The 82,607-nt window shown below is 64.7% G+C and carries 81 protein-coding genes and 2 tRNA genes (1 of these 83 running past the window's edge); 37 read left to right on the top strand and 46 right to left on the bottom strand.

What is annotated here, in order from left to right:
- Both AWB78_RS18600 and AWB78_RS18595 read left to right on the top strand, forming a co-directional pair.
- Positions 1 to 1,084, top strand: a 1,084-nt coding sequence (locus AWB78_RS18600; protein ID WP_232477741.1) for a pseudouridine synthase, incomplete at its 5' end; no start/stop codon positions are given.
- Positions 1,085 to 1,334: 250 nt separating this feature from the next.
- Positions 1,335 to 1,571 (top strand): hypothetical protein, encoded by a 237-nt coding sequence (locus AWB78_RS18595; RefSeq protein ID WP_062606840.1) that lies wholly within the window; start codon positions 1,335 to 1,337, stop codon positions 1,569 to 1,571.
- 64 nt (positions 1,572 to 1,635) lie between these two features.
- Here AWB78_RS18595 and def read toward each other — a convergent pair whose 3' ends face one another.
- The 5 genes from def to AWB78_RS18570 all read right to left on the bottom strand — a co-directional run bounded on the left by def (position 1,636) and on the right by AWB78_RS18570 (position 10,502).
- Positions 1,636 to 2,169 carry a peptide deformylase gene (def, locus tag AWB78_RS18590; protein WP_062606835.1) on the bottom strand — a complete coding sequence of 178 codons (534 nt, stop codon included), beginning with the start codon at positions 2,167 to 2,169 and terminating at the stop codon, positions 1,636 to 1,638.
- Complete coding sequence (gene ligA / locus AWB78_RS18585) at positions 2,166 to 4,244, bottom strand: NAD-dependent DNA ligase LigA (protein WP_062606832.1); 2,079 nt, start codon at positions 4,242 to 4,244, stop codon at positions 2,166 to 2,168. Before ligA ends, def begins: the two co-directional genes overlap by 4 nt.
- A 212-nt stretch (positions 4,245 to 4,456) precedes the next feature.
- A complete protein-coding gene (locus tag AWB78_RS18580) occupies positions 4,457 to 5,707 on the bottom strand; it encodes a cell division protein ZipA C-terminal FtsZ-binding domain-containing protein (protein WP_062606830.1) in 1,251 nt (416 codons plus the stop codon).
- A 177-nt stretch (positions 5,708 to 5,884) separates the two neighbouring features.
- On the bottom strand, positions 5,885 to 9,400 hold the full coding sequence (gene smc, locus AWB78_RS18575) for a chromosome segregation protein SMC (RefSeq protein ID WP_062606867.1): 3,516 nt from the start codon (positions 9,398 to 9,400) through the stop codon (positions 5,885 to 5,887).
- A gap of 124 nt (positions 9,401 to 9,524) precedes the next feature.
- The gene (locus AWB78_RS18570; protein WP_062606827.1) at positions 9,525 to 10,502 is read right to left on the bottom strand and encodes a DMT family transporter; all 978 of its coding nucleotides are present in this window, start codon (positions 10,500 to 10,502) and stop codon (positions 9,525 to 9,527) included.
- Positions 10,503 to 10,703: 201 nt separating this feature from the next.
- Here AWB78_RS18570 and dapC point away from each other — a divergent pair, with 201 nt between their 5' ends.
- From dapC to cls, 6 genes are all read left to right on the top strand, one after another.
- Positions 10,704 to 11,921 carry a succinyldiaminopimelate transaminase gene (gene dapC / locus AWB78_RS18565; protein ID WP_062606825.1) on the top strand — a complete coding sequence of 406 codons (1,218 nt, stop codon included), beginning with the start codon at positions 10,704 to 10,706 and terminating at the stop codon, positions 11,919 to 11,921.
- Between the two features lie 50 nt (positions 11,922 to 11,971).
- Positions 11,972 to 12,799, top strand: coding sequence for a 2,3,4,5-tetrahydropyridine-2,6-dicarboxylate N-succinyltransferase (gene dapD, locus AWB78_RS18560; protein ID WP_062606823.1), 828 nt, complete (start codon positions 11,972 to 11,974; stop codon positions 12,797 to 12,799).
- Positions 12,800 to 12,801: 2 nt separating this feature from the next.
- A complete protein-coding gene (locus AWB78_RS18555; RefSeq protein ID WP_062606821.1) occupies positions 12,802 to 13,170 on the top strand; it encodes an ArsC family reductase in 369 nt (122 codons plus the stop codon).
- A gap of 89 nt (positions 13,171 to 13,259) precedes the next feature.
- Positions 13,260 to 14,396: a succinyl-diaminopimelate desuccinylase gene (dapE, locus tag AWB78_RS18550; RefSeq protein WP_062606865.1), complete on the top strand. Its 1,137-nt coding sequence runs from the start codon at positions 13,260 to 13,262 to the stop codon at positions 14,394 to 14,396.
- 30 nt (positions 14,397 to 14,426) lie between these two features.
- Entirely contained in the window at positions 14,427 to 15,311 is an 885-nt protein-coding gene (gene prmB, locus AWB78_RS18545) for a 50S ribosomal protein L3 N(5)-glutamine methyltransferase (protein ID WP_062606819.1), read from the top strand.
- Between the two features lie 109 nt (positions 15,312 to 15,420).
- Positions 15,421 to 16,911 (top strand): cardiolipin synthase, encoded by a 1,491-nt coding sequence (cls, locus tag AWB78_RS18540; RefSeq protein WP_062606816.1) that lies wholly within the window; start codon positions 15,421 to 15,423, stop codon positions 16,909 to 16,911.
- A gap of 25 nt (positions 16,912 to 16,936) precedes the next feature.
- Here the strand turns inward: cls and AWB78_RS18535 are convergent, their stop codons facing one another.
- Positions 16,937 to 17,428, bottom strand: a complete 492-nt coding sequence (locus tag AWB78_RS18535) for a glutathione peroxidase (protein WP_062606814.1) — start codon at positions 17,426 to 17,428, stop codon at positions 16,937 to 16,939.
- 156 nt (positions 17,429 to 17,584) lie between these two features.
- On the opposite strand from AWB78_RS18535, the gene AWB78_RS18530 reads away from it, so the two are divergent.
- Complete coding sequence (locus AWB78_RS18530; protein ID WP_062606812.1) at positions 17,585 to 19,525, top strand: ATP-binding cassette domain-containing protein; 1,941 nt, start codon at positions 17,585 to 17,587, stop codon at positions 19,523 to 19,525.
- A 14-nt stretch (positions 19,526 to 19,539) separates the two neighbouring features.
- Positions 19,540 to 20,559 (top strand): CaiB/BaiF CoA transferase family protein, encoded by a 1,020-nt coding sequence (locus AWB78_RS18525; protein ID WP_082883336.1) that lies wholly within the window; start codon positions 19,540 to 19,542, stop codon positions 20,557 to 20,559.
- Here AWB78_RS18525 and AWB78_RS18520 read toward each other — a convergent pair.
- The 3 genes from AWB78_RS18520 to alr all read right to left on the bottom strand — a co-directional run bounded on the left by AWB78_RS18520 (position 20,556) and on the right by alr (position 23,487).
- Complete coding sequence (locus AWB78_RS18520; protein WP_062606807.1) at positions 20,556 to 20,822, bottom strand: DUF2866 domain-containing protein; 267 nt, start codon at positions 20,820 to 20,822, stop codon at positions 20,556 to 20,558. The two genes, AWB78_RS18525 and AWB78_RS18520, sit on opposite strands and share 4 nt — an antisense overlap.
- 162 nt (positions 20,823 to 20,984) lie before the next feature.
- A complete protein-coding gene (gene radA, locus AWB78_RS18515) occupies positions 20,985 to 22,370 on the bottom strand; it encodes a DNA repair protein RadA (RefSeq protein WP_062606804.1) in 1,386 nt (461 codons plus the stop codon).
- A gap of 46 nt (positions 22,371 to 22,416) precedes the next feature.
- On the bottom strand, positions 22,417 to 23,487 hold the full coding sequence (gene alr, locus AWB78_RS18510; RefSeq protein WP_062606863.1) for an alanine racemase: 1,071 nt from the start codon (positions 23,485 to 23,487) through the stop codon (positions 22,417 to 22,419).
- A 281-nt stretch (positions 23,488 to 23,768) separates the two neighbouring features.
- On the opposite strand from alr, the gene lplT reads away from it, so the two are divergent.
- Genes lplT through thiD form a run of 4 tightly spaced genes read left to right on the top strand, consistent with a single transcriptional unit; the run spans position 23,769 to position 27,405 of the window.
- Positions 23,769 to 25,076 (top strand): lysophospholipid transporter LplT, encoded by a 1,308-nt coding sequence (gene lplT / locus AWB78_RS18505; protein WP_062606802.1) that lies wholly within the window; start codon positions 23,769 to 23,771, stop codon positions 25,074 to 25,076.
- Positions 25,077 to 25,119: 43 nt separating this feature from the next.
- Complete coding sequence (thiM, locus tag AWB78_RS18500; RefSeq protein ID WP_062606801.1) at positions 25,120 to 25,935, top strand: hydroxyethylthiazole kinase; 816 nt, start codon at positions 25,120 to 25,122, stop codon at positions 25,933 to 25,935.
- 2 nt (positions 25,936 to 25,937) lie between these two features.
- Positions 25,938 to 26,585 (top strand): thiamine phosphate synthase, encoded by a 648-nt coding sequence (gene thiE / locus AWB78_RS18495; protein ID WP_062606799.1) that lies wholly within the window; start codon positions 25,938 to 25,940, stop codon positions 26,583 to 26,585.
- 7 nt (positions 26,586 to 26,592) lie between these two features.
- Entirely contained in the window at positions 26,593 to 27,405 is an 813-nt protein-coding gene (thiD, locus tag AWB78_RS18490) for a bifunctional hydroxymethylpyrimidine kinase/phosphomethylpyrimidine kinase (protein ID WP_062606797.1), read from the top strand.
- Positions 27,406 to 27,414: 9 nt separating this feature from the next.
- Here thiD and AWB78_RS18485 read toward each other — a convergent pair whose 3' ends face one another.
- Genes AWB78_RS18485 through tsaB form a run of 4 tightly spaced genes read right to left on the bottom strand, consistent with a single transcriptional unit; the run spans position 27,415 to position 30,608 of the window.
- The gene (locus tag AWB78_RS18485) at positions 27,415 to 28,407 is read right to left on the bottom strand and encodes a DUF1853 family protein (protein WP_062606795.1); all 993 of its coding nucleotides are present in this window, start codon (positions 28,405 to 28,407) and stop codon (positions 27,415 to 27,417) included.
- Positions 28,407 to 29,351 carry a uracil-DNA glycosylase gene (locus AWB78_RS18480; RefSeq protein ID WP_062606793.1) on the bottom strand — a complete coding sequence of 315 codons (945 nt, stop codon included), beginning with the start codon at positions 29,349 to 29,351 and terminating at the stop codon, positions 28,407 to 28,409. Before AWB78_RS18480 ends, AWB78_RS18485 begins: the two co-directional genes overlap by 1 nt.
- A complete protein-coding gene (gene rimI / locus AWB78_RS18475) occupies positions 29,338 to 29,832 on the bottom strand; it encodes a ribosomal protein S18-alanine N-acetyltransferase (protein ID WP_062606791.1) in 495 nt (164 codons plus the stop codon). Before rimI ends, AWB78_RS18480 begins: the two co-directional genes overlap by 14 nt.
- Entirely contained in the window at positions 29,829 to 30,608 is a 780-nt protein-coding gene (gene tsaB / locus AWB78_RS18470) for a tRNA (adenosine(37)-N6)-threonylcarbamoyltransferase complex dimerization subunit type 1 TsaB (protein ID WP_062606789.1), read from the bottom strand. Before tsaB ends, rimI begins: the two co-directional genes overlap by 4 nt.
- 168 nt (positions 30,609 to 30,776) lie before the next feature.
- Between tsaB and AWB78_RS18465 the strand changes: the two genes are divergently transcribed.
- From AWB78_RS18465 to aceA, 3 genes are all read left to right on the top strand, one after another.
- Positions 30,777 to 31,046 (top strand): acyl-CoA-binding protein, encoded by a 270-nt coding sequence (locus AWB78_RS18465; protein WP_062606787.1) that lies wholly within the window; start codon positions 30,777 to 30,779, stop codon positions 31,044 to 31,046.
- Positions 31,047 to 31,505: 459 nt separating this feature from the next.
- Positions 31,506 to 33,149 (top strand): DEAD/DEAH box helicase, encoded by a 1,644-nt coding sequence (locus AWB78_RS18460; RefSeq protein ID WP_062606785.1) that lies wholly within the window; start codon positions 31,506 to 31,508, stop codon positions 33,147 to 33,149.
- A 397-nt stretch (positions 33,150 to 33,546) separates the two neighbouring features.
- Positions 33,547 to 34,854 (top strand): isocitrate lyase, encoded by a 1,308-nt coding sequence (aceA, locus tag AWB78_RS18455; RefSeq protein ID WP_062606783.1) that lies wholly within the window; start codon positions 33,547 to 33,549, stop codon positions 34,852 to 34,854.
- A 114-nt stretch (positions 34,855 to 34,968) separates the two neighbouring features.
- On the opposite strand, the gene AWB78_RS18450 is transcribed toward aceA, so the two are convergent.
- Positions 34,969 to 35,403, bottom strand: coding sequence for a universal stress protein (locus tag AWB78_RS18450; protein WP_062606781.1), 435 nt, complete (start codon positions 35,401 to 35,403; stop codon positions 34,969 to 34,971).
- Positions 35,404 to 35,572: 169 nt separating this feature from the next.
- Positions 35,573 to 36,475 (bottom strand): LysR family transcriptional regulator, encoded by a 903-nt coding sequence (locus AWB78_RS18445; RefSeq protein WP_062606779.1) that lies wholly within the window; start codon positions 36,473 to 36,475, stop codon positions 35,573 to 35,575.
- 138 nt (positions 36,476 to 36,613) lie between these two features.
- Here AWB78_RS18445 and AWB78_RS18440 point away from each other — a divergent pair, with 138 nt between their 5' ends.
- The 3 genes from AWB78_RS18440 (at position 36,614) to AWB78_RS18430 (ending at position 39,512) form a co-directional block, all read left to right on the top strand.
- Entirely contained in the window at positions 36,614 to 37,417 is an 804-nt protein-coding gene (locus AWB78_RS18440) for a haloacid dehalogenase type II (protein WP_062606777.1), read from the top strand.
- Positions 37,418 to 37,488: 71 nt separating this feature from the next.
- Complete coding sequence (gene aceB / locus AWB78_RS18435) at positions 37,489 to 39,099, top strand: malate synthase A (RefSeq protein ID WP_062606775.1); 1,611 nt, start codon at positions 37,489 to 37,491, stop codon at positions 39,097 to 39,099.
- Positions 39,100 to 39,251: 152 nt separating this feature from the next.
- Positions 39,252 to 39,512 carry a hypothetical protein gene (locus tag AWB78_RS18430; protein ID WP_062606861.1) on the top strand — a complete coding sequence of 87 codons (261 nt, stop codon included), beginning with the start codon at positions 39,252 to 39,254 and terminating at the stop codon, positions 39,510 to 39,512.
- Positions 39,513 to 39,531: 19 nt separating this feature from the next.
- Here the strand turns inward: AWB78_RS18430 and AWB78_RS18425 are convergent, their stop codons facing one another.
- Positions 39,532 to 39,822 carry a putative quinol monooxygenase gene (locus AWB78_RS18425; RefSeq protein ID WP_062606773.1) on the bottom strand — a complete coding sequence of 97 codons (291 nt, stop codon included), beginning with the start codon at positions 39,820 to 39,822 and terminating at the stop codon, positions 39,532 to 39,534.
- A gap of 466 nt (positions 39,823 to 40,288) precedes the next feature.
- Complete coding sequence (gene bamC, locus AWB78_RS18420; RefSeq protein WP_062606771.1) at positions 40,289 to 41,509, bottom strand: NlpB/DapX family lipoprotein; 1,221 nt, start codon at positions 41,507 to 41,509, stop codon at positions 40,289 to 40,291.
- 417 nt (positions 41,510 to 41,926) lie between these two features.
- Here bamC and AWB78_RS18415 point away from each other — a divergent pair, with 417 nt between their 5' ends.
- Positions 41,927 to 42,397 (top strand): DUF2844 domain-containing protein, encoded by a 471-nt coding sequence (locus tag AWB78_RS18415; protein WP_232477740.1) that lies wholly within the window; start codon positions 41,927 to 41,929, stop codon positions 42,395 to 42,397.
- 10 nt (positions 42,398 to 42,407) lie between these two features.
- Complete coding sequence (locus AWB78_RS18410) at positions 42,408 to 43,700, top strand: DUF3443 domain-containing protein (protein ID WP_062606768.1); 1,293 nt, start codon at positions 42,408 to 42,410, stop codon at positions 43,698 to 43,700.
- Positions 43,701 to 43,775: 75 nt separating this feature from the next.
- Here the strand turns inward: AWB78_RS18410 and pcaC are convergent, their stop codons facing one another.
- From pcaC to AWB78_RS18380, 6 genes are read right to left on the bottom strand one after another with little or no spacing between them, the layout of a single operon-like run.
- Positions 43,776 to 44,159, bottom strand: coding sequence for a 4-carboxymuconolactone decarboxylase (gene pcaC / locus AWB78_RS18405; RefSeq protein ID WP_062606766.1), 384 nt, complete (start codon positions 44,157 to 44,159; stop codon positions 43,776 to 43,778).
- Entirely contained in the window at positions 44,156 to 44,950 is a 795-nt protein-coding gene (gene pcaD, locus AWB78_RS18400; RefSeq protein ID WP_062606764.1) for a 3-oxoadipate enol-lactonase, read from the bottom strand. The genes pcaC and pcaD overlap by 4 nt, the downstream gene beginning before the upstream one ends.
- Positions 44,951 to 44,954: 4 nt before the next feature.
- Positions 44,955 to 46,322 carry a 3-carboxy-cis,cis-muconate cycloisomerase gene (locus tag AWB78_RS18395; RefSeq protein ID WP_062606762.1) on the bottom strand — a complete coding sequence of 456 codons (1,368 nt, stop codon included), beginning with the start codon at positions 46,320 to 46,322 and terminating at the stop codon, positions 44,955 to 44,957.
- 4 nt (positions 46,323 to 46,326) lie between these two features.
- A complete protein-coding gene (pcaF, locus tag AWB78_RS18390; RefSeq protein WP_062606760.1) occupies positions 46,327 to 47,529 on the bottom strand; it encodes a 3-oxoadipyl-CoA thiolase in 1,203 nt (400 codons plus the stop codon).
- A 42-nt stretch (positions 47,530 to 47,571) separates the two neighbouring features.
- Positions 47,572 to 48,228 carry a 3-oxoacid CoA-transferase subunit B gene (locus tag AWB78_RS18385; RefSeq protein WP_062606758.1) on the bottom strand — a complete coding sequence of 219 codons (657 nt, stop codon included), beginning with the start codon at positions 48,226 to 48,228 and terminating at the stop codon, positions 47,572 to 47,574.
- Between the two features lie 12 nt (positions 48,229 to 48,240).
- On the bottom strand, positions 48,241 to 48,933 hold the full coding sequence (locus AWB78_RS18380) for a 3-oxoacid CoA-transferase subunit A (protein ID WP_062606756.1): 693 nt from the start codon (positions 48,931 to 48,933) through the stop codon (positions 48,241 to 48,243).
- A 231-nt stretch (positions 48,934 to 49,164) separates the two neighbouring features.
- On the opposite strand from AWB78_RS18380, the gene AWB78_RS18375 reads away from it, so the two are divergent.
- Both AWB78_RS18375 and AWB78_RS18370 read left to right on the top strand, forming a co-directional pair.
- Complete coding sequence (locus AWB78_RS18375) at positions 49,165 to 49,983, top strand: IclR family transcriptional regulator (RefSeq protein WP_062606754.1); 819 nt, start codon at positions 49,165 to 49,167, stop codon at positions 49,981 to 49,983.
- A 33-nt stretch (positions 49,984 to 50,016) separates the two neighbouring features.
- A complete protein-coding gene (locus AWB78_RS18370) occupies positions 50,017 to 50,940 on the top strand; it encodes a LysR family transcriptional regulator (protein ID WP_062606752.1) in 924 nt (307 codons plus the stop codon).
- Between the two features lie 3 nt (positions 50,941 to 50,943).
- On the opposite strand, the gene AWB78_RS18365 is transcribed toward AWB78_RS18370, so the two are convergent.
- Complete coding sequence (locus AWB78_RS18365) at positions 50,944 to 51,357, bottom strand: DoxX family protein (RefSeq protein ID WP_062606750.1); 414 nt, start codon at positions 51,355 to 51,357, stop codon at positions 50,944 to 50,946.
- Between the two features lie 102 nt (positions 51,358 to 51,459).
- Here AWB78_RS18365 and AWB78_RS18360 point away from each other — a divergent pair, with 102 nt between their 5' ends.
- The 5 genes from AWB78_RS18360 to AWB78_RS18340 all read left to right on the top strand — a co-directional run bounded on the left by AWB78_RS18360 (position 51,460) and on the right by AWB78_RS18340 (position 53,890).
- On the top strand, positions 51,460 to 52,350 hold the full coding sequence (locus tag AWB78_RS18360; RefSeq protein ID WP_062606748.1) for a LysR family transcriptional regulator: 891 nt from the start codon (positions 51,460 to 51,462) through the stop codon (positions 52,348 to 52,350).
- Between the two features lie 143 nt (positions 52,351 to 52,493).
- Positions 52,494 to 52,904 carry a hypothetical protein gene (locus tag AWB78_RS18355; RefSeq protein WP_062606746.1) on the top strand — a complete coding sequence of 137 codons (411 nt, stop codon included), beginning with the start codon at positions 52,494 to 52,496 and terminating at the stop codon, positions 52,902 to 52,904.
- Between the two features lie 89 nt (positions 52,905 to 52,993).
- A tRNA-Pro gene (locus tag AWB78_RS18350) sits at positions 52,994 to 53,070 on the top strand.
- A gap of 106 nt (positions 53,071 to 53,176) precedes the next feature.
- Positions 53,177 to 53,431 carry a hypothetical protein gene (locus AWB78_RS18345; protein WP_062606744.1) on the top strand — a complete coding sequence of 85 codons (255 nt, stop codon included), beginning with the start codon at positions 53,177 to 53,179 and terminating at the stop codon, positions 53,429 to 53,431.
- Between the two features lie 177 nt (positions 53,432 to 53,608).
- Complete coding sequence (locus tag AWB78_RS18340; RefSeq protein WP_062606742.1) at positions 53,609 to 53,890, top strand: hypothetical protein; 282 nt, start codon at positions 53,609 to 53,611, stop codon at positions 53,888 to 53,890.
- Here AWB78_RS18340 and AWB78_RS18335 read toward each other — a convergent pair.
- The 15 genes from AWB78_RS18335 to AWB78_RS18265 all read right to left on the bottom strand — a co-directional run bounded on the left by AWB78_RS18335 (position 53,880) and on the right by AWB78_RS18265 (position 68,283).
- A complete protein-coding gene (locus AWB78_RS18335; RefSeq protein ID WP_062606739.1) occupies positions 53,880 to 54,479 on the bottom strand; it encodes a short chain dehydrogenase in 600 nt (199 codons plus the stop codon). The genes AWB78_RS18340 and AWB78_RS18335 overlap by 11 nt on opposite strands.
- Before the next feature lie 168 nt (positions 54,480 to 54,647).
- On the bottom strand, positions 54,648 to 55,028 hold the full coding sequence (locus AWB78_RS18330; RefSeq protein WP_062606737.1) for a MerR family transcriptional regulator: 381 nt from the start codon (positions 55,026 to 55,028) through the stop codon (positions 54,648 to 54,650).
- Between the two features lie 88 nt (positions 55,029 to 55,116).
- Positions 55,117 to 55,521 carry an integration host factor subunit alpha gene (locus AWB78_RS18325; protein ID WP_062606735.1) on the bottom strand — a complete coding sequence of 135 codons (405 nt, stop codon included), beginning with the start codon at positions 55,519 to 55,521 and terminating at the stop codon, positions 55,117 to 55,119.
- Between the two features lie 62 nt (positions 55,522 to 55,583).
- Positions 55,584 to 58,016 (bottom strand): phenylalanine--tRNA ligase subunit beta, encoded by a 2,433-nt coding sequence (gene pheT / locus AWB78_RS18320; RefSeq protein WP_062606734.1) that lies wholly within the window; start codon positions 58,014 to 58,016, stop codon positions 55,584 to 55,586.
- Positions 58,017 to 58,105: 89 nt separating this feature from the next.
- A complete protein-coding gene (gene pheS, locus AWB78_RS18315) occupies positions 58,106 to 59,119 on the bottom strand; it encodes a phenylalanine--tRNA ligase subunit alpha (RefSeq protein WP_062606732.1) in 1,014 nt (337 codons plus the stop codon).
- A 202-nt stretch (positions 59,120 to 59,321) separates the two neighbouring features.
- Complete coding sequence (gene rplT / locus AWB78_RS18310; RefSeq protein WP_008350196.1) at positions 59,322 to 59,681, bottom strand: 50S ribosomal protein L20; 360 nt, start codon at positions 59,679 to 59,681, stop codon at positions 59,322 to 59,324.
- Between the two features lie 28 nt (positions 59,682 to 59,709).
- Positions 59,710 to 59,907 carry a 50S ribosomal protein L35 gene (rpmI, locus tag AWB78_RS18305; protein ID WP_004191477.1) on the bottom strand — a complete coding sequence of 66 codons (198 nt, stop codon included), beginning with the start codon at positions 59,905 to 59,907 and terminating at the stop codon, positions 59,710 to 59,712.
- A 232-nt stretch (positions 59,908 to 60,139) separates the two neighbouring features.
- Positions 60,140 to 60,667 (bottom strand): translation initiation factor IF-3, encoded by a 528-nt coding sequence (infC, locus tag AWB78_RS18300; protein ID WP_074168877.1) that lies wholly within the window; start codon positions 60,665 to 60,667, stop codon positions 60,140 to 60,142.
- 47 nt (positions 60,668 to 60,714) lie between these two features.
- Positions 60,715 to 62,622: a threonine--tRNA ligase gene (thrS, locus tag AWB78_RS18295; RefSeq protein ID WP_062606730.1), complete on the bottom strand. Its 1,908-nt coding sequence runs from the start codon at positions 62,620 to 62,622 to the stop codon at positions 60,715 to 60,717.
- 296 nt (positions 62,623 to 62,918) lie between these two features.
- Positions 62,919 to 62,995: transfer RNA gene (locus AWB78_RS18290), tRNA-Val, on the bottom strand.
- 97 nt (positions 62,996 to 63,092) lie between these two features.
- Complete coding sequence (locus tag AWB78_RS18285; protein WP_062606728.1) at positions 63,093 to 65,327, bottom strand: RelA/SpoT family protein; 2,235 nt, start codon at positions 65,325 to 65,327, stop codon at positions 63,093 to 63,095.
- Between the two features lie 44 nt (positions 65,328 to 65,371).
- Positions 65,372 to 65,725 (bottom strand): RidA family protein, encoded by a 354-nt coding sequence (locus tag AWB78_RS18280; protein WP_062606726.1) that lies wholly within the window; start codon positions 65,723 to 65,725, stop codon positions 65,372 to 65,374.
- 63 nt (positions 65,726 to 65,788) lie between these two features.
- The gene (locus AWB78_RS18275; RefSeq protein WP_062606724.1) at positions 65,789 to 66,709 is read right to left on the bottom strand and encodes an alpha/beta fold hydrolase; all 921 of its coding nucleotides are present in this window, start codon (positions 66,707 to 66,709) and stop codon (positions 65,789 to 65,791) included.
- 225 nt (positions 66,710 to 66,934) lie between these two features.
- A complete protein-coding gene (locus AWB78_RS18270; protein WP_062606722.1) occupies positions 66,935 to 67,576 on the bottom strand; it encodes a CoA transferase subunit B in 642 nt (213 codons plus the stop codon).
- A gap of 2 nt (positions 67,577 to 67,578) precedes the next feature.
- Positions 67,579 to 68,283, bottom strand: coding sequence for a CoA transferase subunit A (locus AWB78_RS18265; RefSeq protein WP_062606720.1), 705 nt, complete (start codon positions 68,281 to 68,283; stop codon positions 67,579 to 67,581).
- Positions 68,284 to 68,503: 220 nt separating this feature from the next.
- Here AWB78_RS18265 and AWB78_RS18260 point away from each other — a divergent pair, with 220 nt between their 5' ends.
- Entirely contained in the window at positions 68,504 to 69,049 is a 546-nt protein-coding gene (locus tag AWB78_RS18260) for a LuxR C-terminal-related transcriptional regulator (RefSeq protein WP_062606718.1), read from the top strand.
- 9 nt (positions 69,050 to 69,058) lie between these two features.
- Here AWB78_RS18260 and AWB78_RS18255 read toward each other — a convergent pair whose 3' ends face one another.
- Both AWB78_RS18255 and AWB78_RS18250 read right to left on the bottom strand, forming a co-directional pair.
- Entirely contained in the window at positions 69,059 to 69,496 is a 438-nt protein-coding gene (locus AWB78_RS18255; RefSeq protein ID WP_062606715.1) for an acyl-CoA thioesterase, read from the bottom strand.
- Between the two features lie 47 nt (positions 69,497 to 69,543).
- A complete protein-coding gene (locus AWB78_RS18250) occupies positions 69,544 to 70,317 on the bottom strand; it encodes an SDR family oxidoreductase (protein WP_062606713.1) in 774 nt (257 codons plus the stop codon).
- A gap of 204 nt (positions 70,318 to 70,521) precedes the next feature.
- Here AWB78_RS18250 and AWB78_RS18245 point away from each other — a divergent pair, with 204 nt between their 5' ends.
- Complete coding sequence (locus AWB78_RS18245; RefSeq protein WP_062606711.1) at positions 70,522 to 72,195, top strand: electron transfer flavoprotein-ubiquinone oxidoreductase; 1,674 nt, start codon at positions 70,522 to 70,524, stop codon at positions 72,193 to 72,195.
- A 68-nt stretch (positions 72,196 to 72,263) separates the two neighbouring features.
- Here AWB78_RS18245 and aroC read toward each other — a convergent pair whose 3' ends face one another.
- From aroC to AWB78_RS18225, 4 genes are read right to left on the bottom strand one after another with little or no spacing between them, the layout of a single operon-like run.
- Entirely contained in the window at positions 72,264 to 73,370 is a 1,107-nt protein-coding gene (aroC, locus tag AWB78_RS18240) for a chorismate synthase (RefSeq protein ID WP_062606708.1), read from the bottom strand.
- Positions 73,371 to 73,425: 55 nt separating this feature from the next.
- Complete coding sequence (locus tag AWB78_RS18235) at positions 73,426 to 75,366, bottom strand: MFS transporter (RefSeq protein ID WP_062606706.1); 1,941 nt, start codon at positions 75,364 to 75,366, stop codon at positions 73,426 to 73,428.
- Positions 75,359 to 75,571 (bottom strand): hypothetical protein, encoded by a 213-nt coding sequence (locus AWB78_RS18230; RefSeq protein WP_062606704.1) that lies wholly within the window; start codon positions 75,569 to 75,571, stop codon positions 75,359 to 75,361. Before AWB78_RS18230 ends, AWB78_RS18235 begins: the two co-directional genes overlap by 8 nt.
- An 11-nt stretch (positions 75,572 to 75,582) precedes the next feature.
- Positions 75,583 to 76,035: a CBS domain-containing protein gene (locus AWB78_RS18225; RefSeq protein WP_062606703.1), complete on the bottom strand. Its 453-nt coding sequence runs from the start codon at positions 76,033 to 76,035 to the stop codon at positions 75,583 to 75,585.
- 250 nt (positions 76,036 to 76,285) lie between these two features.
- Between AWB78_RS18225 and AWB78_RS18220 the strand changes: the two genes are divergently transcribed.
- The 3 genes from AWB78_RS18220 to AWB78_RS18210 all read left to right on the top strand — a co-directional run bounded on the left by AWB78_RS18220 (position 76,286) and on the right by AWB78_RS18210 (position 78,942).
- Positions 76,286 to 77,623 carry an O-acetylhomoserine aminocarboxypropyltransferase gene (locus AWB78_RS18220; protein WP_062606857.1) on the top strand — a complete coding sequence of 446 codons (1,338 nt, stop codon included), beginning with the start codon at positions 76,286 to 76,288 and terminating at the stop codon, positions 77,621 to 77,623.
- Positions 77,620 to 78,459: an alpha/beta fold hydrolase gene (locus AWB78_RS18215; protein ID WP_062606701.1), complete on the top strand. Its 840-nt coding sequence runs from the start codon at positions 77,620 to 77,622 to the stop codon at positions 78,457 to 78,459. The genes AWB78_RS18220 and AWB78_RS18215 overlap by 4 nt, the downstream gene beginning before the upstream one ends.
- A 162-nt stretch (positions 78,460 to 78,621) precedes the next feature.
- Positions 78,622 to 78,942, top strand: coding sequence for an Mpo1-like protein (locus AWB78_RS18210; RefSeq protein ID WP_062606699.1), 321 nt, complete (start codon positions 78,622 to 78,624; stop codon positions 78,940 to 78,942).
- An 18-nt stretch (positions 78,943 to 78,960) separates the two neighbouring features.
- On the opposite strand, the gene AWB78_RS18205 is transcribed toward AWB78_RS18210, so the two are convergent.
- Positions 78,961 to 80,274, bottom strand: a complete 1,314-nt coding sequence (locus tag AWB78_RS18205) for a YihY family inner membrane protein (protein WP_198399295.1) — start codon at positions 80,272 to 80,274, stop codon at positions 78,961 to 78,963.
- Positions 80,275 to 80,365: 91 nt separating this feature from the next.
- Here AWB78_RS18205 and wrbA point away from each other — a divergent pair, with 91 nt between their 5' ends.
- From wrbA to AWB78_RS18190, 3 genes are all read left to right on the top strand, one after another.
- Positions 80,366 to 80,986, top strand: coding sequence for an NAD(P)H:quinone oxidoreductase (wrbA, locus tag AWB78_RS18200; protein WP_062606697.1), 621 nt, complete (start codon positions 80,366 to 80,368; stop codon positions 80,984 to 80,986).
- Positions 80,987 to 80,994: 8 nt separating this feature from the next.
- Positions 80,995 to 81,402, top strand: a complete 408-nt coding sequence (locus AWB78_RS18195; protein ID WP_062606694.1) for a DUF2069 domain-containing protein — start codon at positions 80,995 to 80,997, stop codon at positions 81,400 to 81,402.
- A gap of 170 nt (positions 81,403 to 81,572) precedes the next feature.
- Positions 81,573 to 82,607: the 5' portion of an FAD-binding oxidoreductase gene (locus AWB78_RS18190; protein WP_062606692.1), read on the top strand. The gene runs 420 nt beyond the window's last position; 1,035 of the gene's 1,455 nt are visible here — the first part of the coding sequence; the start codon lies at positions 81,573 to 81,575; the stop codon falls past the right edge of the window.

Raw genomic sequence — 82,607 nt, 5'->3', positions numbered from 1 at the left:
GCGTCGCTCGTTCAAACCGCGTGGCGATGATTCGCGTCCCGCGTTCGGCGAGCGCGGTCCGCGCAAGTCGTTCGAAGACCGTCCGTCTCCGCGCGGTGAACGCGCATCGGGTGGCGATGACCGTCGTTCGTTCAAACCGCGTGGAGACGATTCACGCGAAGATCGCGGATTCCGTCAGGATCGCGCCTCTGCAACGCGCCCCCCGCGCCGTGACGAGAGCGATCGGCCGTTCGCGAAGCGCGACGAACGTACCGAAGCACGCAAACCTGCGGCCAAACCGTCAGCGCCCGCCGCCGAATCGGCGCCGAAGCATCGCGATCACCACGACGGCCTCGTGCGTCTGTCGAAGGTCATGTCCGAACTCGGCCTGTGCTCGCGCCGCGAAGCCGACGAATGGATCGAAAAAGGCTGGGTGCTCGTCGACGGTGAGGTGATCGACACGCTCGGCACGCGCATCCGTCCGACGCAGAACATCGAGATCCTGCCCGTGGCGCGCTCCGCGCAATCGCAACTCGTCACGATTCTTCTGCACAAGCCGGTCGGCTATGTGTCGGGGCAGGCGGAAGACGGCTACGAGCCCGCGGTCACGCTGATCAACCCGGCCAATCACTGGGACGAAGACCACTCCGGCATCCGCTTCACGCCGGGGCACTTGCGCACGCTCGCGCCGGCTGGCCGTCTCGATATCGATTCGACCGGCCTTCTCGTGCTCACGCAGGACGGCCGCATCGCGAAGCAACTGATCGGCGGCCACTCGGAAGTCGACAAGGAATATCTCGTGCGCGTGCGCTTCGGCGAGCACGCCGTCGACGTCGATCGACACCTGCCGGCCGAAAAGCTCGCGCTGCTGCGCCACGGCCTCGAACTCGACGGCGTGCCGCTCAAGACCGCGCAAGTGAGCTGGCAAAACGGCGAGCAGCTTCGCTTCGTGCTGCGCGAAGGCAAGAAGCGGCAGATTCGCCGCATGTGCGAACTGGTCGGACTGGAAGTCGTCGGTCTGAAGCGCATCCGCATGGGCCACGTCACGCTCGGCGCGTTGCCGCCGGGCCAATGGCGCTATCTCGGCCCGAACGAGACGTTCTGAGCACGCCTCGAAGGCCCGCACGTACGTCCGTGCGGGCCTCTGTTGCGTCGCAAAAAAACGACGTTTCAGCCAGCAAATGGGCACGATGCAGTCCCGATCGTGCCTTTTCCTTTTTGGCCGCTTTTTGGCTAAAGAAAATCAATCATCGATCCGTTACACCCGTCAGGCGGATGCGCGCCGCGCGCGGCCTCGCACACGGGGTGGACGGCAGCAGGATACGCAGCATTAACGGCATCGAGGGAGAATCGCCATGTCAGTTGAGATCATCGTTCGTGAGACGGGAACCGGTCTGGAGATCGTGAGCGGCCGACGACGGCTCGAAGCCCTGCTCGCCCTGCGCGACGAAGTCGTCGTGATGAGTCCCGGCGTCGGTGAGATGGTGATCGCCCGCCTGCCCGACGGACGCCTGCAGGCGTCCGCGAATCCGGAGCATGTCGCCCTGTTCCGTCAGCCCGATATCAGCGGCAATCCGAAAACGTTGGCGTAACAAAAAGGCCGCTCCTCGCGAAGCGGCCTGCTACGTCATTCCGATGGTTCGAAACGCGCGGCGCTTACTCGTCGCGCACGGGATCGAGCCCCGGGAAAAGCACTTCCGTGAAGCCGAACTTCGAGAAGTCGGTGATGCGCATCGGATAGAGCTTGCCGATCAGATGATCGCATTCGTGCTGCACGACGCGCGCGTGAAAGCCCTCGGCGAGCCGCTCGATCGCGTTGCCGTACTGGTCGAAGCCCTGGTAGCGGATCATCGAGAAGCGCTGCACCGCGCCGCGCAAGCCCGGCACCGAGAGACAGCCTTCCCAGCCCTCCTCCATGTCGTGCCCGTTCGGCGTGATGATCGGGTTGATGAGCACCGTCTCCGGCACCGACGGCGCGTCGGGATAACGCTCGTTGTGCCCGAAGCCGAAGATCACCACCTGCAGATCGACGCCGATCTGCGGCGCGGCCAGTCCGGCGCCGTTGGCGTCGCGCATCGTGTCGAACATGTCCTGCACGAGCGTGTGCAGTTCCGGCGTGTCGAAATGCTCGACCGGCTGCGCGATCCGCAAAAGCCGCGGATCGCCCATCTTCAGGATTTCTCGGATCATGGCGTGACTCCTTCCAAAAGCTTGCGCATGCCGTCTTCGTCTAGAACGGGAACCCCGAGTTCCTCCGCTTTGGCGAGCTTGCTGCCCGCTTCCGCGCCCGCCACGACGTAGTCGGTCTTCTTCGATACGGAGCCGGCCACCTTCGCCCCGGCCGCCTCCAGCATCTCCTTCGCTTCCTCGCGCGCGAGCGTGGGCAGCGTGCCCGTCAGCACGACCGTCTTGCCGGCGAGGACGCCTTGCGGCGCCTTGGGCGCGGGCGGACCTTCCGGCCACGACACCTTCGCGCGCAACTGCTCGATCACGTGCTGGTTGTGCTCTTCGCTGAAAAAATTGTGAATGGCCTCGGCCACGATCGGGCCGACATCATTGACTTCAAGCAGCTCTTCGACGGACGCCGCCATGATCGGGTCGAGCGAGCCGAAGTGCTTGGCCAGATCTTTCGCCGTCGATTCGCCGACGTGCCGGATGCCGAGCGCATAGATGAAGCGCGCGAGCGTCGTCTTGCTCGCCTTCTCCAGCGAATCGATGAGATTCTGCGCGGATTTGTCCGCGAAGCGGTCGAGCGCGGCGAGCGTCGAGAAGCCGAGATGGAAGAGATCGGCCGGCGTGCGCACGAGATTCTGCTCGACGAGCTGGTCGATGATCTTCTCACCGAGCCCGTCGATATCGAGCGCGCGGCGTTGCGCGAAGTGCCACAGCGCCTGCTTGCGCTGTGCCGGGCAGAAAAGCCCGCCCGTGCAACGCGCGATGGCTTCGTCCGGCAGGCGCTCGATCTTCGAGCCGCAGACCGGACATTCCGTCGGCATCACGAACTCACGCGCGTCGGCGGGACGGCGCTCCAGAATCGCGCCGACGACTTCGGGAATCACGTCGCCCGCGCGGCGCACGGTGACCGTATCGCCGATGCGGATGTCCTTGCGGCGCACCTCGTCCTCGTTGTGCAGCGTCGCGTTCGTGACCGTCGCACCGCCGACGAACACCGGCGCGAGCCGCGCGACCGGCGTGATCGCACCGGTGCGACCGACCTGCACGTCGATGGCGAGCAGTTGCGTCAGCGCTTCCTGCGCCGGAAACTTGTGCGCGAGCGCGAAGCGCGGCGCGCGCGACACGAAGCCGAGCTTGTCCTGCTCGTCGCGGCGATCGACCTTGTAGACGACGCCGTCGATGTCGTACGGCAGCTTGTCGCGCTTCTCGCCGATCTTGCGGAAGAAACCAAGCAGGCCCTCCGCGCCTTCGACGACCGCGCGCTCCGCGTTCACCGGCAGCCCCATTTCCTTGTACCAGTCGAGGAGCGCGGCGTGCGTGGCGGGCATCTCCGCGCCTTCCAGCACGCCGATGCCATACGCAAAGAACGACAGCGAGCGTTGCGCGGTCATCTTCGGATCGAGCTGGCGCAAGCCACCCGCCGCCGCGTTGCGCGGATTCGCGAATTCGCGCTGCCCCGCGTCGCGCTGACGCGCATTCAGGCGCTCGAAATCGCGCTTGAACATCAGCACTTCGCCGCGCACGTCCAGCCGTTTCGGCACGTTCTTGCCCTTCAGGGTCAGCGGAATCGAGCGGATGGTGCGCACGTTCGCGGTGACGTCCTCGCCCGTCGCGCCGTCCCCGCGCGTCGCGGCCTGCACGAAATGGCCGTCGTCGTAACGCAGGGAAATCGCGAGGCCGTCGAACTTGAGTTCGCACGCGTAATCGACGCTCGCGTGACCCAGCGCATCGGACACGCGCTTGTCGAACGCGGCGATGTCTTCGTCGGCGAAACCGTTGTTGAGCGAAAGCATCGGCACGTCGTGGACGACCGGCGTGAAGCCCTCGGCCACTTCGCCGCCCACGCGCTGCGTCGGCGAATCCGGCGTGATCAGATCGGGATGCTCGGCCTCGATGCCCTGAAGCTCCTTGAAAAGCGTGTCGTATTCGGCGTCGGGCAGATCCGGCTGATCCAGCACGTAGTAAGCGTAGTTCGCGCGCTCCAGTTCCGAGCGCAGCCACGCCGCGCGCTCGGCCGGACGATCGGCGCTGGGCACGGCGGCTTCCGACCTGGCGGTAGCGGCGGATTCGGCTTTCGTATTTGCGGACATGCGGCTTCGAATGAATGAATAAGGTAGACCGATAGCGGGTAAATCCGATAACCGGCCGTCCGATTGTCTCAGAAGATCGGTAAATCGTGGCATCGGCCGAATGGCCTAAGTGCGGGCGTCGGTGCGGCGGCGCGCATGCAACGAAAAGCGCCCCGGATGGGGCGCGATTCCGTGTTGGCGAGCGCGCGTGGCAAACCGCGCGCGCCGGAGCATCACTGGCTGAAAAGCCGCCGCGTCGCGGGCGAGCCGGCCGGAATGCCCGCCTGCTCGAGCTTCGCATACAGCGTCATCAACTGCTTTTCGATGGCGAGCAGCGCGGACTCGGGCAGCGGCCGGCGCTGATCGTCGACGACGCGCGCGCCGATGCGCTCCGACAGCGACTTCGCGTAATCGCTCATCAGCCGGAACGGGAGGATGTCCTCGTCGGCGACGGGCACGTCGAGCACCAGCGTGATCATCTGGCCGCCCTTGTAGGTGAGGTCGTCGCGCAGGAAGTTGGTGTCGCCGAACTGGAGCATGAAGACGGGATTCTGCTTCGCATCGAGCTTCACGAAGCGGGTGCCGTCGCGCGACAGCAGCAACCCGTCTTGCGACGCCACCGCCTGCACATAGTTGGCGGACCACGGCGCGCCGTCGGAGAGAATGTTGATCGAGAGTTGCGCGTCGCATTGCGCGGCGAAGGCGTCGAGCTCGCGCGCCATGCCGACGGTCTCCATCATGTCGGGAAACTCGGGCGCGCCGTCGATGGCATCGGCGAGCCGCTGTACGCCGGTCACGAACTCCGAGAACTCGAGCTCGTTCAGCGGCCCGCTGCGGTTCGCCAGTTGCGCGGCGGCACGCAGTTCCTCGTAACGCGCGCCGTTGCGCAGCAATTCCCACGTGGTCTCGCCTTCGGCCTTGCCTTCGATCGTCACCGGCTTCGTGCCCGCGCGGCGCAGACGCTGCGCGAGCGGAACCACGCGATCGCCTGCGACGGGCGCGGCGAGGCGGATCGGCACGACGCAATCGATGCGGCGATCGACCGCCGCCGGCGGCGCCGACGAAATCGTCGTCGCGGCGGGCATCACCGGTTCGGCGCGCTCTTCCTCATCCGCGGTTTCGGCTTCCTCGGCAGCGCCGTTGGCGGACGTCGCTTCCGCCTGGAGATCGACGGCGGTATCGGCCGGCGCGACCGCCGGCGGCGCCGTCGACGCACTCGCAGCGCCGAAGCTCGGCTCGACGCGCGTCTCGCGCGGCTCGGCATCACCCTCGCCCGCGACCGGCTCGCGGCGCGGCTGGCGCACGGGTTCGATGAACGGCTGTTCGTCGTCGGCGTCCTGGCGCGCGAGCGCATCGGCCGCTTCGTCGGGCATCGGGCGCGGCATCTTGCGCCGCACCTTCGCGCTCTGCCACGCGTTGTACACCACCACGCCGCCCACCACCACGGCTCCGGCTCCAATCAAACCGAGTGTCAACTCGTCCATGCAGGCTCCATCATTCTTTTAACTTACGAAGCGCCGCGCGATCTGTCGCACGCACCGCGCCGCGTTCCGGCTTCTCGCCGCCGCCTGGCCGATGCGCGCCACTCCGCGCCTTGACGCACGCCGCCGGATCGTCGTCCGGCCCCACACTCAATCCAAACTTTTGCGAACCGCGACGCTTCAGCCGTTCTGCGCGAAGCCCGCCGCGGCTTCCATATCCACCGCGACGATGCGCGACACGCCCTGCTCCTGCATCGTCACGCCGATCAGCTGCTGCGCCATTTCCATCGCGATCTTGTTGTGCGAGATGAACAGGAACTGCGTCTTGGCCGACATCGCGCGCACGAGATTCGCGAAGCGCTCCGTGTTGGCGTCGTCGAGCGGCGCGTCCACTTCGTCGAGCAGGCAGAACGGCGCGGGGTTCAGCTGGAACATCGCGAACACGAGCGCCGTGGCCGTCAACGCCTTCTCCCCGCCCGAGAGCAGGTGAATCGTCGAATTCTTCTTGCCGGGCGGCTGCGCCATCACCTGCACGCCGGCGTCGAGGATTTCGTCGCCGGTCATGATGAGCTTTGCCTGGCCGCCGCCGAACAGACGCGGGAACAGTTCGCCGAAGTGACGGTTCACCTCGTCGAACGTGCCTTGCAGCAGCGCGCGCGTTTCCTGGTCGATCTTCTGGATCGCGTCTTCCAGCGTGCCGATGGCGTCGTTCAAATCCGCCGACTGCGCGTCGAGGAAGTGCTTGCGTTCGGTCGCCGCAGCCAGTTCTTCGAGCGCGGCCATGTTGACGGGACCGAGCGCGCTGATCGCATTGTTCAGGCGCGTGACTTCGCCCTGCAGATACGACGGCTTCATGTCCGGCGTGAGCTTTTCGGCGAGCTCGGCTTCGTCGACGCCCGCCGCCTGCAACTGCTCGACGAACTGCTCGCCGCTGATGCGCGCCGCCTGCTCCTTCAACTGCAACTCGTTGATCTTGTCGCGCAGCGGCTGCAGCGAGCGTTCGGCCATCAAACGCTGCTCGTCCGCCTGACGCATACGCGCGGTGAGATCGTCCAGTTCGACGCGCGCAGCATGCAAAGATTCCTCGCGCGCCGCGCGCACTTCGAGCGCGTCGTGCAGACCGGTTTGCGCGGTCTGCTCGTTGATGGTTTCGAGTTCGGCGCGCGCGTCTTCCAGCGTGCCCGCGATGCGCTCGCTCTGATCGTGCGCTGTCTCGATGTTGCGCTTGTATTCGTCGATCTTCGCGGCGAGCCCGCGCACGGCGAAGCTCGCGTCGCTGGCCGCGCGCTCCAGTTCGCGCAGTTCGTGACGCGCGTTCGTGAGCGCTTCGTCGAGCGATTCGAACGCGAGCTGGTTGTCTTCGAAACGCGCCTGCAATTGCGCGATCTCGCCGTCGTGACGCTCGAACGCCGCTTCCGATTCGGCACGCAGCGCGCGCTGCTCGTCGACCTGCGCGGCGATCTCTTCGAGTTCCTCGCCGATCTGCGTGTTGCGCTGCGTGTAGCGCTCGTGCGCCTGCGCGAGCTTGAGCACGTCCATTTGCAAGGCGTGAACGCGCTGGGTCGCGCGCTCGGCGGCGGCGCGCGCTTCCGCGAGCGTCTGCGACGCCTGCGTATGCGCGGCATCGGCGCGCACGGCGTTGGCCTTCGCTTCGTCGGACAGCAAGGCCTGAGCGCGCACCTGCTTCGTCAGATTTTCGATTTCCTGCGCACGCGCGAGCATGCCCGACTGCTCGGAATCCGACGCATACAGCTGCACGCCCACGCGCGTCACGATATGCCCCGCCTTCACGACGAACGCGGCGCCATCCGGCAACTGATTGCGCGATGCCAGCGCCTGCGCGATGTCATCGGCGACGAAGGTCGTGGCGAGCCATTCGTTCAGCACGGCGCGCAGGCCCGGATCGTCGATGCGCACGAGCGACAGCAACGAGCGCAGTCCTTGCGGCGTCTCGACCGGCTTGCCCGCCGCCGGCGGCGAATAGAACGCGAGCTTGGCGGGCGGCGCATCGGTGGCGAAGGCCTTGACCCAATCCAGATTCGATACTTCGAGCGCGGCGAGCCGCTCGCGCAGCACGGACTCCAGCGCCGCTTCCCAGCCCGTCTCGACGTGCAGCTTCTTCCACAGACGCGGCAGCGCGCCGAGCTCGTGCTTGTCGAGCCACGGCTGGATCTTGCCTTCGGTCTGCACGCTTTCCTGCAGTGCTTTCAGTGCAGCGAGACGCGCTTCGAGCTGATGGATGTGCGCGCTTTCCTTCTGCACGCGCTCCTGCGCGGCGCGTCGTTCGGCGTCGAGACGCGGCACGGTTTCCTGCGCATCGGCGAGGCGCGCTTGCGCTTCGGCGAGAATTTCCTCGTTCTCCGCGAGCTGCATGCGCAACTCTTCGAGATGGGCTTCATCGGGTGCATCGAGCCCGCTCGCTTCGTTCTTGAGACGCTCCCGGCGCTGCTGCAACTGCTGAAGCTGCTGATCCGCGTTGCGCTGATGTGCCGCCTCGAGCTTCAGCGCCTGTTCCGCGCGCGCGATGCCCGCACGTTCTTCGTTCAGCTGTGCCTGCGCGTCGCGCCAGCGGGCTTCGAGCGCGGGCAGCGCATCGTGCTTCGCGGCGGCATTCTCCTGCGCGATCGCGGCCTTCTCTTCGCCCTCGGCGAGCGCCTCGGTCGCGGTGTCGATCTCGTCGCGCGCCTTTTGCGCCTGCACCTGCCATTGCTCGCGCTGCGCGGTGAGCGCGGCGATCTGCGCCTGCACGCGATTGCGCGACTCCACGATGAAGCGGATCTCCGCTTCCAGACGGCTCACTTCGGCATTGGCTTCGTAGAGCGCGCCTTGCGCGCCCTGCATCGCATCGCTCGCGCTGTAGTGCGCGACGCGCAGCGTTTCCAGTTGCGCTTCGACTTCGCGCAGACGCGCCGTCTGCGCTTCGAGCTCGACCTGCGCCTCGCGGATCGCGCGCTGCTGGCGCTCGGCTTCGTTGCCCGCTTCCTTCTTGCGCAGCAGCCACAGCAGGCGCTGCTTCTCTTCGCCTTCGGCCTGCAGTTCCTTGTACTTCGTCGCGACGACCGCCTGCCCTTCGAGCTTCTCGAGATTGGTCGAAAGCTCGCGGATGATGTCTTCGACGCGCGTCAGGTTCTCGCGCGTATCGTGCAGACGATTCTCCGTCTCGCGGCGACGCTCCTTGTACTTCGACACACCCGCCGCTTCTTCGAGAAACACGCGCAGCTCTTCCGGCTTCGCCTCGATGATGCGCGCGATCATGCCCTGCCCGATGATCGCGTACGCGCGCGGGCCGAGACCCGTGCCGAGGAAGATGTCCTGGATGTCGCGGCGGCGCGCGGGCAGATTGTTGATGTAGTAGCTGGAGGTGCCGTCGCGCGTCAGCACGCGCTTCACGGCGATCTCGCCGTACGCGCTCCATTGCCCGGCGGCGCGGCCATCGCCGTTATCGAAGATCAGTTCGACGCTTGCCCGGCTGCCGGGCTTGCGCGCCGTCGATCCGTTGAAAATCACGTCCTGCATCGATTCGCCGCGCAATTCGGAAGCGCGCGATTCGCCGAGCACCCAGCGCACGGCATCGATGATGTTTGATTTGCCACAGCCATTCGGCCCGACGACGCCGACCAGCTGGCCGGGGACCTGGAAATGCGTGGGATCGACGAAAGACTTGAAGCCAGCGAGTTTTATCGAGGTCAGACGCACGGCGATATCGCTGTTTTGAATGAGTGACGGAGGATATATGGCAGACAGGCCGCAGCGCGGCCCGTCGATCGCCATCGGCCACGCGCTGCATCACTGCGCGACGGGCCCGGCGAAGTGGGCACCATCATACCATCGCGCGAGTCGATTTCTTTTCGCTTTCGGGCGCATTGCAGGCGACATCGAGTGCTTCGGGCGCGGGAGGCGAGCGCGACGCGCCCTGCCGATGCACCCACGCCGACAGCACGCACGCCGCGACGATGCACGCGCCGCCCGCCCATTCGCGCGGGCCGGGCACTTCGCCCGCGAAGAGCCACGACGACAGCGCGGTGACGACGAGCTCGAACAGCATGATGATCGATGCGCGGTTGGCCGGCACGCGCGCGAGTCCCACCTGCACGATCATGTTGTTCACCGCGAGCACGATGCCCAGCCCGATCACGATGAACGTCGCCATGGGCAGTTGCGAGGCGGCGGGCGGCGCGGGCATCGGCTCGAACAGCGTGACGACGGAAGCGACGAGCGCCGCGCCGCCGAAGATCACCGCGGTGCGCATCTCGGGTTTCATCGCGGGCAAGGTGCGCGTGACCTTGACGACGAGCACGTTGCTCATCGCGAAGCCCATGCCGCCCATGAGGCCCGCCCATTCGGCCAGGTCGGCGGGCAGCGGCATGCCGAGCTCGGGCGACCAGAGCATCGTCACGGCGCCCATCAGCGAGAGCAGCGACAGCGCGGCGTCGGCGCGTGTGAGACGTTCCTTCAGAATGAAGTGCGCGAAGATCGCGGTCCACGCGGGCGTCAGATAGAAGAGCAGCAGCACGCGCATCACCTGCCCGTGGATCGCGCCCCACACGAAGCCGATGTTCGTGACGCCCGCCGCCACGCCGAGCGCGACGAGCAGCCAGTGCCAGGACAGCGTGCTGATGGAGCGGCGCTTCAGGAGCAGCACGAAGAGGCACGCGGCGCCGCTCGTCGTCGCGCTCGCCGCGGTGCCGGTCAGCCCGATGGCGGCCAGCATGCGCATGGGATACCAGACGAGGCCCCACACCGACGCGCCGATCATGATCGCGAGCGTCGGCCAGGCATTGCGGAGGCCGCGGGTCATGCCGGCGCTCCGACCATCGCGCCCTTTTCGAGCTTGTTCATTCGTACCTTGTCCTTCGTGCCGCGCACCGCTGCCCGCTTGCGAGCCGGGGCCGCGCGCTATAATCGTCAGCTTGCTTCACGTCCGTTCGATGTCTTCCGATGCCGCGCTCGCAGGCACCTTCTGCCTCGCGCGCATCGCTCACTGCTTACCGGTCACGCCGTGAATCCACTTCTCAAGAAACTTCAGCCTTATCCGTTCGAAAAGCTGCGCGCGCTCTTCAAGGGCATCGAGCCGCGTGCCGGATTCACGCCGATCAGCTTCGGCATCGGCGAGCCGAAGCATCCGACGCCCGCGCTGATCCGCGATGCGGTGATCGCGTCGCTCGACGGCCTCGCCTCTTATCCGGCCACGCTGGGCAGCGAGCCGCTGCGCACGGCGATCGCGGCGTGGGTGAAGGCGCGCTACGGCCTCGAAGCGGTCGATGCCGCGACCGAAGTGCTGCCCGTTTCCGGCTCGCGCGAAGCGCTGTTCGCGCTCGCTCAGACCGTGATCGACAGCCGGAGCACGGACGCCGCCGAACCGCCCATCGTACTCTGTCCGAACCCGTTCTATCAAATCTACGAAGGCGCGGCTCTCCTCGCGGGCGCCGAGCCGTACTTCGTCAATAGCGACCCGGCGCGCAACTTCGCGTGCGATTACTCGACGGTGCCGGATCACATCTGGGCGCGCACGCAACTGCTCTACGTATGCTCGCCGGGCAACCCGACCGGCGCGGTGCTCACGCTCGAAAACTGGCGCGAGCTCTTCGCGCTGTCGGACCGGCACGGCTTCGTGATCGCGTCGGACGAATGCTATTCGGAGATCTATTTCGACGAAACGAATCCGCCGCTCGGCGGGCTGGAAGCGGCGCGGCTGCTCAATCGCGGCTTCGAGCGCCTCGTGATGCTGTCGAGCCTGTCGAAGCGCTCGAACGTGCCGGGCATGCGCTCGGGGTTCGTCGCGGGCGACGCGTCGATCCTGAGGGACTTCCTGCTGTATCGGACGTATCACGGCGCGGCGCTCTCGACAGTGTTCCAGCGCGCCAGCGTCGTCGCTTGGCAGGATGAAACGCACGTGCGCGACAACCGCGCGAAGTATCTGAAAAAATTCCAGACGGTCACGCCGATGCTCGCCGACGTGCTCGATGTGCGCCTTCCGGACGCCGCGTTCTACCTCTGGGCGAACGTCTCAGGCACCGGACTCACGGATACCGAGTTCGCGGCGCGCCTGTACGCCGACTATAATGTGACGGTTCTGCCGGGCTCTTTTCTCGCTCGCGCGGCGCACGGCACGAATCCCGGCGAGGGCTTCGTGCGCATCGCGCTCGTGGCCGAGACCGAGGAATGTGTCGAAGGAGCCCGCCGCATCGTCGAATTCTGCCGCACGCTCAGGTCCTGACATCGGTCCTGAAACGTAGCCGGCCCAACTACCCATCCTTGATACCAACTATGTCGCAACAACTTCAGAGCATCATCGATACCGCCTGGGACAACCGCACCGAGCTTTCGCCCAAGGCCGCGCCCGCCGAAGTCCGCGAAGCCGTCGCGCACGCGATCGAGCAGCTCGATAAAGGTCAGATGCGCGTCGCCGAGAAGCGCGACGGCGAGTGGGTCGTGAACCAGTGGCTCAAGAAGGCCGTGCTGCTGTCGTTCCGCCTGGAAGACAACGCGCCGATGCCCGCGGGCGGCTACTCGCAGTTTTACGACAAGGTGCCCTCGAAGTTCGCGAACTACACCGCCGAAGACTTCGCGGCGGGCGGCTTCCGCGTCGTGCCGCCGGCCATCGCGCGCCGCGGCTCGTTCATCGCGAAGAACGTCGTGCTGATGCCGTCGTACACCAACATCGGCGCGTATGTCGATGAAGGCACGATGGTCGACACGTGGGCCACCGTCGGCTCGTGCGCGCAGATTGGCAAGAACGTGCACCTGTCGGGCGGCGTGGGTATCGGCGGCGTGCTCGAGCCGCTGCAGGCGAACCCGGTCATCATCGAAGACAACTGCTTCATCGGTGCGCGCTCGGAAGTGGTGGAAGGCGTGATCGTCGAAGAAAACTCCGTCATTTCGATGGGCGTGTATCTCGGCCAGTCGACCAAGATCTATGACCGCGAAACCGGCGAAGTGAGCTACGGCCGCATTCCGGCGGGCTCGGTCGTGGTGGCGGGCAATCTGCCGTCGAAGGACGGTTCGCACAGCCTGTACTGCGCGGTCATCGTCAAGAAGGTCGATGCCAAGACGCGCGCCAAGGTCGGCCTGAACGAACTGCTGCGAGGCGACTGATCGTGGCGCGCAGTTCCGCTACGACCGTCGTCTACGGCATTCCGAATTGCGACACCGTGAAGAAGGCGCGCGTGTGGCTGGAAGAGCACGGCGTGCCCTTCGAGTTTCACGACTTCAAGAAGGCCGGCGTGAATGACAAGCTGATCCAGGACTGGCTCAAGGATGTGCCGCTCGATCAGCTCATCAACAAGCGCGGCACGACGTGGCGCGGCCTGTCCGACGTGCACAAGGCCGAAGCCGACACGACCTCCGGCGCGATCGCGCTGATGATCCACAAGCCGTCGATCATCAAGCGGCCGGTCGTCGTCGTGAACGGGCGTGTGAAAACGCTCGGGTTTTCCGCCGAGCAGTACGAAACGCTTTTTGCGTGATACAGGGCGATGGCTGCGAACTCGACGGCCATCGCACGAATGCCACGAGTGCCGGCCGCAGCGCCGGCATTTTTTATCTCGAATCGACCATGTCCGGCACTCTCTCCCTTACCGAAGCGCTGATCGAACGCGCATCCGTCACGCCCGACGATCAGGCTTGTCAGGCGCTCATGATCGAGCGCCTCGCCGCGATCGGCTTCGAATGCGAAACGATCGAATCGGGCGGCGTCACGAACCTGTGGGCCGTGAAGCGCGGCACGGACGCGAATGGCAAGCTGCTCGCGTTCGCCGGCCACACCGATGTCGTGCCCACCGGCCCGCTCGAACAGTGGAGCTCGCCGCCTTTCACGCCGACGCATCGCGACGGCAAGCTCTACGGGCGCGGCGCGGCGGACATGAAGGCGTCGCTCGCGGCGTTCGTCGTGTCGAGCGAGGAGTTCGTGGCGCAGCATCCGGCGCATCGCGGCACGCTCGCGTTTCTCATCACGAGCGACGAGGAAGGCCCCGCCACCGACGGCACGATCAAGGTCGTCGAGGCGCTGAAGGCGCGCGGCACGCGGCTCGACTACTGCATCGTCGGCGAGCCGACTTCGAACGCGACGCTCGGCGACATGGTCAAGAATGGCCGGCGCGGCTCGATGACGGGCAAGCTCGTCGTCAAGGGCGTGCAGGGGCATATCGCGTATCCGCATCTCGCGAAGAATCCGGTGCATCTGCTCGCGCCGGCGCTGGCCGATCTCGTCGCCGAAAAATGGGACGACGGCAACGAATATTTCCCGCCGACGACCTGGCAAGTGTCGAACCTGCATTCGGGGACCGGCGCGACCAACATCATTCCCGGCCACGCCGACCTGATGTTCAACTTCCGCTTCTCGACGGCGAGCACGGTCGAAAGCCTGCAAAGCCGCGTGCACGCCATTCTCGACCGCCACGGCCTCGACTACGACTTGAAGTGGATCGTGAGCGGCCTGCCGTTTCTCACGCCGCGCGGCGCGCTCTCGGACGCGCTCGAAAAGGCCATTCTCGATGAAACCGGCGTGCGCACCGAGCTGTCTACCACGGGCGGCACGTCCGACGGGCGCTTCATCGCGCGAATCTGCGATCAGGTGGTGGAGTTCGGCCCGCCCAACGGCACGATCCACAAGATCGACGAGCATGTCGAAGTGAAGTTCATCGAGCCGTTGAAGAACGTGTACCGCCGCGTGCTCGAAGCACTGATCGCCTGAACTCAATCTCACAATAACAAGGAGCCTTCGATGGCGCTGCCCTTCACCACCGTGCGCGACCTGCTGCGCTTCGGCGTCTCGCGCTTCACCGAAGCGGGCCTGTCGTTCGGCCACGGCTCGACCAATGCCTACGACGAAGCCGCGTATCTGATCCTGCATACGCTGCATCTTCCGCTCGACACGCTCGATCCGTTCCTCGACGCGCGCCTGCTCGACACCGAGATCGACGCCGTGATGAAAGTGATCGAGCGCCGCGCGAAGGAGCGCGTTCCCGCCGCGTACATCACGCAGGAAGCGTGGATGCATGGCCGCCGCTTTTATGTCGACGAGCGCGTGATCGTGCCGCGCTCGTTCATCGGCGAATTGCTTCAGGACGGTTTGCAACCGTATGTGGCGGATCCGGACCAGGTCTCGCGCGTGCTCGAACTGTGCACCGGCTCGGGCTGTCTGGCGATTCTCGCGGCGCAGGCCTTCGAGAACGCCGATGTCGATGCCGTCGATATTTCGCCGGACGCGCTGGCGGTCGCGCGCCGCAATGTCGACGATTACCGGCTCGACGAGCGCGTGAGCCTCTACGAAGGCGACCTGTACGCCCCGCTGCCGCAGGCGCGCTATGAGGTCATCATCACGAATCCGCCGTACGTCAACGCGCAGGCGATGCAGGCGCTGCCCGAAGAGTACCGGCACGAGCCCGAGCTCGCGCTCGCGGGCGGCGCGGACGGCATGGACGTCGTGCGGCGCATCGTGCGCGACGCGGGCAAGTGGCTGACGGAAGATGGCGTGCTCGTCGTCGAGATCGGCAACGAGCGGCACAATGTCGAGGCCGCGCTGGGCGGACTCGATCTCGTGTGGCTTTCGACGAGCGCCGGCGACGACAACGTGTTCCTGATCCAGGCCGCCGATCTGCCGGCCTGACCGGCTGTCCCGGGCGAACGTTGCTGTGACGTTCGCCAACACTTCGCGCGGAAGGCTTGGGTAATATGGCGAATCGCCATTAGCGCACGGCTTCCCATCTTCCGCGTCTATGCAAGCATCGGACTGGCTACATCTCGGCACGCTCGTGATGGCCGCGCATGTGCTCGGCGTGATCGCCGCGATCCATGCCGTCATCAACACCCGCACGTCGCAGGGCGCGGTGGCGTGGGCCGTGTCGCTCGTCGCGATGCCTTACTTCACGCTGATCCCCTATCTGTTTCTCGGCCGCAGCAAGTTCGCGGGCTATATCGACGAGCGGCGGCTCGAGGTCGAGATCCTGCGCAGCCGCTCCAAGCCCGCCGAATGGGATTCGGGCGATCGCAGCGATGCCCCCGAAGCCGCTCCGCTCATCGATTCCTCCGGCGCGCGCGGCGAACTCGCGCCGGGACCGGCCACCTATCTCGGCAATCCGACGATCCGCACGCTGCAGCGCCTGTCCGGCATGCCGTTCCTGCGCGGCAACTCGGTGCGCGTCCTCATCAACGGCGACGCCACGTTCGCCGCGATCCTCGAAGCCATCGCGACGGCCGAACACTATATCGTGGTGCAGTTCTTCATCGTGCGCGCCGACGCCCTCGGCGAAACGCTCAAGGACGCGCTCATCAAGAAGGCTCAGGCCGGCGTGCGCGTGTACTTCCTGTACGACAGCATCGGCAGCTTCGATCTGCCGCACCGCTACGTGTACGCACTGCGCGCGGGCGGCGTGGAGGCGCATCCGTTCGCGGCGCAGCGCAAGTTCGTGCATCGCTTCCAGATCAACTTCCGCAATCATCGGAAGATCGTGGTCGTCGACGGCAAGCGCGCGTTCATCGGCGGGCATAACGTGGGCGTCGAATATCTCGGCGGCAACCCGCGGCTCTCGCCGTGGCGCGATACGCATGTGGAAGTGCGCGGCCCCGCGGTGGCGAGCATCCAGTTCGTCTTTACCGAAGACTGGTACTGGGCGACGCAGCGGCTACCAGAGCTCGGTCCCGCGCCGCATTCCGACGAAAACATGCACTGCATGGTGCTGTCGAGCGGCCCCGCCGACAAGCAGGAGACCTGCTCGCTCTTTTTCGTCGAGGCGATCAACGCGGCGCGCGAACGCATCTGGATCACGTCGCCCTACCTGATTCCCGACGAAGCCGTGTTCTCGGCGTTGCGGCTCGCGGTGATGCGCGGCGTGGACGTGCGCATCCTGATTCCGAGCCGGCGCGATCATCGCGTGGTGTTCGCTGCGTCGCGGCTCTATGCATACGATCTGGTGCAGGCGGGCGTGCACATCTTCCGCTACAAGCCGGGCTTTCTGCATCAGAAGGTCGTGCTCGTCGACGATATCGCCGCAGCAGTGGGCAGCGCGAATCTCGACAACCGCTCGTTCCGGCTGAACTTCGAGATCACGGTGCTGACGGTCGATCGCGCGTTTGCGAGCCAGGTGGAAGCGATGCTGCTCGCGGACTTCGCGCAGTCATTCGAGATCGACGGCAACGACTATCGCGGCAAGGCGTTCTGGCTGCGCATGGCGATGCACGTCGCGCGGCTCTTCTCGCCGATTCTCTGAGCGCGCGCAGGCCGGTTCAGCACGTTCAGAGCAGCTTTTGGATGTCCTCCACGATCGACTCGGGCTTCGTCTGCGGCGCGTAACGCTTCACCACGCGGCCATTGCGGTCGACGAGAAACTTCGTGAAGTTCCACTTGATGGCCTCGATGCCGAGCAGGCCCGGCTCCTTGTCCTTCAGATACTTGTAGAGCGGATGCGCGTTCGAGCCGTTGACCTCGATCTTCGCGAACATCGGGAACGTGACGCCGTAGTTCTTTTCGCAGAAGCTGCCGATTTGCTCCGCATCGCCCGGTTCCTGCTTGCCGAACTGATTGCACGGAAAGCCGAGCACCTCGAAGCCGCGCGCCGCGAGCTGCTGATAGATCTCCTGCAAACCCTTGTATTGCGGTGTGAACCCGCATTCGCTCGCCGTGTTGACGATGAGCAGCACCTTGTCGCGGTACTTGTCGAGGCTGACGGCCGCGCCGTCGAGTGTTTCGGCCGAAAAGCCGTAGATGCCTTCGTTGGCTGCGCTCATCGCACGCTCCGCGAAATGAAGTCTGAAATATAGGCGATGCTACCGCGACACGCGTTCGTCTGCCATTGGCCGAACGGCCGATCCTCGGCCGACGGTGCGTCCGGTCTAAAATAGCGCTTTCCTTCAAAGCCGCGCCCTTTTCGCCGCCATTCCGACGTGATCCGCTTCAATCAGTTCAGCCTGTCCCGCGGCACCAAGCCGCTTTTCGAAGAGACGAGCTTCACGCTCAATCCGGGCGAGAAAGCCGGTCTCATCGGCGCGAACGGCGCGGGCAAGTCCACGCTCTTTTCCGTGCTGCGCGGCGAGTTGCACGCGGACGGCGGCGATTTCTCGATGCCGCCGTCGTGGCGCATCGCGCACGTCGCGCAGGAGACGCCCGCGGTGGACCGCAGTGCGCTCGACTACACGCTCGACGGCGACGCGCACCTGCGCGCGATCGAGGCGCGCATCGCGTCGGCCTCCGCCGCCCACGACGGCGCCGCCGAAGCCGAAGCCCACGCCGCCTTCGCGGACGCCGACGGCTACACCGCGCCCGCGCGCGCCGAAACGCTGCTGCTCGGCCTCGGCTTCACGCTGGAGCAGACGCGCGAGCCGGTGTCGAGCTTTTCGGGCGGCTGGCGTATGCGCCTGAATCTCGCGCAGGCGCTGATGTGCCCGTCCGACCTGCTGCTCCTCGACGAACCGACCAACCACCTGGATCTGGACGCCATCGTCTGGCTGGAAGACTGGCTCGGGCGTTATCCGGGCACGCTCGTCGTCATTTCGCACGACCGGGAGTTTCTCGATTCGGTCTGCAACGTCACGCTGCATCTGGAGAATCGTCAGGTGAAGCGCTATGGCGGCAACTACAGCCAGTTCGAAGTGCTGCGCGCGCAGCAAATCGCGCTGCAGCAGAGCGCGTATGAGAAGCAGCAGAAGACCGTCGCGCATCTGCAGAGCTTCATCAACCGCTTCAAGGCCAAGGCGACCAAGGCGAAGCAGGCGCAAAGCCGCGTCAAGGCGCTGGAGAAGATGGAGCTGATCGCGCCCGCGCATGCGAGCTCGCCCTTCACGTTCGAATTCCGCGAGCCGGATGCCGCGCCCAATCCGATGATGGTCATGGAAGGCGTGCGCTGCGGCTATCACAACGACGAAGGCGGCGAGATCCCGATCGTCGAGGGCGTGACGCTGTCGATTCAGAACGGTCAGCGCATCGGTTTGCTGGGCGCGAATGGCCAGGGCAAATCGACGCTCATCAAGACGCTCGCGCAGACGCTCGAGCCGTTGTCGGGCAGCGTGCGTCAGGGCAAAGGCTTGCAGATCGGCTATTTCGCGCAACATCAGCTCGAAACGCTGCGTCCCGACGATTCCGCGCTTCGGCATCTCGCGCGCCTCGCGCCCGACACGCGCGAGCAGGAATTGCGCGATTTTCTCGGCAGCTTCAACTTTTCCGGAGAAATGGCCACCGCGAAGATCGCGCCCTTCTCCGGCGGCGAGAAGGCGCGGCTCGCGCTTGCGCTCATCATCTGGCAGAAGCCGAATCTGCTGCTGCTCGACGAGCCGACCAACCACCTCGATCTCGAAACGCGCCACGCGCTGACGATGGCGCTCGCGCAGTTCGAAGGCACGCTGATTCTGGTGTCGCACGACCGGCATCTGCTGCGCGCGACGACGGATACCTTCATGCTCGTCGCGAAGCATCGCCTGAGCCCGTTCGACGGCGATCTCGACGATTACCGCGACTGGCTGCTGCAGCACGCCGCCGAAACGCGCGCGGCGGCGAAGGAAGCGAATTCGGCTTCGTCCGGCGACGCGCAGGACAACGGGCTCAATCGCAAGGAGCAACGTCGGCAGGAAGCGCAGGAGCGGCAGAAGCTCGCGCATCTGAAGAAGCCGCTGCAGTCGCGCATCGCGAAGATCGAGAAGGAGATGGACAAGCTCAACGCCGAGAAAGCAGAACTCGACGCATTCGTCGCCGATCCGGCGAGCTACGAGGCCGCGGTCAAGACGAAGCTGACCGAGACGATCCGCCGCCAGGGCGAAGTCAATGCGCGCCTCGAAACGCTCGAAATGGAATGGCTCGAAGCGCACGAGGAACTCGAACAGATCGGTTCATAACGGAGACTATCGATTTGACACCTTCCCTCACCGGCCTGCGCGTGCTCGACCTGTCGCGGCTCCTGCCCGGCCCCGTCGCAACACTGAGACTCGCCGAGCTCGGCGCCGATGTGCTCAAGATCGAGCCGCCAGGCGAAGGCGACTACACGCGCACGATGCTGCAAAGCGAAGCCGACCGGCAAAGCGGCACACCGAGCGCGTTCTATCGCATCGTCAATCGCGGCAAGCGGCAGCTCACACTGGATCTCAAGACGGCGGAAGGCCGCGCGAAGCTGATCGAACTCGCGCGCGGCGCGGACGTTCTGGTCGAGAGTTTTCGTCCTTCGGTGATGGCGCGGCTGGGCGTCGGCTACGACGTGTTGCGCGAGGCGAATCCGAAGCTGGTCTATTGCGCGATCACGGGCTACGGCAACGACGGTCCGTTCGCGAACAAGGCCGGTCACGATCTGAACTACATCGCTTACGCCGGCGTGCTCGACCAGCTCGCGGCGCGCGACGGCAGGCCGATCGCGCCGAACTTCCAGCTTGCGGATCTGCTCGGCGGCGCGCTGTCGGCCGTGATGGAAATACTCGCGGCGGCCTGGCACGTCGCGCGCGGTGGCGAAGGCCGCTGTGTAAACGTGTCGATGGCGCACGCGGCGCACACACACAATGTCATGGCGCATATCGCGCTCGCCAACGCCGACGAAGCGAGCACGCGCGCCGGCGCGGGTCTGCTGAACGGCGGCGCGCCGTGCTACGACGTCTATCGCACGCGCGATGACCGCTTCGTCGCGGTGGGCGCGCTCGAATTGAAGTTCTGGCAGAGCTTGTGCGAAGCGCTCGGCCGTCCCGATTGGGCGACGCGGCACTGGAGCCTCGGACAGGCGATCGGTGGCGCGGATGCCGCGCAACTATCGGCGGAACTGGCCGCGACGTTTCGCGAGCGCACGCGCGATGAATGGATAGCGCTGCTGGAGCCGCTCGATTGCTGCTTCGCGCCCGTGCTCACGCCCGCCGAAGCGGCGGCGCATCCGCTGTTCAGGAGCGTCTAGCGTCGCGGCAAGACCTGGCGCGGCTGGCGCTCGTCATCGACGAGCACGTGCTTGCGGCCCGTCACGTGCTGACGAATGGTCGCGACGACTTCATCTTCCGTCACATCCGCCGCGACGACGCGGCGCGAGATCTGGCCTTGGTCGTCGATCCATTCGACGATCCGGCAACCGCTGCCCCATGGCTGCTGCAGCGGCGCGGAGACGCGGCATCCGCGCAGGTGGAACGCGGCGGGGTTCGGCCGGGTTGATTTTGCGTGTTTCAAGGCGTGGTCCTCTCGATCCTTCCGGTCACCTCGCTTCTTGACATGCCTTTAGCGAGGTTGGCCGGGTCCGTAGCCTTCTAAGGATAGAAAAACCGCGCGTCGCTTGGGTTACATTGCGCAACGAGATTTTTACGACGCGTTACGAGGGGTCCGATCACCGGCTCATTCGAGATCGCGCACGCGGTCGATCGCTTCCTCGATGCGGTCCACGGCAATCACCTTGAGCCCTTCGATTGCCTGTTTCGGCGCGTTCGCCTTCGGAATCAGCGCCATCGAGAAGCCGAGCTTCGCCGCTTCCTTCAGACGATCCTGTCCGCGCGGCGACGGGCGGATCTCGCCCGCCAGTCCCACTTCGCCAAACGTGATGAGGCCCTTCGGCAGCGGCTTGTTGCGCATCGACGAGTGGATGGCGAGCAGCACGGCGAGGTCGGCCGCGGGCTCGGTGATCTTCACGCCGCCGACCGCGTTCAGAAACACGTCCTGATCGAAGCACGCGATGCCCGCATGCCGATGCAGCACGGCGAGCAGCAGCGCAAGCCGGTTCTGCTCCAGACCGACCGCGAGCCGTCGCGGATTCGGCACATGCGCGGTGTCGACCAGCGCCTGCACTTCCACGAGCAGCGGCCGCGAGCCTTCCTGCGTGACGAGCACGCACGATCCCGCGACGCTCTGTTCATGCTGAGACAAAAAGAGCGCCGACGGATTGGCGACGCCGCGCAAGCCCTTTTCCGTCATCGCGAAGACGCCGAGCTCGTTGACCGCGCCGAAGCGGTTCTTGAACGCGCGCACGAGCCTGAACGACGAATGCGTGTCGCCCTCGAAATAAAGCACCGTATCGACGATGTGCTCCAGCACGCGCGGCCCCGCGAGGCTGCCCTCTTTGGTCACGTGGCCGACCATGATGATCGACGTGCCCGTCTGCTTCGCGATGCGCGTCAGTTGCGCCGCGCACTCGCGCACCTGCGCGACCGAGCCGGGCGCGGAGGTCAGCGCTTCGGAATAGATCGTCTGGATGGAGTCGATGACGGCGACTTCGGGCCGTTGCTCGTCGATGGTCGCCTGAATCTTTTCGAGCTGGATTTCCGCGAGCAACGCGAGATCGCCGGCCGCGCTCGCGCCGCCGATCAGGCCGAGCCGCTGTGCCCGCAGCGCGATCTGCGCGCCGGATTCCTCGCCGCTCACATAGAGTGCGGGCCGGTCGCGCGCGATTTCGGCGAGCGATTGCAGCAGCAGCGTGGATTTGCCGATGCCCGGATCGCCGCCGATCAGCACGACGCCGCCCGGCACGAGCCCGCCGCCCAGCACGCGGTCGAATTCGCCGACGCCGGTCGTGAAGCGCGGCACGTCCGACGCCTCGATTTCCGCGAGCTTGCGCACCGGCGAACTCTTCGCGAGCGCCTGGAATCGATGTGCCGATGCCGCCTGCTCCACCGTTTCCAGCAATGTGTTCCACGCCCCGCACGCGGCGCACTGGCCGGTCCATTTCGGCGCCTGTCCGCCGCATTCGCTACAGGTATAGAGGGTCTTCGCCTTCGCTGCTTTTGCCACTTAATGCCTTGATTTAATGTCGTTCTTGTCGCGTGGAAAGTACGCGTTATTCCGCGCGCACCGGCACGCGCTGCGCGATCGCGCACATGAGCTCGTAGCCGATGGTGCCGGCCGCGCTCGCCACATCGTCGATGGGCAGGTTCGTGCCCCACAGCTCGACCCGCGAGCCGATGCCGGCATTCGGGCACGGCGTCAGGTCGACGGTGAGCATGTCCATCGACACGCGGCCGACGAGCTTCGTCCTCACGCCATCGACGATGACCGGCGTGCCTTCCGGCGCCACGCGCGGATAGCCGTCCGCGTAGCCGCACGCGACCACGCCGATGCGCATCGGCTGGCCCGCCGTGAAGGCCGAACCATAGCCGACGCTGCCGCCCGCGTCGACCGTCTGCACGGCGATCAGCTCGGACTGGAGCGTCATCGCGGGTTTCAGACCGGTATCGGCGATATCGGCGGTCACGCCCGACGGCGATGCGCCGTACAGCATGATGCCGGGCCGCACCCAGTCGAAATGCGCGTCCGGATGCCACAGCACCGCCGCCGAGTTCGCGAGGCTGCGCGCGCCCGCGATGCCCTCCGCGCTCCGCTCGAACGCCTCGAGCTGATGCGCGATGCCGCGCGGAGCGTCGGCATCGGAGAAATGCGTCATCAGCGTGATCTGGCCGACGCCCTGCACGGCGCGCGCGCGCTCCCACGCCGCGCGGAACTTCTCGGGCGTGTAGCCGAGGCGGTTCATGCCGCTGTTCATCTTCAACTGGATGTTGACCGGCTTCGACAGGCGCGCCATTTCGAGCATGCGCAACTGCTCGTCGCAATGGACCGCGGTGGTCAGGCTGTAGCGGTCGATCACGTCGATGTCGGTGGGCCGGAAAAAGCCTTCGAGCAAAAGAATCGGCCCCGCCCAGCCCAATTCACGCAACTTCGCGGCTTCTTCGAGGTCGAGAAGGCCAAAGCCGTCCGTCGCGCGCAGTCCCGGGAACGCCCGGGCGAGTCCGTGGCCATACGCATTGGCCTTGACGACGGCCCAGATTCTGGATTTCGGCGCGTACTTGCGTGCGACGCCGAGGTTGTTGGCGAGCGCGGCGGTGTGGATCGTTGCGGAAAGGGGGCGCGGCATGAGCGTGTGTGGGATTGCAGTGAATGCGGTCGAAAAGGTGAGCATACGACAGCGGGACGCGTCCTGCTGCGCTCGCCGAGACCGCCTTGCGAATCAGTATCTTATGAGGAAAATCGCGCACGAGCGTGTGATTTCTCGCGCGATCGAGATTACTGCTAGTCAGAATGCGCCTATTTTCGTGTTATAAAGCCGTGCGCACAACCCATTTCGAAAGGCATAAGCCCGCGCGCTCAACCGGCGCCCGGGGCGGATCACCCGCAGTGAGGAAAGCTTCGGATCAGATGAAAAAAGGTTTTTACACCATCATGGCCGCGCAGTTTTTCTCATCGTTGGCCGATAACGCTCTACTGATCGCTGCCATCGCACTGCTGAAAGACCTTCACGCCCCGAACTGGATGACGCCGCTGCTCAAGCTGTTCTTCGTCCTGTCCTACGTGATTCTCGCGGCGTTCGTCGGTGCCTTCGCGGACTCCCGGCCCAAGGGTCACGTGATGTTCGTCACCAACTCGATCAAGGTCGTCGGCTGCGTGACCATGCTCTTCGGCGCGCATCCGCTGCTCGCGTACGGCATCGTCGGTTTCGGCGCCGCCGCTTACTCGCCGGCAAAATACGGCATTCTCACCGAACTCCTGCCAGCCGACCGGCTCGTCGCCGCGAACGGCTGGATCGAAGGAACGACGGTCGGCTCGATCATTCTCGGCACCGTGATGGGCGGCGCGCTCATCAGCCCGCACATCGCGAGTCATCTGCTGTCGCTGCATATTCCGCGCATCAGCACGCCGGCCGAAGCCGCGATGCTCGTCATCATGCTCATGTACGTGATCGCCGCGATCTTCAACCTGCGCATTCCCGACACCGGCGCGCGCTATCCGAAGCAGGAAACGCGGCCGCTCAAGCTCATCACCGATTTCGCCGACTGCTTTCTCGTCCTGTGGCGCGACAAGCTCGGCCAGATCTCGCTCGCCGTCACGACGCTCTTCTGGGGCGCCGGCGCGACCCTGCAGTTCATCGTGCTGAAGTGGGCCGAAGTCTCGCTCGGCATGACGCTCTCGCAGGCCGCCATCCTGCAGGCCGTGATCGCGGTCGGCGTCGCGGCGGGCGCGGTGCTCGCGGCCGCGCGCGTGCCGCTCAAGCGCTCGCTCACCGTGCTGCCGGTCGGCATCATCATGGGCCTCGCCGTCATGCTGATGGCCTTCTACACGCGCCATCTCTTTCCCGCGCACTGGGGCATCTACTTCGGCAAGATGCACTTCCCCGGCTATCTGCTGATCGCGTACGTGTTCCTGATGGTCGTCGGCGGTCTGTCGGGCTTCTTCGTCGTGCCGATGAACGCGCTGCTCCAGCATCGCGGCCACGTGCTGCTGTCGGCCGGGCACTCCATCGCCGTGCAGAACTTCAACGAGAACCTCTCGGTGCTCGTGATGCTCTGTCTCTACGCGGTGCTCGTGTGGCTGGACGTCCCGATCCAGTTCGTCATCGTGCTGTTCGGCTCGTTCGTGTGCCTCATGATGTACTTCGTGATGCGCCGGCATCAGGCCAATCAGCGCGCGTTCGATTCCGTCGCGCTGATCGGCGAAGCGCGTCACTGACGCCGCGCGCTGTCCGCGCTTTCGTTTTCTTTCGACCGACATCATGCTCGCCGCCGACCTCTTCTCGTTCGTCACCCGCGTGCGCGAACGCGCGCCGCTCGTGCATTGCCTGACGAACCTCGTCGTCACCAACTTCACCGCCAACGTGCTGCTCGCGATCGGCGCCGCGCCGGCGATGGTCGTCGCGCGCGAGGAAGTCGGCGAGTTCGCGCCGGTCGCGAACGCGCTGTCGGTCAATCTCGGCACGCTCGACGTGCCGCAGAGCCGCGCGATCCGCGCCGCCGTCGATGCCGCCTGCGGCGCGGGCAAGCCCTGGGTGCTCGACCCGGTCGCGGTCGGGCCGCTCGCGTTTCGCACCGAGTTCGCGCTCGATCTGCTCGATTCGAAGCCCGCGGTGATTCGCGGCAACGCGTCGGAGATCATCAGCCTGTCGGGCGGCGCGGCGAGCGCACGCGGCGTCGACAGCACCGCCGCCACCGACGCCGCGCTCGATGCCGCGCAGGTTCTCGCGCTGGAAACGCAGGCCGTCGTCGCGGTGACGGGCGAGACCGACTACGTGACCGATGGCCGCCGCGTGATCGCGCTGTCCAACGGCTCGCCCCTGATGACGCGCGTGACGGGCGTCGGCTGCGCGCTGTCGGCGACCGTTGCGGCGTTCGTCGGCGTGGCGTCGGATCGCGACGAGTTCTGGGCCGCGACGGTTGCGGGAATCGCGTATTCGACCATCGCGGGCGAACTCGCCGCGCGCGAAGCCGCCCTGCCCGGCAGCTTCGCCGTCGCGTATCTGGACCGGCTCGCCTCCGTCGATGCCGAAGCGTTCGAAAAGACGCTCGTGCAGCGCGATATCGTCTCGGGCTGACCATGCGCGCTTCGTTCGATCTCTCGCTCTATCTCGTGCTCGATCCCGTGCAGTGCGGCGGACATGACGCCGCGCTCGCGGTCGCGCGCGCGGCGCTCGACGGCGGCGCGACGCTCGTGCAGTTGCGCGCGCCGGAGTGGCACAAGCGCGCGTGGTTCGATCTCGCGCGCGAGCTTCTGCCGATCACGCGGGCGCGCGGCGTGCCGTTCGTCATCAACGATCATGTCGATGTCGCGCTCGCTGTCGGCGCCGATGGCGTGCATATCGGCCAGCGCGATCTCCCCGCCGATGTCGCGCGGCGGCTGCTCGGGCCGGATGCGCTGATCGGGCTGTCGGTATCGAATCTCGATGAAACCGCCGACGCGGAAACGCTCGCGGGCGTGATCGACTATCTCGGCGCCGGACCGGTGTACGCGACGCCGACCAAGACCGACGCCTCCACGCCGTGCGGCATCGACGGCCTCGCTGAAATCCGCGCCGCCACGCGCTTTCCGACCGTCGCGATCGGCGGCATCCAGGCGCACAACGCCGCCGAAGTGATGCGCGCGAAACCCGCCGGTCTCGCCGTCGTGTCGGCGATCTGCAAGGCGGCCGATCCGCGCGAAGCGGCCGCGGCATTGCGCGCTTCCATCGCGCGCGCACGAACCTGAACCCGATATGGCCGCAACGAAAACCATCCCCAACGTGCTCACGATCGCCGGCTCCGACTCGGGCGGCGGCGCGGGCATTCAGGCCGATCTGAAGGCCTTCTCCGCGCTCGGCGCGTACGGCGCGAGCGTCATCACCGCGCTCACTGCGCAGAACACGCGCGGCGTGACCGCGGTTCATGCGCCGGAGCCCGCATTCATCACCGCGCAGCTCGACGCCGTGTTCGACGACATCCGCATCGATGCCGTGAAGATCGGCATGCTGGCCAACGCGGGCATCGTGCGCGCGGTCGCGGATGCGATCGGGCGTCATCGGCCGAAGCATGTCGTGCTCGACACCGTGATGATCTCGAAGAGCCATCACGCGCTGCTCGCGCCGGAGGCGGTGGCCGCGCTGCGCGACGAACTGCTGCCGCTCGCGACGCTCGTCACGCCGAATCTGCCCGAAGCGGCGGCGCTGCTGGGCACCGAAAGCGCCGTCGATGAAGACGCGATGGTCCGTCAGGGCGAAGCGCTGCGGGCCCTCGGCGCGCGGGCCGTGCTGATGAAAGGCGGCCATCTCGCATCGAACGACAGTCCCGACTGGCTCATCGAGGCAAGCGGGTCGCTCAGGCTCGGCGGCGCGCGCGTGCCGCTCAAGAATACGCATGGGACGGGCTGCACGTTGTCGTCGGCGATCGCGGCGCTGATTCCGCAAACCGATGATCTGGCGAGCGCCACCGCCGAAGCGAAGCGGTACCTCACCGGCGCGATCGAGGCGAGCGTGCGGCTCGACGTCGGTCACGGCGTCGGGCCGGTGCATCACTTCTTCCGCTGGTGGTGAGCAGCGCGGTTATTGAACCGATGCAGCGAACGCGCGCGCTTTCTCCGGCCAGTCGTCCGGAACGATGAAACCGCGCGATTCCTCGATCCAGCCGCCCGCTTCATCGCGTAGGTAAGCGGCGATCATCGTCGGCGCGACCGTGCCTTCGAGACGCGTGTGAATCGCAGCCGATTCGGCCACGAGCGTTTCCGCAGCCGCCGCATCGAGCTTGCGCGACGCGAGCCAGGCCATGCGCGGCTGTACGACCCACGCGCGCTCATCGTTCGAAGCGTCCGAAGCCTCCGAGCGCGCCGCGCGCCACTCCGACGCCGTCAGCCACCATCCGCGCAAATGGCTTTCGCCGATCTCGGGCGCGGGCTCGATGCGCTCGTCCTCGAGCCCGTGATAGAAGAGCCGCCCCTTGATGAACAACTGCGCGCGCCACGGCCCTTCGAAGCCGAGCGCGGCGAACTCCGCGCGCGAAGTCAGCCCGAGCTGATGCGTGACGAGCCGCGCGTGCTTCAGATCGAAGCGATCCTGGAGATTCGGCCCGACATAGTCCGACAGGCGCGCCGCGCGCGACGCATGGCCGTCGATGTCGCCGATATGCAGGTAGAACTTGACCGCGAGCTCCCAATGCAGCCGGGCGCCATCGGCCGACTCCAGCAGGAAGTCGCATTCGCCGATCGTGCGCCGCTGCCGCCGCAACGGCACGTTCGCCGCGATGAGGCGCGCCGCCGGTCCGTGCGAGAGGAAATACCGGATGAGGCTCTCGGCATAGATGCCGAGCCGCGTGAACTTCGGATTGCGCGCGTGATCGTGCAGCGCGTGCGGCGCGGCGTCGAGCGCTTTCAGCCACGCGAGCGTCGCGTCGCGCTCGGCGGATGTCGCGAAGGGGCGCGCCAGCGTGGCGTCGCCCTCGCGGAGCAAGTCGGGCGCGAAGAGCAGCCAGGCGAGATCGCGAACCGTGACGTCGTCGAAGCGGTCGACGAGACGCGACAGGTCGGTCGCCGAGACGGTCATCAGTGGCCGCCCTGCTCCGCTCCCTGCTCGACGCCGAGCGCGGCGAGCGCCTCGCGATACGTGTTGCGCGCGAGGCAAAGATCGGCCCACGCCTTCGACTTGTCCTGCAGGCTGCGCAACAGATAGGCCGGGTGATACGTGACGATGACCGGCACGCCGCGATATTCGTGCACGCGCCCGCGCATCGATGCGATGCTGGCTTCGTTCTTCAAAAGACTCTGCGCGGCGAAGCGCCCCATCGCGACGATCACTTTCGGCTTCACGAGCTCGACCTGGCGCTGCAGATACGGCTCGCAGCGCGCGACTTCATCGAGTTCGGGATTGCGGTTGCCGGGCGGGCGGCACTTGATGACGTTCGCGATATAGACGTTCGATTGCCGCGACAGCGTGAGCGAGCGCAGCATGTTGTCGAGCAGCTTGCCCGCCTGACCGACGAACGGCTCGCCCTGCTTGTCCTCGTTCTCGCCCGGCGCCTCGCCGATCAGCATCCAGTCGGCTTCGCGGTCACCGACGCCGAAGACCGTGTTCGTGCGGCGTTCGCACAGCCGGCAGCGCTCGCAGTTCGCGACGCGCTCGGCGAGCGCGTCCCAGTCGAGCGTGTGGATATCGCTCGGCGCTTCGGCGGCGACGGGTTCCACGTGCACGATTGCGTCGTCGGTCCACGGGAGATCGTCGTAGGCGTCGAGCGGCGGTGCGTCGAAATCGGGCGAGGCGTCTTGCCGCGGCTCGCTGCGTGCGGTGATGGGAGGCGTCGGCTCTTGCAGGCTTTCCACTGGCGTCGGCGCTTCGGGCGCAGGCGCTTCAGGCGCTCGTGCTTCCGTTTGCCCGACCGGTTCGACAGGCGCGCTCGCCGCAACTTCCGATTCAGGCGTCGCCGCCACCCCACGCCGGACCCAGACCGGCCCGATACCCAACTCCTCAACCAGCGATTCATCGAGCGCCATGCGCACTCTCCTTCGGAAACGACAGACGCATGACGATTGCGTCCTCACGCGAGCGATGCCGCGCGGGGTAATAGTTCTTGCGGCGTCCGATGGCCGCGAAGCCAAAGCGCTCGTAAAGCTGGATCGCGCGCGGATTGGACGGCCGCACTTCGAGCAGCACGCCTTCGAGCTTTTCGGCGCGCGTGATGCGCACCGCTTCGCGCAACAGCGCGAGGCCCGCGCCCGCGCGCTGCGCCGACGGCGCGACGCACAGATTGAGCAGATGCATCTCGTCGACGACGGGCATCAGCACGCAATAGCCGATCAGCGTGCCGGTCACATGCCGCAGGCAGACGCCGTAGTAGCCGTTGCGCAGCGAATCCTGAAAATTGCCACGGCTCCAGGGAAATTCGTAGGCGAGCTTTTCGACCGCGGCGACTTCGTCGAGGTCGGCTTCGGTCATCGGCGTGAGATACCGATCCGCGAGCAGCACGCCGCTCACCGAAGCGCCTCCTCGCGAGCCTGCATACGCTCCGCCGTGGTTTGGGCGACCTTGTCGCGGACATACTCCGGCGCGGCGAGCTCGGGCGCGACCGCTTTCCCCGCCTGGAAAGCGCGCAAGCCGATGAGCGCAACCGGCAGCGCATGCGGCAGCGCTTCGCGATCGACCTGTGCCGCGGCGGCCACCGCCGGCAGGCGATCGCCGAACGCGGCGGCGGCGTTGCCCGCGAGCGCGAAAGGCACGTCCGGCAGGGGCAGCGCGCCGGGCGCATCGAGCGCAGCCGAATGCAGCGTGCGCCAGTCGCCCGAGGCGGCATCGAATTCGAAGTCGGCCCAATACACTTCGTCCATGCGCGCATCGAGTGCCGCGAGCACGCGCGGCGCGATCGCCGCATCGCGGAGCCGCGCCGCTTCCGCGCACGCGAGCAGCGTGCTCACCGGCACGACCGGCACGCTCAGGCCGAACGCCAGCCCTTGCGCGACACCCGTTGCGGTGCGCAGACCGGTGAACGAGCCCGGGCCCGCGCCGAATGCGATCGCGGCGCAATCGGCGAGCGCGAGACCGGCGTCGTCGAAGAGTTCGCGCACGGCGGGCAGAAGGCGCGTGCTCGACACCGCGCCGGTCGCCTCGTGGCGAAACCAGACGCGCGTATCGCCGTTCACATAGTGAGGCGCGACGGCGGACTGAGCGGGAGCGGAGGCGGAGTCGGCGAGCAGGAGCGCGACAGAGCAGAACTCCGTCGAAGTGTCGAGGGCGAGCAGAACGGTGCGTGTCATAGGCGGTATTGTAATGCGGGAGATGCGCCGCTTTCGCACGATCCGCGCGCGCGGACCGATCCCGATCGCGTCTGGAAGGCACGCCCGGTTCGAGGAAAGCCTCGACAGGTCGCGCGCGTGCCGCTTGCTAAGATCGTTCGGTCCCTTATCGACAAGAACGGAGAAGACATGACCGATATCGACCAGCAATTCGCTCAGGCCCAAACCGATGTGACCCAGCTGCCCGAGCGTCCCGGCAATCTCACGCTGTTGCGCCTCTATGCGCTGTTCAAGCAGGCAAGCATCGGCGACGTGCAGGGCGACAAGCCCGGCTTCACCGACATCGCCGCAAAGTACAAATACGAAGCGTGGGCCGCGCTGCAAGGCACGCCCGCCGATGAAGCGAAGACGCGCTACGTCGAGCTCGTCGAATCGCTCAAGCGCGGCGAAGCGGCCTGATCATCCGATCGGGCACGGTGCGAAACCGCGCCGCGCCATCCGATGCCCGACGATGGCGCGGTTTCGCGTCAAAATGTGGCGCAGTGCAGCAAATTCGGCTATACTAGCGGCCAGCGCTCAACTGTGAGTTGCCTGCTTTTCAGCAGAGGCTCACGCAGCAAGGCGCTCCGTAGCGTTTCGCCCCAATCCAGTTTAGAAACTGTCCCCTCCCTGCCAGGCCTTTGCGTTGCATTTGCACGCAGTTTGTTCCACGGCCCGTCATGCATCAGGCTGACGTCAGCACCCGCCGATTCATCGGGTCTGCCGTATCCGATACAGCTTCTAACAAAGATACTCGCCGCACGTTCGCGCGAGTGGCCCCCGTTTTTCGATTTGCCCGCTGTTTCTTCGCTCGCTGAATCCAACGACTTGGGTATGCCGATTGGCGCCGACGCCTTATTCCCCGTTTCAAGGATCGACATGACTTCGAGCTTCACCGCTAGCCCGTTGGACAACCTCGCAGCAAACATTGGCATCACCCCCACGACCGACGCCCCGGCCGCTCCCGCAGTCGAAAAGCCCGCCGGCCCCACTTTCGAATCGCTCGGCCTTTCCGCCGAGATCGTGTCCGCGCTGACCGCAGCGGGCTACGAATCCCCGACGCCCGTGCAGCAGCGCGCGATTCCCGCCGCGCTCGCCGGCCGCGACCTGCTCGTCTCCAGCCCGACCGGTTCGGGCAAGACCGCGGCGTTCATGCTGCCCGCCATCGAAAAATTCGCGCAACTGCAGAAGCAGGAAGCGCAGCAGCCGCGTGCGCCGCGTGACCCGAACGCAGCGCGCGGCCGCCGTCCGCAACCGGTCGCGCGCCCGCGCCTGCTCGTGCTCACGCCGACGCGCGAACTCGCGATGCAGGTTTCCACCGCCGCGACCACGTACGGCAAGCACCTGCGCCGCCTGCGCACCGTCAGCATTCTCGGCGGCGTGGCGTACGGCCAGCAGTTGATGCTGCTCGCGAAGAACCCCGAGATTCTCGTCGCGACGCCGGGTCGCCTGATCGACCATCTGGAGCGCGGCCGCATCGACCTGTCGGAGCTGAACATGCTCGTGCTCGACGAAGCCGATCGCATGCTCGACATGGGCTTCATCGAAGACATCGAGAAGATCGTCGACGCCACGCCCGAATCGCGCCAGACGCTGCTGTTCTCGGCGACCATCGACAGCAAGATCACGTCGCTGACGGGTCGTCTGCTGAAGGATCCCGAGCGCATCGAGATCGTGCAGAGGCTCGAAGCGAAGAGCAACATCGCGCAGACCGTGCATTACGTCGACGACCGCGATCACAAGGATCGTCTGCTCGATCATCTGCTGCGCGACGACGGCCTCGATCAGGCGATCGTCTTCACCGCGACGAAGAGCGATGCCGATCTGATCGCCAATCGTCTCGCCGACGCGGGTTTCGAATCCGCCGCGCTGCACGGCGATCTGCCGCAAGGCGCACGCAACCGCACGATCCGCGCGCTGCGCGAGCGCCGCGTGCGCGTGCTGGTCGCGACCGACGTCGCCGCGCGCGGCATCGACATTCCGGGCATCACGCACGTCTTCAACTACGACCTGCCGAAGTTCGCTGAAGACTACGTGCACCGTATCGGCCGTACCGGTCGTGCGGGCCGCAGCGGCACCGCGGTCAGCCTCGTGCATTACGCCGAAATGGGCGCGTTGAAGCGCATCGAACGCTTCGTGCGCAATCCGCTGCCGGTGAACGTCGTCGCGGGCTTCGAGCCGCGCAAGGCGCCGCCCAAGGGCGGTTTCGGCGGCGGACGCGGCCGTCCGGGCGGCAATGGCGGCGGCCGTCGCTTCGGCGGTAACGGCGGTGGCAACGGCAGCGGTCGTGGCTACGGTCCGGGCAACGCCGGTGGCTACGGCAACAAGTCGAACGCCGGTTCGCGCGAAGGCGGTTATCGTGACGGCGGCTATCGCGGCGGCAACAGCGATGGCGGCTATCGCGGCGGCAACAGCGACGGCGGCTATCGCGGCGGCAACCGTGGCGAAGGCGGCTTCGGCCAACGCGACGGCTACAGCGCGCGCCGCAACGACGGCCCGCGCGCCCCGCGCCGCGGCAGCTGAGCAGCACTTCAGGAAGCGGCTTCAGCGCCGCTTCTCGCGCCTCAAAACAAAACCGACGCCTCGCGCGTCGGTTTTTTTTCGTCCCGTCGCCATATTTCACGATGCGCAATGGCCTTTTGCGTCGCAAAAGATGTGCTGCGCGGCACCATACCATCCGTTGCAAGATAGGAAAAGACATTCCGCCATGCGGTATGTCGCATCTATATCATTGAATTTCAATAATAAAAATTATCTGCAAATCTGCTTTCAAGGGGTGTTTCGCGAGTCCGCATTTGCCTAGACTCTTATATAAGAGTTGAGCAAACGCAGACTGCCGAACCCGGCGCACCGGAGCTCAAGTCGTCAAGGAACATCGATTCACCATTCGTCGTTCAGTCCGATCTCAAGGAGAAACGCCATGACCTCACGTCAACAACAAGCTCAGCAACTCCAACAGCAATGGGAAAGCGATCCGCGCTGGAAAGGCATCAAGCGCAGCTACTCGGCGGAAGACGTCGTGCGTCTGCGCGGCTCGGTGCAGCCGGAGCACACGCTTGCGAAGCGCGGCGCCGAAAGACTGTGGGCGTCGATCCACGAGGAGCCGTTCGTCAACGCGCTCGGCGCGCTGACCGGCAATCAGGCGATGCAGCAGGTCAAGGCCGGCCTCAAGGCGATCTATCTCTCGGGCTGGCAGGTGGCCGGCGACGCGAACGTCGCGGGCGAAATGTATCCGGACCAGTCGCTGTATCCGGCGAACTCGGTGCCGCTCGTCGTGAAGCGCATCAACAACACGCTCACGCGCGCCGATCAGATTCAATGGTCCGAAGGCAAGAATCCGGGCGATGAAGGCTATATCGACTACTTCGCGCCGATCGTGGCCGATGCCGAAGCGGGCTTCGGCGGCGTGCTCAACGCGTTCGAGCTGATGAAGGCGATGATCGAGGCCGGCGCCGCGGGCGTGCACTTCGAGGATCAGCTGGCATCGGTCAAGAAGTGCGGCCACATGGGCGGCAAGGTGCTCGTGCCGACGCGCGAGAACGTCGCGAAGCTGTCGGCCGCGCGTCTCGCGGCGGACGTGTGCGGCACGCCGACGCTGCTGATCGCCCGTACGGATGCCGAAGCCGCCGACCTCGTGACGTCCGACATCGACGACAACGACAAGCCGTTCCTGACCGGCGAGCGCACCGTGGAAGGCTTCTTCCGCACGAAGCCGGGTCTGGAGCAGGCGGTGTCGCGCGGCCTCGCCTACGCGCCCTATGCGGATCTCGTGTGGTGTGAAACCGGCAAGCCGGATCTGGAATACGCGAAGAAGTTCGCCGAGGCGATCCACAAGCAGTTCCCGGACAAGATGCTCTCGTACAACTGCTCGCCGTCGTTCAACTGGAAGAAGAATCTGGACGACGCGACCATCGCCAAGTTCCAGCGCGAGCTGGGCGCGATGGGCTACAAGTTCCAGTTCATCACGCTGGCCGGCTTCCACGCGCTGAACTACTCGATGTTCAACCTCGCGCACGGTTACGCCCGTTCGCAGATGAGCGCGTTCGTCGAGTTGCAGCAGGCCGAGTTCGCCGCCGCCGACAGGGGCTTCACGGCGGTCAAGCATCAGCGCGAAGTGGGCACGGGTTATTTCGACGCGGTCACGCAGACGGTCGAGCGCGAAGCATCGACGACCGCACTGCACGGCTCGACGGAAGACGAGCAGTTCTTCGACAAGAAGGTCGCTTGATAGCAGGCTGAATCAGGGAGAGCGGTAAATAAGGCGGCGGCCGTGGCGCATGCAGTAGCGCGCCACGGCCGCCGCTCAAACGAAAGCGCATCGTGGTGCGCTTCCGTTTGGGTGTCACCGATACACGATGACGGGAATCTTGGTGTGCGTGAGCACGCGCTGCGTCTCGCTGCCGATGAGCAGGCTGCCGAGACCGCGCCGTCCGTGCGAGGCCATCAGGATCACGTCGCAGCCGTTCTGCTCCGCCGCTTCGATGATGCCGATATACGGCGCGGCTTCGATGCTCGTCACGCTCGTGCACGGGACGCCGGCGCTTTCGGCGGCGCGCTCGACCTCGCGCAGGTGCTCGCGCGCTTCGTTCTCGGCGCGCGCGTGGAAGTCGTCGGGCGGCTCGACGGCGACATCGGCGAAGGGCGAGTACGGGTATTGAGGCAGGCACGCGTAAGCCGTGATGCGCGCGCCGACGGATTGCGCGAGATCGATCGCGCCGTCGATGGCCTTTTGCGATAGCTCGGAGCCGTCGGTCGGCACGAGGATGTGTTTGAACATGGCGTTCTCCCCGATACGTGTGAGTGCGTGGTTCTATTGTAGTAAGGGCGACGGAGGCGGAGAAGTGTCGATGCCGTTTGCGCGTCGATGTGTCGCCTCGCCACATCGGCACGGAATGCCGGTCCATGACGCCCGCATAGGAATCCGAAACTTCGCCCGACCTGAAGTGTTACCCCCAATACCCCGTCGCGTTATACGTATGCTTGAGCAGATCGAGAAACAATCGCACCCGCAACGGCAAGTGCCTTCTCTGCGGAAACACCGCGTGAATGCCTATCGGCGGCGCGGCGAACGCATCGAGCACGCTCACGAGCCGCCCCGCGCCGATATCCTCGCCCACCTCCCACCACGAGCGCCATGCGAGGCCGCGGCCTTCGAGACACCACTCGTGCAGCACCGCGCCGTCCGAACACTCCATCGTGCCGGAGACCTTGATCGTCACGACCTTGCCGTCCTGCTGGAAGACCCATCCGCGCTGCTGATTGGCCGATGCTCCGAGCGCGAGGCAATTGTGATGCCCGAGCGCGGTGAGATCCGGGGGCTCGCCGCGCTTCTTCAGATAGTCCGGCGACGCAACGCACACGCGCCGGTTCTCCCCGAGCCTGAGCGACACGAGCGACGAATCCGGCAGTTCGCCCAGGCGCACCGCGCAGTCGAAGCCTTCATTGACGAGGTCGACCATGCGGTCGGTCAGATCGAGGCTCACCGACACATCCGGATGCAGCGTCGTGAACTTCGGCACGAGCGGCGCCACGTGACGCCGCCCGAAACCCGCCGGCGCCGATACGCGCAGATGCCCGCTCGCCTTTACGCCGCCCGCCGACACGCTCGCCTCCGCGTTCTGCATGTCGTTGAGGATGCGCTGGCAATCTTCGAGAAACGCCGAGCCTTCGAACGTGAGCGTGATCTTGCGCGTCGTGCGCACGAGCAGCTTCACGCCGAGCCGTTCCTCGAGCGCATCCAGCCTGCGTCCGATGACCGCCGGCGCGATGCCCTCCGCCTGCGCCGCCGCGGACAGGCTGCCTTTCGCCGCCACCGCCGCAAAAGTCTCAATTTGCTTGAATCGATCCATGCGTGTTCGTCGTGAATACGGGTACTGGCGCACAGATTAGGTAAGTAAAAGTAAAAGATCAAGTGATCCGGCGGCACTTTTTCCATCACTTCGATCACGAATACAATCGATCCCGACCTCTACATGGAGCGCACGGCTATGTCGGCCATAACGACACACGCATCGTCCCCCGGAATTTCCAACCCTCCCCGCGCAGTCATCTTCGACGCATACGGCACGCTGTTCGACGTCCATTCGGTCGTCGCGGCCGCCGAGCAGCTTTTTCCCGGCCACGGCAACGCGCTCTCGCAGCTCTGGCGTCAGAAGCAGATCGAATACACGCAACTGCGCACGCTCGCCGATCCGGCGGGCGCGCATTACGAGCCGTTCTGGAACATCACGATCGATGCGCTGCGCCATGCGGCAGCCAGGCTGAATCTCGCCGACGCGCTGACCCGCGCCGCCGAAAAGCGTCTGATGGACGAATATGCATGCCTGTCCGCGTTCCCCGACACCGTGCCCGCGCTGCGGCAACTGCGCGAGCGCTTCGACATCCCGCTCGCGATCCTGTCGAACGGCAATCCGCCGATGCTCGACATCGCCGTGAAGAGCGCCGGCATGACCGGGCTTTTCGATCACGTGCTGTCCGTCGATGCCGTGCGCGCCTACAAACCCGCCGCCGCCACGTATGCGCTCGGCACGCAGGCGTTCGGCGCGGCCGCGCGGGATATCGTGTTCGTGTCGTCAAACGGTTGGGACGTCGCCGGCGCGACGTGGTTCGGCTACACGACCTTCTGGATCAATCGCGCGGCGCTGCCCGTCGAGGAACTCGGCGTCGCGCCGATCGGCAGCGGGCGCGGCATGGATGAACTCATCGCATTCATCGAAGGCGGATGCGCGCAGCAGGTCATCCCGCTCGCGAGCCGTCGCGCGGGCAGCGCGCGCCGTCCGCACGGCGCCTGATGCCTTCAACTTTCTTAATCGCTTGCAAGCGAACCACCAGCAAAACCGTCTGACCGACCAAGGAGAAAACCATGACGCATCCATCGAATCCGCTTTCGCTTCCGAAAGGCATGGCAATCTCGGCCGATATCAAGCCCGGCTACGAGACCATCCTGACGCCCGAGGCGCTGGAATTCGTCGCGAAGCTGCATCGCCAGTTCGAGCCGCGCCGCCAGCAGTTGCTCGCCGCGCGCACCGAGCGCACGAAGCGTCTCGATGCGGGCGAGCGCCCCGGCTTTCTCGATGAAACGAAATCGATCCGCGAAGGCGACTGGAAGGTCGCGCCGCTGCCGAAGGATCTGCAGTGCCGCCGCGTCGAGATCACCGGTCCGGTCGAGCGCAAGATGATCATCAACGCGCTCAACTCCGGCGCGGACTCGTACATGACCGACTTCGAGGATTCGAACGCGCCGAACTGGGACAACCAGATCGTCGGCCAGATCAACCTGAAGGAAGCGGTGCGCCGCACGATTTCGCTCGAACAGAACGGCAAGTCGTACAAGCTCAACGAGAAGATCGCGACCTTGATCGTGCGTCCGCGCGGCTGGCATCTGGATGAAAAGCACGTGACCATCGACGGTCAGCGCGTGTCCGGCGGCGTCTTCGATTTCGCGCTTTTCCTGTTCCACAACGCGAAGGAAATGATCGCGCGCGGCAGCGGACCCTACTTCTATCTGCCGAAGATGGAAAGCCATCTGGAAGCGCGCCTGTGGAACGATATCTTCATCGCGGCGCAGGAAGGCGTCGGCATTCCGCGCGGCACGATTCGCGCGACGGTGCTCGTCGAGACGATTCTCGCCGCATTCGAAATGGACGAGATTCTTTACGAGCTGCGCGAGCACAGTTCGGGGCTGAACGCGGGCCGCTGGGACTACATCTTCTCCGCGATCAAGAAGTTCAAGAACGACACGAATTTCTGCCTCGCCGACCGCGCGAAGATCACGATGACTGCGCCCTTCATGCGCGCCTACGCGCTGGAACTGCTGAAGACGTGCCACAGGCGCAACGCGCCCGCGATCGGCGGCATGTCGGCGCTGATTCCGATCAAGAACGATCCCGCCGCGAACGACAAGGCGATGAGCGGCGTGCGCTCCGACAAGGCGCGCGATGCGACCGACGGCTACGACGGCGGCTGGGTCGCGCATCCGGGCCTCGTGCCGGTCGCGATGGAAGAGTTCGTGAAGGTGCTCGGCGACAAGCCGAACCAGATCGAAAAGCAGCGCACCGATGTGCAGGTCACCGCGCACGATCTGCTCGATTTCCGCCCGGAAGAGCCGATCACCGAAGCGGGTCTGCGCAACAACGTGAACGTCGGGATCCACTATCTCGGCTCGTGGCTCGCGGGCAATGGCTGCGTGCCGATCCACAATCTGATGGAAGACGCCGCGACCGCGGAGATATCGCGCTCGCAGGTGTGGCAATGGATCCGCTCGCCGAAGGGCAAGCTCGACGACGGCCGCAAGGTCACGGCGGCGATGGTGCGCGACATCACCATCGACGAACTCGAAAAGGTGAAGCAGTCCGTGAGCGCGTCGGGCGCGGACACGAAGCCGTATGAGCGCGCGGCGAAGATCTTCGAAGAGATGTCGACATCGCCGCAGTTCACCGAGTTTCTGACGCTGCCGCTGTACGAGGAAATCTGAGCGTTACGCGCGCTTCGACTCGTGACGAAAAACGGCCTTCGGGCCGTTTTTTCGTGGGCGACGCCTCATGAAGGGTGCATGGCGTGTGCTACATTGCGCATCGTCTTTTCAACGATTCAACCGTGGAGCGCACGAAACGTGCGAACGACAGCATGAGCAATATCCAGCTCGATATCGAATGGACCGAAGCGGCATCGCGCAAGATCGAAAAGCTGATGCCGCGCAACGTGAACAAGGAAGCGTATCTGGCGCTGCCGCCCGTCGAATGCCTGCCGATGGAAGGCGACGTGCTCTTTCTCGGGCCGGCGGGCAAGCAGCAGCCGTTTATCGTCGCGGAGCGTCAGTATCATCACGACGGCGAAGCCGACTGGACCATCATCCTGATCCTCGACGTGCCGCAAGAAACGCACTGAAGACGGTCCACGGTCCCCGTCAGAGAATCTTGCTCGCGACGCGGACCTCGCCGTGCTCGCACAAATCGGGCGATTTCGCCCGAAACGCCTGTATATGCGCGGATTCGCCGTGCTTCGCGAGCGCGGCCTCGCTCTCCCAGCGCTCGACGAAGATGAAGCGCCGCGGCTCCTTGATGTCGCGGTGCAAGTCGTACTGCAGCGCGCCCGGCTCCTTTCGCGTCGGCTCGACGTTGGCTTCCAGCACTTGCCTGAGTTCCTCTTCCTTGCCCGGCTTGGCGACGAATAGCGCGACGACGGCAACTTCCGACATAAGGTTTCTCCTGTTTTCCATGAAACGATGAAAGCACGAGCATAACCGCGCGCGGGGCATGCCGCCGAAACCGCCCGATGGCGACGCCAAAGAAAAAACCCGCGTTCCAAGAGAAACGCGGGTAAAAACCGTCGCCCTACGAGGATAGGCGACGGGGCCATCGGGGTTCGCGCGCGGCGAACCAATCATTCTGTTTATGTCGGATGAGACACGTGGGGAACCGCGTCGTAAGGTCGCGGAAGCTGCGTTTTGCGCCATTGATGCAATGTACTGTCCCCAGGCCCATTTTTATAAGCTTTTGCGCACATTTCCGGATAGAAAGAATTGTCTGCGCAAATTCGCGGGTGAGCCTCGCATTTCCGTGCATGCTGAAAAAATCGTTTGCGCGAACAGCGCGACGAAGAAGGCACAAAAAAACCGCCTCGCGATGGAGGCGGTTTTCACACGGTTCGACTGCGACGAACGATCAGCCGATCTGGTCCGCGAGCAAGGCCATGATCTGGCGCGCTTGCGGCGACGAATCCACTTCGCCCTTGTCGTCGACGATCGCGACGCGCGTCTGCTGCTCGGTGACCGCGCGCACGTTGACTTGGTACTGCTTCGCCTTCATTTCCTTGCGGCCGTGGAACACCTGGCTCCAGAAGCCCTGCTCGGCCGACGACTTGTCCGTCGGATCGACGTAGCGCACGTAGTAGACGCCCTTGTTGCGGTCACGGTCGTCAACCGTGAAGTTGGCGCGATCGAGCGCGATGCCCACGTGCAGCCACGCGCGGTCATACGCTTCCGGCAAGGTCAGCTGCGAGGACGTGGCCTCAGGAACGACCTCGTTCCGAATCGGCGTGTTGCCCGTGTTCGCGACGTTCTGCGCCGCCACCGATGCGGCCTTCGAATCGCCGCCCTTCGCGGCTTGCGTACTCGCAGCAGCAGCGCCCGCGCCGGCCGCCGGCGCGTCGAGCGACGTGGCACCAGCCGAAGCCGTCCGCTGATCGGCCATCGCGAGCGAGGACATCAGGCGCTTCAGGTATTCGTTTTCGAGCGCCGGGTCGTTCGGGCGCGCCTGCCATTGGCTCGAATCGTTGTTCACGCCGGTGAGCGCCTCGCGCATGCCCTTCTGGCTGATGAACACATACGTGCCGCCGCTGGGCGCCGCCTCGAGCCGCGTGCGGTACTTGTTGCGCTCGGCGGTGACATACGAGTTGCCGGTTGCCTTGGCGAGCGTGTCGCGGATCAGGCCATCGGAAATCTGCGGATGGGTTTCGTTCCAGTCCGTCTCCATCACGCCCTTGTCGCGCTGATCGACGACGAGCAGAAAGCCCTGCTCCTGCCAGAATCGGCGGATCTGCGGCCATACCTGATCGGGCGTTTTGCCGTCGACGACCAGCCAGCGCTCGGTGCCCTCGCGCTGGATGTGCATGCCCGACACCGGCGGGACCACCGTGGGCGTGTTCGGTGCGACCTTTTGAATCTGCTGCAGATCGGACAGCGTGGCCTGGCCGCCCTGCGGCGGAAGCGAACGCTGATCGGCCGCCTCGTCGAGCAGATTCGGCGGAACGGCGAGAGACACCTGTTTCGAACGCTGATCGCTCTTGTAGTTGAACGCATTGGGATTGGTCGAGCCGCATCCCGCCACGATTCCGGCCACCGCGAAGAGCCCGGCCATGCGCTTCGTTACACGAAAATCTGTCATTTGGAGAAGTCCTTCCGCTACGCCACGGGCGTTCTTCCGTGGATCAACCCGTTATTTTACCGGTCCGGGGCCGCGCCGTGCAAAAAGACAGGATGAACGGGTTCCATCGGGGGGGGCGCTGCGCGCACATTTGGGAAGCTGCATTCGACTCGCGCAAGCGGACCGCATGCAGCAATTGACGCGTTCGCATCTCGTATTTAAGTCCGCGCACGTCAATTTGACAATTTATGACAGTCTCAAAAAACCGCAATTTTTGCTCTCGTCTATTGCAACATTCTGATTGGTAAGGGAATTGTCGGTTTTGGCCGCGTCTCTGACCGCGTGTCGGATCCGCACGGCCAGGTATTGCTCTGCCCTGCCTTTATCCTAGAATTGCATCTCGAAAAATAAGAAGAGTCCTAATTAAACGAGAACGCAATGGTAAAGATAAAGATCAGAATTCCTCACTACGTGATCGCGACGCATCTGGCGATGCTCGCGCTTGCCGCGGCGACATCCGTCCACGCTCAACTGGGCGCGGCCGGGCGCGCCGGGAGCGCGTCGCAGGACGATATCATGCATCAGGCACAGGGCGGGCTCGTGCGATATCACGAAACCACCGATGCGCACGGCATCGTCGTGCGCCAGTACGTCGATTCGGACGGCGGCGTCTACGCGGTCTCCTGGCGCGGGCCTGCGATGCCCGATGTGCAATCGCTGCTCGGCGAGTATTTCGACACGTTCAGGCAAGGCGCGAGCGCGTCGATTGCCGACGCGGGTCTGCACACGGCGCGCGTCGCGCAAGGCGACCTCGTCGTCGAGAATCGGGTGCGGCTGCGCGAGTTCAGCGGCCGCGCATGGCTCGCGAGCGAGTTGCCGCCGGGCGTCAGCGCAACGGACATCCAGTAGGGGCAAGACGATGACGATACGCGCCCTTCTCCGGATACCCGCGCTCGCCTTCTGCGCGCTGCTTCACGCGTGCGGCGGAGGCGGCGGCTCGAACGATGGAGCCGCCGCGCCGTCGCAAGCCAGCACGCCAGTGGTGGCCAGCACGCCAGCGGCGGCCAGCGCGCCAGCCGCCCCCGCGAGCGCGGCCTCCGCGCCGCTCGCCGATACCATCGTGCCGCAATCGACGACGCCCAACGTCCAGATCATCCACGTCGCCCGCACGCCCACCAACACGCGCAACATGCTGCAAACCAGCGTGACGGTCTGCGTGCCAGGCACGAACACGTGTCAGACCATCGACGATGTTCAGGTGGATACCGGCTCGCACGGTCTGAGGATTCTGGCGTCCGCGCTCGATCCTGCGATCGCGCTGCCGCTCGTCGCGGGCGGCAATCCGAACGCGACCGTCGCGGAGTGCGCGGTGTTCGGCTCGGGCTATACCTGGGGCGCCGTGCGCCAGGCCGATGTGCGGCTCGCAGGCCAGGTCGCGCGCTCGACCTCCGTGCAACTGATCGCCGATGTCGTCGCCGGAAACGCCGCGCAGGACTGCAGCCAGTCGGGCCTGCCGATGCTGACCGCGTCGAGTCTGCGCGGCAACGGCATCCTCGGCGTCGGGCCGTTCAGCGCCGACTGCGGCGCGGGCTGCGCGGTGTCCGCCATGCCGCGCTGGTACTACGACTGCATCTCGGGGAATTGCAGCGCGCGCGCACTGGCGGTTGCGCTTCAGGTGACGAACCCGGTCGCGAACTTCGCCACCGACAACAACGGCGTGCTGATCGAGCTGCCGGACGTGCCGGATGGCGGCGCATCGGCGGTGAACGGGACGATGACCTTCGGCATCGGCTCGCAGTCGAACAATCTGCTCGGTTCGGCGACCGTGCTCAAGTCGAATTCTGTGTCGGGCTATGTGATGACGGACTTCGGCGGCAACCAGTACGGCACGAGCTTCATCGACAGCGGCTCGAACGGCGTCTTTTTCCCGTCGACGACACTCGCCCGATGCGGCGTCTGGTACTGCCCGACGACACCGCAAACCTTCGCCGCGACGATCCGCTCGCAAAGCGGCGCGCAAAGCGCGGTCAGCTTCACGGTCGCCACGTCGACGGCGCTGTTCGGCACCGGCAACTTCGCGTTCGACAATCTCGCGGGCACGGCCAGCGCCTACTTCGACTGGGGCCTGCCGTTTTTCTACGGGCGCCGCATCTTCACCGCGCTCGCCGGGCGCCCGACGCCGGCAGGCCCGGGACCGTACTACGCGTTCTGAGGCGCACACGCAAAAAAGCCGTCTCCGGTTTCCCGAGAGACGGCTTCTGTTCTTACCTGCTGCACGACAATGCGATTACGCCTTGGCTTCCTCGTCGAAGATCTTCTGCGCGAGGTGAAACGCAGAGTTCGCCGCGGGCACGCCGCAGTAGACCGCCGTCTGCAACAGCACTTCCTTGATCTCGTCCTGCGTCACGCCGTTGTTCTTTGCGGCGCGCAGGTGCAGCGCGAGCTCCTCGCTGCGATTCAACGCGACCATCATCGCAATCGTGAGAAGGCTGCGCGTGTGACGCGGCAAGCCGTCGCGCGTCCAGATCTCGCCCCACGCATAACGCGTGATGAAGTTCTGAAACTCGGTCGTCAGTTCCGTGCGATTGGCGAGCGACCGGTCGACGTGCGCGTCGGACAGCACCGCGCGGCGCACCTTCATCCCGGCTTCGTAGCGTTCGTCGTCGGTCATTGTTGTTCTCCGAGGAAGTCGAGGACGGCGCGCGTGTAGTCATCGCGCTTCTCGATGTTCGACAGATGCGCCGCATCCAGTTCGACATAGCGCGAGCCTTCGATGTAGCCCGCGAGCTCGCGGCCCTGCTCCGCCGTCGTCGACAGATCGTGCGTGCCCGCGATCACGAGCACCGGCAGCCTGATGGTCTTCGCTTCGTCGCGCAGATCGGCATCGCGGATGGCTTCGCAGTTCGACGCGTAGCCGTCGCCCGAGGTGTGGCGGAACACATCGCGGATATTCGACAGCGCGAGCTGCTCGCGCTCCATGAACGGCGCGGTGAACCAGCGCGCGATCACGGCGTCGGTCAGTGCGGGCATGCCGCCCGGCTCGCGCGCCTTCGCGGCGCGCGGCGTCCACACGGCATCCGAGCCGATCAGCGCGGCGGTGTTCGACAGCACGACGCGCGAGAAGCGCTCCGGATGGCGCGCCGCGAGACCGATGCCGGTCAGGCCGCCCATCGACAGGCCGCAATAGTTCGCGCGCTCGATTTTCAGATGATCCATCAGGCCGATCACGTCGCCGATCAGCTGATCGATCGTGTACGGCCCCGGCGGCACGTCGGAGTGGCCGTGGCCGCGCGTGTCGTAGCGCACGACGCGATAGTGCTGCGCGAACGCCTCGATGTTCGGCGTCCACATCGAGACATCGGCGCCGAGCGAATTCGACAGCACGAGCCACGGCGCGTTGTCGCCCGCCGTGGCATCGATGCGATAGTGAATCCGCGTTCCGTTCACTTCGGCAAGAGGCATGTTTTTACCGCTCCTGTTGTTTCGGGTCAGCGCTTGCGATGGCGGCGGCGACGAACGCCTGCGCCTGACCGACGTAGTTCGCCGGATCGAGCAATTGCTTCAGTTGATCTTGCGACAGATGGCGCGTGACGGTTTCGTTGGCGGCAAGCGCGTCGAAGAGCGACGTGCCGTTCGCGACCGACGCCTTCGATGCGCCTTCGACGAGCTTGTGCGCATCGAGCCGGCCGATCGCATCGCCGAGCGCGAGCATCACCGCTTCGCCGAGCACGAGGCCGTTGGTCGCGCCGAGGTTGTGCGCGAGGCGCGCGACGTTGACTTCCATCGCCGGGACGATGCCGAGCATGCTCGACAATGCGCCCGCCGTCAGGCGCGCGAGATCGGGCAGCGCTTCCCATTCGGCCTGCCAGCCGCCCAACGCGCGTTCGTGCTCCTGAACCATGCCCGCGAAGATCGTCGCGACGAGGTTCGGCGCGCGGGTCGCCGCGGTGAGCACCGCCGCGCAGCCCACCGGATTGCGCTTGTGCGGCATCGTCGATGAACCGCCCTTGCCCGCCGCCGCCGGTTCGGCGACTTCGCCGAGCTCGGTCTGCATCATCAGCGAGATGTCGCGTGCGATCTTGCCGAGCGTGCCCGCCAGCATGCCGAGGAACGACGCCGCTTCCGCGATGCGATCGCGCTGCGTGTGCCACGGCAGCGCGGGCAGGTTCAGCTTCAGGTCTTCCGCGAGCGACGCGGCAACCGGCAACGCCTTGTCGCGCAAGCTTGCGAGCGTGCCCGCCGCGCCGCCGAACTGCAGCACCAGCGCGCGCGCCTTCAACTCGCCGAGGCGTTGACGATGACGTGTCACCGCATCGAGCCATTGCGCGAACTTGAGACCGAGCGTGATCGGCAGCGCCTGCTGCAGCCATGTGCGGCCGATCATCGGCGTTGCGCGATGCGCTTGCGCCTGTGTGACGAGCGCAGCGGAAAGCGCGAGCAAATCGGCATCGATCAGATCGAGCGCCGCGCGCAACTGCAGCACGACGCCCGTATCGATGATGTCCTGACTCGTCGCGCCCCAATGCACGTACTTCGCGGCTTCGGCATCGTTCGCCTTGACGACGGCCGTGAGCTGCTTGACGAGCGGAATCGCGAGATTGCCGCCCGCCGCGGCGCCGGTCATCAACGCGCCGGCGTCGATATTGTCCGCGTTGCACGCCGCGACGATCGCCTCGACCGCGCTCGACGGAATCACGCCATGCAGCGCCGAAGCGCGCGCGAGCGCGGCTTCGACGTCGAGCATCGCCTGCACCGTCGCGCGGGGCGACCAGACGGCGTTGGCCGCTTCGTTGCCGCAGATCAGATCGGTCAGACGTCCGGTCGCTTCGAACATGTGATCAGACTCGCTCGATGATCATCGCAATGCCCTGGCCCACGCCGATGCACATCGTGCACAGCGCGAAGCGGCCGCCGGTGCGCTGCAGCTGATAGCTCGCGGTCGTAACGAGACGCGCGCCCGATGCGCCGAGCGGATGGCCGAGCGCGATCGCGCCGCCGTTCGGATTCACGCGGGGATCGTCGTCGGCGACGCCGAGCATGCGCAGCGTCGCGAGACCTTGCGACGCGAACGCTTCGTTCAGCTCGATCACATCCATCTGGTCGATGGTCATGCCGAGACGCTTCAAGAGCTTCTGCGATGCCGGACCCGGACCGATGCCCATCACGCGCGGCGGCACGCCCGCCGTGGCGAGACCGAGGATGCGCGCGCGCGGCGTGAGGCCGTGACGCTTGGCGCTCTCTTCGTCGGCGATCAGCATGGCGACCGCGCCGTCGTTCACGCCCGACGCGTTGCCCGCCGTCACCGATCCGTCCGGACGCACGACGCCCTTCAGCTTCGCGAGCGCCTCGAGACTCGTTTCGCGCGGGTGTTCATCCTTGTCGATGACGAGCGCATCGCCCTTCTTCTGCGGAATCGTCACCGCGACGATTTCCTGCGCCAGCGTGCCGTCCTTCTGCGCGCGTGCCGCTTTCTGCTGCGAGCGCAACGCGAACGCGTCCTGATCGGCGCGGCTGATCTTGTAATCGTCCGCGACGTTTTCGGCGGTCTCGGGCATCGAATCGACGCCGTATTGCTTCTTCATCAGCGGATTGATGAAGCGCCAGCCGATGGTCGTATCGTGGATCTCGGCGGAACGCGAGAACGCGCTCGTCGCCTTGCCCATCACGAAGGGCGCGCGGCTCATGCTCTCGACGCCGCCCGCGATCATCAGACTCGTCTCGCCCGACTTGATCGCGCGGGCCGCGACGCCGATCGCGTCCATGCCCGAGCCGCACAAGCGGTTGATCGTCGAGCCCGGCGTGCCGACCGGCAGGCCCGCCAGCAACGCCGACATGCGCGCGACGTTGCGGTTGTCTTCGCCCGCCTGATTCGCGCAGCCGTAGATCACTTCGTCGACGGCATCCCAGTCCACTTCCTTGTTGCGCTCGACCAAGGCGGCGAGCGGCACCGCGCCCAGATCGTCGGCGCGCACGGACGCGAGCGATCCGCCGTATCGGCCGATCGGCGTGCGGATGGCATCACATACGAAAGCTTCTTTCATCGATCAACTCCAGTTCTGTTCTGTATGTTCCGGTCTCGTATGTCAGGCGGCTTCGGACAGCGGCGCGTATTGCAGCGGCACCTGAGCCAGCTTCTGTAATTCGTCGAACGACAGGCCTTCCACGATCTCGCGCACGACGAGGCCTTCCGGCGTCACGTCGAACACGGCGAGATCGGTGTACACGCGGTTGACGCACTCCACGCCCGTAACCGGATACGTGCAGACATCGACCAGCTTGCTTTCGCCCTGCTTCGTGAGCAGTTCCATCATCACGTAAACCTGCTTCGCGCCGATCGCGAGATCCATCGCGCCGCCGACTGCCGGAATCGCGTCGGGCGCGCCGGTGTGCCAGTTCGCGAGATCGCCCTTCGCCGACACCTGGAACGCACCGAGCACGCAGAAGTCGAGATGGCCGCCGCGCATCATCGCGAACGAATCCGCGTGATGGAAATACGCGCCGCCCGTGAGCAGCGTCACGTGCTGCTTGCCCGCGTTGATGAGCTCGTCGTCTTCGGAGCCTTTAGCGGGCGCCGGGCCCATGCCGAGCAGGCCGTTTTCGCTGTGCAGGAAGATTTCGCGGTCCGCCGCGAGATGATTGGCGACGAGCGTCGGCACGCCGATGCCGAGGTTCACATACGCGCCTTCGGGAATGTCCGCGGCCACGCGCTTGGCCATTTCGTCACGAGTGAGTTTCTTCATGGCTTCGAATCCTTAAGCTGCGAGTTCGGCTTGATGCACCGCTTGCGGCACTTCCACGACGCGCTGCACGAAAATGCCCGGCGTCACGATGTTTTCGGGGTCCAGCTCGCCGAGCGGCACGACTTTCGAAACCTGCACGATCGCGGTCTTCGCCGCGCTCGCCATGATCGGGCCGAAGTTGCGCGCAGTCTTACGATAGACCAGATTGCCCCAGCGGTCGCCCTTGTATGCCTTCACGAGCGCGAAGTCCGCGTGCAGCGGCGCTTCGAGCACGTAATGCTTGCCGTCGATCACGCGCGTTTCCTTGCCTTCGGCCAGCTTGGTGCCGTAGCCCGTCGGCGTGAAAAACCCGCCGATGCCCGCGCCCGCCGCGCGGATGCGCTCCGCGAGATTGCCCTGCGGCACGAGTTCCAGTTCGATTTCGCCCGCGCGATAGAGCGCGTCGAACACATACGAATCCGTCTGACGCGGAAACGAGCAGATGATCTTGCGCACGCGCTTGGCCTTCAGCAACGCGGCGAGGCCCGTGTCGCCGTTGCCGGCGTTGTTGTTGACGATCGTGAGCTCGCGCGCGCCCTGCTCGATGAGTGCGTCGATCAGCTCGGACGGCATACCCGCCGTACCGAATCCGCCGATCATGATGGTCGCTCCGTCGTGGACGTCGGCGACGGCCGAGGCGAGCGAATCGAAAATCTTGTTGATCATTGCCGTTCTTCTCCAGTCTGGGCGCCGATTTGCCTTCGTGCGCCCGTCCCGAACTCGGGGTTTACCTGCTCGAAATCAGACTTGCGTCAAAATGTTCGTCATGCGAACATGGATTCGTTTAGCGAACATCGGCATGGTAGTCCCGCATTCGTTGTCGTGTCAACGAAGCATGCGCGAACTGCGGGTTTTCACGGAGTCGCCGGCCGTTCGCGCTCTTTCATGATCTGCCCTATGAAGAATCCAGACACGCTCAATCCGGATGCCGAACCGCAAGACGCGCAGGCGCGTCCCGGCGATGCCTACGTGCAGTCGTTCGCGCGCGGGCTCGCGGTGATCCGCTCGTTCGACGCGACCCGTCCCGCGCAGACGCTCACCGATGTCGCCGCCGCGACCGGCCTCACGCGCGCCGGCGCGCGCCGCATCCTGCTGACGCTGCAGTCGCTCGGCTATGTCGAAGCGGACGGGCGTCTCTTTCAGCTCACGCCGAAGATCCTCGACCTGGGTTTCGCCTATCTGACCTCGATGCCCTTCTGGAACCTCGCCGAGCCGGTGATGGAAGACCTCGTCGAGCAGGTGCACGAAAGCTGTTCGGCGGCCGTGCTGAACGGCGCGGAAATCGTCTACGTGCTGCGCGTGCCGACGCACAAGATCATCACGCAGAATCTGTCGATCGGCAGCCGTCTGCCCGCGTTCTGCACGTCGATGGGACGCGTGCTGCTCGCCGCGCTCGACGAATCGCGCCTCGACGAAGTGCTCGATTCCAGCGCGCTCGTTGCGCGCACGCCGCGCACGATCGTCGACAAGCGCGCGCTCAAGGAAGCGATCGCCCTCGTGCGCCGCCAGGGATGGGCGATCGTCGATCAGGAGCTGGAGGAAGGACTGATTTCGATGTCCGCGCCGATCCGCGACCGGCAGGGACGCGTGATCGCGGCGCTGAACATCAGCGGCAATGCGCAGCGCAAGAACGCGAAGCAGATGGTGAAGGCGTTTCTGGAGCCGCTGCAGGAAGCGGCGCAGCGCGTGTCCGACATGGTCGCGCGGCGCGGGTGATGGCCTGCGTTGACGTGGAAGGAGCATGACGCCATGACCGACCTCGATCTGAATCTGATCCCCTACCTCGTCGCCATCGAGGAGACGCGCAACGTGAGCCGCGCCGCGGAAAGGCTCGGCGTCTCCCAGCCGCGCGTATCGACGGCGCTCGCGCGGCTGCGCGAATACTTCAACGATCCGCTGTTCGTGCGCACCTCGCGCGGCATGGAGCCGACGCCGCGCACGATCGCGCTCGTGCCCGCCGCGCGTGAGGCGCTGGCGCGCATCGAGCGCGGCCTGCTCGACCGGCAGCACTTCGATCCGTCGGCGAGCGCGGACACCTTTTCGATCGCGTTATCGGATGTCGGCGAGATCGTGTTCCTGCCGCGGCTCTTGCAGGCGTTCGCGAAAGAAGCGCCGAATGCGAATCTGCGCTCGGTGTCGGCATCGCACGGGGAGGTCGAGCGCGGGCTCGAGACAGGCGATATCGACCTCGCCGTCGGCTATTTTCCCGACCTGCGCGGCAACAATTTTTTTCAGCAGCGGCTTTTCTCGCACCGCTTCATCTGCCTGATGCGGCGCGATCACCCATTCGCGAACGCGCCGCTGACGCTCGAGCGCTTCATGGAATGCGGCCATGCCGTCGTGCGCGCCGAGGGTCGCAGTCAGGAGATTCTCGAGAACTATCTCGACAAGGAGCGCGTGCGGCGCCGCGCGGTGCTCGAAACGCCGCACTTCATGAGCTTGCCGTTCATTCTGTCGCGCACCGATCTGATCGCGACGGTGCCGCATGCGATCGGTTTCGCGTATGTCGCCGAACATGCGTCGATCACCCTCGCCGAGCCGCCGCTCCCGCTGCCGCGCTTCGATCTCAAGCAGCACTGGCATCGCAAGTTCCACAACGACGCGCGCACGATGTGGCTGCGCGGCGTCGTCGCTTCGCTGTTCAACGACGAACTCGACGAGTGGCCGAAATAGGCTTCAACGCCGGTTGTCGATGCTCCACGCGCCCGGCCCCGCCGCTGCGATGAACAGAAAGATGAACGAGAGCAGCACGGCCGGCTCGCCCTGATTCAGGAGCGGCAGGAAGAAATTCCCCTGCGGCGCGTGGCCGATGAAATACGCGAACGCCAGTTCGCCCGACAACACGAACGCCGCCGCGCGCGTCAGGAAGCCGAAGAGCACGAGCACGCCGCCCACCAGCTCGATGATTCCCGCTACGCCGAGCAGCGAAAAGAGCGGCAGGCCGTCGAACATGGCGATGTGCGGAACGTGGAAGAGCTTCGCGCTCGCATGCGTGAGCAGCAGATACGACGCGACGATGCGCAAGAGCGCGTGCGCGTGGCTCGCCAGCGCGGGCACGTCGGACGAAACGGAGCGGACTTGAGTGGACATGGCAAAACTCTGTGAAAAAGGATTGCAGGCAGTCTAGGCAGACATCGTCCGTCGATAAATCCGGCTAACATTAGCGTTTTGTTTCCCGACAGGAAATGATCGATGGATGCTCTGACCAGCCTGCGCGTATTCCGCGAAGTCGTGGACGCAGGCAGCTTCGTGAAGGCCGCGGAGCGGCTGGACATTTCGACCGCGATGACGAGCAAGCACGTCGCCAATCTGGAACGCCAGTTGGGCGTGCGGCTTTTGAACCGGACGACGCGGCATCTGAGCCTCACGGAGGCCGGCAACGTCTATTACGAACAGTGCAGCGAGGCGCTCGACATCCTGCAGGCCGCCGAAGCCGCCGTCGGGGTGCAGACGGCGCAACCGCAGGGCGTGCTCAAGGTCACGGCGCCGGGCTGGTTCGCCAATCGCAAGTTCGCGGATCTGCTGGTCGCGTATCAGGCGCGCTATCCGGGCGTGCTCGTCGATCTGCGCCTCGAGAACCGCTTCGTCGATCTGGTCGAGGAAGGCTACGACATGGCGATACGCGCGACCTCCGAGCCTTCGCCTTCGCTGATCGTGCGGCCGCTGTGCAAGATGCCCTTCGTGCTCGCGGGCTCGCGCGCGTATCTCGAACAGCATGGGAAGCTGCGTCATCCGGACGATGTCGCGCGGCATCGCTTCATCTTGCCGACCTACACGAACATCGATTCCGTGACGCTGACGGGTCCGGACGGTACGTTTACCGTGAAGAACCAGGCCGTGCTGAAGACCAACGATACGTCGATGGCGCTGCAGCTCGTACGGGCCGGCCTCGGGCTCGCGTACTTTCCGGTGTGGATCGTCGAGCCCGAACTGGCGTCGGGCGCGCTCGTGCGTGTGCTGCCGAGCTACACCGCGTTCGCGCCGTCCGTGTACGCGGTCTACACCAGCCGCAAATACATGACGACGAAGGTGCGGACCTTCATCGACTTCCTGTCGGAATCGCTGGCTGATCGGCCGATGTGATTAGGATAACTCTTATTCTTTCGTCTTCGTCTGCGTGTAATTATCGCGCCCGCTTCCGGACCGGGCGATCGAGATCGCGACAGATTTTTGCTCTTGCGTGCCGCCGGGAACATTTCTATTACCTGCACGCGAGGCATATGCGTATGGATTTTCCCTGGCTTCCGCTGGCATTCAGCTTGACCTTGCTCGGCCTGACGCTCTTCATCAGCCGTGCGTTGAATGCGAGTCTAGGCACGTTGAAGTGGAACGGCGCGCTGATTTTCCTGGCACTGTGCTTCACGGCGATGCTGCTGGATTTCGTCCTGACGATGGTCTTCGCATCCGCGTCCTTCCACGATCGGACCGAATACGAAAGCCTCGCATCGAAGACGGCATGGGCCGACCGGGTCTTAACGTATCTGGTTCCCTGCGTAGTCTCGTTGCTGCTGGCATTGCGGTTTCGCAAGAGGCAACGCTTCGCGCACGAGGCGACTCGTGGGCGGATTTCGACGGATCGCGAGACGACGGTGCAGATTCAAACGTCGCCCTATACGCAGTCGGAGTTGACGCTCTGACGCATCGCGAGTGAATTTGGTAAGTGCATCACCGAAATTCGTTGAAGCAGTTCTATTATTCGTTTCGGTCTGATATACTTTTGCTCTTTCGGGGCGTAGCGCAGCCTGGTAGCGTACCTGCATGGGGTGCAGGTGGTCGGAGGTTCAAATCCTCTCGCCCCGACCAGATATAAAAGGCTCTCCGGCTTCTGGCCGGAGAGCCTTTTTTCTTTTGCCCTTCTCTTTTCTCTTGCCCATCCGGGTCGCCGTACAGAACATGGCGAGCAATAACAATGGCCTATAACAAGCTCAACAACCCGCGCGCGTTTCCCGGCAACAGCAGCTACGGCATGTCGCTACGCGATTATTTCGCGGGTCAGGCGCTGGCGGGCGACATGGTCGACGAAGCGCTTCCGCTCGACGCGTCGCCCGCATTGCTCGAAGAACGCGCCCAGTTCTACTACCGCCTCGCCGACGCCATGCTCAAGGTCCGCGCCCAGGATGAAGCGCTGACCAACACCACCGCGATGATGGGCCTGAGCATTTGACGCTTTCGCTCGCGTCCGGCGTCATATATTCAGACGTAAAACGCGAAAAAACACTTGTGTGTCAGTAGTTTAAGGCCTAATCTTAAGGTGACACCTAAGGAACGGCGCCCCATGCCTTTGTCTGTCCCAGCGCCCGCGCAGTCGCGGCGCACCCGATCCGATCGAACCGGCTCCCCCTTGCGTGCCGAAGTCTCAAGATGGTTCGATTCGGGCAGCCGCGCGCGTGTCACCCGCTTCGGCCGCATCTATCCGGGCGGCAGTCGCTATGTGTGCGTGAGTGCGCCCAAGCGCGGCGGCTTCTTCGCGCTCTACTTCTTTCACCATGGGGTCGGCGACTGGCGCATCTATCCGCCTTGGGGCGTCGGCCCAAGCATCGTGTACTGGTCGGTGAAGATGGCCCTGCCCGCCTCACAAGCGGCCGGACCTAAGAAGTGCTTCCGCGCCGGGATCAAGACTTAGCGGCAAGCAGCGTCTGCCCGGTCATCGTTTCTTCGACGGCACGCTTGTACACCTTCGCCACGTCCGCAGCCGGGATGCCTTCCGATGCATCCTTGCCCATCGACGCCAGCGTTTCCGCGACCCATCCCGGACTCACGACGTTCACGCGCATCTTCGCTTGCAGCTCGAGCGCGGCCGCCCGCACGAAGCCTTCGACGCCCGCATTGACGATACTCACCGCCGCGCTGCCCACCATCGGCTGGTGAGCCAGCGTGCCGCTCGTCAACGTGATGGACCCGCCTTCGTCGACATGACCGATCGCGCAGCGCACGAGATTGACCTGTCCCATCAGCTTGTTGGCGAGGCTGAATGCGTAGTCGTCGTCACCGAGTGAGTCGAGCGGCGCAAATTTCGCGGCGCCGCCGACGCACACGACAGCGCCGACCTTCCCCACCGTGCCGTACATCGCGACGATGCTCGCCTTGTCCGACAAATCGACCGATACCTCCGAGCCCTTGCGACTCGCGGTGATCACTTCGTGCGAGGGTTCGAGAATCCGTTTGATCTCCGTGCCCAACATGCCGGTTGCGCCAACGAGCAGCACTCGCATAAGCCCTCCTGAATCAACGTGACAAGGCCACGGCGGGCACACCCGTCGCGGCAACGAGGAAAGAGCAAGCGACTATGCTACTGCTGCCATCGAACGCATGCAGAACGAGGTCAGGACGAAAAAATGCCGCGACGAATCGCGGCATCGTGGAGTGGATCGCGGCGGCACTCATCCGCCCAAGAGGTCGATCACCTGAAGAATGTCTTTGCGCAGCTGATCGACATCGACGGCCGGCTGCGCTTGCGCCGCGGCCTCCGTCTCGCTCATCTCGGCTTCGTCGCCGCTTGCGCGCCCTTGCGAATCGAGCCGGTTGCGCGCGCCGTTGATCGTGAAGCCTTGTTCATACAACAACTCGCGGATGCGCCGGATCAGCAGGACTTCGTGATGCTGATAGTAGCGGCGGTTGCCGCGCCGCTTGACCGGCCTCAGTTGCGTGAACTCCTGCTCCCAATAGCGCAGCACGTGAGGCTTGACGCCGCACAACTCGCTGACTTCGCCAATCGTGAAGTAACGCTTGGCGGGGATCGGAGGCAAGACGACTTTTTCCATCGTCGATCAACCATCGTTATAAGTGATGTCGATTGAAGCGCGGTGGGCAAGCAACGCGGCGCGCGGATGTCCGCGCACCGAGTGGAGATCAGCGAGTGAGATCCGTCTCCGCTCCCGTTTCGACCAGCGCCTTCAGCTTCTGACTTGCGTGAAACGTGACGACCCGCCGCGCGGCGATAGGAATGGCCTCGCCCGTCTTCGGATTGCGGCCCGGACGTTGAGGCTTGTCGCGCAGTTGGAAGTTGCCGAACCCGGAGAGCTTGACGCTTTCGCCGCTCTCCAATGCATCGCGAATGACTTCGAAGAAGGCTTCGACCATGTCCTTGGCTTCGCGCTTGTTCAGACCGACGTGATCGAACAGCATCTCGGCCAGTTCGGCTTTGGTGAGCGTCGGCGTGTCGCTGGACGCGCTCGAGGTCAGGGTATCTCGGGTCATGGCGCTACGCTGCGCCGAAAGAAGGGCTTCGAAATCACTCGAGTTCATTTGGTTCATATCGGTAAAACGGCGCTGACGCATTAAGACTTGGCGATTGAGACGGACGGGCCAACTGCAGGCTATCCGCGCAACCGCGCGCCGTGTACTCGAGCCAGGCGATCCACCAGCGTTTTGATAGCCGTATCGACCGTTTCGTCCTGAAGCGTGCCGCCAGTATCTTGCAACGTTACACGGAAGGCAAGACTTTTCTCATGCGCTCCCAAGCCGCCGGAAGTACTTGATTTTGGACGGAATTCATCGAAAAGCGCAACCCTCGTGACGTGCCTGCAAGCGGGCTCCGAGCGCGCGTTTTCGAGCTCGTCGAGAAGCGCCTGAACCGCGACGTGTTGATCTACGACAATCGCGATATCACGCCGCACGGGCGGGAATTTCGACACTTCCGACGGCGCCGGCAACGCGCGATCCATCAGCGCGTCGGCATCGATTTCGAACAGCATCGGCGCGTTGGGCAGGTCGTACTTTTGCAGCCAGCGCGGATGCAGCTCGCCGATCCAGCCGACCGCGCGCCCCGCCACTTCGATGCGCGCGGAACGTCCCGGATGCAGCGCCGGATGCTCGGCCTTCACGAAGCGCGGCACGACCGGTGCGAAGAGCGCTTCGACATCGCCCTTCACGTCGAAGAAATCGACGTTGCGCGACGCCGCGCCCCATTGCTCTTCGATCACCGGACCATAGGCGAGACCGCCGATCATCTTCGGCTGGGCGAAGCCTTCGACCGCCAGCTCGCCCGCCTTCACCGATGTATCGCGATGGAACACGCGGCCGGCTTCGAACACGCGAATGCGTTCGGCGCGGCGGTTCAGGTTGTGGCGCAGCACTTCGATCAGGCTGCCGAACGTGGTCGTGCGCATGACCGAGAGCTGGCTCGCGATCGGGTTCAGCAGCTTGATGGGATTGTCGTTGCCCGCGAAATCCTTCTCCCACTCGGCATCGACGAAGCTGAAGTTCACCGTCTCCGAATAATCGCGCGCGGCCACTTCATGACGCAGCGTGTGGATCGAACGCTTCGTTTCGTTCGTTATGCGCATTTCGCTGCGCGCGACCGGCGGACGCGCCGGGATCTTCTCGAAGCCGTAGATGCGCGCGACTTCCTCGATCAGGTCTTCCTCGATCTCGATGTCGAAGCGATACGGCGGCGGCGTGACCTTGAAAATGTCGCCGTCGCGTTCGAACGCGAGGTTCAGGCGCTCGAAGATCAGCGCGATCTCTTCCGCGCCGATCTCCACGCCGATGATCCGATGCGCACGCGACACGCGCATCGACACCGGATTGCGATCGGGCACATTGACGATCTGATCGTCGACCGGGCCCGCTTCGCCGCCGCAGATATCGAGAATCAGGCGCGAGATGCGTTCGATGTGCTCGACCGTCGTCGAGTAGTCGACGCCCCGCTCGAAGCGATGCGCCGCATCGGTCGAGAAGTTGTACTTGCGCGCGCGGCCACGGATCGCGTCCGGCCACCAGAACGCGGCTTCGAGATAAATGTTGGTCGTGTCGAGCGAGACGGCCGTGCTGTCGCCGCCCATGATGCCCGCGAGGCTTTCGACGTGACGGTCATCGGCGATCACGCCGACGGTTTCATCGAGCTCGACGGTGTTGCCGTTCAGCAGCTTGAGCGACTCGCCCTTCTTGCCCCAGCGCACTTCGATCGCGCCGTGGATTTTGTCGAGGTCGAACACGTGCGTCGGACGGCCGAGTTCGAGCATCACGTAGTTGGAGATGTCGACGAGCGCCGAGATGCTGCGCTGGCCCGCGCGCTCGAGACGCTCGACCATCCACTGCGGCGTCTTGGCGTGCGCGTTCACGCCGCGGATCACGCGGCCCGAGAAGCGGCCGCACAGGTCGGGCGCGAGCACCTTCACGGGCAGCTTTTCGTCGAGCTTCGTCTCGACGGCGGGCATCTCCGGTTGCTTCAGCGGCGCGCCGGTGATCGCCGCGGTTTCGCGCGCGACGCCGAACACCGACAGGCAGTCCGCCTTGTTCGGCGTGAGCTTGATCTCGAACACGGTGTCATCGAGATTGAGCGCCTCGCGGATGTCCTGGCCGACCTTCGCATCGGCGGACAGGATCAACAAACCGCTGTGGTCTTCCGACAGCTTGAGTTCGCGCGCGGAGCACAGCATGCCTTGACTGTCGACGCCGCGCAGCTTCGTCGGCTTGATCGCGAACGGCTCGCCGCCCGCTTCGACCGGCGGCAGCACCGCGCCGATGAGCGCAACGGGCACCTTGATGCCCGGCGACACGTTCGGCGCACCGCACACGATGTTCAGTTGCTCGCCCGTGCCGGCATCGACCTGACAGACGTTGAGCTTGTCGGCGTTCGGATGCTTGGCGACTTCGAGCACCTGCCCGACGACGATCTTCGTGGTCGGCGGCGCGACCGGGCGCAGGTCTTCGACTTCGAGGCCGGCCATCGTCAGCGCGTGCGCGAGTTCGTCGGTGGAGAGCTTGGGATCGACGAAACTGCGGAGCCAGGATTCTGGGAATTGCATGTGTGTCTACGTTCGAAATGTTTGGAGTCTCTCGTCCGGCATCTCATCTGAGCGCCGAACGTCGCAGGCAAGGCAGTCGCGTTGTCGCGTTACGCGAACTGGCGCAGGAAACGCAGATCGTTCTCGAAGAACAGACGCAAATCCTGCACGCCGTAGCGCAGCATCGTCAGACGCTCGAGGCCGCTGCCGAACGCGAAGCCGATATAGCGCTCCGGGTCGAGGCCCATGTTGCGGATGACGGTCGGATGCACCTGACCCGAGCCGGAGATTTCCAGCCATTTGCCCGCGTTCTTGCCGTGCTCGAACATCATGTCGATCTCGGCGGACGGCTCCGTGAACGGAAAGTACGACGGACGGAAGCGCACGAGAATGTCGTCGCGCTCGAAAAACTTCTTCAGAAAATCGGTGTAGACGCCCTTCAGATCGGCAAAGCTGATGTTCTCTTCGATCCACAGGCCTTCGACCTGGTTGAACATCGGCGAGTGCGTGGCGTCGCTGTCGACGCGATACGTGCGGCCCGGCACGATCACCTTGATCGGCGGCTTGTTCATGCGCGCGTAGCGCACCTGCATCGGGCTCGTGTGCGTGCGAAGCAGGAGCGGCCGGCCGTCGGCGTCCTTGCCGTCGACGTAGAAGGTATCCTGCATCGAGCGCGCCGGATGGTTCTCCGGGCTGTTCAACGCGGTGAAGTTGTACCAGTCGGTTTCGATCTCGGGACCATCGGCGACGTCGAAGCCGATCGTGCGGAACACCTGCTCGACGCGCTCCCACGTGCGCATCACGGGATGCAGCGTGCCCGCGCCCGCGCCGCGTCCGGGCAGCGTGACATCGATGGCTTCCGCCGCGAGGCGCTGGTTGAGCAGCGCATCCGCGAGCGCCTGGCGGCGCGCGTTCAGCGCGGCCTCGACCTGCTGCTTCGCCTGATTGATGCGCGCGCCTTCGGTCTTCTTCGCTTCCGGGTCGAGCTTGCCCAGGCCCTTCAGCAAATCGGTCAGCGCGCCGGACTTGCCGAGAAACCGCGCCTTCTCGTTTTCGAGCGTGGTGGTATCGGCGGCGTGTTCAAAGGCGCTTTTCGCGTCGGCGACAATCTGGTCCAGATCCATTGATCCCATCTTTTAACGTCGAATTCAAACTGAGGTTCGGTTTTGCTCATCCACGCAGTGCTTGGCACATGCGGACCGCGAGAATAAGCAAAACCGTCCGACCAACAAAAACGGGGCTCGGTGAGAGCCCCGTTTTCTGCCTTCGCGCCACCGTCTACCACTCGATGACGCTCAGGCGAACCACGCAGTACTAATTTCGCAATTAGGCTGCAACGGCGGCTTTCACCTGCTTCACGATCGCAGCAAAAGCAGCCTTGTCGAACACAGCCATGTCAGCCAGCACCTTGCGGTCGAGTTCGATCGAAGCCTTCTTCAGGCCATTGATGAACACGCTGTAGGTCATGTCGTGCTGACGCACCGCCGCGTTGATACGCGTGATCCACAGAGCGCGGAACACACGCTTCTTGTTGCGGCGATCGCGGTAGGCGTACTGGCCTGCGCGCATGACCGCCTGCTTGGCGATGCGATAGACGTTATTGCGACGGCCGCGGTAACCCTTGGCCAGACGGATGATCTTCTTGTGACGGGCCCGTGCGGTAACCCCACGTTTTACTCGAGGCATGTTGCTCTCCTTGGAGTGTCAGTTGAGGTTAGGCGAACGGCAGCATTGCGCGGACGGAGTTCAGATCGGAATCATGAACGGCCGTGGCGCCACGCAGATGGCGTTTGTTCTTGGTGGTTTTCTTGGTAAGAATGTGGCGCTTGAACGCTTGACCGCGCTTGACGGTACCGCCCGGACGCACCACGAAGCGCTTTGCAGCACTCTTCTTGGTCTTCATCTTCGGCATGAAACAACTCCAGTTTATTAGATGGTCATGGGTGTGCGGCTGATCCGTCCATACTGGCCAGGACCGCTCCCCGCCCTTCGAAACCCACGCTCCACTTGTGTGCGAACGGCTCAGTGAAGAACCGCCGCTTTTCATGACCGACGCCACCGGGGTGACGCCGATCTGAAACTGCCGGCAATGCCGCGCCGACCGCCTTTCGACGGCGCGCGATCCATCACCTTACTGCCTGCGGTTACTTACCCTTCTTTTTCGGGGCAAGCACCATGATCATCTGGCGCCCTTCCATCTTCGGCATCTGCTCGACCTGGCCGTATTCATCCAGATCCGTCTTCAGACGTTCGAGCATGCGCATGCCGATTTCCTGGTGCGCCATTTCGCGACCGCGGAAACGCAACGTGATTTTCGTCTTGTCGCCGTCTTCGAGGAAGCGCGTGAGGTTGCGCAGCTTGACGTTATAGTCACCGTCATCCGTGCCGGGGCGGAATTTGACTTCCTTCACCTGCACGATCTTCTGCTTCAACTTCGCCTCGTGCTGCTTCTTCGCTTCCGAATACTTGAACTTGCCGTAGTCCATCAAACGGCAGACAGGCGGTGAAGCCTGCGGCGCGATTTCGACGAGATCCACATCGAGCTGTTCCGACTGACGGAAAGCCTCGGCCAGTTTCACGATACCGAGCGGCTCGTTGTCCACTCCGACCAAGCGCACTTCCGGTGCGGTGATTTCACCGTTGATGCGATGTGACGACTTATCAGTAGCGATGTTACGTTTCCTCTAAAAATGAAAAAACAAGCCGCGCTGCGAGTGACTTACTTGAACGCCCGCACTTCCTGCTGCAGACGTTCGAGGAATGCGTCGACCGGCATCACGCCGAGGTCGACACCGCCACGAGCACGCACGGCTACGGATTGCGCATCACGCTCCTTGTCCCCGACGACCAGCAAATACGGAACCTTTTGCAGCGTGTGCTCGCGTATTTTATAGCTAATCTTCTCATTGCGCAAATCGGACTCCACTCTAAGCCCTTGTTTTTGCAACGATTGGGCCAGATTACCGGCATATTCGGCCTGACTTTCGGCAATATTCAATACAACGGCCTGGATCGGCGCGAGCCACGGCGGCATTGCACCAGCATGGTGCTCGATCAGAATGCCGAGGAAACGCTCCATGGAACCGACGATCGCGCGGTGCAGCATCACCGGACGGCGACGGCTGTTGTCCTCCGCCACGTATTCCGCGCCGAGGCGCTCCGGCAGCACCATGTCGAGTTGCAGCGTGCCGCACTGCCACGAACGGCCGAGCGCGTCCTTGATGTGGTACTCGATCTTCGGACCGTAGAACGCGCCTTCGCCGGCGAGCTCCTCCCACTGCAGACCGCACGCGGTCAGCGCCTCGCGCAAGCCCTGCTCCGCGCGATCCCAGGTTTCGTCGGTGCCCGCGCGCTGCTCGGGACGCAGCGACAACTTGATGTCGATGTGATCGAAGCCGAAATCCTTGTACACGCTCATCGCCAGCGTATTGAACGCGATCGATTCCGCGATGAACTGGTCTTCGGTGCAGAAAATGTGCGCATCGTCCTGAACGAAGCCGCGCACGCGCATCAGGCCGTGCAGCGCGCCCGACGGCTCGTTGCGATGGCACGAGCCGAACTCCGCGTAACGCAGCGGCAGGTCGCGGTACGAACGCAGACCGTGGTTGAACACCTGAACGTGGCCCGGGCAGTTCATCGGCTTGATCGCGTAGTCGCGCTTTTCCGATTCGGTCGTGAACATGTTTTCACGATAGTTCTGCCAGTGGCCCGACGCCTCCCACAGCGAGCGGTCCATCACCATCGGGGTCTTGATCTCGAGGTAACCGGCCTCGTTCACGCGACGGCGCATGTACTGCTCGACCTGCTGCCACAGCGACCAACCCTTCGGATGCCAGAACACCATGCCCGGCGCTTCATCCTGCAGATGGAACAGGTCGAGCTGCTTGCCGAGCTTGCGGTGATCGCGCTTCTCGGCTTCTTCGAGCATGTGCAGGTACTGTTCCTGATCTTCCTTCTTCGTCCACGCAGTGCCGTAAATGCGCTGAAGCTGCTCGTTCTTCGAGTCGCCGCGCCAGTATGCGCCCGCGACCTTCATCAGCTTGAAGACCTTCAGCTTGCCGGTGGACGGCACGTGCGGGCCGCGGCACAGGTCGATGAAGTTGCCGTGCCCATAGAGCCTGATTTCATCGCTATCCGGAATCGACTGGATGATCTCCGCCTTGTACTTCTCGCCGATGCTCTTGAAGTATTCCACCGCCTCGTCGCGCGACACCACGCGGCGCGACACCGGCTCGTCCTTCTTCGCGAGCTCCTGCATGCGCTTTTCGATCTTCTCGAGATCTTCGGGCGTGAAGGGACGGCTGTACGAGAAGTCGTAGTAGAAGCCGTTGTCGATGACCGGCCCGATGGTCACCTGCGCTTCGGGAAACAGGTCCTTCACCGCGTACGCGAGCAGGTGCGCGGTCGAGTGACGTACGACATCGACGCCTTCCGGGTCTTTGTCAGTGACGATGGCGAGCGAAGAATCCTTGTCGATCAGAAACGAGGTATCGACGAGCTCGCCGTTGAGCTTGCCGGCGAGCGCCGCCTTGGCAAGGCCCGTGCCGATCGAAGCCGCGACTTCCGCGACGGTCACCGGGTGGTCGTATTGTCGGACCGACCCATCAGGCAAACGTACCGATACCATATCGTTCTCCAAGACGCCGGCGCACGCCGGGCGATTTCGATTAAGCATTGCCGCCCGATTTCGTATCGAAAATCGAAAGGCAAAAAAAATGCGGCCCCGCTATCGAGGGGCCGCATTCACTTTTCACACATACCGCGAAACAATTTGGCAGAAGGCGAATTAGGTCCTCGACTAGCGTCGCTCCGAAGTTGTTTCGGTCAACGTTCGACGTGCCATTATTTTTCGCCTTTTGCGCCAAGCGCTTCTTGCGGGTTGAAACTCTGACGAACCTGCACTCGCCGAAGCCTCGATTTCGTTGGTAGGCTCGATTGGACTCGAACCAACGACCCCCACCATGTCAAGGTGGTGCTCTAACCAGCTGAGCTACGAGCCTGAAAGAAGTGAGATTATATGGAGCGTTTCTAAACTTGGCAAGTGCTTATCTTCAGAAAAAAGAAAATATTCGCCGATCCGTTCAATACTCCGGTTGACTACGCCCGCCGCGACGCGCGAATCACGCCCTGCACTTCGCCGAGCAGCGTGCACGCGCGCTGAATCTGCGCCGCATTCGACACTTCGACAGTGAACTGCATATATGCGATGTTTCTGCGGCTCTGACTCTTCACGCCGATCACATTGATCTTCTCGCGCGCGAAGACTTCGGAGATATCACGCAGCAAGCCTTGCCGGTCCGCCGATTCCACCGCCAGATCCACCGGATACACCGACGAACCGCGACCGTCCATCACGTCGGCGGACCATGTCGTGTGCAGCACGCGCTCGGGCGAGCGCTGCGCCATGCGCTTGAAGGTCGCGCAATCGGTGCGATGCACCGACATGCCCTTGCCGCGCGTGACGAAGCCGGCGATCGGATCGGGCGGCGCCGGACGGCAGCAGCGCGCGAGCTGCGTGAGCAGCGCATCGACGCCGACGACGAGCACGCCCGTCGACGCCCCATGCGCGACGCTCTGCCCGCTGCTGCGCTTCTCGAACTGCTCGGGCGCCTCCGGCTCGGGCTCGGGCGGCGGTGTGTCTGAGAGCGCGTGCTCGATGTTGCGCAGGCTGAACTCTTCCTTCGCGACCACCGAGTAAAGGTCTTCCGGCGTCTTGAAGCCGAGTTTCGTCGCGAGTTGATCCAGGCTGACCGATGTCTTTCCTTCGCGCTGCAAGGTCTTTTCGACGATCGTCCGTCCGGCGGCGATGTTCTCCGCCGCGTCCGCCGAGAGGAACCAGGACCGCACTTTCTGCCGCGCCCGCGGGCTGTGCAGATAGCCGAGCTGCGGATTGAGCCAGTCGCGCGACGGCCCGCCCTCCTTCACCGCGACGATCTCGACCGTCTGCCCGTTCTGCAAAGGCGTGTTGAGCGGCACCATCGCGCCGTCGACGCGTGCGCCGCGGCAGCGATGCCCGAGCTCGCTATGCAGGTGATACGCGAAATCGACGGCGGTCGCGCCCTGAGGCAACGCGATCACGCGCGCCTGCGGCGTGAGCACGTAGATGTGGTCGTCGTCGAGCGTGGCGTCGCGCAGATGCTGCCAGCTCCGCTGTTCGCCTTCCCCCTCGCCCTCGACGTCATCCTTCCACGCGAGAAGCTGGCGCAGCCACGCGATCTTCTCGTCGTATTTCTCGCTCGCCGTCACCTGCCCGGCATAGCCGCGCGCGCCCGCTTCCTTGTAGCGCCAGTGCGCGGCCACGCCATACTCGGCGAACTGATGCATCTCGTAGGTACGGATCTGCACTTCGAACGCGCGGCCATCGTCGCCGATCACGACCGTATGGAGCGACTTGTAGCCGTTGGGCTTGGGACGCGAGATGTAATCGTCGAACTCGCGCGGCACCGGCTGCCACAGGTTGTGCACGATGCCGAGCACCGTGTAGCAATCCTTGATGTCGCCGACGATCACGCGAAACGCGCGCACGTCGTTCAGCTCGGTGAAGTCGAGATGCTTGCCGCGCATCTTCTTCCAGATGCTGTAGATGTGCTTCGGCCGCCCGCTCACGTCGGCCTTGATGTGCGCGGTGTCGAGCTCCTTCTGCAGCCGCGCGATCGCCTCGGTCACATAGGTTTCGCGCTCGACGCGCTTTTCATCCAGAAGCTTCGCGATGCGCTTGTAGGTGACCGGATCCTCGAAGCGGAACGACAGATCCTCCAGTTCCCACTTCAACTGCCAGATGCCGAGCCGATTGGCGAGCGGCGCATAGATCTCGAGCGTTTCGCGCGGCACGTCCGGCGACGGATCGATTTTATGCGCGGCGTGATAGCGCAGCGTCTGCACGCGCGACGCGAGCCTGATGAGCACGACGCGGATGTCCTGTGCGAACGCCAGCAGCATCTTGCGCAGCGCCTCGACCTGCGCGCGGCGCGCGGCCTGCGCATCGCGCGTGTTCTCGGGCAGTTCCGCGAGCGTCGCGCGGGAGCTGACCGAGCCCAGCCGCAACAGCTTTCTCACATCGCCGACGAGCCGCTGCACTTCCGGACCGAAGCGCTCGCCGATGATCTTCTCGGGATCGTCGAGATGCGGCGCCAGTACGAAGAGCGCCGCCGCCGCCACCGCGTGCGCATCGACGTTGAGCGTCTGCATGATGCGCGCGGTGCCCGCCGCGTGATCGGCGAGCAGTTCGCCCGTCGAGACACGCGCGTCCTTCGCGTGCTCGCGCACGAACGCGAGCGCGTCGTCGATGGACGGCTCGGGCAGGGTTTCGGCGGGAACGGCGGTCTCGGTCATACGGGCGATGCCACTACTTCGATCACTTCATGCGAGGCAACGCATCAGCTGCGCTGCGCGGCCACCACGACGATTTCGACGAGGCACGCCGGATTGGCCAGCTTCGCCTCGACCGTGGCGCGCGGCGGCGTGCTGCCCTGAGCGACCCACGAGTCCCACACGGCGTTCATGCCGTCGAAATGCACGAGGTCGGAGATATAGATCTGCACCGACAACAGGTGCGACTTGTCGCTGTTCGCTTCCTCGAGCAAGCGATCGACATGACCGAGCACTTCGCGCGTCTGGCCGGTGATGTCCTGGTCGGTGTCCTCGGCGATCTGGCCGGCCAGATACACCGTGCCGTTGTGGATCGCGATCTCGGACAAGCGCGGGCCGACGTGATGACGAATGACTGCCATTGTGTGTTCCTGATCGATGAATGGTGAAAAAACAGGCATGAACGACGTATGCTCAGCCCAATATTATGCCCCGCTGCCGCCATTTTCGAGAAAGAACCCCCTGGCGATAGCGATTTGATCTTCAGCAAGAAAGGCTGGCGCATGCCCCGCGCCGGCAGCCTCGGCGCTCGTCACGGCCTGGCCTTTCTCGACCATCTGCGCGACCGTCTCGCGCGACAGCAGATCCGATGTCTCACCGCGCACGACGAGCACCGGCGTCCTGATCGACGTGAGCGAATGCCACAGGAAAGCCTCGCCCGCCGCGTTCTGCTCGTCGGTGGCCGACGTGAAAGGCTGCGCGATGCGCGGGTCGTAGCGGAATTCCCATGCGCCGTCGCGTTCGTGCAGAAGCGGCGTGTTGATGCCGCGCCACTCTTCGTCGGTCAACGGTCCGAACGACGCCGCGAGCGCCGCCGCATGCCGCACGCCTTCGTCGAGCGACGCGAAGCGCGGCGCCTTGCCGAGATATTCGCCGATGCGCTGCAGCGCGATCGGCTCGATATGCGGCCCGACGTCGTTGAGCAGCATCCTCCTGATCGGCGTGTTCGGCAGCCCGCCGAGCGCCATGCCGATGAGCCCGCCCATCGACGTGCCGAACCAGTCCACCGTTTCCACATTCAGCCGCGCGATCAGCGTGACCATATCGGCGACATATTGCGCCACGCCGTAGAAGCGCGGATCGGCGAGCCACTCCGAGAGGCCGCGCCCGACCACATCCGGGCACACGACGCGATAGTCGTGCGAGAAGGCCTGCGCGAGCTTGTCGAAGTCGCGGCCCGAGCGCGTCAGGCCGTGCACGCAGAGGAGCACGCGCGGATTCGCCGGATCGCCCCACTCGGTGTAGGCGATGCGATGCAGACCCGCCGGGCTCGCGCATTGCACGAAGCGCTGGCGCGGCTCGCTCAGATCGGAATGAACTGCTTCGACGACGATGGATGCGGTCATGGAGAGTCCCTGTTGGCAAGTGTCGAAACGATTGTAAAGCCCCTCGGGTCCGTTCGAGCGCCGCTGGCCGAATGGACGATCCCGGGACGACCCCGTCGGCACGCAAGGCGGATGCAGCCGAGCCCGCAAAAGACAAAGCGGGCGAAGCTTCGAAAGCTTCGCCCGCCCTGATTCGCGCTCACGCCGTGCGAGCGGCGCGCATATTACTTCGACGTCACTTCGACGTCACTTCACGCTCGTGACATCGAGCGCAGCACCCGTCTTCTTCTGAATTTCCTCGACCGTCACGCCGTCCGCCAGTTCGACGAGCTTGAGCCCGCCGTCGACGACATCGATCACACCGAGATCCGTGATGATGCGATTCACGACGCCCACGCCCGTCAGCGGCAGCGTGCACTCTTCGAGAATCTTGTGCTGGTCGCCCTTCGCGACGTGCTCCATCAGCACGACGACCTTCTTCACGCCGGCGACGAGATCCATCGCGCCGCCCATGCCCTTGATCATCTTGCCGGGGATCATCCAGTTCGCGAGATCGCCCTTCTTGCTGATCTGCATCGCGCCGAGGATCGCCAGGTTGATGTGGCCGCCGCGGATCATCGCGAACGAATCCGCCGACGAAAAGATCGACGAGCCCGGCAGCGTCGTCACCGTCTGCTTGCCGGCGTTGATGAGATCGGCGTCGACTTCGTCCTCATACGGCGACGGCCCGATGCCGAGCAAGCCGTTTTCCGATTGCAGCCACACTTCCATGCCTTCCGGCACGTGGTTGGCGACGAGCGTCGGCAAACCGATGCCGAGGTTCACGTAGAAGCCGTCCTGCAGTTCCTGCGCCGCGCGCGCGGCCATCTGGTCACGAGTCCAAGCCATGATTACTCTCCTTTCGCGCGGACGATACGTTGTTCGATGCGCTTTTCCGGATGCGCATTCAGGACGAGGCGCTGCACGAAGATGCCGGGCGTATGAATCGCGTCCGGATCGAGCTCGCCGACCTCGACGATCTCTTCCACTTCGGCGACGGTGATCTTGCCGGCCATCGCGCACATCGGGTTGAAGTTGCGCGCCGTGCGGCGATAGATCAGATTGCCGGATTTGTCGGCCTTCCACGCCTTCACGAGACCGACATCCGCCGTCAGCGAATGCTCGAGCACGTAGTGGTTCTCGCCGAACTGGCGCGTTTCCTTGCCTTCGGCGATCACAGTGCCGAAGCCGGTGTTCGTGAAGAACGCCGGAATGCCCGCGCCGCCCGCGCGCAGCTTCTCGGCGAGCGTGCCCTGCGGCGTGAATTCGAGCTCCAGTTCGCCGGCGAGATATTGCCGCTCGAACTCCTTGTTCTCGCCGACGTACGACGAAATCATCTTCTTGATCTGGCGCGTCTCGAGCAGCAGACCGAGGCCGAAGCCATCGACGCCCGCGTTGTTGCTGATGCAGGTGATGTCTTTGACGCCCGAGTCGCGCAGCGAGGCGATGAGCGCCTCGGGAATGCCGCACAGCCCGAAACCGCCGACGGCGAATGTCTGCCCGTCCTTGACGATGCCCTCGAGCGCCGCCTTCGCGCTGGGATAGACCTTGTTCATCTGAGTGTCCCTTCCATGTTTGAAACCAACTGAAAATCGGCTTTTTGGTGCCGCCGCGGTGCGCGCATGAGCGCGTCGGGCGGCCTTTTGGCGTGGCACAAGAGTACGCTGGCCGGTCGATCCGGCACAATACGCAAAAATACATAAGTCATTGCCCGCGCGCGTTTGGTTCCCGGCGGCATTTCGCCGGGAAACTCAGGCGCCGCGCGCCCGATATCACATGCGTGCACTGGACTATCAAACCGCGTTTCATCTCGCGCCCGTCGGGCTCGTGCTTTCGCGCGACCGGACCATCGAGGACTGCAACGAGCAGGTCTGCGCGATCTTCGGCTTCGCGCGCGAAGCGCTCATCGGCAAGTCGTTCGAGGTGCTGTATCCATCGCCGGACGAGTTCGCGCGCATCGGGGAGCGCATCGCCGCGCATATCAGCAAAGGAGGCACGTACAGCGACGACCGGATCATGAAGCGCAAGAACGGCGAGCTGTTCTGGTGTCACGTGAACGGGCGCGCGCTCGATCAGGGCGCGCCGCACGCGGCGGGCGTCTGGACCTTCGAGGACCTGAGCGCGACACGGCGCGTCGCGATCGAACTGACGCCGCGCGAGCGGGAGATCGCCGCGCAGCTGGTGACGGGAAAGACGAGCAAGCAGATCGGACGCGTGCTCGATATCAGCCCGCGCACGGTCGATATCTACCGCGCGCGGCTCATGAGGAAATACGACACGGGCAATGCCACCGAGCTGCTGCAGCGGCTGCTCGGCACCTGAGAAGCGCGATTACAGCGCGACGGGCGCACCGGTTTCGATGGTCTGGCGCAACAGATCGGGAATCGGCACGGACTTGCCCGCCGCATAATCGATCCACACGATCTTCGCCGCGCCGCGCGCGTACAGCACGCCGGGCGCGTCGGCGCGATAGAGCTCGAAGCGCGTATCGAAGCTGCTGCGCCCCGGCTTGCCGACGGACATCCGGCCGATCACGTCGCCGGGATAATGAAGCTGCCTCAGGAACTCCATCGACGCGTTCACGATCACCGGCCCCTGCCCCTCGCCGTTGCCGCCCGCAATGCCGACCTGTTCGAACCACGAGATCCGCACCTGCTCCATGTAACGGAAATAGACGGTGTTGTTGACGTGACCGAAGGCGTCCATGTCGCCCCAGCGGATCGGCATGGACAAGTCGATGACGGTGTGAAAGTCGTGGTCGGTGCTCATTGACTGCTTTACCTGTGTTCAGTGTTCAGTGTGAAGAAATCGGCCCCTCAGAGCGCGAAGCCGTCGTCCGCGGAGATCACCGAGCCGTTCATGAACTGCGATTCGTCGGCGGCGAGCAGCAGGAGCAGGCCGTCGAGATCGCCGGGCGAGCCCACGCGGCGGCGCGGCAGCATCGCTATGAGCTTTTGCCCCTGCTCGGTCTTCCAGTGATGGTGATTGATCTCGGTGTCGATATAACCCGGGCAGATCGCGTTCACGTTGATGCCGTGGCGGCCCCATTCGAGCGCCATCGCCTTGGTCATCTGAACGACGGCGGCCTTGCTCATCGCATAGAGGCCGATCTGCGGAAACACGCGCAAGCCGGCCACCGACGCCACGTTGATGATGCGGTAAGCGGGCTTCGCCGCCGCGTTGCCGCGCATGATCATGCGCTTGGCCACTTCCTGCGCGACGAAAAACGAACCGCGCACGTTCGTGCCGAAGACGAATTCGAAGTCGGCGGGCGTCACGTCCGTCAGCTTCTGCGTGGTCGACACGCCCGAGTTATTCACGAGGATGTCGATGGTACCCGCTTCCGTCTCCGCGTGCGCGATCGCGGCTTTCACGCTCTGATAATCGGTCACGTCGAGCGACACCACGTGCGCCGCGCCACCCGATGACTCGATCTCCGCGCGCAGCTCCTTCAGACGCTCCGTGCGGCGGCTCGCGAGCACCACCTTGGCGCCCGCCTGCGACAGCACCTGCGCGAAACGCTTGCCCAAACCACTGGACGCGCCGGTGATCAGCGCGACCTTGCCTTCCAGGTTGATCGAACGGCCCATTGTGCTTCCTTGTTCTATGGTTGGATAAGCCCTGGCTGGCGCGCGCGTGCGCCGATGCGGGCTGTCAGCGTTGACACCGATAGCACGGGTGTCGTGATAATAGTACGATCGTGCTAAATTGGCGAGCTTCGGTTGCAGCGCGCCTGACCTTCCCTGACAATACGCGATCCCGAAAGGGCATTCTAACGGCACATAGGAGCATTGATGACCCCGGCGAGCCTCATCGAGCAATACGGTCCCCGCGAATCGATGGAATACGACGTCGTCATCGTCGGCGGCGGACCAGCCGGTTTGTCGGCGGCCATCCGTTTGAAGCAACTGGCGGAGGAAAAAGGCGTCGAGATCGGCGTGTGCGTCCTGGAGAAAGGCTCCGAGATCGGCGCGCACATTCTCTCCGGCGCGGTAATGGACCCGCGCGGTCTGTCCGAACTCATTCCCGACTGGAGGGAAAAAGGCGCGCCGCTCGACGTCGAAGTAACCGAAGACCGCTTCCTGTTCCTGTCGCAGAACGACGCGAAGCAGGTGCCGAACTGGCTGCTTCCCGATAACTTCAAGAATCACGGCAACTATGTGATCAGCCTCGCGAACGTCACGCGCTGGCTCGGTCAACAGGCCGAGGCGCTCGGCGTCGAGATATTCCCGGGCTTTCCGGCGGCCGAAGTGCTCTATACCGATGACGGCGCGGTGCGCGGCGTCGTGACGGGCAACATGGGCGTCGGCAAGGATGGCGAGCCGACCGAGAACTTCCAGCTCGGCATGGAACTGCACGCGAAGTACACGCTCTTCTGCGAAGGCGCGCGCGGGCATCTCGGCCGTCAGTTGATGGAGAAGTTCAAGCTCAACCAGAATTCCGATCCGCAGGTGTACGGCATCGGCATCAAGGAGCTGTGGGAGATCGATCCGGTCAAGCACAAGCCCGGCCTCGTGATCCACACCGCCGGCTGGCCGCTCGAACCCGACACCTACGGCGGCTCATTCCTCTACCACATGGACAACAACCAGGTGGTCGTGGGCTTCGTCGTCGGGCTCGGGTATTCGAATCCGTATCTCTCGCCGTTCGAAGAGTTCCAGCGCTACAAGACGCATCCGTCGATTCGTGCGTTCCTCGAAGGCGGCAAGCGCATCTCCTACGGCGCGCGTGCGATCACGGCCGGCGGTCTCATGTCGCTGCCGAAGCTCGCATTTCCCGGCGGCGCGCTCGCGGGCGATGACGCGGGTTTCCTGAACGCGTCGCGCATCAAGGGCAGCCACGCGGCGATCAAGTCTGGCAAGATGGCCGCCGAAGCCGCGTTCGAAGCCGTGCAGGCGGGCCGTCAGAACGACGAGCTGACCGCCTACCCCGAACTGTTCGATACGTCGTGGCTCAAGACCGAACTGCATCGCGCGCGCAACTTCAAGCAGTGGATGAGCAAGGGCCTCTACCTCGGCACCTTCATGGTCGGCCTCGAGCAAAAGGTGATGGGCGGCAACGTGCCGTGGACGCTGCATCATCAGCATTGGGATCACGAGATGCTGAAGCCGGCGTCGCAGTGCAAGCCCATCGTCTATCCGAAGCCGGACGGCAAGCTCACGTTCGATCGTCTCTCGTCGGTGTTCATCTCGAACACGAACCACGAGGAGAACCAGCCCGCGCATCTGACGCTGAAGGACGCGAGCGTGCCGGTGAACGTGAACCTGCGCACCTATGCGGGACCGGAAGGCCGCTACTGCCCGGCGGGCGTGTACGAGTTCGTCAAGTCCGACGAAGGCAGCGAGCGCCTGCAGATCAACGCGCAGAACTGCGTGCACTGCAAGACCTGCGACATCAAGGACCCGACGCAGAACATCGTGTGGGTCACACCGGAAGGCGGCGGCGGGCCGAATTATCCGAACATGTAATTTCCGCGCCGCCAAATGAAAACGGGCGCCGGTCGTTCAGACCGGCGCCCGTTTTTTTATGCTGAGATTTATTTGGCGGGCGCTTGCGCCGCGATCTTCGGCGTGCCGACGACCACATCGCCGCATTGCGCGCGATGACGCAGCGCGTGATCCATCAGCACCAGCGCGAGCAGCGCCTCGGCGATCGGCGTTGCGCGGATGCCCACGCACGGATCGTGACGGCCGAAGGTTTCGACGGTCGCGCTCGCACCTTCCTTGTCGATCGACTGACGCGGCGTGCGGATGCTCGACGTCGGCTTGATCGCGATCGTCACCGTGATGTCCTGCCCGCTCGAAATGCCGCCGAGAATGCCGCCCGCGTTGTTCGTCGCGAAGCCTTCGGGCGTCATCTCGTCGCCGTGCTGCGAGCCGCGTTGGGCAACGCTCGCGAAACCCGCGCCGATCTCGACGGCCTTCACCGCGTTCAGGCCCATCATCGCGTGGGCGATGTCGGCGTCGAGCCGGTCGTAAAGCGGCTCGCCGAGACCGACCGGCACGCCCGTCGCGGTCACCTGGATGCGCGCGCCGACCGAATCGCCGTCGCGGCGCAGGTTGTCCATGTATTCCTCGAGCTGCGGCACGATCTCCGCGTTCGGCGAGAAGAACGGGTTTTCGCGCACGTGCTGCCAGTCGGCGAACGGAATCTCGATCTCGCCCAGCGCGCTCATGCAGCCGCGCGTCTCGAGGCCGAACTTCTCGCGCAGCCACTTCTTCGCGACCGCGCCGGCGGCGACCGTCGGCGCGGTCAGACGCGCCGATGAACGCCCGCCGCCGCGATAATCCCGCACGCCGTACTTCTGCCAGTACGTGTAATCCGCATGACCCGGCCGGAACGTCTGCGCGATGTTGCCGTAGTCCTTGCTGCGCTGATCGGTATTGCGGATCAATAGCGCGATGGGCGTGCCGGTCGTCACGCCTTCGAATACGCCGGAGAGAATCTCGACCTGATCGGCTTCCTGCCGCTGCGTGACGTGACGCGACGTGCCGGGACGGCGGCGATCGAGTTCGATCTGGATATCGGCTTCCGTGAGCGCCATGCCCGGCGGGCAGCCGTCGATCACGCAGCCGATCGCCGGACCATGCGACTCGCCGAAATTCGTGACGGTGAAAAGCGTGCCAAGGGTATTGCCGGACATGAGCGTCGACCTGAAAAAAAGTGTCGGGGGAAACCGCTATTATGCCAGCGCCGCTTCAACGTCTCGCACCGCGCAACGCGGTCACGACTTCCTGAAGATGCTGCGGCGTCGCGTCTTCCGGCGCGATCGGCTCGCCGACCGCGAGCGTCAGACGCGTCATCGCACCTTTATGGATCGGACGCGGCCACTGCGCATCTTCGTGACGCGAGAACACGCTGCCCCATAGACCGCGCAGCGCCATCGGCACGACGGGCGCCGGATGGCGTCGCAGGATCTCGGAGATGCCGTGCCGGAACGGATTGATGTCGCCCGTGCGCGTGAGCTTGCCCTCCGGAAAGATGCAGACGAGATCGCCCTCGTCCAGCGCGCGCCCCGCCGCCGCATACGCCCGTTCGAGCATGTCGGCGTCTTCGTGCGCGGGCGCGATCGGAATCGCCTTCACGTGTTTGAACAGCCAGCCGACGAACGGCGTGCGAAAGATGCGGTGATCCATCACGAAACGGATCGGCCGCGGACTCTCGGCCATGATGACGACCGCATCGACGAAACTCACGTGATTGCACACGAGCACGGCCGCGCCCTGCGGCGGAATGCGCCCGGCATCGACGAGACGAATGCGATAGAACGTGTGCACCAGAATCCACGCGATGAAGCGCAGCAGGAACTCCGGCACGAGCGAATAGATATACACGGCGACCACGACGTTGAGCAGCGCGGTCGCGAGAAACAGCCCCGGAATGCCGACGCCGAACGATGTGAGCGCGAGCGCCATCAGCGCCGAAACGATCATGAAGAACGCGTTGAGGATATTGTTCGCCGCGATGATGCGCGCGCGATGCGTCGGCTGACTGCGCGCCTGGATCAGCGCATAGAGCGGCACGCTGTAGAAGCCGCCGAACATCGCGAGCAGGAACAGGTCCGCGAGAATGCGCCAGTGCGGCAGCGCGAGCAGAAATTCGCCGACGTTCAGCAGATGTCCGGCGGGCGCGATACGGTGGCTCGCGAGGAACAGATCGATCGCGAACACGCTGATGCCGATCGAACCCAGCGGCACGAGCCCGATCTCGACGCGTCGCTTCGAAAGCCGCTCGCAGAGTAACGATCCCGTGCCGATGCCGATGGAAAAGGTCGCGAGGAGAATGGTCACGACGTCGGGATCGGCGGACAGCACGTCCTTCGCGAAATTGAAGAACGACGTGAGGAAGGTCGCGCCGACGAACCACAGCCACGAAATGCCGAGCAGGCTCAGAAATACGGTGCGGTCGGCCTTCGCGAGCTTCAGATTGCGCCACGTCTCCGAGAACGGATTCCAGTTGATGCGCAGATCCGGCTGCGATGCCTCCGACTTCGGCACGAACGCCGACGCGACACGCCCGATGATCGCAAAGGCGATGCACGCCACCGCGAGCAGCATCGCGCCATGCTCCGACGCCCCCGCCGCGGCCCCGCCGATGATCGTGCCGATCAGGATCGCGACGAAGGTGCCCATCTCGACGAGCCCGTTGCCCCCGACGAGTTCATGCGAGTCGAGGTGCTGCGGCAGATAGGCGTATTTCACCGGCCCGAAGACGGTCGAATGCACACCCATCAGGAACGTGCAGGCATAGAGCAAAGGCGCGCTGTGCAGCAGAAAACCCGCTGCGCCGATCAGCATCACGACGATCTCGAAGCTCTTCACGAGGCGCGCGAGCACGGCCTTGTCGTATTTGTCGGCGATCTGTCCGGACGTCGCCGAGAAGAGCACGAACGGCACGATGAAAATCGCGGAAATGAGAAACGCGGCGGTCTTCGGATCGACGCCGGAAAAGCGCGCGGCCTGAAAGGTCACGAGCGACGTGAAGCCGACCTTGAAGACGTTGTCGTTCATCGCGCCGAGAAACTGCGTCCAGAAGAACGGCGCGAAGCGGCGCTCGCGCAACAGGCGAAACTGGCTTTCGCCCTCGGCATGCGAACGTCGGGAAGTGCGCGACCCGGCGCGCAACGGTTTGTCACTCATGGCTTGCGCAATAGTGGAGTTCGGCGTTGATCGCGCGTGTACCGTGATCGAATCCGAATGGAACGGAAACCGGGCCGGAGCTCGGCATCGAGCCTTTTTGGGCCAGACGAAAAAAAGCGCGCCATCGGGGCGCGCTGCGGATGATGAGTTCTGCGCGAGGCATTGGCTCGACCGTCTTGCCGCGAAGCGCGAAGCCGCGCGGCATGATAGCGAATCTCAGCGTGCCTCTTCCTGCTGCTCCGGCCAGTCGCGGATATACGCCTTCAGCATGCGGTTCTCGAAGCCTTGCTCTTCCACGACGGCCTTCGCCACGTCATAGAAAGAGATGACGCCCATCAACTGACGCTTGTCCATGACCGGCAGATAGCGCACGTGATGCTCGAGCATCATGCGGCGCACTTCGTTGACGTCCGTTTCCGGCGTGCAGGTGAGCGGATGGTCGTCCATGATCTTGCGGATCGTCGTGGTGCCGACCGAGCCGCTGTTGTTGTGCAAGGTCAGGATGATCTCGCGGAAGGTCAGCATGCCGACGAGATCGCCGTACTCCATCACGACGAGCGAGCCGATGTCGTGCGCCGCCATCGTGTCGATCGCGTCGGAGAGCGGCGTATCGGGTGTCACGGTGAACAGCGTATTGCCCTTCACCTTCAGAATGTCGCTGACTCGCATGACTGTCTCCTCGCGAAATGCCTGTTCAGATGCTCAAACGATGATGAAACCATGGTTCGATGCTATCGGAAAGGCCTGCAAAAGGAAAGCCAGCCAGGGGGCGAACGGGCCGCATCGGCCGAACGGACAAGGCTTTGCGCGATCGGCGGCCGCGCGTTCGCCCTAGGTTTTGCGGCGCGCCTCCGATGTTACGATGATTGACCCTCATTTCCGCCGCATGCCGGCGCCTCATGCGCGCCGGCCGCCTATGATGCCAGCCAACCGTTTCGACACGCTCGCGCTGCACGCGGGCGCCGCGCCCGATCCCGCCACCGGCGCCCGCGCGACGCCGATTTATCAGACCACCTCGTTCACCTTCCGCGACTCCGATCACGCCGCCGCGCTCTTCAATATGGAGCGCTCGGGACACGTGTATTCGCGCATCTCGAACCCGACCGTCGCGGTGTTCGAAGAGCGCGTGGCCGCGCTCGAAGGCGGCGTCGGTGCGATCGGCACGGCGAGCGGCCAGGCGGCGCTGCATCTCGCCATCGCCACGCTGATGGGCGCGGGCTCGCATATCGTCGCATCGAGCGCGCTCTACGGCGGCTCGCACAACCTGCTGCATTACACGCTGCGGCGCTTCGGCATCGAGACGACCTTCGTCCCGCCGCACGATCTCGACGCCTGGCGCGCGGCGGCGCGGCCGAACACGCGGCTTTTCTTCGGCGAGACGCTCGGCAATCCGGGCCTCGACGTGCTCGATATCGCGGGCGTCGCGGAGATCGCGCATGAGCACGCCGTGCCCTTGCTCGTCGATTCCACCTTCACGACGCCTTATCTGCTGCGTCCTTTCGAGCACGGCGCGGACCTCGTCTATCACTCCGCGACCAAGTTTCTCGGCGGGCATGGCACGACCATCGGCGGCGTGCTCGTCGACGGCGGCATGTTCGACTTCGCCGCGAGCGGACGCTTCCCGGAGTTCACCGAGCCCTACGACGGCTTTCACGGCATGGTCTTCGCCGAAGAGAGCACCGTGGCGCCGTTCCTGTTGCGCGCCCGGCGCGAAGGCTTGCGCGATTTCGGCGCGTGCCTGCATCCGCAAGCCGCGTGGCAATTGCTTCAGGGCATCGAGACCTTGCCGCTGCGCATGGACCGGCACGTCGCCAACACGCGCAAGGTGATCGACTTCCTGCTGAGTTCGCCCGCCGTCGATGGCGTGGCCTATCCCGAACTGCCGACGCATCGCGATCACGCACTCGCCGAACGTCTGCTGCCGCGCGGTGCGGGCGCGGTGTTCAGCTTCGATCTCAAGGGCGGCGTGCCGGCGGCGCGCAAGTTCATCGAAACGCTCACGCTGTTCTCGCATCTCGCGAATGTCGGCGATGCGCGCTCGCTCGTGATCCATCCCGCCTCGACGACGCACTTCCGCATGGATGCCGCCGCGCTCGAAGCCGCGGGCATCGGGCCGGGGCGCATCCGGCTGTCGATCGGACTGGAAGACCCGGACGATCTCATCGACGATCTCAAGCGCGGGCTGAAGGCCGCGCAGAAAGCCGCCGAAAGCGGTCCGGACGCGGGCGCGGCCATGCCGCTCGGGAGCCGCGCATGATGCTCGACCTGAACGGCCGCGGCGCCTACGCCTACACCGGCGGCAAGTCTTTCGACGCCGCGCGGCCCGCCATCGTGTTCATTCACGGCGCGGAGCACGATCACAGCGTGTGGGCCTTGCAGACGCGCTATTTCGCGCATCACGGCTTCGGCGTGCTGGCGCTTGACCTGCCGGGCCACGGACGCAGCGACGGCCCCGCGCTCTCCACCATCGGCGCGCTCGCCGACTGGGTGATCGCCGTGCTGGATGCGGCGAACGTGCAGCAGGCGATTGTCGTCGGCCACAGCATGGGCTCGCTGATCGCGCTCGATGCCGCCGGCCGCTATCCAGATCGCATCGCGGGTCTCGCGCTCCTCGCGACCGCCGCGCCGATGACCGTCTCCGACACGCTGCTCGATGCCGCCCGCGAGCATGAGCCCGAGGCGATCGCAATGGTGAATCAGTGGTCGCATTCGACGATCGCCGCGAAGCCGTCGAGCCCCGCGCCGGGCTTCTGGCTGCAGGGCGTGAATCAGCGCCTCATGGAGCGCGTGAGCCTGCGCGGCGAGGCGCAGCTCTTCCATACCGATTTCAGCGCCTGCAACACCTACGCCGATGCGCTCGAACGCGCGGCCGCCGTGCGCTGCCCGGTCTGCATCGTGAGCGGCAAGCGCGACGTGATGACGCCGCCGCGCGCCGCCCGCCCGCTCATCGACGCATTGAGGACAGCGGGAACGCCGGTCCACACGGTCGAACTCGATGCCGGCCACGCGCTCATGTCCGAGCAGCCCGACGCGACGCTGGACGCGCTTTTCGCCTTCGCGCTCGGCTGCGCCAAAGCGCAGGCGAAAAAATAAGGCCCAAGGCGGGCTGAACCGCCTGTGCGGCGGGCCGCGAAACCCCGCCGCACCCGCTTGCACGGCGCGCATGGCAGTCGCAGAATGAATCTTGCTGGCCTGAATGTCAGACGGGCGCGCACCGCCCGCCCGAGACCAGCAGGTATCGTCACGGAGGCCGTCATGGCGCACACCGCACACGGAGAGCATTTCGCGAACTTCGCCGAGTTCTATCCTTATTACCTCGACGAGCATCGCAATCCGGTCTCGCGCAGACTGCATTTCATCGGCTCGCTCGGCGTGATCGGCTGCCTCGCGATGGCGATCGCCACCGGCGACTGGCTCTGGCTGCCGGCGGCCGTGGTCTGCGGCTACGGCTTCGCGTGGATCGGCCATTTCTTCTTCGAGAAAAACCGCCCCGCGACGTTTCGCCATCCGGTCTACAGCCTGATGGGCGACTGGGTGATGTTCAAGGACATCTGCGTCGGCAAGATTTCGCTTTGATTCACGCGCGCCGGACGCTCACGCGGGCTGCTGCGGCATCGACGAGCGCGGATGCTCGCGCAGGCGCGCGTTCGTCAGCGCCGATGCCCGCGCCGCGATCAGCGAGCCGAGCGTGATCTCCAGCTTCTCGTTCTCCAGCGCATTCATGAGCGCGGCGCAATCTACCTGCGCGGCGTCCAGTTTCAGCTGATACTCCAGCTCGGCGCGATCGATGACGAACTGCTCGAAGAGCATCGTCACCGTGATCTGATTCGGATTGGCGATCAGCACATAGCGCGGCATGCGCGAATCCTCCAGCCGTCCGATCCAGCCGAGCGCATCGAGCCGCGCGATCAGGCGCGTGGAAGTATCCAGATCGCAGCGCGCCATGCTCGAAAGCTGCAGCGCCGTGTAGCCGGGCTTGCCCTCGTCGCGCGCCTCGACGAGCCGCGCGAGAATTTCGAGCGCATCGAGCAGATCGCTGCCCGGAAAATCGCGCCGATGATACTGTCCCGTGCGGATCGCGGGCAGCGCGGACGTGACCATCGCGCCGACGAGCGCGATCATCCAGCACAGATAGACCCACAGCAGGAACACCGGCAGCGCGGCGAACGCGCCGTACACGGCGGTGTAGGTCGGAATGCTGCGCACGTACGCGCCGAAGCCGCGCTTGCCGAGCTCGAACGCGATCGCAGCGATCAGCCCGCCGACGATCGCATCGCGCCACTCGACCTTGCAGTTCGGCATGTAGACGTAAATCATCGTGAAGGCGAGCCCCGTGAGCGGCAGCGACACGCCCGTCAGCGCCCATTCGACGATCGGCGGCATGAGATTGTGCGAGCCCGCGTACGCGACCGAATGCGCGAACACATAGGAAGAGATGGACAGGCTGCAGCCGATGAGAATCGGCCCGAGCGTGATGAGCGACCAGTAGACGAGCACGCGCTGCGCGATCGGGCGCGCCTTCTTCACGCGCCAGATCACGTTGAACGCGGACTCGACCGTCATCATCGTCATGACCGAGGTCACGAAGAGGATGATCATGCCGACCGTGGTGAGCCCCTTCGCCTTCGACGCGAACTGGTTCAGATACTTGAAGATCTGGTCGTTGATCTGCGGCGGCATCAGATGCACCGCGAGGAAATCCTGCAGCGACGCCTGGAACGAGGCGAAGATCGGGAACGCGGTGAAGAGCGCGAACGCGACCGTGGCGAGCGGCACGAGCGACAGCACGCTCGTGAACGTGAGGCTGCCCGCCACTTGCGCGACGCGGTCTTCGCCGATACGCCGCGCGACGAAGCTGGCGAGCCGCTTGACCGCCGCGAAATCGATGGAAAGGTGCTGCAAACGCATTCTCCCGTCGTGGCGACCTTCGGCACGCGAAGCCGTGCTTCGCCACGAAAATCACCCAATACCTATAATAGCCGTTCACTAAAAAAGCCTTATGAACGACATCCTCGTGCTCTATTACAGCCGCCATGGCGCAACCCGCGAGCTTGCGCTCGCGATCGCCCAGGGCGTCGACAGCGTGCCCGGCATGCAGGCGCGCGTGCGCACCGTGCCGCCCGTCTCGACCGTCTGCGAAGCGTCCCAGCCCGACATTCCCGCCGACGGACCGCCCTACGCCGAGCTGCGCGATCTCGAAGAATGCGCCGGTCTCGCGCTCGGCTCGCCCACGCGCTTCGGCAACATGGCCGCGCCGCTCAAATACTTCCTCGACGGCACCACGCCGCAATGGCTTTCCGGCGCGCTCGCGGGCAAGCCCGCAAGCGTCTTCACGTCGACCGGCAGCCTGCACGGCGGCCAGGAAAGCACCCTGCTCTCGATGATGCTGCCGCTCCTGCATCACGGCATGATGATCGTCGGCATCCCGTACACCGAGTCGCGGCTCACCACGACGCAAAGCGGCGGCACGCCCTACGGCGCGTCGCATCATGCACGCGCGGGCGGCGACGACAACCAGCGCCACGGCATTTCCGCCGACGAGAAAGCGCTCGCCATCGCGCTCGGCGCACGGCTCGCGCGCACCGCGCTCAATCTCGTGCGCGGCGCGCACGCCGCATGACCCGGCCGATGGACGCGCCCGCCGCTTCCACCCCTTCCGGCGCACGGCCGAACGCCGTATTCGCGCCGGGCGCGCTCGCGAGTCTCGTCGCGCTGATCGTGCTCGCGCTCCTGTGGGAACTCTGGCTCGCGCCGCTGCGCCCGGGCGCATGGGCGCTCGCATTGAAGGCGCTGCCGCTCGCGTGCGCGCTGCCCGGCGTCGCGCGCAGGAATCTCTACACGCTGCAATGGGCCTCGATGCTCGTGCTGCTGTACCTCGCCGAAGGCGTCGTGCGCGGCATGACGGATGCGGGCCTTTCCGCATCGCTCGCCTGGCTCGAAGCGCTGCTCGCGCTCGCCTTCTTCGTCTGCGCGCTGGGTTACGTCGCGCCGTTCAAGCGGACGGCCCGCATGAACGCACGTGCGAAAAAAAGCTAGTTCGTTCGCTTTTTCGACGTCCGCAGCGCCGGGACGTGATGCTTTGTAGCACGGAATGACGCGATGCGGCGCATGTCGCACGTGCCTATGCCATTCGGACGAGGCTCGCGCGCGGCGACCCTGCGCGATACTGTGGACTACGCTCTACCGGAATCCCTGCTTTTCTGCCCATGACCGCATCTCAAGCCTTCATCGTCGCCTGCACCGAACTGCTCGGCGCGGCCTATGTCCTGACCGACGCCCACGATACCGAGCCCTATCTCGTCGACTGGCGCAAGCGCTATCGCGGCAAGGCGTGCGCCGTGCTCCTGCCCGCCGATGCCGCGCAGGTCGCCGGCGTCGTGCGGCTCGCGCGCGAACATCGCATCGCGATCGTGCCGCAGGGCGGCAACACCGGTCTCGCGGGCGGCGCGACCCCCGACGCGAGCGGCGCGCAGGCCGTCATCAGCCTGAAGCGGCTCAATCGCATTCGCGGCATCGACCCGCACAACAACACGATCACCGTCGAAGCGGGCGTCGTGCTCGCCGAAATCCAGGCGCACGCCGAAAGCGAACAGCGCCTCTTTCCGCTGAGTCTCGCGGCGGAAGGCAGTTGCACGATCGGCGGCAATCTGTCGACGAACGCGGGCGGAACCGGCGTGCTGCGCTACGGCAACACGCGCGAACTGTGTCTCGGCCTCGAAGTGGTGACGCCGCAAGGCGAAATCTGGGACGGCCTGCGCGGCTTGCGCAAGGACAACACCGGCTACGATCTGCGCGATCTCTTCATCGGCGCGGAAGGCACGCTCGGCATCATCACGGCGGCCGTCATGAAGCTGCATCCCGCGCCCGTCGCGAAAGTCACGGCACTCGCCGGCCTCGCATCGCCGCACGCCGCGCTCGATTTCCTTTCGATGACGCAGCATCACGCGGGCGCGCTCCTGACCGGCTTCGAACTGATGTCGGATTTCTCGATGCGCCTCGTCGGACGGCACTTCCCGCAACTGCGCTATCCGTTCGGCGAGCCGCACGCGCAGACCGTGCTGCTCGAACTCTCCGACAGCGAAAGCGACGAGCACGCGCGCGCCCTCTTCGAACGACTCATGGAAGACGCGCTGGAAAAGGGCATCGTCGAAGATGCGGTCGTCGCGGAGAATCTCGCGCAGTCGCAGGCGTTCTGGGATTTGCGCGAGCATATTCCACTCGCTCAGGCGGAGGAAGGCCTG

Origin of the sequence: Caballeronia calidae, assembly GCF_900044055.2 — a bacterium.
Lineage (GTDB): Bacteria > Pseudomonadota > Gammaproteobacteria > Burkholderiales > Burkholderiaceae > Caballeronia > Caballeronia calidae.
The sequence above is the reverse complement of the archived record's forward strand: the minus strand, read 5'-3'. Positions and strand labels throughout refer to the sequence as shown.

Bases quoted from the DNA above. Each gene is read 5' to 3' on its own strand.
- AWB78_RS18595 (WP_062606840.1), top strand. From the start codon at position 1,335: ATGTCAGTTGAGATCATCGTTCGTGAGACGGGAACCGGTCTGGAGATC.
- def (WP_062606835.1), bottom strand. From the start codon at position 2,169: ATGATCCGAGAAATCCTGAAGATGGGCGATCCGCGGCTTTTGCGGATC.
- ligA (WP_062606832.1), bottom strand. From the start codon at position 4,244: ATGTCCGCAAATACGAAAGCCGAATCCGCCGCTACCGCCAGGTCGGAA.
- AWB78_RS18580 (WP_062606830.1), bottom strand. From the start codon at position 5,707: ATGGACGAGTTGACACTCGGTTTGATTGGAGCCGGAGCCGTGGTGGTG.
- AWB78_RS18570 (WP_062606827.1), bottom strand. From the start codon at position 10,502: ATGACCCGCGGCCTCCGCAATGCCTGGCCGACGCTCGCGATCATGATC.
- dapD (WP_062606823.1), top strand. From the start codon at position 11,972: ATGTCGCAACAACTTCAGAGCATCATCGATACCGCCTGGGACAACCGC.
- dapE (WP_062606865.1), top strand. From the start codon at position 13,260: ATGTCCGGCACTCTCTCCCTTACCGAAGCGCTGATCGAACGCGCATCC.
- prmB (WP_062606819.1), top strand. From the start codon at position 14,427: ATGGCGCTGCCCTTCACCACCGTGCGCGACCTGCTGCGCTTCGGCGTC.
- cls (WP_062606816.1), top strand. From the start codon at position 15,421: ATGCAAGCATCGGACTGGCTACATCTCGGCACGCTCGTGATGGCCGCG.
- AWB78_RS18535 (WP_062606814.1), bottom strand. From the start codon at position 17,428: ATGAGCGCAGCCAACGAAGGCATCTACGGCTTTTCGGCCGAAACACTC.
- alr (WP_062606863.1), bottom strand. From the start codon at position 23,487: ATGCCGCGCCCCCTTTCCGCAACGATCCACACCGCCGCGCTCGCCAAC.
- lplT (WP_062606802.1), top strand. From the start codon at position 23,769: ATGAAAAAAGGTTTTTACACCATCATGGCCGCGCAGTTTTTCTCATCG.
- thiM (WP_062606801.1), top strand. From the start codon at position 25,120: ATGCTCGCCGCCGACCTCTTCTCGTTCGTCACCCGCGTGCGCGAACGC.
- thiE (WP_062606799.1), top strand. From the start codon at position 25,938: ATGCGCGCTTCGTTCGATCTCTCGCTCTATCTCGTGCTCGATCCCGTG.
- thiD (WP_062606797.1), top strand. From the start codon at position 26,593: ATGGCCGCAACGAAAACCATCCCCAACGTGCTCACGATCGCCGGCTCC.
- AWB78_RS18485 (WP_062606795.1), bottom strand. From the start codon at position 28,407: ATGACCGTCTCGGCGACCGACCTGTCGCGTCTCGTCGACCGCTTCGAC.
- AWB78_RS18480 (WP_062606793.1), bottom strand. From the start codon at position 29,351: ATGGCGCTCGATGAATCGCTGGTTGAGGAGTTGGGTATCGGGCCGGTC.
- tsaB (WP_062606789.1), bottom strand. From the start codon at position 30,608: ATGACACGCACCGTTCTGCTCGCCCTCGACACTTCGACGGAGTTCTGC.
- AWB78_RS18465 (WP_062606787.1), top strand. From the start codon at position 30,777: ATGACCGATATCGACCAGCAATTCGCTCAGGCCCAAACCGATGTGACC.
- AWB78_RS18460 (WP_062606785.1), top strand. From the start codon at position 31,506: ATGACTTCGAGCTTCACCGCTAGCCCGTTGGACAACCTCGCAGCAAAC.
- aceA (WP_062606783.1), top strand. From the start codon at position 33,547: ATGACCTCACGTCAACAACAAGCTCAGCAACTCCAACAGCAATGGGAA.
- AWB78_RS18450 (WP_062606781.1), bottom strand. From the start codon at position 35,403: ATGTTCAAACACATCCTCGTGCCGACCGACGGCTCCGAGCTATCGCAA.
- AWB78_RS18445 (WP_062606779.1), bottom strand. From the start codon at position 36,475: ATGGATCGATTCAAGCAAATTGAGACTTTTGCGGCGGTGGCGGCGAAA.
- AWB78_RS18440 (WP_062606777.1), top strand. From the start codon at position 36,614: ATGTCGGCCATAACGACACACGCATCGTCCCCCGGAATTTCCAACCCT.
- aceB (WP_062606775.1), top strand. From the start codon at position 37,489: ATGACGCATCCATCGAATCCGCTTTCGCTTCCGAAAGGCATGGCAATC.
- AWB78_RS18430 (WP_062606861.1), top strand. From the start codon at position 39,252: ATGAGCAATATCCAGCTCGATATCGAATGGACCGAAGCGGCATCGCGC.
- AWB78_RS18425 (WP_062606773.1), bottom strand. From the start codon at position 39,822: ATGTCGGAAGTTGCCGTCGTCGCGCTATTCGTCGCCAAGCCGGGCAAG.
- bamC (WP_062606771.1), bottom strand. From the start codon at position 41,509: ATGACAGATTTTCGTGTAACGAAGCGCATGGCCGGGCTCTTCGCGGTG.
- AWB78_RS18415 (WP_232477740.1), top strand. From the start codon at position 41,927: ATGGTAAAGATAAAGATCAGAATTCCTCACTACGTGATCGCGACGCAT.
- AWB78_RS18410 (WP_062606768.1), top strand. From the start codon at position 42,408: ATGACGATACGCGCCCTTCTCCGGATACCCGCGCTCGCCTTCTGCGCG.
- pcaC (WP_062606766.1), bottom strand. From the start codon at position 44,159: ATGACCGACGACGAACGCTACGAAGCCGGGATGAAGGTGCGCCGCGCG.
- pcaD (WP_062606764.1), bottom strand. From the start codon at position 44,950: ATGCCTCTTGCCGAAGTGAACGGAACGCGGATTCACTATCGCATCGAT.
- AWB78_RS18395 (WP_062606762.1), bottom strand. From the start codon at position 46,322: ATGTTCGAAGCGACCGGACGTCTGACCGATCTGATCTGCGGCAACGAA.
- pcaF (WP_062606760.1), bottom strand. From the start codon at position 47,529: ATGAAAGAAGCTTTCGTATGTGATGCCATCCGCACGCCGATCGGCCGA.
- AWB78_RS18385 (WP_062606758.1), bottom strand. From the start codon at position 48,228: ATGAAGAAACTCACTCGTGACGAAATGGCCAAGCGCGTGGCCGCGGAC.
- AWB78_RS18380 (WP_062606756.1), bottom strand. From the start codon at position 48,933: ATGATCAACAAGATTTTCGATTCGCTCGCCTCGGCCGTCGCCGACGTC.
- AWB78_RS18375 (WP_062606754.1), top strand. From the start codon at position 49,165: ATGAAGAATCCAGACACGCTCAATCCGGATGCCGAACCGCAAGACGCG.
- AWB78_RS18370 (WP_062606752.1), top strand. From the start codon at position 50,017: ATGACCGACCTCGATCTGAATCTGATCCCCTACCTCGTCGCCATCGAG.
- AWB78_RS18365 (WP_062606750.1), bottom strand. From the start codon at position 51,357: ATGTCCACTCAAGTCCGCTCCGTTTCGTCCGACGTGCCCGCGCTGGCG.
- AWB78_RS18360 (WP_062606748.1), top strand. From the start codon at position 51,460: ATGGATGCTCTGACCAGCCTGCGCGTATTCCGCGAAGTCGTGGACGCA.
- AWB78_RS18355 (WP_062606746.1), top strand. From the start codon at position 52,494: ATGGATTTTCCCTGGCTTCCGCTGGCATTCAGCTTGACCTTGCTCGGC.
- AWB78_RS18345 (WP_062606744.1), top strand. From the start codon at position 53,177: ATGGCCTATAACAAGCTCAACAACCCGCGCGCGTTTCCCGGCAACAGC.
- AWB78_RS18335 (WP_062606739.1), bottom strand. From the start codon at position 54,479: ATGCGAGTGCTGCTCGTTGGCGCAACCGGCATGTTGGGCACGGAGATC.
- AWB78_RS18330 (WP_062606737.1), bottom strand. From the start codon at position 55,028: ATGGAAAAAGTCGTCTTGCCTCCGATCCCCGCCAAGCGTTACTTCACG.
- AWB78_RS18325 (WP_062606735.1), bottom strand. From the start codon at position 55,521: ATGAACCAAATGAACTCGAGTGATTTCGAAGCCCTTCTTTCGGCGCAG.
- pheT (WP_062606734.1), bottom strand. From the start codon at position 58,016: ATGCAATTCCCAGAATCCTGGCTCCGCAGTTTCGTCGATCCCAAGCTC.
- pheS (WP_062606732.1), bottom strand. From the start codon at position 59,119: ATGGATCTGGACCAGATTGTCGCCGACGCGAAAAGCGCCTTTGAACAC.
- rplT (WP_008350196.1), bottom strand. From the start codon at position 59,681: ATGCCTCGAGTAAAACGTGGGGTTACCGCACGGGCCCGTCACAAGAAG.
- rpmI (WP_004191477.1), bottom strand. From the start codon at position 59,907: ATGCCGAAGATGAAGACCAAGAAGAGTGCTGCAAAGCGCTTCGTGGTG.
- thrS (WP_062606730.1), bottom strand. From the start codon at position 62,622: ATGGTATCGGTACGTTTGCCTGATGGGTCGGTCCGACAATACGACCAC.
- AWB78_RS18285 (WP_062606728.1), bottom strand. From the start codon at position 65,327: ATGACCGAGACCGCCGTTCCCGCCGAAACCCTGCCCGAGCCGTCCATC.
- AWB78_RS18280 (WP_062606726.1), bottom strand. From the start codon at position 65,725: ATGGCAGTCATTCGTCATCACGTCGGCCCGCGCTTGTCCGAGATCGCG.
- AWB78_RS18275 (WP_062606724.1), bottom strand. From the start codon at position 66,709: ATGACCGCATCCATCGTCGTCGAAGCAGTTCATTCCGATCTGAGCGAG.
- AWB78_RS18270 (WP_062606722.1), bottom strand. From the start codon at position 67,576: ATGGCTTGGACTCGTGACCAGATGGCCGCGCGCGCGGCGCAGGAACTG.
- AWB78_RS18265 (WP_062606720.1), bottom strand. From the start codon at position 68,283: ATGAACAAGGTCTATCCCAGCGCGAAGGCGGCGCTCGAGGGCATCGTC.
- AWB78_RS18260 (WP_062606718.1), top strand. From the start codon at position 68,504: ATGCGTGCACTGGACTATCAAACCGCGTTTCATCTCGCGCCCGTCGGG.
- AWB78_RS18255 (WP_062606715.1), bottom strand. From the start codon at position 69,496: ATGAGCACCGACCACGACTTTCACACCGTCATCGACTTGTCCATGCCG.
- AWB78_RS18250 (WP_062606713.1), bottom strand. From the start codon at position 70,317: ATGGGCCGTTCGATCAACCTGGAAGGCAAGGTCGCGCTGATCACCGGC.
- AWB78_RS18245 (WP_062606711.1), top strand. From the start codon at position 70,522: ATGACCCCGGCGAGCCTCATCGAGCAATACGGTCCCCGCGAATCGATG.
- aroC (WP_062606708.1), bottom strand. From the start codon at position 73,370: ATGTCCGGCAATACCCTTGGCACGCTTTTCACCGTCACGAATTTCGGC.
- AWB78_RS18235 (WP_062606706.1), bottom strand. From the start codon at position 75,366: ATGAGTGACAAACCGTTGCGCGCCGGGTCGCGCACTTCCCGACGTTCG.
- AWB78_RS18230 (WP_062606704.1), bottom strand. From the start codon at position 75,571: ATGCCGCGCGGCTTCGCGCTTCGCGGCAAGACGGTCGAGCCAATGCCT.
- AWB78_RS18225 (WP_062606703.1), bottom strand. From the start codon at position 76,035: ATGCGAGTCAGCGACATTCTGAAGGTGAAGGGCAATACGCTGTTCACC.
- AWB78_RS18220 (WP_062606857.1), top strand. From the start codon at position 76,286: ATGCCAGCCAACCGTTTCGACACGCTCGCGCTGCACGCGGGCGCCGCG.
- AWB78_RS18215 (WP_062606701.1), top strand. From the start codon at position 77,620: ATGATGCTCGACCTGAACGGCCGCGGCGCCTACGCCTACACCGGCGGC.
- AWB78_RS18210 (WP_062606699.1), top strand. From the start codon at position 78,622: ATGGCGCACACCGCACACGGAGAGCATTTCGCGAACTTCGCCGAGTTC.
- AWB78_RS18205 (WP_198399295.1), bottom strand. From the start codon at position 80,274: ATGCGTTTGCAGCACCTTTCCATCGATTTCGCGGCGGTCAAGCGGCTC.
- wrbA (WP_062606697.1), top strand. From the start codon at position 80,366: ATGAACGACATCCTCGTGCTCTATTACAGCCGCCATGGCGCAACCCGC.
- AWB78_RS18195 (WP_062606694.1), top strand. From the start codon at position 80,995: ATGGACGCGCCCGCCGCTTCCACCCCTTCCGGCGCACGGCCGAACGCC.